Consider the following 111790-nt stretch of genomic DNA (forward strand, 5'->3'; position numbering starts at 1 on the left):
GCCTCGGCGCGCTCGCGGGCGATCGTCGGCCACGGGAACGGCAGGCCCTCGCGCGGGGTGGCGTGGACGACGGTGGTCTGGAACGTCGCCGCCAGCTCGCCCGAGGCGGGATGGATCAGCAGCTGCAGGATCCGCGCGTCGCTCTCGCCCATCTCGATCACCCCGCCCAGCATGTGGAGCGGCGCGCCGGCGTGGGCCTCGCGCAGGAAGCGGATGTGGTGCTCCTTGACCAGCAGGGTGGCGTTGGCGCCGGGCGAGAAGGCGTGCGCCAGGCCCAGTTCGGCCGCCATGCCGATCAGCCCCTCCTGGGCGCGGACGACGTAGTGGCGCACGTTCATGTGCCCCATCTCGTCGCAGTCCCAGGTGTTGACGCCGCCGCGCCAGATCTCGACGCCGGGAAGAGCTTCAGCGGTCATGCGGCGTCTCGAACGATGCGGAATGGTCGTTCGAGTCTAGCGGTGTTTTCTCAGCTTCGGCAATCGGCGCAGAGGCCGTGGGCCTCGATGGTCACGCCGGTCAGGGCGTAGCCGGCCGCGGCCCCGGCGGCGATGATCTCGGCGCTGGCCTTGGGCTCGATCTCGCGGGTCGCGCCGCAGCAGTCGCAGATCAGGAAGGCGGCGGCGTGGCCGTCGGCCTCCTTGCGGCAGGCGACATAGGCGTTGAGGCTCTCGATCCGATGGGCGAAGCCCTGCTTCTCCAGGAAGTCTAGGGCGCGATAGACGGTCGGCGGCTTGGCCGGCGGGCCGTCGCCCCCGAAGGTCGAGATCAGGTCGTAGGCCTTCACCGGCTGGCCAGCCTCCAGCAGCAGCTCCAGCACCCGGCGGCGCGGGGCGGTCAGGCGCTGCTCGGCCGCCGCGCAGCGGGCCTCGGCGGCGTTCAGTTCGGCCGCCAGCGCGGCGCCGCCGACGCCGTGGTTGTGATGATCGTGTCCGCAAGAGCTGCCGTGGGCCATGGCCAAGAGGTAGAGGCCCGGGCGCGCGGGCGCAACTCCGGAGGGTTCCGAGGTTAAAGAAGCGGCGCGCTCAGCAGGTTGGCCTCGGCCGTGCAGCGGGCGGGATCGGGCGGCGTCCCCTGGGCGCGGGCGGCGTCCAGCTCGGCCCGCACCTCGGCCAGATCGGCCTTGAACGCCTCCGAGCTCCACAACGCGGCGAATAGGTTCTCGGCGTTGGCCTTGCCGGCCTCGACCGAGCTGGCGTTGTGGACGCCGCAGACCACCCGGCTCTCGCCGAAGGCCCGGGCGCGGGCCAGGATAGCCTGGGAGCGGTCCGGCGCGGCCTCGGCCAGCAGCAGCCCCACGCTCCAGCCCCAGGTCGCGTGGCCCGACGGGTAGTCCGGCGACAGCGAGAAGCCGAGGCCCGGTTTGATGCACAGCGGCCCCTTCTCGGACCGGAAGGGCCGCGCGCGGCGGTACTTCAGCTTGGGCCCCGAGACCGCCGAGCGGACATCATGGCTCATCCGCAGCAGCATGGCGGCCAGCTTCGGGTTGCTCTGGCGGGTCGGCGTGTAGCCCAGGGCGCAGCTATAGGCCGCCAGGACGTTCTCCTCGACATTGTCGGCCTGGGCGATCGACCAGCGCGGGGTGCCTTGCAAGGCGCGCGTGGCCAGGAAGATCTGGCGGTCCTTCTCGGCCGCCGGCGAGCCCTTGGCGGGCGGCGGTCCCAGATGGTCGCGCGCGTCGAACTGCGCCTTGGTCAGATAGCGGTCGCTGGCCGCGTCGCCGCTCAGGGTGGCGCAGCCGGTCAGGGCGAGGAGGGCGACGAAGGCCAAAGCACGCATATGAAAAGGGCCCCCGGAGAAACTCCGGGGACCCTGCATTTTCACGCCCCCACAATCAAGCAGGGGGAGGCGTTCAAGCTCACTTGCCGAACAGCTTGTTCCAGCGCGGCTTTTCACGGCCTTCCCAGGCCTTGCGCCAGTAGGCGTCCGAGGCGATCAGCGGGACCACCGTGGTGGCTTCGGCGAAGACCATCTGTTCGTAGGTGGTCGAGACCTTGCCCCACGAGGCGGCTTCCTTCAGCGTCGAGCTGCTGCAGGCGCCGTCGCGGACGTCGGCGACCGTGATCTGGATGGCGTACTTGTGCATGTCGGCCTCGACGCCGAGGATCTCGGCGCAGACGACGGTGTCCTGGGCGAAGTTCTTGGGAACGCCGCCGCCGACCATGAACAGGCCCGTGGTGCCGGCCGCGATCTTGACGTCCGTCAGCTCACGGAAGTCGGCGACCGCGTCGATCATCAGGTAGGGCTTCTTCTCGGCCAGCTTTTCCTTCTGGTGCTTGACCAGGCCAAAGCCCGCCGAGCTGTCGACAAAGGCCGGGCAGAAGATCGGCACGCCTTCTTCGTAGGCGGTCTGGATCAGGCTGCCTTCCTTCTTGGCGTTGCCTTCCGACAGCCACTTGCCCATCTCCCAGATGAACTCGCGCGAGGAGTAGCCGCGTGGCTCCAGGCGATTGCAGATCTCCAGGATCGTGTGGTCGCAGGCCTGCAGTTCTTCTTCGTCGATATAGGTGTCGTAGATGCGGTCGATGTAGTTGTCGCGCAGGACGTTGTCGTCGACCGGGCCGGCGGCCTGATAGTGCTTGAAGCCCAGGGCCTCGAAGAAGTCCATGTCGACGATGCTGGCGCCGGTGGCCACCACGGCGTCGATCATGCCGTTCTTCACCATGTCGCGGTACACGTGCATGCAGCCGCCGGCCGAGGTCGAGCCGGCCAGGATCAGCCAGGTCGAGCAGCCCTTGTCGGCCAGGGCCATGTTGAAGATGTCGGCGGCGCGAGCGGTGTCGCGCGAGCTGAACGACATCTTGCGCATCGCGTCGATGATCGGGCGGGCGTCGTAGCTGGTGATGTCGACGTGCTCGACGACCTTCTGCAGCAGTTCGGCCTTCTGGTTGTTGGGAACGGGAGCGTTCATGACAGAGGATCCTCTGAAGGTGAGCGCCCGTCGTGACCCGCCAGCACGCCGGGACGGAGCGACCGGCGAGGGGATTAAGGGGGCGCTATATAGAGTCTTTGCGACGATTATCGAGTCCTGATGCGCATAAACGCACGGAACGGGGCGAGGAGCCCTTCTTCGCCGTATCTCTCCCGCAGGCGGCGGCGCAGCGAAAGGCCCAGCCAGGCCAAGATCAGCGCCAGGGCGGCCAGGGTGATCGTGTCGCAGACCTTTTCCAGCGGCGAACGGACGATGCGCGCGCGGTAGGTGTGCGAGCCCGGCTCGGCGACGAAAGACAGCAGGCCGTCGGGCTGGGAGGGCTCGGCCTTCACCAGCGGGTCGCGACCCTTCTGGACGCGGCCGATCTCCCAGGTCGGGAAGTAGTGCTTGCGCAGCACGATCCGGGTCGGCCGGACCGCCTCGACGGCGATGGCGACGCTGCCGTCCGGGAATACGCTGGCGGCGGTCACCCGGGCGCCGTCGTCCTGGGCCCCGGCCAGGGGCGTGTCGGCGAAGCCCGTCCGGCAGAACGGATCGACCGCGTAGCGTGGGCCGCCGGAGAAGGCGGCCGGCAGGTGCTCCTCGGGCGCGCGGCGACAGGCGATGTGCGGCGCGGTGTCGGGTGGGGTCAGGTCGCCGACCTGTTGCAGGTGGTAGGCGATGACGTCCTTGTGCATCGAGAAGCCCTTCAGCGTCGGGACCGCCGCGGCGACCAGAAGGACCAGCAGCAGCCACCGTCGACCATGGGCCAGGGCCAGGATGATGGCGGTGACGGCCGCGAACTCCATGCCCAGCATAAGGCGATAGGGGAACTGCGCCTTGCCGAGAAACTGGCCCGTGAAGCCGTGCCAGGGCCAGGGCATGGCGTACAGCGCGAAGGCGAACAGCACGCCGAAGCCCCAGGCCAGGGCCTCGCGACGCGGCGACGAGAGTTCGCGGCCGACGACGGCGACGACGGCGGCCAGGCCCGCGCCGGCGATGCCGCAGGCCATCCAGGCCATCGAGGTCGAGAACGGCTTCTGCGGCCAGCGGTCGGGGGTCAGCAGGGCCCAGTTGTAGGGATCGGCGTCGTGGCCCCACATGATGCGCAGCAGGGCCATCTTCTGCATGAGCATCGCCGGACCCAGATAGCTTGCGGCCGTGGCCAGGCCCAGCAAGGCCGCGGCGGCGAGGCGCAGGACCATGTCGCGGCGCTGGTCTCTTGGCGTGTCCAGCAGCAGATGGACCGCATAGGCCGGCAGCAGGGTTACGAAGACCAGCATGCCGATCACCAGGTGCGACATCACCAGGGCGGCGAACGACAGGGCGAGGCCCGGGACCCAGGCCCACGAGCGCGCCGCCCGCTCCAGGCACAGGGCGAACAGCGGCAGGGTCATGTAGGCGGCGGTCTCGCCGATGGAGCCCCGGACGTAGAAATTGACCAGGTGATAGGGCGCGGCGACATAGGCCAGCGCGCCGATCAGGGCCCAGGCGTCGCCGACGCGCGAGCGCAGCCAGGCGAACATCGACAGGCCCGACCCGAACACCATCAGGTAGGTCGCCCAGGCGGTGATCATCGGATAGTCGATGGTCCCGAACGCATAGCGGACGAAGGCGGCCACATAGAAGGCCAGGGGTGGGTAGAAATAAAACGACGAGGCGCCCATGCCGACCCAGGCGCCGTGCAGCCAGCGCGGCGGGAATTGCCCCTGCGCCAGGCTGTTGTTGAATTCCAGGATCCAGACCGAGTTGTAGATGTAGCTGTGGGTGAAGCCCGCGCCGTGACCCAGGTCGTGACGCAGCAGGCAGAAGCTCTGGAAGGCCAGCACGAACAGGACGATCGGCCAACGAAGCGTCAGTTTCGACATCACGCTCTTCAACTCTGGGGCGCTGGACGGAGGCTCTAGCGTTTGTCGCGCGCCGGCGGGTTTGTCCAGCGGCCCTTGGCCGACGATCGCGTCCAGGCGGTGGTGCTCACGGCGCAAAAAAGGAGGCGGATGTCATCCGCCTCCTTGATTGGATCCAGGACTTCGTCGGTCGATCTAGCGACGGCGCTTGCGCTTGCCGGCCGCGCCCTTGGGGCGCGAGAAGCGGACGATCTTGCGCTCTTCGTTCTCCTGGCGGACCGCCGGGATCGAGCGCTTGGCCAGGCCGTACATCGAGGCCATCGGGGCGTCCTGCACCTCGACGGTGTCGGTCTCGCCGAAGCCGTTGAAGCGGGTCGACATGGCCACGCCATAGGCGCCCAGCATGCCGATCTCGATGTAGTCGCCCTCGTCGACGCTTTCCGGCAGATAGAAGGGACCCGGCATGTGGTCGACGCTGTCGCAGGTCGGGCCGTAGAAGCGGAAGGGCTTGAGGCCTTCTTCCACCACTTCGCCGTTCTTGCGGTACAGCTTGACCGGGAAGGGCCACTTCATGTGCGCGGCGTCGAACAGCGAGCCGTACGACCCGTCGTTCAGATACAGCGCATCGCCCTTCTTCAGCTCGACCTTGACCAGCAGCGACGAGGCCTCGGCGACCAGGGCGCGGCCCGGCTCGCACCACAGCTCGGTGGTCTCGTGGACCATCATCTCGGCGAAGCCGCGGTCGATGGCCGCCAGATACTCGGAGAGATCCGGCGGGACCATGCCCGGATAGATCGACGGGAAGCCGCCGCCGACGTCGACGACATCGGCCAGCACGCCGGCGCGCACCAGGGCGCGGGAGGCCTGGGCCATCGCCGCCTGGAACGCCGTCGGGCGCATGCACTGGCTGCCGACGTGGAAGCTGACGCCCATCAGGTCCTGGGTGGCGCGACGGGCGGCCAGCAGCAGGGCGGGGGCGTTGTGGCTCTCGACGCCGAACTTGCCCGACAGGCTGTAGGCCGCGCCCTCGGCCTGCACGCCCATGCGGACGATCAGGTTGAGGTCCTTGGCCTGGCCGGTGGCGTCCAGGATCTTGGCCAGCTCTTCGTGGGTGTCGAACGAGAAGGTCTTCACGCCGTGGTCGAAGTACGCGGCCGAGATCGCCTTGCGGCTCTTGACCGGGTGCATGAAGGCCATGCGCGAGCCCGGGGCCTCGTTGGCCACGAGTTCGACTTCGTTCAGCGACGCGACGTCGAAGGACCGCACGCCGGCCTGCGCCAGCTCACGGATCACCCACGGCGAAGGATTGGCCTTCACCGCGTAGAAGACGTCGCCTTTAAATTCGGACTGGAACCAGCGCGCAGCTACGGAAACCGCGTCGGGCCGCACGAGTGCGACGGGACGTTCCGGTGACCGCTCACGGACCAGGTCCAGGGGAGAATGGTACGTGTGCAATTCACGTAACCCCCTGTTGGAAGTTAAACCCAGGCCGGCGTTAGCAGCGTTTAGAGGACTTCGGGTCCGCCGGAGCCGTGCGAAATAGGGGTGATTGGCGGGGATGTAAAGACCCTTTCGCAGCCCCGTTTTGGGACGAATTGATCCAGGGTCCGTCACAAATCCATTGCGAACCTTCCCCAAACCGGAGATCGCATTTCCCAAGCTTCGAAACCACGTTAAGGATTCGCCCCGACCATGACGTCGGACCCTGTTCTCTCGATCCGCGCCGCGTCCAAGACCTTCGGGTCGCGCAGGGCGCTGGACACCGTCTCCCTCGACGTCGTTCGGGGCGAGATGATCGCGCTCATCGGACCGTCTGGCTCCGGCAAGTCCACGCTTCTGCGCTCGATCGATGGTCTGCAGACCATCGATGAAGGCGAGGGAACGATCGGCGCTTTCGGCGGGCCGGTGCAGGCCAAGGGCAAGGTGTCCAGCGAGGTGCGCAAGGCGCGCATCCGCATCGGCTTCATCGCCCAGCAGTTCAACCTGGTCGGCCGCCTTTCGCTGTTTTCCAACGTGGCCCTGGGGTCGCTGGGGCGGATCCCCTTCGCGCGCGGCCTGTTCGGCTGGTGGCCCAAGGAGACGCGCGAGGCGGCCATGGCGGCCCTGGCCCGCGTCGGCGTGGCCGACTACGCCGCCCAGCGCGCCAACACTCTGTCGGGCGGCCAGCAGCAGCGCGGCGCCATCGCCCGGGCCCTGGTCCAGAAGGCCAAGATCATCCTGGCCGACGAGCCGGTGGCCTCGCTGGATCCCGTCTCGGCGCGCAAGGTCATGGAGATCCTGCGTGATCTGAATCAAAGCGACGGCCTGACGGTCGTCGTCACCCTGCACCAGGTGGACTACGCCCTGCGCTACTGCGACCGGGTCGTGGCCCTGAAGGCCGGCAAGAAGGTCTATGACGGGCCGGCTTCCGGCCTGAAGCGTGAAAAACTCATCGATATCTACGGCCCGGAATTCGAGGACGTGTTCTGGGAAGGAGCTCCCCAATGATCAGCCGCCGTCGTTCGGCTCTCGTCATCGCCGCCGGCCTGTCGGCCCTGGCCCTGGCCTCCTGCGGCCAGAAGCCCCAGACCGCCGCCGCCAAGGACACGGTCGTGTTCTCGATCCTGTCGACCGAGTCGGCCCAGAACATGGAGGGCTACTGGAAGCCGATCCTGGCCGATATGGAGAAGCAGACCGGCCTCAAGGTGAAGCCGTTCTTCTCGTCCAACTATTCGTCGCTGATCGTGGCCATGGGCGCCAAGCAGACCGACCTGGGCTGGTTCTCGAACCAGTCGGGCCTGGAAGCCGTGCGCCGTTCGGGCGGCGAGGTCTTCGCCCGCACCTTCGACCCGTCGGGCACCGACGGCTACAAGTCGGTGATCATCGTGCCGGCCGACAGCAAGCTGACCCTGGAAGGCCTGCTGAAGTGCGACAAGACGCTGAACTTCGGCATCGGCGACAAGAAGTCGACCTCGGGCACCCTGGCCCCGATGACCTACGTCTTCATCCCGGCCGGCAAGAAGCCCGAAACCTGCTTCAAGACCGTGCTCAGCGCCAGCCATGACGCCAACCTGGCGGCCGTGGCCAACCACAAGCTGGACGCCTCGACCAACAACTCGACCGCCCTGCGCCTGAACGCCGAGCGCTCGGACAACAAGACCGCCAAGGTCAAGGTGATCTGGGAATCGCCGACCCTGCCGGAAGACCCGATCGTCTGGCGCAAGGATCTCGACCCCGTCGTGAAGGAGAAGCTGCGCCAGTTCTTCCTGACCTACGGTCAGGGTGACACGCCCGAGGCCGCCCAGCAGCGCGCCAACCTGGCCAAGCTGTCGATGGGCGGCTTCAAGCCGGCCGACGACAGCCACCTGCTGGTCGTGCGCGAGATGGAAGCGCTGGAGAACCTCGGCCTGGCCAAGGAAAGCGGCGACCAGGCCAAGATCGCGGCGGCCCAGAAGGCCCTGGACGGCATCAAGGCCGAGCGCATCGCCGCCGAGGGCAAGGCGGGCCTGGCCGCGCCGGTCGCGCCCGTCGCCCCGCCCGCCAGCTGAGCCGCCTCATGAGCGAGACCCTTTCGGCCGCGCCCCCTCCTGCTCCGCCCAAGCGCTCGAGCACGGCGCTGGCCTTCGACGTCCTGATCTGGGGCGGCGTGGCCATGCTGCTGATCGTCAGCTTCAAGCCGGCCGAGATCGACAAGTTCCCGCAGCTGTTCTCGGAAGCCGGGCGGATGCGGGAGTTCGCGGAAGGCTTCTTCTCGCCGTTCACCGATCCCAAGGCGTTCATGGCCGCCGACTGGGGGCTCTATGTCGGCAAGATGTGGCAGACCATCCAGATGGCGCTGTGGGGCACGTTCCTGGCCATCATCGTCGCCATCCCGCTGGGCCTGCTGGGCGCGCGCAACATCACGCCGGTCTGGGTGCAGCAGCCGGTGCGCCGGGTGCTGGACCTGATCCGCTCGATCCCCGACCTGGTCGTGGCGCTGATCTTCATCACCGCCGTCGGCCTGGGCCCCTTCGCCGGGGTCATGGCCTTGACGTTCAACACCGGCGGCGTGCTGGCCAAGCTGTTCGCCGAGGCCGTCGAGTCGATCGACAAGGGGCCGGTCGAGGGCGTGCGCGCCACGGGCGCCGGCAAGCTGCAGGAAGTCGTCTGGGGCGTGATCCCGCAGGTGGCCCCGCTGTGGACCAGCTACGCCCTCTACCGCTTCGAATCGTCCAGCCGCTCGGCGACCGTCCTGGGTCTGATCGGGGCCGGCGGCGTCGGCCAGGTGCTGCTCGATTCCGTCAACGCGTTCCAATACGACCAGACCGGCTGCATCGTGCTGGTCATCGTGGTCGCCGTGTCGCTGATCGACCTGCTGTCGCAGATCATCCGTACGCGCCTGCTCTAGCTCGGAAAGGCTTTCCGAACGTCGCCGCCTCCCTCGCCCCGCGGGGGAGGCGGTTTACGTTTTTCCACCCGAGGCCGTCGGTGAACGGATATTTCGGGGCGCGCCGGAGCTTAGCCTTGTTGCCCGCGCGCAACAGCTTAACACCTTGAAAACACTTGTCGTCCGGCTGTCACAAATCGGTGGCGGAACCGTCACGCACCCCCGGTAAGCCGCGATCATCCTGATCCCGCTCACGACGGGCGAGAGAGGCAGGGGCACCTTCAAGGGGATATCTCAATGAGCAGCAAGACCTCGCTGGTCGCCGGTTCGGCGCTGGGCGTCGCGCTCGCCCTCGGCCTGGGCGTCGCGGCCCAAGCCCAGGACATGAGCTACAAGTGGAGCGGCGCTCCGCAGTTCAGCAATGACGACGTGTCGTTCAAGTTCCGTGGCCGGATCCTGGTGGACTACGTCAATCAGGACGTCAGCCGCGATGGCCCCGGCGGCGACTTCAAGACCAGCAACTGGCGCGGTCGCCAGGTGTTCCTGGGCGTCGAGGGCAAGCTGAACAACTACTTCGCCTACAAGGCCGAAGGCGGCTGGGTGAACGGCGGCGCGGCCTCATGGGACGACGTGGTCATCGAGTACAAGCCGAACGAACAAGTCTCGCTGCTGTTCGGGAACATCAAGGCCGCCGGCCTGGAAAACCTGACCTCGACCCGCTTCATCACCTTCATGGACCGTGGTCCGTACGGTGACTTCGGCGTCGACAGCTATCTGGTCAGCGCCGTGGCCAAGTACCAGGGCTTCAACTACTCGGCGACCTTCGCCGTGCAGGGCAACAGCATCAACACCGCCGACGTCGCCAACGCCGGCGCCGACTCCAAGGAGCGCTTCGGCCTGACGGCGCGCGGTCACTGGGCGCCGGTCAACACCGACGCCAACAAGCTCCACCTGGGTCTGTCGTACCGCTACCGCAACCGCGGCGACGAAAGCGCCTTCGCCTATACCGGCCGCACGACGACCGCCTACACGAACGGCACGACGTTCTACACCACGGGGGGCATCGGCAACCGCGACAAGACCCTGGCCGCCGAGGCCATGTTCATCCACGGCCCGCTGTCGGTCCAAGGCGAATATTCGAACATCGACGTGACCCGTCTGGGCGGTCCCGCCGTCGGCAAGGACCCGAAGATTAAGGTCGGCTACGCCTTCGTCAGCTTCTGGCCGACGGGCGAGACGCGCAACTACGACCCGGCCGCCGGTGAAGTGAAGCGTCCGAAGATCCTGAACCCGGTCACGGCCGGCGGCATGGGCGGCGTCGAACTGGCCCTGCGCTACGACTACGCCGACCTGGGCGACGCCTACGACACGCTGAACGTCAAGCCGGCGACCTCGCAGGCCGGCAAGTACACCGGCTGGACCCTGGGCCTGAACTACTACCCGACCTCGTATGTCCGCTTCCAGGCCAACTACACGGACGGCAAGTCCGACAACATCGGCCTGAACCAGGACTACGACGTCAAGCAGTTCCAGCTGCGCGCCCAGCTGGACTTCTAAGAGACGCCGCGCTTTCCGGGCGGGCCCAGAGCGGTCCGCCCGATCCCCCAACGCTTCATCCCTAGGATCTCACCATGAAGAAGCTCCTGTCCTGCGCGGCCGCCGCCGTCGCCCTCTCGGGCCTGGCCGCCGCCCCCGCCCATGCCGCCCGCGACTACGTCTGGGCCGCTGGCTCCTCGACCGTGTTCCCGTTCGCCACCCGCACCGCCGAGAACTTCGCCAAGAAGTCGGGCAAGAAGGCTCCGAAGGTCGAAAGCCTCGGCACCGGCGGCGGCATCAAGCTGTTCTGCTCGGGCACGGGCGAAGGCTTCCCCGACATCGCCAACGCCTCGCGTCCGATGAAGAAGGCCGAGTTCGACGCCTGCGCCGCCAAGGGCGTCAAGGACATCATCCAGATCAAGATCGGCTTCGACGGCATCGTCATCGCCACCGACAAGGACGGCGCCGACTACAACTTCAAGACCGAGAACCTCTACATGGGTCTCTCGAAGACGGTCCTGAAGGGCGGCCAGTTCATCGCCAACCCGAACAAGACCTGGGACGACGTGGCCGGCGGCCTGCCCGGCAACCGCATCCAGGTCTACGGCCCGCCGCCGACCTCGGGCACCCGCGACGCCTTCGTGGAACTGGCCATCGAGGCCGGGGCCCGCAAGTATCCGACCCTGGACGCCATCCGCTCGGACAACGAGAAGAAGTTCAAGGGCCTGGTCGACCCGCTGCGCAACGACGGCTGGATCGACGCCGGCGAGAACGACAACGCCATCGTCGGCACCCTGACCAAGACCCCGGGCTCGGTCGGCGTCTTCGGCTGGTCGTACCTCGAAGAGAACATGGACAAGATCAAGGGCGCCTCGGTCAACGGCGTGAAGCCCTCGGCCCAGACGATCTCGGACGGCAGCTATCCGCTGTCGCGCACCCTCTTCATCTACGTGAAGAAGGCCAATATCGGCGTCACGCCGGGCCTGGAAGAGTTCCTGAAGGAGTTCACCTCCGACGCCGCCACCGGTCGCGGCGGCTACCTGCAGGGCCGCGGCCTGATCCCGCTGCCCCCCGGCCAGCACGACGCCCAGAAGGGCGTGGTCAACGGCAAGACCACGATGGGCCGTCCGGCCGCCTAATAGGGCGTCGGAAAGGTCTCAAAACGTGACGAGCGCCGCGGTCCTATGGGCCGCGGCGTTTTTCTTTGTATAGTGAACCCGCCGGGCCGCTCCCCAAGCCCCGCCGCAGTCGCCGTCCGGCGACGCGTCCCCGACCCTGAAGGGCCATGATTCTCGTCGCGCTCGCCGTCGTCTTCCTCCTCGTTCTGCTGAACGGGGTCTTCTCCATGTCCGAACTGGCCGTCGTCTCGGCCCGCAAGGCTCGTCTGCAAGGCTTCGCCGAGCGGGGCGACAAGGGGGCGAAGCTGGCCCTCGACATGGCCGAGCACCCGACCCGTTTCCTGTCCGCCGTCCAGGTCGGCATCACCCTGATCGGCATCTTCGCCGGCGCCTACGGCCAGGCGACTATCGCCTCGGCCCTGGATCATTGGCTGGAGGGCTTCCCGCCGATCGCCAAATATTCCGAGATCATCGCCACCGCCGTCGTCGTCGTCGGCCTGACCTATGTCTCGGTGATCCTCGGCGAACTGGTGCCTAAGCGCCTGGCCCTGATGTTCCCGGACGTCATCGCCCGCCGCATGGCGCCGTTCCTGGCCGTGGTGGCCACGGTGCTGCGCCCGTTCGTGACCCTGCTGACCGTCTCGACCGCCGCCGTGCTGAAGCTGATGGGCGTGCGTGACGAGCGCAACAGTGGCATCACCTCCGAGGAGGTCGAGACCGTCCTGGCCGAAGGCGCCGACGCGGGCCTGATCGAGCCCGAGGAGCGGGCGATGATCAATGAGGTCCTGCGCCTGGGCGATCGCCCGGTCCGTGTGGCCATGACCCCGCGTCGCGACCTCTTCTGGGTGTCGCTGGCCGACAGCCCCGAGACCGTGCTCAAGGAAATCCGCGCCAGCGCCCACTCGCGCATCCTGGTCGCCACCGAGGATGATTTGGACGGCGACATCGGCGTGGTCCTCAAGAAGGACCTGCTGGACGCCTGCCTGAGCAGCGAGCCCCTGGACCTCAAGGCCCACGTGCAGCAGCCCGTGGCCATTCCTGAGACCATGTCGCTGCTCAAGGCCCTGGCGGTCTTCAAGCAGACCAGCCTGCACATGGCTCTGGTCGTCGACGAGTTCGGCTCGCTGCAGGGCGCGATCACGCCTCTGGACCTGCTGGAGATGATCGCCGGCGACTTCCCGGAAGACCACGACGACGACGAGAAGCGCATCATTCGTCGCGACGACGGCACCTGGCTGATCGACGCCCGCCTCGACATCCAGGAGCTGAACGATCACCTGGGTGAGAACTTCGAGGCCGACGGCGGCTACCACACGGTGGCCGGCCTGATCCTGGACCGCCTGGGCCGCATCCCCGAGGAAGGCGAACACGTCACCATCGGCGCCTTCGACCTGGAAATCGTCGACATGGACAGCTCGCGGATCGACAAGGTCATCCTCAAGCCCTGCAAGCGGAAGAAGGGCGAGGCGGAGGGGTAGGCTAGATCAACTCGCCCCGTGTAAGACTCTTGATGCCTAGGGTCGAAGTGATGAGCGAGGTCGTCATGACGAACCGGTCTCGGGCTCTCAGTTTTCGTTGAGGGTAGTCGACAAGTCGAAGGCGGGGCGGCGGATCGGCGGGGTTCATGGCCAGGACAAAGCCGCCCTTCGGGCCGTCGTGGTCCCCGATATGCGTGTCGACCAAGGTCAAGGCGTCGAGCTTGTTCTTGATCGAGGGGGCTTCGAAGCTGTTGATCGTGAGGTCGTGGGCGAAGGTGTTTCGCACGTCACGGATGAGATGCAGGTCACGATAGGCTTCGGCGGATATGAGACCCATGAGATGGGCCATGTCGATTTTCGCGCTGAATGAACCTAGCGCGCCGCCAAAAGCGAATACGCGCTTGAGCGCCTTGCCGGAGGGACGCAGCCGTTGCCTGAGGGCGACTTCGAGGCGCACATCCACGATCGACCCACCAATGATGGCGACGGCGCGATCGGTCGCTGTCGTCAGGTCCGAGAACGCTTCCTTCTCGGCGTCTTGATCATACGTCCACACACCCTCGGGCGTGACCGCGAAGTGAGTTTCGACTCCGGCCTCGGTCATATGCGCCCTCTCTCAAATGGAGAGCTTTCCTTAGAACTCGACCGTAAAGGGAATGAGGTTAAGCGTGGTTATTCGCTGAGTTAGGCCGCCGCCTTCTTTCGCAGGCGCGCCAGTCGCCGCAGCCGCCGCCAGAAGCGGGTCTTTTCCGGTTCGGGGTAGGGCTGCAGGTTGCGGAAGAACTCCTCGGCGCAGGCGCGCCACGAGAACTTCTCGGCGAACTTGCGGACCACGACGCGATCGAGGTCCAGGCAGGCCAGGCAGGCTTCCTTGAGGCCATCGGTCTGGCCGGGGGCCAGGACGCCGGCGTTGGAGCCGGGAATGATGTCGACGGGGCCGGGCGCCGAGAAGGCCGCCACCGGCACGCCGGCGGCCATGGCCTCCAGGATCACCAGGCCGAAGGTGTCGGTCAGGGACGGGAAGCAGAAGACGTCCGCCGCGCCGAAGTAGCGGCCCAGCTCGTCGCCGAACTTGGCGCCCAGGAACTTCACCTCGGGATATTTCTCGGCCAGCTCCTCGCGCTGGGGCCCGTCGCCGATGACGACCTTGGTGCCCGGCAGATCCAGGCTGGCGAAGGCCTCGATGTTCTTCTCGACGGCCACGCGGCCGACATTGAGGAAGATCGGGCGGGCCAGGCCTTCGAACGGGTCGGGCGCGCCCTCTTCGCGCGGCTTGAAGATGTCGGTGTCGACGCCCCGCGACCACGGCGAGAGGTTGCGGAAGCCGTGCTTGGCCAGCTCGTCGCGCATGGTCGGCGTGGCCACCATCAGGCGGCCCGACGGCTTGTGGAACCAGCGCATGTAGGTGTAGCCGGCCGCCAGCGGCAGCGGCAGGCGGGCCGAGACATATTCGGGGAACTTGGTGTGGTAGCTGGTCGTGAACGGCAGCTTCCATTCCAGGCAGATCCGGCGGGCGGCCAGGCCGATCGGGCCCTCGGTCGCGATGTGGATCGCCTCGGGCTCGAACAGCTTGAAGCGTTCCTGCACCGGCTCGTAGGCGCCAATGGCCAGCTTGATCTCGGGGTAGGTCGGCAGCGGGAAGGTCGGGAACTGGTCGGGGCTGACGACATCGACCTCGTGGCCCATGGCGCGCAGTTCCTCGACCACCCGGCTTAGGGTGCGGACCACCCCGTTGACCTGAGGTTCCCACGCATCGGTAGCAAGCAGAATTCGCATCAGGCGGCGGCCGGCTCCGGCAGAGGCTCGTCGGCGGAGTCGCTGGCCGGAAGGGCGACCGAACGGGCGCGGTCGATCACCGACCACGAACGCAGCTTGGCCCACTCCAGAATCTCGAGGCGACCATCGGCGTGCTCGGCCAGGGCCGTGCAGCTTTCGACCCAGTCGCCGTCGTTGATGTAGCGGATGCCGTCGATGTCGCGCATCTCGGCCTTGTGGATGTGACCACAGATCACGCCGTCCACCCCCCGACGTCGAGCTTCGTCGGCCACGGCGGCCTCGAAGTTCTCGATGAACTGCAACGCGTTCTTCACCTTGACCTTCAGATAGGCCGAGAGACTCCAATAGCCGAACCCCAGGCGACGCCGAAGGCGATTCACCAGAGTGTTCAGCATGAGGATGGTTCTATAGGACCAATCCCCGAGGAAGGCGAGCCACTTGGCGTGCTGGACGATGCCGTCGAACTCGTCGCCGTGGACGACCAGGTAGCGCTTGCCGTCGGCCGCCTCGTGGATGACGTCGCGGGCCACGATCACCCCGCCGAAGTGGACGCCGCAGAAGTCGCGGATCCGGTCGTCGTGGTTGCCGGGGACATAGATCACCTCGGTGCCCTTGCGGGCCATGCGCAGGATCTTCTGCACCACGTCGTTGTGGGCCTGGGGCCAGAACCAGCCGCTGCGCAGCTTCCAGCCGTCGATGATGTCGCCGACCAGGTAGAGCTTGTCGCACTCGACATGGCGGATGAAGTCCAGCAGCAGCTCTGCCTGGCACCCTCGCGTGCCCAGGTGCAGGTCGCTGATGAAGATGGAGCGGTAGCGGCGGACGGCGACGTCGGCGCTCATGGTCGAACCCCCGTTTTACGCCGCGAGATCGCTCCGTCCCCGGATCGGCGCGATGGCGGCCAACGGCTGGCGATTAAGCTGATTGCATGTCGCTTTAATGAAACGGCTGTGCGGTGGGGATGCCGTTGTCGCGGCGTTGTCGGGGTGGAGCTTCCGTTACGTCAGCCTGCTAAATGCGCAATTTCGGCGGTTTCGTCAAAAAACTGGACGCATAAGCAACCCCTTTTGCCGCTTGGGGTTGGGCTAGCTGTTGCGGTGCAACATCCATAGCACTAGATCACCGCGCATGGACGCCGCCCGCCTCGCCAAGGACACCCCGAAGTCGCAGAAGACCCGTGCGCGGATTCTGGACCAGGCCATGCGTCTGATCGCCGAGATCGGCTATCACGCGGCCACCAACCCGGCGATCGCCGACGCTGCCGGCCTGACGCGCGGGGCGATGCTGTACCACTTCCCCACCCGCGAAGCCCTGGTCGAGGCCGCCGTGGCCCACATCCAGGCCGAGCGCTCGACCCTGTTCCGCGCCGCCGCCGACAGCCTGCCGCCGGGCGCCGACGTCACCGAGCACGCGATCGACAGCTACTGGGACCTGCTGCAGTCGACGCCGTTCCAGGCCTTCGCCGAGCTGGAGGCCGCCGGCCGCACCGACCCGGCCATCCACGCCCTGCTGGCCCCGGCCCAGGCCGAGTTCGACCGCGCCCAGGCCGGCGACCACTTCCTGAAGATCCTGCACGCCGGCGCGGGCCCCCGCTTCCAGGCCAGCCGCGACCTCGCCCGTTTCATGCTGGAAGGCCTGGCCCGCTCGACCCTGACCTACGACAAGGACGGCCGCAAGGAGCGCCTGCTGGCCGTCATCAAGCGCGCCACCCACATGCTGAACCGCAAGGGCGACATCCAGGACCTCTGGCCGGAATAGGCTAGCTGGAGAGCTTGCGGCCCAGCACGTCGCGGATCTTCCGGGCGTCGTCCTCGGGAAGCTGGCCCAGCATGCCGTGAACCTGCTCCGGCAGGTGCGCCGTGGCCGCGTCCGGATCACCGAACACATAGTGGTCGAAGATGCTCTTCCAGGCGGCCCGCTGGTGGGCGGGCAGGGCGCGCAGGGCCATGACCGCGTGCAGGAAGGCGTCCATGGCCTGGCCGCGCCCAGCCGGCTCGCTGGCCCACCAGTAGTTGGTCAAGAGGTTCACCGGCTCCAGCGAACGCACGTGGTGCCACCACAGATACGGGATGTAGAGGGCGTCGCCGGGCGCCAGCTCGACGGCCTGGGCCACCGCCAGCGCCTGGGCGAAGCGCGGGTGCTTCTCCAGGTCGGGATCGTCGAACGAGACCAGGCTGATCGGCGGGCCGCCGGGGGTCTTCTCGAAAGGGCCGATATAGAGGTCGGCGACCGCTTGCGGCGGGAACAGGGTGAAGCGGCGGCGGCCGGCGACCACGCAGGCCAGGTTCTCGTACGGGTCCTGGTGCGCGGCGACGATCACCCGGCTGCCCAGCCACAGCAGCGGCTCGATCTCGGGCGCCAGCAGCGGCGAGGCGTTCTCGGCGCTGAAGCCGGGCAGATGCGTGTCGGCCGGGATCGACTGGGCGGCCAGGGTCGCCGGTCGGTCGGCCTCGCGATTGGCCAGCAGGAAGTCGAAGCTCTTCGAAAGCCGCGCGCGGCCGCCCTGGAAATTGAAGCCCGAGAGGTCGTCGTTGTAGAAGAACCGGCCGCCGGCCTCGGGCGGGGCGATCAGGGTCCCGACGGGCTCCTGGCGGTCGAAGCGCGAGAGATAGGCGAACAGGGCGTCGTCGCCCTGGCGCGCGGCCGCGACGGCGGGCCAGTGCGCGACCAGGCCCCGGAACACTACCGGTTGGGCGGCGGGCACGATCTCGTCGTGGAAGCGGTCGGCGTCGACCGCGGTCATCTCGACAATGGGCGTCGCGGTCATGGGGGCGCGTCACGGGTCCGATACGAGATCAGACCCATAGGGCCTTCCCGTCGGGCCGCCTAGGCCTTGAGCGCCCTGGGCAACACCTCGGCGAAGTAGTCCAGCTCAGCCGGACTGGCGGTGCCGACGCGGATCCAGGTCGGATGGGCGGGGCTGTCGAACACTCGCACCTCGACGCCCAGGCTCGCCAGGGTCTTCTGGAAGGCCAGGTTGGGCTTGCCGCAGTCGACGAAGACATAGGTGCCGTACGAGGGAATGTACTTCAGGCCGTTGGCCTCGCAGATCGCGTAGATCTTCTTGCGGCAGCCTTCCAGATAGGCCTTGGCGCCGGCCAGATAGGCCGGGTCGCCGTAGCAGGCGGCGGCCGCCGCCAGGCCCGGCCTGCCCTTGTGGGTTGGGATCATGCTCTTCAGCGTCCTCACCCGGTCGGGACGAGCGGCGATGAAGCCGACCCGAAGGCCGGCCATGCCGTAGACCTTGGAGAAGGTGCGGGCGACGATCACGTCGTGGCCGGCGCGAACCAGGTCCATCATCGAGTTGCGCGCGGGATCGGGGCTGATCTCGATATAGGCCTCGTCGACGATCACCGGCCGGGTCTTGGCGACCTCGACACAGAAGGCGCGCAAGGCGTCGGCGTCCAGCAGCAGGCCCGTCGGATTGTTGGGGTTGCAGACATAGACGGCGCCGGCGTTCGTCGCCTTGGCGCGCTCGACCAGGCCCGGCAGATCGATCTGCTGGTCGGTCGCCAGCGGGACCCATTCCAATTTGGCGCCCTGGCGTTCGGCATAGAGCAGGGGCGTGGCGTAGCTGGGCTGGGCCGAGACGACCGGACCGGTCTTGGCGAACGCCGTCGACAGCAGCGACAGCGCCTCCAGCGAGCCGTTGCACAGGCCGACCTGTTCGGGCTTGAGGCCATCGTGCTGGGCGATCAGCCTGACCAGCGGCGGCTCCAGCTCCCAGCCGTAATAGGGCGCTTCCTCCAACGCCTTGGCGGCGGCCTTGCGGGCGGCGGGGGCGGGGCCGAACGGATTCTCGGTGACGCCCAGATGGGCGCGGATCGCCGGCGGGGCGGTCGGGTCGACGGAGGTCTCGGCCGCCAGGGCTAGGCTTGGCGCGAGCGCCGCGCCGCCGATCAGAAGTCCACGCCGCGTCGCGTCCATCTCACTCTCCACTGAAGCGGGGTCTAGTTGAACGCGGTCGATGACAGCTTCAAGACGCCGCTCAGGTGGGACAGATCGGAAGCGCCGTCGTGAACTTGATCTGCTCCATCGCGAAGCTGGACGACACGTCGGTGAGCGGCGCGGTGGCGATCAGCCGCTTGTAGAAGCGGTCATAGGCGGCGATGTCGCGGACCACGACCTTCAGCAGGTAATCGACGTCGCCGCTCATCCGGTAGAACTCGATGACCTCGGGCAGCGCCTTGGCGCCGGCCGCGAAGGTGGTCAGCCAGTCCTCGTCGTGGCGGCCGGTCTTCACGGCCACGAAGACGGTCAGGCCCAGGTCCAGGGCTTCGCGGTCCAGCAGGGCGACGCGGGCGGTGATGACACCGGCGTCCTGCAGGCGCTTCACGCGCTTCCAGCACGGGGTCTGGGTCAGGCCGACGCGCTCGGCGATGTCGGCGATCGCGACAGTGGCGTCTTCTTGGAGAATTGCCAGTATGCGCCTATCGACTTGATCGAGATCAATCATCTCCGGATCCCCAGGTTCGGAAGAATGGAATTCTCTCTACGCCGCGATCGGCGTGCAATCCAGTAATGCCTTTCTTCGAATCGTCGCCATCCTAGGGAGCCTCGGCAAACAGCGAGGCTCCATGGACCTGTCGTTCACCCGTCACCCGCAGTCCGTCGGCGAGAGCTATGGCGAGCACATGGGCGTGGCCTGGAGCTTCGGCTTCACCCTGATCGGCGCAGGCCTGGCGTGCCTGGTCCACGGCCTTCTGCCCTTCGCCTTCGAGCGCACCGGCAGCAAGACGGTCCGCCGTCTCAACGATCGTCTCTCTAGCCGCTGCGCCCAAGCCGACGCCCAATTGGCGGACGCCCATTTCGGCGAGACCGTGCGCGGATGACCGCCGCCGCGCTCAGGCTGAGCGCTGGCCGTCTCGGCCCCGGCCTGATGGCCGGCGTGCTGCTGGCGGTTCTGGCCAAGCTGCTGGCGACGAGCCTGCACGCCCCCGCGCCGCTGATCGCGGTCGTGCTGGGCATGATGCTGGGCGCGCTGGGTTTGCAGGCCCAGCTGGGCGCGGGTCTCGACGTCTTCGCCAAGCCCGGGCTTCGACTGGGGGTCGCCATGATGGGCGCCCAGATCAGCTGGGCCGAGTTCGCGGCCTTGGGCGGCCCGGCCATCCTGGCCAGCGGCGTCGTGGTGCTGGGCGGCCTGGCCATCGGCGCGGCCGCCGGCGTGGCCCTGGGGTTGCCGTTCGCCGAGGCCCTGATCGCGGCGGCCGCCTGCTCGATCTGCGGCGCCTCCGCCGCCCTGGCCGCCTCGCAGGCCGCGCCGGCCAGCCCCGCCAACCAGCGCACGACGGCGCTGGTCATCGTCGGGGTGAACCTGCTCTCGACCGTGGCCATGCTGGCCTATCCGCCCCTGGCCAACGCGTTGGGGCTGACCGCTCACCAGGCCGGGGTGTTCTTCGGCCTGTCGATCCACGACGTCGCCCAGGTGGCCGGCGCCGGCGCCTCCGTCTCTCCCGAAGTGGCCGGCACGGCGGCCCTGGCCAAGCTGGCCCGCATCGTCTGGCTGGGCCCGGCGGTGGTGCTGATCGGCCTGGTTCTGACGCGCGGCAAGGATGGCGGCGTCGTCTCGGGGCTTAAGGCGCCGCCGCTGTTCGTGCTGGGCTTCTTCGCCCTGGCCGCCGCGCGCGGCCTGAACCTGATCCCGCCCGCCCTGGTCTCCACCCTGATGGCCTGTTCCAGCTTCCTGCTGCTGGCGGGCGTTGGCGCGATCTCCGCGAAGCTGGGGCCCAAGGCGCTGCTGGAGGTCAAGCCGAAGCTGGCCGTGATGCTGGGAACGGTCACGGTGGCCGTCGCGGTCCTAGCTTATGCCCTGACGAGAATATTCTTCTAACCACAAGTGCTTGGCGTGAAACGAAACGCGCTTCATGGTCCCGTCCGAGAGTCGGAGGGACCCCGAAAGTGAGCTTCTGGACGCGCCGCAAGGCCATCGACACCATCACCGCGGGACACGCGGACAGCCACCAGCTGAAGAAGACCCTGAGCTGGCCCCATCTGGTGGCCCTGGGCGTCGGGGCCATCGTCGGCACCGGCATCTACACCCTGACCGGCGTCGGCGCGGGCCTGGCCGGGCCGGGCGTCATCCTGTCGTTCCTGATCGCCGGGGCGGTCTGCGCCTGCGCGGCCCTGTGCTACGCCGAGCTGTCGACCATGATGCCGGCGGCGGGCAGCGCCTATACCTACAGCTACGCGGCCATGGGCGAGCCCGTCGCCTGGTTCGTCGGCTGGAGCCTGATCCTGGAATACACCTTGGTCTGCGCGGCCGTCGCCGTCGGCTGGTCGGCCCACGCCCACGGCCTGTTCAAGGCCGCCGGCCTTCCTGACTTCCTGCTGGCCGGCCCCCACCAGGGCGGCGTCGTCAACCTGCCGGCCGTGATCATCTCGATGGCGGTGGCGGGCCTGCTGGCCCTGGGCACCCGCGAGAGCGCCACGGTCAACATGATCCTGGTGTTCGTGAAGATCACCGCCCTGGTGATCTTCGTGGCCCTGTGCCTGCCGGCCTTCGACGCCAGCCACTTCACGCCGTTCATGCCCAACGGCTTCTCGGCCCACGTGCCCGCCGGGGCCGGCGCGGACACCGCCAAGATCGGCGTCATGGCCGCCGCCAGCCTGATCTTCTTCGCCTTCTACGGCTTCGACGCCGTCTCGACCGCCGCCGAGGAGACCAAGAACCCCAAGCGCGACCTGACCATCGGCATCGTCGGCTCGATGGCCGCCTGCACGGCCATCTACATGATCGTCGCCGCCGCCTCGATCGGGGCCTCCCGCACCGAGGTGTTCTCCAAGAGCGAGGCGCCGCTGGTGTTCATCCTGGAGAGCCTCCAGCACGGCAAGATGGCGCAGCTGGTGGCCCTGGCCGCCGTCGTCGCCCTGCCGACCGTGATCCTGGCCTTCATGTACGGCCAGAGCCGGATCTTCTTCGTCATGGCCCGCGACGGCCTGCTGCCGCGCGCCCTGTCGCGGGTGAACGCCAAGACCGGCACGCCGGTGCTGATGACTCTGCTGACCGGCGTCCTGTCGGCGGTGCTGTCGGGTTTCCTGTCGCTGAAGGACATCGCCGAGCTGGCCAACGCCGGCACCCTGGCGGCCTTCATCGCCGTCGGCGCCTCGGTGATCGTGCTGCGCCGGCGCGAGCCGAACCGGCCGCGCGTGTTCTCGACGCCGGCCTGGCAGGTCGTGGCGCCGGCCGGCATCCTGGGCTGCCTCTATCTGTTCTACAGCCTGCCGGCCAAGACCCAGATCTACTTCCTGTTCGCCCACATCATCGGGGCGGCGGTCTACTTCGCCTACGGGGTCCGCAAGAGCGTGCTGGCCCAGGCGGAAAAGGCCTAGAGCCGGCCCTTCCATTCTCGGGGGCCATCGCTACAGTCGGCGTCAAAACAACTGTTTGACGCTCGGGAGAAGCGCATGGCCCTCGATCTGGAAACCCGCGAGCAACTGCTCGAGACGGTGGCGCGCTTCGTGGCCGAGCGCCTGCGTCCGATCGAGGCCAAGGTCGCCGAGGACGACGCCGTCCCCGCCGAGGTGATCGAGGAGATGAAGGGGCTGGGCCTCTTCGGCCTCTCCATTCCCGAGGAATTCGGCGGCCTGGGCCTCGACATGGAGGAAGAGGCGCTGGTGGCCATCGAGCTTGGCCGCGCCTCGCCGGCCTTCCGCTCGGTGTTCGGCACCAATGTCGGCATCGGCAGCCAGGGCCTGGTGATGTTCGGCAGCGACGCCCAGAAGGCGCGCTGGTTGCCGGGCATAGCGTCCGGCGAGACCATCACCTCCTTCGCCCTGACCGAGCCCGAGGCCGGTTCCGACAGCGCCGCGGTGCAGACCCGCGCGACCCTCGATGGCGACCACTACGTGCTGAACGGCGGCAAGCGCTTCATCACCAACGCCGGCAAGGCGTCGCTGTTCACGGTGATGGCCCGCACCAATCCCGACGTGAAGGGCGGGGGCGGGGTCTCGGCCTTCCTGGTGCCGCGGGACCTGCCGGGCCTCTCCGTGAGCAAGCCCGAGAAGAAGATGGGGCAGCAGGGCGCCCACATCCACGACGTCACCTTCGACAATGTCCGGGTGCCGGCCGAGAACCGCCTGGGCGAGGAGGGCGAGGGCTTCAAGGTCGCCATGCAGGTGCTGGACCGGGGGCGCCTGCACATCGCCGCCGTCTGCGTCGGCGTGGCCGAGCGGTTGATCGCCGATTGCGTGGCCTATGCCAGCGAGCGCAAGCAATTCGGCCAGCCGATCGCCAGCTTCCAGCTGATCCAGGCGATGATCGCCGACAGCAAGACCGAAGCCCTGGCGGCCCGGGCCCTCGTCCTGGAGACCGCCCGCAAGCGCGACGCGGGCGTCGGGGTCACCTTGGAGGCGGCGGCCTCGAAGCTGTTCGCCTCGGAGATGGTCGGCCGCGTGGCCGACCGGGCGGTGCAGGTGTTCGGCGGGGCCGGCTATGTCGCCGACTATGGAATTGAGCGCCTGTATCGCGACGTGCGGATCTTCCGGATCTACGAGGGCACCAGCCAGATCCAGCAGCTGGTCATCGCCCGCGAGACCCTGAAACGAGGCGGCTAAGTGGAATTGCGGATGCGGTCGGATGTCGCGCTTCGTCTCGACATCGAGCCGTGCGCGAATGTCGCATGGCGGGCGTTTTCCCCCGGTCCACGCAAAGGTTTTTCACGGCTGACGGGTCCTTGAAGGCGATCTGCGACCTCCGCGCGTGTGCGACACCTTGTCGCTCGCTGCGCGCGATTATTTAAGTCGCTATTAAGTATGCCGAACGAGCCTGCTCCCCGGATTTCGAAGACGGGGGTAGGGCCTTGAGCCAGGATCATGCGATCAGCGAACGCATCGCGTTCATGGGACTGGACGACAAGGCGCGCGGCGCCCTGCGAGAGCTTCAGCCCGTCATTCGCAAGACCATCGGCCAGGCCCTGGACGCCTTCTACGCCAAGGTCCGGACCACGCCCGAAACCCGCAAGTTCTTCACCGACGAAAAGCACATGCAGGCCGCCTCGGGCCGCCAGCAGTCGCACTGGGACGTGATCTCGCGGGGCGACTTCGACGACACCTACGTCAAGGCCGTCCGCACGATCGGCCAGACCCACGCCCGCATCGGCCTGGAGCCGCGCTGGTACATCGGCGGCTACGCGGTGGTCAGCGAGCACCTGATCCGCGCGGTGATCGAGGACCAGTGGCCCAAGGGCTTCATGACCAAGGGCGACGCGGGCAAGGCCGGCGATTCGCTGAGCGCCCTGATCAAGGCGGTCATGCTGGACATGGACTTCGCCATCTCGATCTACCTGGAGACCATCGAGGCCGAGCGCCAGCGCCTGGAGAGCGTGCGCTTGGCCAACGAGGCCAGCCAGAACGCCGTGGTCAAGGCGCTGGGCGACGCCCTCGACCGCCTGGCCCAGGGCGACCTGGTCGGTCGCCTCAACGCCGAGGTCACGCCGGAATTCCAGAAGCTGAAGGACGACTTCAACAACGCCGTCGGCATCCTCGAACTGGCCATGACCCGCGTCTCGGTGGCCTCCGACGGCATCCGCGCGGGCACCGACGAGATCAGCGTCGCCGCCGACGACCTGGCGCGCCGCACCGAACAGCAGGCCGCCAGCCTGGAAGAGACCGCCGCGGCGCTGGACGAGATCACCTCGACCGTCCGCCGCTCGGCGGCCGGCGCCAAGCAGGCCCAGGACGTCGTGGTCGGGGCCAAGGCCGAGGCCGAGCGCTCGGGCGTCGTCGTCGACCAGGCCGTGGCGGCCATGGGCGAGATCGAGACCAGCTCGCGCGAGATCGGCAACATCATCGGGGTGATCGACGAGATCGCCTTCCAGACCAACCTGCTGGCCCTGAACGCCGGCGTCGAGGCGGCGCGTGCCGGCGACGCCGGTCGCGGCTTCGCGGTGGTCGCGCAGGAAGTCCGCGCGTTGGCCCAGCGCTCGGCGGATGCGGCCAAGGAAATCAAGACGCTGATCACCGCCTCGACCAAGCAGGTCGAGGCCGGGGTCGGCCTCGTGGGCCAGACCGGCGACGCCCTGCGCGGCATCGTCGGCAAGGTGGCCGAGATCGACGAGCTGATCGTGCAGATCTCGTCCTCGGCCCAGGACCAGGCCCAAGGCCTGAACGAGGTGAACACGGCCGTCAATCAGATGGACCAGGTCACCCAGCAGAACGCCGCCATGGTGGAGCAGACGACGGCCGCGACCCATTCCCTCAAGGGTCAGGCCGCCGAACTGATCAAGCAGGTGACGACGTTCCGCGTCTCGGGGGCCGGCCAGGCCGGCGCGGGGAGCAAGCCCGAGCTCTCCCGCGCCGCGCCGCCGGCCGCGCGTCCCGCCCAACGTCCGACCGTTCGTCCGGGCGCCTCGGCGCCGATCGTTCGCGGCAATACAGCCGTGGCGATCAAGGACGAGTGGCAAGAATTCTGAAGTATAGGACGCGAGCGTGTCCAGCTGTCTTCAAACAGCAGAACGCCCCCGCCGACCGAGTCGGCGAGGGCGTTGTGTTCCCCCGGATAGGATGCAGCGCTTACGCGCCGCCCGGGAAGCGGAACGGAACTTTCACGGTGCCGGTCTTGGCGCCCATCGGCAGCTTTTCGGCGATGCACATGGCGGCCTTGTCGAAGCCCTTGCCCGCGGCGCTGTTGTCCACGACCTTGCAGTCCGACAGCTTGCCGTCGGCGGCGTTGCACTCGAGCATCACCTGGGCGGCGTCGCGGGTGTTCGCGAACTGCTGCAGGCAACGACCCATCTGATCTTCGAAACCGCCAGCGGCCGTAGCGGCCTGGGCGACGAAAAAGCTGCCGGCGATTCCAGCGGCAATAGCGATCGGATATTTCATCCCGCTGCTCCTAGTAAAAAAGTCTCGTCCAGTGGACGACGCGCCAACCGGACGCAGCGACAAATTCGCAGGTGCAAGTTAAGAGATTCTGAGTCTGGAAAGAATATTCGGGATTTACTTCCAGGTAACCCTACTCGAATTGTAACGAAACTATCTCAATCGAGCCCCGTCTTTATAGAATCAGCGCCTGGCCGCCTGCGACGAAACGACTTCCCAGGTACGATTTCTGCTTATTATGTCGAATTGGCTTTAACCAAGTCAGAGTCTGTTAGGACTCTATCGGGATTATCCCTCTTCAGTTTGGCGGTCCGTGGGCACGGCGCGCCGGTTGGAGGGGACCTCGCGATGAAACGGATTCGTCTCGTCGATTTGCCATTGATCATCAAGATCGGCTTCGCGCCGGCCTTCGCATTGCTGATGCTGGCCTTGATGGCAGGTGGCGCAATCGTCGTTCAGAAGAGCCAGTCGGCTGCTCTGAAACAGGTCGTTGAAAGCGACATGCGCCAGAACATGGAGATCCAGAAGATCTCCAAGCGCATCTCGAACATCAACGGCGAACTCTACACGGTGCTGACCCACAAGGCCGGCAACATCGACTTGGCCGGGAACGACGCCCGCATGTCGGCGATCCTGAAAGAGACCGACTCGGTGAAGAAGGACCTGGCCGCGCTCAAGGCCAAGCTGCCTGCCGCCGAACAGCCGAAGATCGCCGAGCTGATCAAGTCGCTCGACGAATGCCGCAGCGCCATCGACACGGTGAGCGGCATGATCGGCGTCGACTTCGGCATGGCCGTCGGCTTCATCGCGCCGTTCGAGGAACAGTACGCGAAGATGACCGGCCTGCTGGACCAGGTCGTCGCCGCCGCCAACAAGCGGATCGAGACCGAGACCACCAAGCGTCAGGCCGAAGCCACCGCCGCGATGAGCATCACCATCGTGCTGTCGCTGATCACGCTCGGCGCCGTCGCCGGCCTGGCCTGGTTCACGGTCATGACGACCCGCAAGTCGATCAACGACATCGCCGGCGCCACCGACAAGCTGTCGAAGGGCGACAACACCATCGACCTGGAGAAGATGACGCGCGGCGACGAGCTGGGCGCCATCGTCTCGGCCCTGAAGGTGTTCCGCGACAACCAGCTGCACCTGGATACGCTGCGCGCCGAGCAAGAGAAGACGGCCGCGCTCACGGCCGATGAACGCCGCGCCAAGGAGGCCGCCGCCGCCGCCGCCGCCCAGGAAGCCTCGACCGTCGTCGGCAACCTGGCCGAAGGCCTGGAGAAGCTGGCCTCGGGCGACCTGACCTTCCGCGTGACCGCCGACTTCCCCGGCGACTATCGCAAGCTGAAGGACGACTTCAACGCCGCCATGGGCTCGCTGCAGGAGACGATGAAGGTCATCGCCGCCTCGACGGACGGCCTGCGCACCGGCGCCGACGAAATCGCCCACGCCTCGGACGATCTGTCGCGCCGCACCGAACAACAGGCCGCCAGCCTGGAAGAGACCGCCGCCGCCCTGGACGAACTGACCGCCACCGTGCGCCGCACGGCCTCGGGCGCTCGCCAGGCCTCGGACGTGGTCTCGACGACGCGTGGCGAAGCGACGCATAGCGGCCAGGTCGTTCATCAGGCAGTGTCGGCCATGGGCGAGATCGAGAACTCGTCCAAGCAGATCAGCCAGATTATCGGCGTGATCGACGAGATCGCCTTCCAGACCAACCTCCTGGCCCTGAACGCCGGCGTCGAAGCCGCGCGGGCGGGTGAAGCGGGCCGCGGCTTCGCGGTCGTCGCCCAGGAAGTCCGTGCTCTGGCCCAACGCTCGGCCGAAGCGGCCAAGGAGATCAAGGCCCTGATCTCCAGCTCGACCCAGCAGGTCAGCCAAGGCGTCAGCCTGGTCGGCCAGACGGGCGAGGCGCTGCAACGGATCGTGGCGAAGGTCGGCGAGATCGACGCCCTGGTCACCGAGATCGCGGCCTCGGCCGCGGAGCAGGCGACTGGTCTGAACGAAGTGAACACCGCCGTGAACCAGATGGATCAGGTCACGCAGCAGAACGCCGCCATGGTCGAGGAATCGACCGCCGCGACGCACTCGCTGAAGGGCGAAACCGCCGAACTGGTCCGCCTCATGGCCCGCTTCCAAGTCGGGTCGGGTTCTTCGTCCTACAGCCGGCCGGCCGTCGCCGACCCGGTTCAACACGCCCCGGCGCGCAACCCGGTGGCCGAGCAGCAGGCTCGTCTGAACACCTTCGCCCGTCCGGGCCGGAGCAGTGGTTCGGCGGCCGTCGCCCAGGCCCCCGCGACGGAAGGTTGGGAGGAGTTCTAAATGGCCGCTGCGATCGCGCTGCCCGAAACCCTGGATCTGAAGGCCGCGGCCCCTCTCAAGGCCGCCCTTCTGGAACGTCGCGGCGCGGCGATCACGGTGGAAGCCGACCAGGTCCGTCGTCTTGGGGGTCTATGCCTGCAGGTTCTGCTGGCCGCCCGCAAGGCCTGGGACCTGGACGGCCAGCCCTTCTCCATCAAGGGGCCTTCCGAGGCCTTCGTCGAAACCACCCGTCTGTTCGGCGCCGAAAGGGCGCTCCTTTCGGCGGAATTCCAAGGAGCTGAATCGTGACGCGTACGATTCTCACGGTCGATGATTCCCGGACGATGCGCGACATGCTGCGCATGGCCCTCGCCGGAGCCGGCTTCAACGTGGTTGAGGCGGTCGATGGCGAGCATGGTCTCGAAGTCCTGTCGGCCCATCGCCCGGATGTGATCATCACCGACATCAACATGCCCAAGCTGGACGGCTTCGGCTTCATCGAGGCGGTGCGTGTCGACGACGACTATCGCGCCATCCCGATCCTGGTGCTGACCACGGAAAGCGACCCGGCCAAGAAGCAGCGGGCTCGTGAAGCCGGCGCCACGGGCTGGATCGTCAAGCCGTTCAACCCGGAAAAGCTGGTCGACGCCATTCGGCGCGTGGCCGCCTAAATCCGGGGCCTGATCCAGGCCAAGGACTTAGTACCCCGTTTTTGAGTACCCGTTGCTAGACGCGAATTAGGACTTACGGGAATGGACGAGCTAGAGGCCATCAAGGTCACCTTCTTCCAGGAATGCGAGGAGCTTCTCGCCGACCTCGAGGGCGGTCTCCTGGCTATGGAGGAAGGGGCCGGCGACCTAGAGACGGTCAACGCCGTGTTCCGGGCCGTCCACTCCATCAAGGGGGGCGCCGGCGCCTTCGGCCTAGAGCCGCTGGTGCGTTTCGCCCACGTCTTCGAGACCCTGCTGGACGCCGTGCGCTCGGGCTCCGTGCCGAACACGGTCGAGCTGGCCGCCGTCCTGCTGCGCGCTTCCGACATCCTGGCCGACCACGTCAGCGCCGCGCGCGGCCTGGGCGACGTCGACATGGGGGCCTCGGCCGCCATGGCCGCCGAGCTGGAAGCCTGGACCGATCCGAACGCGGCCCCGGCACCGGCCGCCGCCGCGCCGGCCGTCGTCGAGGACGCCGCGCCCGCGCCGGTCGCCGCCGCTGACGACGACGCCATGGGCGACGACGACCTCGGCTTCGTGTTCGTGCCGCAAACCATCACCGTCGAGGCGCAGGCCGCCGACGCCGATCTGGTCCCCTCCAACGTCTGGACGGTGTCGATCCGTCCGAAGTCGGACCTGTACCGCAAGGCCAACGAGACGGCGCTGCTGCTGCGCGAGCTCAGCCGCCTGGGCCCGATCAAGGCGACCCTGGACGACAGCGCCCTGCCGGCGCTGGAAGACCTGGATCCGGAAGCCGCCTTCGTCACCTGGAGCGTGCGCCTGGAAACCGACGAGGACGAGGCCGCGATCCGCGAGGTCTTCGAATTCGTCGATGGCGACTGCGACCTGGACATCACCCGCGGCGAAGGCAAGGTCGAGGACGCCATGGCCTCGCTGCTGAGCGTCGCCGAGGCCGCGCCCGAACCGGTCGCTCCCGAGCCCGTCGCCGAAGTCGTCGAGCCCGCCCCGGCTCCGCCCCCGGCGCCCGAGCCGATCGAAGTTTCCGCCGCCCCCCAAGTGTCTTTGGCGCCTGTCGCCGAGGCCGCGCCCGTCGCCCCGACCCCCGCGCCGGTCGTCGAGGCCGCCAAGCCCGCCGCGCCGGCCGCAGCGACCCCGAAGGCCACCCCGGTCGAAGTCCCGGGTCCCGGCCAGTCGGTCATCCGCGTCGATCCCGAGCGCATCGACCGCCTGATCGACCTGGTCGGCGAGCTGGTCATCAACCAGGCCATGCTGGCGCAGCGCGTCGGCGAATACGGCATCGCCCCGTCCTCCAACCTGGCCATGGGTCTCGACGAGCTGGAACAGCTGACGCGCGAGATCCAGGACAGCGTCATGGCCATCCGCGCCCAGCCGGTGAAGTCGGTGTTCCAGCGCATGCCGCGCCTGGTCCGCGAGGTCGCCAACATGACGGGCAAGCAGGCCCGCCTGGTGATGGACGGCGAGAACACCGAGGTCGACAAGACGGTCATCGAGCGTCTGTCCGACCCGATCACCCACATGCTGCGCAACGCCATCGACCACGGGCTGGAAAGCCCCGAGGAGCGCAAGGCGGCCGGCAAGAATCCCGAAGGCGTCGTGCGCCTGGCCGCCCTGCACCGCAGCGGCCGGATCGTCATCGAGGTCTCGGACGACGGCAAGGGCATCAACCGCGAGCGGGTCTTCTCGATCGCGGTCAAGAAGGGCCTGATCGCGCCCGACCTGACCCTGACCGACGAAGAGATCGACAACCTGATCTTCCTCCCGGGCTTCTCGACCGCCGACAAGATCTCGGACGTGTCGGGCCGCGGCGTCGGCATGGACGTGGTCAAGCGCTCGGTCCAGGCCCTGGGCGGCCGCATCTCGATCGCCTCGCGTCCGGGCCAAGGCTCGACCTTCACCCTCAGCCTGCCGCTGACCCTGGCCGTCCTGGACGGCATGGTGGTCGACGTCGCCGGCGAGACCCTGGTCGTGCCGCTGGCCGCCATCGTCGAGAGCCTGCGTCCGAAGCCGGAAGAAGTTCGCCCGCTGGGCCCGGTCGGCTCTGTGCTGGCCGTCCGCGACAGCTTCGTGCCGCTGATCGACGTCGGCCTGACCCTGGGCTATCGCGACGAGAGCCCGCACCCGACCGACGGCGTCGTGCTGCTGGTCGAGGGCGAGGACGGCTCGCGCGCCGCCCTGGTGGCCGACGCCATCCACGGTCAGCGCCAGGTCGTCATCAAGTCGCTGGAGCAGAACTACCAGCAGGTCGAGGGCGTCGCCGCCGCGACCATCCTGGGCGACGGCCGCGTCGCGCTGATCCTCGACGTCGACGCCACGATCGCCATGCGGCGCCGCGAAGGCGGCGCGCCCCGTCCCACCGAACCTACTCTCATCGCCGCGGAGTAAGTCATGACCGACCATGCCACCGCCATCGGCGCTGATCGCCGCGAATTGATATCCTTCCGCGTGGGCGAGCAGGAGTACTGCGTCGACATCATGGCCGTCCGCGAGATCCGCGGCTGGAGCCCGGCGACGACGCTTCCGCAATCGCCCGGCTTCATGCGCGGCGTCATCAACCTGCGTGGCGCGGTGCTGCCGATCATGGACCTGGCCTGCCGCCTGGGCATGCCGATCATCGAGCCGACCGTCCGCAGCGTCTTCATCGTGGTCAAGGCGGGCGACCGCACGGTCGGCCTGCTGGTCGATGCGGTCTCGGACATCCTGTCGATCAACGACGACATGGTGCAGCCGACCCCGGACATGGCTTGCGACACCGTGCGCAATTTCGTGCGCGGCATCATTTCGATCGAGGGCCGGATGATCAGCGAGATCTCGCTGGACCGCATCCTGCCCGAACGGGAGGCGATGGCCGCCTAATGACGACCGCTTCCGCCTCTTCCGTGGAACGCCGCGAAGCCATCGTCGATGGCGAGTTCGCGTTCACCAACCAGGACTTCAAGCGCATCGCCGCGCTGCTGTACGACCTGGCGGGCATCAGCCTGCCCGACAGCAAGGCGACGCTGGTCTATTCGCGCCTGGCCAAGCGCCTGCGCGCCCTGGGCCTGCGCTCCTTCACCGAGTACTGCGCCTTCGTCGCCAGCGACAAGGGCGGGGACGAGAGCCAGGAGATGCTGCGGGCCCTGACGACCAATGTCACCCGCTTCTTCCGCGAGCCGCACCACTTCGACGACCTGCGCGCCAACGTGCTGGAGCCAGTCGCCGACCAGGTGCGCGCCGGTCGCCGCCTGCGCCTGTGGTCCGCCGCCAGCTCGTCGGGCCAGGAACCCTATTCGATGGCCTTCACGGTGCTGTCGGTGTGGCCGAACGCCGCTGATCTGGACATCCGGATCCTGGGCACGGACATCGACACCAACGTGCTCGCGACCGGTCGGGCCGCCTCGTACGACGAGAGCCTTCTGGAGGGCATCCCTCCCGCCGCGCGCAACCAGTACTTCGAACGCGATCCCTCGGACCGCCGCGCCTTCCGCGTCTGCGAAGCCGCGCGCAGCCTGGTCGCGTTCCGGGAACTAAATCTCAATGGTCCGTCCTGGCCTATGAAGGGTCCGTTCGACGCCATCTTCTGCCGGAATGTCGTGATCTACTTTGACGAACCTACCCAAGAACGTGTCTGGAGCCGCTTCGCGCCGCTCGTCGCGCCGGGCGGTCGCCTGTATGTCGGCCACTCCGAGCGGGTGGGCGCGTCCGTCACCGCCTTCGAGAGCTGCGGCCTGACCGCCTACAGGAAGGTGGGCCGCTAATGCCGAAGATTCGCGTTCTTGTCGTCGACGACTCCGCCACCATGCGGAGCCTCATCTCGGCGGCCCTCAATCGTGACCCGGAGATCGAGGTGGTCGGCGGCGCCGGCGACCCGTTCGAAGCGCGGGGCATGATCAAGACCCTGAACCCCGACGTCGTCACGCTCGACATCGAGATGCCGAACATGAACGGCATCGAGTTCCTCGAGAAGATCATGCGCCTGCGGCCGATGCCCGTGGTCATGGTCTCGACCCTGACCCAGGCCGGCGCCGAGATGACGCTGCGGGCCCTGGAACTGGGCGCGGTGGACTGCGTGGGCAAGCCCGCGGACGCCACCGGCACCCAGGAAGCCCTGGCCGAGATCGTCGCCAAGGTGAAGATCGCGGCGCGCGCCTCGGTCCGCACCAACGCCGGCGCCGCGCCGAGCTCCGCGCCGACGCGCCGCAAGGACTTCATGCCCTCGGGCGACATCGTGGCGATCGGCTCGTCGACCGGCGGGGTGGAAGCCCTGCTGTCGATCCTGCAGCTGTTCCCCGAGACCTGCCCGCCGACCGTCATCACCCAGCACATGCCGGCCACCTTCACCGCCAGCTTCGCCGCGCGCCTCGATCGCGCCAGCGGGGCCAAGGTGCAGGAAGCCACGGACGGCGCCCTGCTGGAGCCCGGCAAGGTCTATGTCGCCCCCGGCGGCGCCACGCACCTGGAGGTCGTTCGCTCGGCCGGCCTGCGTTGCCGCCTGGTCCAGGGCGACCCGGTCAGCGGCCACCGTCCGTCGGTGGACGTTCTGTTCAACTCGGTGGCTCAGGCCGTCGGCGACAAGGCGGTCGGGGCGATCCTGACCGGCATGGGCCGCGACGGAGCCCAGGGCCTTCTGGGCATGCGAAAGGCCGGCGCCAAGACGCTGGGCCAGGACGAGGCGAGCTGCGTCGTCTACGGCATGCCCCGGGCCGCTTTCGAACTTGGCGCGGTGGAGAAGCAGGTCTCCCTGTCCTCCATGGGCCAATCCATCCTCGATCTGGCCTCCGCGAGGCGATGAACCATGCCGCAAGCTAGCTCCATCTCCGTTCTCGTGGTCGACGACCAGCTGACCATGCGGGCCCTGATCCGCAATGCGCTGCAGCAGATCGGCTTCAAGGACATCCGTGAGGCGCCCGATGGCGAGGAGGCTCTCAAGAACCTCCTGGCCAAGCCGGCCAATCTCGTCATCTCGGACTTCAACATGCCGAAGATGGATGGCCTGGCGCTGCTGCGAGCGGTCCGCTCGCACCCGCCGATCCGCCAGACCGCCTTCGTCATGCTGACGGGCCGCGCCGACCGCGAACTGGTCCAGCGCGCCGTGCAGTTCGGTGTCAACAACTACTGCGTCAAGCCCTTCACCGTGCAGGGCTTGAGGGAGAAGATCGAACAGGTGTTCGGGCAGCTGACATGACGCAATTCTCCCACACCGACGACCCGGAACGCGCGATCAAGGTCCATGTCACGCAGGGCGAAAGCCATGTGACGACTGACCCGCAGGTGGTCATGACCACCGTGCTGGGCTCCTGCATCGCCGCGTGCATCCGCGACCCGCAAGCGGGCGTGGGGGGCATGAACCACTTCCTGTTGCCGGAAGGCGACGGCCGCAGCGGCGGCGGCGACGCCGTGCGCTACGGCGCCTACGCGATGGAACTGCTGATCAACGACCTGCTGAAGAAGGGCGCCCGCCGCGAGCGGCTGGAAGCCAAGATCTTCGGCGGCGCCAAGCTGTTCGACGGCCTCTCGGACGTCGGCGCCAGCAACTCGGCCTTCGCCGAACGCTTCCTGCGCGACGAAGGCATTCCGATCGTCTCGTCCAGCACCGGCGGGGTCTCGGCCCGTCGCGTCGAGTTCTGGCCGACCTCGGGTCGCGTGCGCCAGCGCCTGGTGGCCGTGGACAACGCGCCGCAGGACGTCCGTCGTCCCGTGCCGCCCCCGATGCCCGCCGCCTCGAGCGGCGACGTGGATCTGTTCTGACACTCATGACCGCTTCGCCGCTGCCGTCGTCGCCGATCGCCCCGCCCGAGGAACACCTCGCGGTCGGAGAGCTGTCGCGTCGCCTGGCGGCGGAGCTGGCCTCGGCCGCCGCCATCTGCCGGGATTGCGAACACCTGGCCGGCGATCTCGCCACGGGTGGCGCCACGCTGGAGAACCTCTCGCGCCTGCAGGCGCTGGACGAACTGAGCCAGCGGCTGCACGGCCTGTCCGAGGTGCTCGAGCGGATCGGCCACCACGCCTCCGGCGAGTGGAGCGTCTCGATCGCGCCCGTGCTGAGCGGCCTGGGCCTGGCCGACATGGCCAAGCGCCTGCGGGCCGAGGAACAAGCCGGCGCGAGCGCCGAAGCCGGCGAACTGGATTTCTTCTAGGGGCAGATGCCGGACGCCCTTCTCCCCTCGGCAAGGATCAATCTCGAACGAGCCACGGTGCTCGTGCTGGACGACAATGGTCCCTCGTTGGACATTTTGTCGCAGGTGGTTTCGGGGTTCGGCGTCAAGCAGCTGCTTCGCGCGGAGACGGTCGCGGACGCCCAGGTGCTCGTCCGCACCAAGACCTTCGACCTGATCATCAGCGACGTGCAGATGCCGGTGACCGACGGCATCGAGTTCATCGAGTGGCTGCGCCGCGAGGGCGGCGAAACCAACCGCTACATTCCAGTCATCCTAGTCACCGGCCATACCCGCGCCTCGCAGATCCGCAAGTTGCGCGACGCAGGCTCGAACTATGTCGTCGCCAAGCCGATCACGCCCAAGGTGCTCCTGGAGCGCATATTCTGGGTGGCCCGCGAGGAGCGGATGTTCATCGAGTGCGACACCTACATCGGGCCCGATCGACGCTTCAAGCATGAGGGGCCGCCGCCGGGAACGGACGGACGGCGCAAGGACGACCTCCCGGCGGAGGTGGGCGAAGCGCAGACGCCCAACATGTCGGATGACGAAATCGCCAACCTGATGCGCCCAGCCAAGGTGCAGATATGACCGTCCGCAAATTCCGCCCCCCCAACCGCCTCGCCGCCATGATCAAGGATCGCGGCGGCATGCTGGCCAAGGACGCCATCGCCGCCGCCGAGGCGGGGGTGGAGACTCTGCGCGAGTCCTCTATGGCCGCGCTGGACGAGGCCCTGGCCGACATCGAGGCCCGGTTCGGCAAGGACGCGCCGGATCGCGCGTCGCAATCGTTTGAGGATCTGTATCTGCTGGCCTCGCGGATCATCGACGTCAGCGCCTTCGTGATGGACGCCGGGATCGACAAGGCGGCGATGTCGCTCTGCGGTCTGGCCGACGACTGCGCCGAGGCCGGGGGCTGGCGTTGGGAGGCTGTGGACGTGCACATCAAGGCGCTCAAGCTGCTGCGCGCCATGGGCGCCCAGCTGCCGGTCGAGCAGCGCGACGCCATGCTGCAAGGTCTTTACCAGGTCAGCCATTACCGCCCGGACGAAGGCTGAAAGCTTGCCGAAACGGCCTGTGACGTAACGTCGCTATGTGTCGCAAAGGCAACGGGGGCGCGAGTCTCGTAAGGTATGGCCACTTTGTGGCCTTGTCGGCCGTCACGGGCTTTGTTAGCACTCTGATACCGGTGTCAAAAACCATAGTTCGGTTCTGACACCGGTGGCAAAAATTAAGATTTAAAAGGCCGGGGGCGGTCTCGTGGGAAGGACGCGGGATCGTAACGAAGGCCAAGGCGGCGTCGACGTCGCATCAATGGTCGATACGGGAGGAGGTTCTATGTCCAAGAAAACCACGGGACGCGTGCGCGTCCTGCACTACGGCGTCTCGGCTGGCGCCCTGGCTCTGGCGATGACGTTCGCCGGCGCGGCGGCCGCCCAAGACACCCCGGCGCCCGCGGCGGCGGCTCCCGTCGATGAGGTCGAAGCCGTCGTCGTCACCGGTTTCCGCGCCTCGCTGGCCAACGCCCTGGACGTCAAGCGTCGCGAGAACGACCTCGTCGACGTCATCAAGGCCCAGGACATCGCCGATTTCCCCGACCTGAACCTGGCCGAGTCGCTGCAGCGCGTGCCGGGCGTGTCGATCGACCGTGACGGCGGCGAAGGCCGCACCATCACTGTCCGGGGCCTGGGTCCCGACTTCACCGTCGTGCGCCTGAACGGCCTGGAAGCCCTGGCCACCACCGGCGGCAAGGACAGCTCGGGCGGCGCCAATCGCGGCCGCCAGTTCGACTTCTCGATCTTCGCCTCGGAGCTGTTCAACAGCGTCACCGTGCGCAAGTCGACCTCGGCTATGAACGAGGAAGGCTCGCTGGGCGCGATCGTCGACCTGCAGGCCGCCCGTCCGTTCGACTTCAGCAAGTTCACGATGAGCGCCAGCGGCAAGATCGGCTGGAACGACCTCTCGCGAAAGAGCGACCCGCGCTACACCTTCCTGGTCAGCAACCGCTGGGACACCGGCATCGGTGAGGTCGGCGCGCTGCTGTCGGTGGCCTACGCGACCCGCGCCCAGCGCGAGGAAGGCTCCTCGACCGGCCGCTGGGAAAACCCATCGGTCCAGTTCAACTCGTCGACCGCCTTCCCGTGCTCGGGCGCGGCCTATAACCCGGTCAGCGGCCCGGCCCTGACCTGCGCCCAGATCGGCACGGTCACCGGCGGCACCTCGCCGACCGTCACCGCCGCCGCCGGCACCGCCAACAACCTGTGGCACCCGCGGATCCCGCGCTACGGCCGCCTGGACTATGATCAGAAGCGCCTGGGCGTGACCGGGTCGATCCAGTGGCGTCCGAACGACCGCTCGACCCTGACCTTGGACGCGATGCTGGCCAAGTTCACCAACAACCGCGACGAGACCTATCTGGAGATCATCTCGTTCAGCCGCAGCGGCGCGGGTCTGCCCCAGACCGACGTCGTCAACTTCACGGCCGACGGCAAGGGCAACCTGATCAAGGGCACGTTCGACGACGTCGACGCTCGGGTCGAGTACCGCCACGACGAACTGAAGACCGAGTTCAACCAGTTCTCGCTGACCTACGACACCAAGTTCGGCGAAGCCGGCCACCTGGCCGTCGGCTACGGCCAGTCGCGGTCGATCCAGAACAACCCGGTCCAGACGACCTTCTCGTTCGATCGCTACGACAGCGACAACTACAGCTACGACTACTCGGGCAACGACAAGCTGCCGAACTTCAACTACGGCTTCGATCCGACGAACCCGACCAACTACACCTACAGCGCCAGCAACGCCCTGGGCGACGCCTCGCTGCTGCGCCTGCGTCCCAGCAAGGCGGTCAACACCTTCAAGACGTTCCACGTCGACATCGACTACCAGATCCTGGACGGCTTCAAGCTGCGCTACGGCGGCAACTACAAGGAATACGGCTTCAACTCGTGGGAAAAGCGCCTCTTCTCGCGCAACCTCGCGACGACGGGCACCACCTTCACGGCCGAGGCCGGCTTCGGCCTGCCGGCCGGCACGACGATCGCCGACGTCTCGCGCGTGATCAGCGGCTTCGGCCGGGGTCTCGACCTGCCGGCGGGCGTGCCGACCTCGTGGCTGGCTCCGGACCTGGCCAAGCTGCAAGCCAAGCTGGGCTACGACTGTAACTGCATCAACGCCAACGGCGACTTCCGCCTGAGCGTCCTGAACCAGCTGGGCGCCCTGCGCGAGATCACCGAGAAGGACACCGCCTTCTACCTGCAAGGCGACTTCGACTACGACATCGCCAACATCCCCGTGCGCGGCAATGTCGGCGTGCGCTGGGTGAAGACCGAGCAGGCGGCCCTGGGCCACTACAACACCGGCAGCGTGACCACGCCGGTGGCCACGCCCTTCGGCACGATCTCGACCACCGTCCCCACCGACGCCGTTCAGACGACCTCGCGCCAGTACACCAACACCCTGCCGTCGCTGAACGTCTCGGCCCAGCCGTGGGACAACTTCTACGTCCGCTTCGCCGCCGCCAAGGTGATGACGCGTCCGCAGCTGCAGAACCTGACCCCGGGCTACACGGCCAGCAGCCAGTCGGCCCAGACCCTGACGCGCGGCAATCCCGACCTGAACCCGATGCTGTCCAACAACCTGGACCTCAGCTTCGAGTGGTATCCGGACAAGGAAACCCTGTTCTCGGTCGGCGTGTTCCAGAAGGACATCAAGTCCTACATCCAGACCACGGCCGTCGCGATTCCGTACTCGGAGACCGGTCTGCCGACCAGCCTGCTGACGAACGGCAACACCATCGACACGCTGTTCACGGTCACGACCCAGATCAACAGCCCCGGCGGCAAGCTGAAGGGCTACGAGATCTCGCTGCAGCGTCCGTTCACCTTCCTGCCGGCGCCCTTCGACGGCTTCGGCGGCATCGTGAACTACACGCACGTGCAGAGCGACATCCAGTACGTGATCAAGAACCCGACCTACGCCGGCACGCCGCGGGTCCAGACGGCTCCGGCCGTGCTGATCACTCAGCCGCTGATCAACCTGTCGCCGGACGCCTATAACGCGACGCTCTATTACGAGAAGGCCAACTTCAAGGCCCGCGTCTCGGCCTCGTATCGCGACCCGTACCTGATCCAGGTGGCCCCGTCGGCGACCAACAACAACGATGTTCGGATCAAGGAAAAGACCCTGAACATCGACAGCCAGGTCAGCTACAACTTCGGCAACTTCACCGTCACCCTCGAAGGCATCAACCTGACCGACGAGAAGGACAGCAAGGTGGACGACTCGACCCGCCTGTCCTCGGAAGAGTACGTGCACTACGGCCGTCAGTACTATCTGGGCGTGAAGTGGAAGTTCTAGGCTTTCACGGCTTGCTGAGCTGAAACGAGAAGGGCGCTGACCGCGAGGTCAGCGCCCTTTTTGTCAGCCCTCGTCCCCGTCGATCCATGTGGCGGAGACGGAGAGGTCGTCGCCCAGCAGGCAGAGGTCGGCGGCGTGTCCGGTGGCGATGCGGCCGCGCTGGGCGTCGAGACCCAGGAAGGCGGCGGGGGCGGCCGAGGCCATCATCACCGCGTCCTCGATCGAGACGCCCAGCATCTGGACGGCGTTGCGGACGGCGGCGGCCATGTCGAGGTCGGAGCCGGCCAGGGTGCCGTCCTCGCCGACGCAGACCCCGTCGCGGACCACGATCTGGCGGCCCTGCAGGGAAAAGCGCTTGTCGGCCATGCCCACGGTCGGCATGGCGTCGGTGACCAGCATGAAGCGGTCCAGCGGCCGGGTTCGCAGGGCGATCTTCAGGGTCACCGGATCGACGTGGCGGCCGTCGACGATGATCCCGGCCCAGGCGGTCTGGTTCTCTAGCACAGCCCCCACCACCCCTGGCTCGCGGCTGGTCAGCGGCGACATGGCGTTGAAGAGGTGGGTGACGCCGGTCAGGCCCTGCGCCAGGGCCTGGCGCATGGTCGGATAGAGGGCGTTGGTGTGGCCGGCGGCGACGTGCACCCCGGCGTTCGCCAGGCGCTGGATCATCTCCGGCGTGGTCCGCTCGGGGGCCAGGGTCACCAGGGTCCTGCCGCGCTTCAGCGAGGAGAGGAGCGCGATGGCGTCCTCGTCGATGACTCGGAACTTGCCCTCGTCGTGGATGCCCTTGCGCTTGGGATTGAGGAACGGGCCTTCGATGTGGACGCCCAGCACGCCGGGCACGCCCTGTTCGATGGCCTGCTCGGTGGCCCGCATCGCCTGGTCGACGACATGGAGGTCGTCGCTGATCAGGGTCGGCAGGAAGCCGGTCGTGCCAAAGCGGCGGTGGGCCGCGCCGATGGCGGCGATGGTCTCCACGGTCGGGGCGTCGTTGAACAGCACCCCGCCGCCGCCATTGACCTGGGTGTCGATATAGCCGGGGACCAGCAGGCCGCCGGCCAGGTCGCGGCGCGCGGCCGAGGCGGGAACCTCGGACATCGGGACCACGCCGGCGATCTGACCGGCTTGGATCAGGACGGCCTTGCCGTGTTCGACACCGGCGGCCGTCAGCACGCGGCCATGGACGAGAGCAGCCAGCATCAGACGGTTTCGGTGACCTTGTTGAGGTGGGGCGGGCTGTCGGGGTCGTAGCCGCGGGCCACCGACAGGGCGTTGGCCATGCGGTAGAAGCTCTGGATCATCAGGATCGGCTCCAGCACCGGATGGGCCGACACGGCGGGCAGGGTGGGAACGCCCGCTTCATCGCCGGGAGCCGCCAGCAGCACGTCGGCCCCGCGTTCGGAGAGGCCCTTGGCCATGGCGTCGACACTGGCGCGGCTCTCGTCGTTCTGGGCGAAGACCAGGGCCGGGAAGCCGTCCTTGACCAAGGCCATGGGGCCATGCAGCACCTCGGCGGCGCTGAAGGCCTCGGCGTGCAGGCCGCAGGTCTCCTTGAACTTCAGGGCCGCCTCCAGGGCCACGGCGAAGCCGACGCCGCGTCCCAGGACATAGAGGTTGCTGGCCGAGGTCAGGCGTTCGACGGCCGGACTCCAGTCCAGGCGCCAGGCCTGGGTCAGCAGGGCGGGCAGGGTTTCCAGCGCCGCCTCCAGCGCTTCATCCTGCGTCCAGGCGGCGATCAGCTGGGTGATGGCGACCAGGGCGGCGATGTAGGACTTGGTGGCCGCCACAGAGAGCTCGGGCCCGGCGTGCAGCGGGATGACCGCGTCGGCCCGCTGGGCCAGCGGCGAATCCTCGACATTGACCAGGGCCACGGCGTAGCCGCCGGCGGCCTTGGCCGCCTTCACCGCCGCCAGCAGGTCGGGGCTCTTGCCCGACTGCGAGATGGCCAAAACCAGCGCCCCTTCCAGGTTGGGCGAAGCGTCGTAGACCGAGCTGACCGACAGGCCCGCCGACGAGGTCAGCACCCCGGCCCGGGTCTCGATCAGGTAGCGGGCGAAGGTGGCGGCGTGGTCGCTGCTGCCCCGCGCGCAGGTGACCACCACGCGCGGCGGGGTCTCCCGCAGCCGCGCGGCCAGGGCCGCGACCCGCTCGGCGTTGGCCGCAAGCAGCGCGGCGGCGACCGACGAGGCCTCCCCCGCCTCCAGGAACATCCGCGTGGACTCCGGCGACGGTCCCTTGCGGGTCTCGGATCGGGTCAAGACGGTCGCCTCCAAGCTCTGTTCCTCGGGCCTAGGACAGGGCGTTCAGCTCGGCCACGAAGTCGTAGGCGTCGCCTCGGTAGTAGGATTGGGTCACTTCCACCGCCCGGCCGTCCTTCAGGAAGCCGCGCCGCTCGATCAGCAGCCCGGCGTCCTTGACCGGAACGCCCAGGAGGTCGGCCTGTTCGGCGGCGAACAGCACCGCCCGCAGCCGCTGCAGGGCCCGCACCGGCCGGTGGCCGGTCGCTTCAAGCGCCTCGTACAGCGACGTGCCGACCACCTCGGTGGAGGGCAGGGCGAAGGCGGCGATCGTGGTGTACTCCACCGCCATCGGCGCGCCGTCGGCGTAGCGGATGCGGGCGAAGCGGAAGACCGAGGTCCCTGGCGACAGGCCCAGGGTCAGCGACTCCTCCGGAGTCACCTGGCCCTCGCTGCGGCTGATCCACTCGCTGCGCGGCGTGCGTCCGCGCGAGATCATGTCCTCGGTGAAGGACGAGAGCTTGGAGAAGCTCTTCTCGACCCGCGCGGCGACGAAGGTCCCCGCGCCCTGACGGCGCGTCAGCAGGCCCTCGCTGACCAGGCCGTCCAGCGCCTTGCGCACCGTGATGCGCGAGATGCTGAACTCGTCGGCCAGGTCCCGCTCGGCGGGCAGGGCGTCGTCCGGCGCCAGCACCTTCTTCTGGATCGCCTCGCGCAGCGCGCGCTGCAATTGCTTGTAGAGCGGGGCGTGATCATCGACGGCGTCGAGCCGCCCAATCCGTTCAGCAAACGTCATTTCACAGCCCTCCCCGTCCAAGTCCGTGGCGCCCTGCGCCTGCTTCGATAGCATATGACCATTTTCATACCAATAAGAACATGGTCTGCAATTGGTTTCTTTTTGGCCTTGTCATCCGCAAAATTTCCGTCACAGTCGCCTTCCGAGGCCTGAGAAGCGCCACTTTTCGGGATCGCTCCGAAAAGATTGGTACCAGATTGGTCTTTGGGGTTCGGCTCGCGTCCGAAGCGACCGAGCAAATGGGGAGAAGTGAACTATGAAGAAGTTCCATAAGTCCGTCTTGGCCGCATCCGCCAGCGTCATGGCCGTCATGATCGCCGCGCCGGCCCTGGCCCAGGACAGCAACAACGTCGAGGAAGTGGTCGTCACCGGCATCCGCGCCTCGCTGCTGCAATCCATCGAATCCAAGCGCCGCGCCGACGCCATCGTCGATGTCGTCACCGCCGAGGACGTTGGCAAGTTTCCGAGCACCAACGTCGCCGAAGCCCTGACGATCGTTCCCGGCGTCACCGTCGACCGCGCCTTCGGTCAAGGCGAGAAGGTCAGCATCCTCGGCACCGACCCGGCGCTGAACCGCACCCTGCTCAACGGCCAGACCGTCGCCTCGGCCGACTGGTTCATCCTCGACTCTCCGGGCCGCACCTTCAACTACGCCCTTCTGGCTCCGCAGATCGTCGGCAAGGTCGACGTCTACAAGTCGCCCGAAGCGCGCATCGACGAAGGCAGCATCGGCGGCACCGTCATCGTCAACACCCGCAAGCCTCTGGACCTCAAGTCGGGCCTGATCGCCGGCGCGGTGAGCTATCTGTACAACGACCGCTCCAAGAAGGGCGACGCCCAAGGCTCGCTGCTGGTCAGCTGGAAGAATCCCGACCAGACCTTCGGCGCCAGCTTCTCGGTCCAGCGCGCCGAGGACCAGCTGCGCCGCGACGGCGTCGAGAGCTACGGCACCATCGCCGCCAACCAGTGGGCGGGCGGCAATCCGGACAATCCGGTCGACTCGCGGACCCGTGGCTGCACGGGCTCGTGCGCCACGACCCTGACCAGCAACCTGACGGCCCGCAGCCCGAACGCGTTCGGCGCCTCGTACTTCGAGCAGGACCGCGTCCGCACCACCTACACCACGGCCCTCCAGTACAAGCCGACCGAACAGCTCTCGTTCGAGTTCAATTGGATGAAGATCAAGGCCGACTACGACAACACCAACCAGTCGATGTACGCCTTCCAGGGCAACACCTGGAACAGCCTGGGCGCCCTGACCGACCTGACGGTCAAGGACGGCGTGGTCACCAAGGCTTCGTTCAACAACGCGCTGAGCGTGCTGGACGTGCAGTACCGCGAAGCCGAGCTGAACTCCGACACCTACCATCTGAAGGGTGGCTACAAGGGCGACGGCTGGGACCTGAACGGCGAGATCGGCAAGTCCACCGCCGATGGCGGCACCAAGCGCCAGGTGTTCCTCGAGTTCCTGAACTGGGCCAACTACACCGTCGACATCAGCGGCGCGCCCAAGAGCGCGGGCAGCCTGACCTACACCACCAACGTGATGGGCAACCCGGCCGCCTTCGCAACCGATCCGGGCTGGAGCGGCAACCTGGTCTCCAAGCCGACCTCCGACGAGGAGAAGTACGCCCAGATCGACCTGGGCAAGGACTTCGACGGCGTCATCCAGCGCGTCCAGGTCGGCTACAAGCGTCGTGAGCACGAGACCGGCCAGCAATACGCCGGCATCGCCATCACCGGCGTCGCCGCCCCGGCCTCGCTGTTCAGCGCCACGCAAGTTCCCGGCAACTATCTGAAGGGCTTCGACGGCGTCGGCGACCAGATGAAGAACCGCTTCCGGATCAGCGGCCAGTCGATGGTCGACTATGTCCAGAGCGGCAAGTGGCTGGCGGCGGGCGCTTCCATGCCCAAGCCCTCGATCTTCGCCGCCGCCGAGTTCACGGCCGGCAACTGGAACATCCAGGAGAACATCGACGCCGCCTACGCCCAGGCCAGCTTCAAGGCCGACAACATCCGCGGCAATTTCGGCGTCCGCTACGTGAAGACCTCGGTCAACAGCGCTGGCTATGTCTGCAAGCCCGGCGCGGCCTGCAACGCCGCCGCCGACTGGACCTGGCAGGTGACCAAGAAGAGCTACGACAACGTCCTGCCCAGCGTGAACATCATCGTCGACGCGCGCGAGGACCTGGTGTTCCGCTTCGCGGCCGCCCAGGTGATCGCCCGCCCGAACTACGCCGACATGACCAACTACTTCTGGCTGTCGGACGGCATCCTGACCGGCGGCGGCGGCAACCCGAACCTGGAGCCCTACAAGTCGAGCAACGTCAACGCCTCGGCCGAGTGGTACTTCCAGCCCCAGGCCATCCTGTCGGCCGAGCTGTTCTACAAGGACATCTCCAACTACATCCTGCAGCGCACGCAGCCGGAATCGTACTTCAACCAGTCGCAGGGCAAGGTCACGACCTATCAGATCAGCCGTCCGTTCAACGCGGGTTCGGCCGAGGTGAAGGGTCTGGCGGTCGCCTACCAGCAGAACTTCGCTCACGGCTTCGGCCTGCTGGCCAACTACACCTACGCCGACGCCTCGGGCCAGGGCGGCGCGCCGCTGCCCTACAGCTCGAAGAACCAGGTCAATCTCAGCCCCTTCTACGAAGCCGGCCCGTTCTCGGCCCGGGCGACCTTCACTTGGCGGTCGAAGTACTTCACCGGCGTGGATCGCGGCGACGACATGTTCGTCCGCGCCTCCAAGACCCTGGACGCCACCGTCGGCTACGCGGTGAACCAGAACATCACGCTGTCGGTCTCGGGACAGAACCTGCTGGACAGCGAGTACTACGCCTACGCCAACACGACCTCGCTGCCGCGCGGCGTCTACCGCACGGGCCGCAAGCTGCAGGCCACGCTGAACGTCAGCTTCTAGCGATGTCGGCGGCGGAGGTCCCGGATGCTTCCGGGACCTCCGACCACGGCGCGATTGATCCAACCCCTCCTGACTGCAAGCATGGAGCTAGGGCGGGACGGCTCGGCTGTCCCGCCCGCTTTTTGCCGCCTATCTCTTCGCGAGGCCGCGTGACCAAGACCCGCATCATCGCCGTCTCGGCGTTCGCCCTTGCCCTCGGCCTTGGAGCCGCCGCGCTCGCGACGGGCGCCGTGGCCGACGGCCTCACCATCACCCCCGCGCCGGCCAAGGCCGTCGCCGCCGAGGGGACTTTCAAGCTTTCCGCCGCGACCCGCATCGTCGTCGCCAAGGGCGATGTCGAGGCCAAGGGCGTGGCGTTTCAGCTGGCCGAGCTGATCCAGCGCTCGCGCGGCTTCCGTCCCGCCGTGGTCGAAGGCCCTCCGACCGCCGGCGCCATCGTCCTGACCCGCGAGGGGCCGGCCGGCGAGGCCTACAGGCTCGACATCTCACCCGCCGGCGTGACCATCGCCGCGGCCCAGCGCGCGGGCCTGTTCTATGGCGCGATGTCGCTGTGGCAACTGGCGACGCCCGACGCCGCCCAGGGGCCGGTCGCCCTTCCCGCCGCCGCGATCGAGGACGCTCCGCGGTTCGCCTGGCGCGGCCTGATGGTCGACAGCGCCCGCCACTTTCAGTCGCTCGACACGCTGAAGGCGGTCATCGACACGATGGCGGCGCACAAGATGAACACCTTCCACTGGCACCTGGTCGACGACCAGGGCTGGCGGCTGGAGATCAGGAAGTATCCGAAACTGACCCAGGTCGCCGGCTGGCGGCATGATCCGGGCGCGGCCGCGAAGGATCCCAAGTACGGCGGGTTCTATACCCAGGACCAGGCCCGCGAGCTGGTCGCCTACGCCGCCGCCCGCAACATCACCGTGGTGCCCGAGATCGAGACCCCGGGCCATGCCCTGGCGCCGATCGTGGCCTATCCGGCGCTGGGCGTGGCCGCGCCGGACGCCAGCAAGATGGGCGACTGGGGGGTCTTCCCCTGGCTCTACAACACCGACGACGCGACCTTCGCCTTCCTCGACGACGTGCTGAGCGAGGTGATGGATATCTTCCCGTCGCCCTTCATCCACGTGGGCGGCGACGAGGCCATAAAGGATCAGTGGAAGGCCAGTCCGAAGATCCAGGCCAAGATCAAGGACCTGGGCCTCAAGGACGAGCACGAACTGCAGAGCTGGTTCATCCAGCGAGTCGGCAAGAGCCTCGACAAGCGCGGCCGCCGCCTGATCGGCTGGGACGAGATCCTGGAAGGGGGCCTGGCGCCCAACGCCACGGTCATGTCCTGGCGCGGGATCGACGGCGCCGTCGCCGCCGCCAAGGCCGGCCACGACACGGTGCTGTCGCCGCATCCGACCCTCTATCTGGACCATCGCCAGAGCGCCTCGTGGGAGGAGCCGACCGGGCGCGGCCTGATCATCACGCTGAAGGACGTCTACGCCTTCGACCCGGCCCCGGCCCAGTTGAGCTCCGACGAGCGCAAGCACATCCTCGGGGTCCAGGCCAATGTCTGGACCGAGCACATGCAGACCGACACCCGCATGCAGCAGATGGCCTTCCCGCGCGCCATCGCCCTGGCCGAACGGGCCTGGACGCGAGAGGAGGACATCAGCTGGGACGACTTCGCCCGCCGGCTGCCGGCCGAGATGGCGCGGCTGAAGGTGCTGGGCGTCACCGCCGACACCGTGCCGTTCGAGCCCAGCCCGACGCTGTCGGAAGGCGAGGGGGGCAAGACCAGCTTGGCCCTGGCCGCGCCGCTGGCCGTGGGTCAGGTGCGCTACACCACCGACGGCAAGGCGCCGACGGCGGCCTCGACCGCCTATGCCGGCGCCCTGGCCCTGCCGGCGGGAACGACGGTCAAGGCCCGCACCTTCGTGGACGGCCAGGCCCTGGGGCGCGAGAAGACGGTGACGGTCGATCCGGCCGCGCTGCAGACCCGGGTCAGTGGCCAGCTGAAGCGCTGCACCAGCCATGTGCCGCTGCTGATGATCGACGACGCCCCGCGCGACTTCGACAGGCGGGCGATGTTCGACGTCGACATCTTCAATCCGTGCTGGATCTGGGAGGGGGCGGACCTCTCCAAGGGCGCGGTGATCAGCGCCCGGATCGGCCAGATCCCGTTCAATTTCCAGGTCGGCAAGGACCGCGACAACATCCCGCTGCGCGCCCCCGCCACGCCGGGCGGCGAACTGGAGGTGCGCCTGGGCTGCGCGGGCGAGCGCATCGCCGCCATCCCGCTGGGCGACGCGGCGAAAAATCCGGCCCTGTCGACGGTCGGCGGCCGCTTGCCCGCCAGACCGGGTAAGGTCGATCTTTGCTTCAGCTTCACGAGCAGGACGATCGATCCGTTCTGGGTTGTCGACCGGGTGACCGTGAAGCCCGCGAACTAGGTTCCGAGGAAGAGTATCCGCCGTGTCCAATCTCGTTCTCCGCTCGCCCCTCCAGGGCTGGGTAGCGCCGTTGGATGAGACGCCGGATGCGGTGTTTTCCGAGCGGATGCTGGGGGACGGGCTGGCGATCGATCCGTTGGGCTCGACGCTGCACGCGCCGTGCGACGCAGTGGTGGTGACGGTGCACCGGGCCCGGCACGCGGTGACCCTGCGGGCGGCCAACGGGGCCGAGATTCTGATGCATGTGGGGCTGGAGACGGTGGCCCTGGGCGGCGAGGGCTTCTCGGTGTTCGTGCGCGAGGGCCAGGCGGTGAAGGCCGGTGACAAGCTCTTGGGTTTCGACCTCGACCTTCTGGCCCAGCGGGCCAAGAGCCTGATCACCCCGGTGGTCATCACCAATCTGGACGCTTTCTCGATCGTGCGCCGCGACCAGGACCGGGCCATTTCGGTGGGCGACTTCCTGATGGAGCTGTCGCCGCTGGGCGGGGCGTCGGCGGTTGCTAGCCCGACGTCCACGACTGAGATTTCCCGCCAGGTGACCGTGCCGCTGGCGCATGGGATCCATGCGCGGCCGGCGGCGAAGATCGCCGAGACGGCCAAGGGGTTCGACGCCGAGATCGGGCTGGTGGCCGGCGCGCGCCGGGCCAGCGCCAGGAGCCCGGTGGGGGTGATGTCGCTGGCCATCCGCCATGGCGACGCCATTGACGTGGTGGCCTCGGGCGTGGACGCCGAGGCGGCGCTGCAAGCCATCGTCGGCCTGATCGAGGGCGGCATGGGCGAGGGGGCGCCGGTGGCGGCCCCGATGGCGGGCAAGGCCTCAGCACCGGCGGCCGTGATCGAATCCGCGCCCGTGACCCCGACGGAACTGCCCCGTGACGGGGTGCTGAAGGGGGTGCTGGCTGCGCCGGGGCTGGCGATCGGCAAGGCCGTGCGGCTGGCGTCCAGCGACATCGCCGTGCGCGAGGCGGGCGAGGGCGTGGCCCACGAGGAGGCGGCCCTGACCGCCGCCATCGCCAAGGTCCGCGCCAAGATCGAAACCAACGCCGCGAAAGGCGACAAGGCCCGCAAGGCGATCCTGGGGGCCCACCTGGCGTTTCTGGATGATCCTGAGCTCGCCGCTGGCGCGCGCCGGCTGATCGGCGAGGGCAAGAGCGCCGGCTTTGGCTGGCGATCGGCCGTCGGCGGCTATGTCGAGGCCCTGCGGGGTCTGGGCGACCGGCGCCTGGCCGAACGGGTCGACGACCTGATCGATCTGGAGCGCCAGGTGCTGCGCGCCCTTAGTGGCGAGGAGGACGACACGACGGTGCTGCCGCCGGGCGCGATCCTGCTGGCCGACGAGCTTTTGCCCTCGCAGCTGATGGGCGTGGATCCCGGCGTGGTGGCCGGCTTCGCCACCGCCCGTGGCGGCCCGACTTCGCACGTGGCGATCCTGGCCGCGGCCATGGGCATCCCGGCCCTGGTGGCCTTAGGGGGCGGGGTCTTGAGCGTCGAGGACGGCGCGGCCCTGATCCTGGACGCCGACAGCGGGACCCTGCGCGTGGCGCCCGACGCGCCGGCCCTGGAAGCGGCCCAGACGGCCCTGGCCCAGCGCCAGTCGCGCAAGGCCGCCGCCAAGGCCGCCGCCCACGAGCCCGCCATCACCCGGGACGGAACCCGCATCGAGGTGTTCGCCAACACCGGCTCGGTCAAGGACGCCGCGGCGGCGATCGAGAACGGGGCGGAAGGCTCGGGACTGCTGCGCACCGAATTCCTGTTCCTGGACCGCGAGACCCCGCCCGACGAGGACGAGCAGGCCCGCCAGTACCAGGCCATCGCCGACGCCCTGCAGGGGCGGCCGCTGATCATCCGCACGCTCGACGTCGGCGGCGACAAGGCCGCGCCCTACCTGCCGATCCCGGCCGAGGAGAACCCGGCGCTGGGCCTGCGCGGCGTGCGCGTCAGCCTGTGGCGGCCGCATCTCTTGAAGACCCAGCTGCGGGCCATCCTGCGGGTTAAACCGCCTCAAGGTCAAAAGAGGGGCCAATGCAAGATCATGGTCCCGATGGTCGCCAGCCTCGACGAGCTGCGCGCTGTGCGCGCGGTGCTGGAGGAGGCCAAACGCGAGCTGGGCGTCACGGACGCCGTCGCGCTGGGGGTGATGATCGAGACCCCGGCGGCGGCCGTCACCGCCGACCTGATCGCCGCCGAGGCCGATTTCCTGTCGATCGGCACCAACGACCTGACGCAATACGTGCTGGCCATGGACCGGGGTAACCCCGAACTGGCCGCCCGCATCGACGCCCTGCACCCGGCGGTGCTGCGGATGATCGACCTGACCTGTCGTGGAGCCGAGAAGCACGGCCGCTGGGTGGGGGTGTGCGGGGGGCTGGCCTCGGATGTGGCCGCCACCGCCATCCTGCTGGGCCTGGGCGTCACCGAGCTTTCGACCACGGCCAGCATCGCCCCCGAGGTGAAGGCCCAGGTGCGCTCGCTCAGCCTGGACGCCTGCCGTGCGCTCGCCCAGCAGGCCCTGCAACAGACATCGCCCGAGGCCGTGCGGGCCCTGGCCCAAGCCTTCACCAAGACCGGAGCCTGATCCCGATGAAGTCTCCGCTCGAGATCCTCCAGCCGCTGGGCCGGGCCCTGATGCTGCCGATCGCGGTGCTGCCGGTGGCGGGGCTGCTTCTGCGCCTGGGCCAGCCGGACCTCTTGAACATCGGCTTCATCGCCGCGGCCGGCGACGCGATCTTCTCCAACCTGGGTCTCCTCTTCGCCATCGGCGTGGCCGTGGGCCTGGCCCGCGAGAACAACGGCGCGGCGGGCCTGGCCGGGGTGGTCTGCTTCCTGATCGCCACCGAGGGGGCCAAGGCCCTGCTGCATGTCCCGGCCGAGACGACGGCGGGGCTGATCACCGCCCATGCGGATCTGGCCGGCGCGGCCTACAAGGCCAAGGCCCTGGCCAAGCTCAGCGTGCCGATCGGCATTCTCTCGGGCGTGATCGGCGGCCTGTTCTACAACCGCTTCTCAGGCTTCAAGCTGCCCGAGTACCTGGCCTTCTTCAGCGGCCGGCGCTTCGTGCCGATCGTCTCGGGCCTGGCGGGTCTCTTGATGGCCGTGCTGATCGGCTGGGGCTATGACGCCATCAACGGCGGCGTCGACGCCGCCAGCCGGGCCATCGTCGGCTCGGGCGAGCTGGGCCTGCTGGTCTACGGGTTCTTGAACCGCATCCTGATCGTCACCGGCCTGCACCACATCCTCAACAACATCGCCTGGTTCGTGGTGGGCGACTTCCATGGGGCCACCGGGGACCTGCGGCGCTTCTTCGCCGGCGACCCCAACGCCGGCGGCTTCATGAGCGGCTTCTTCCCGGTGATGATGTTTGGCCTGCCGGCCGCCTGCCTGGCCATGTACCACACCGCCCGGCCCGAGAAGCGCAAGGCCGTGGGCGGCATGCTGGTCTCCCTGGCCCTAACCTCGTTCCTGACCGGGGTGACCGAGCCGATCGAGTTCTCGTTCATGTTCCTGGCCCCGGCGCTCTACGCCGTGCACGCCATCCTGACGGGCGTGTCGATGGCCCTGATGAACGCCCTGCATGTGAAGCTGGGCTTCACCTTCTCGGCGGGGCTGTTCGACTATGTGCTCAACTTCGGCAAGGCGACCAATCCGCTCTGGCTGCTGCCGATCGGGGCGGTCTATGCGGGGGTCTATTACGGGCTCTTCCGGTTCTTCATCCAGACGCTGAACCTCAAGACCCCCGGCCGCGAGGACGACGACCTGGCCGCGCCGGCCATCGTCGCCACCGGCGGCGGGCGCGGGGCCGACTTCGTCCAGGCCCTGGGCGGGGCCGGCAACCTGACTTCCGTCGACGCCTGCACCACCCGCCTGCGCCTGATCGTCGCCGACCAGGCCGCCGTCAGCGAACCGGCGCTCAAGGCCCTCGGCGCGCGGGGGATCGTCAAGCCCTCCGACAAGGCGCTGCAAGTCGTCCTCGGCCCCATCGCCGACGCCGTCGCCGGCGAGATCCGCGCGGCCCTCAGCCAGGGAAATGCGGGCGGCCAGGCGGCCCGGCCCGCCGTCCAGCCAGCCAAGCCCGCGCCGTCCCAGCTCCCCACCGTCGAGGACGACCGCAAGGCCCAGGCCCTCCTCGCCGCCCTCGGCGGGGCGGGGAACCTCAAGGCCGTCGGAACCTGCTACAGCCGCCTGCGCGTCGTCGTCGCCGACCCCGCCGCCGTCGACGAGCAAGCCCTCCACGCCGCCGGCCTCCGAGGCCTCGTCCGCGTCGGCGACCACGCCCTCCACATCGTCCTCGGTCCCACAGCCGAACGCGTCGCAGAGGCGATCAACTGCATGATCTAGCGGAGCTTCCGTCCACGTTGAGAGGGCGATCAGTCGCAGGCCGAGCGGGGCGGCGAATAACCCACCCTTCATGTTTTCGCGCGACCCCTAGGGCCTGACGCCCCGGTTCCGAGGCGAAGACAGAAAGTCTGGAATGGCCGCAGAAATCGCCGAGACCGAGATCGCGACCCTGCGCGCGCGGCTCGACCGCATGACCCGCCTGGCCACGGCCCAGACGGCGCTGTCGGAAGCGGGCCTGGACCTCGACGCCTTCATGCAGGCCATCGTCGAGCACCTGGCCGAGCTGACCGGCGCCAAGGGGGCGATCGTCGAGCTGGTCGACGGCGGCGACCTCGTCTATCGCGCCGCGACGGACCGGGTCCTGATCGGCACGCGCCTGAAGCGCGACAACAGTTTCTCGGGCCTGTGCGTGGCCACCGCCGAGGTGCTGGTCTGCGCCGACGCCTTCGCCGACGACCGGGTCGACCGCGAGGCCTGCGTCCAGGTCGGGGTGGGCTCGATGATCTGCGCGCCGCTGATGCACGCGGCCGAGGCCCTGGGCGTGCTGAAGGTGTTCTCCGAGCACAAGGCCGCCTTCGCCGACGAGGACATCGAGATCCTGCGGGTCCTGGCCTCGATGCTGGGCGCGCAGATGTCGCGCCAGCTGGAGTTCCAGCACCGCGAGCGCCTGCTGGCCGAGAAGACCCAGGCCCTGGAATGCGCCGCCTGGGAGGCCCAGCAGCGCGCGGCCCAGGAGGAGCTGTTCGAGACGGCCTTCCACGATGCGCCGATCGGCATGGCCCTGGGCGATCTCGACGGGCGGATCGTCAAGGTCAACGGCGTCTTCTGCGACATCATCGGCTATTCGCCGGAAGAGGCGCGGACGCTGGACTTTCGCGCGGTTACGCATCCGGACGATCTTGAGTCCAGCCAGAGCTATATGAGCCAGCTGCTGGGCGGCGAGATCAAGCGCCACCAGGCCGAGAAGCGCTACATTCGCAAGGACGGCTCGGTGATCCGGGTGCAGCTGTCGGTGTCGCTGGCCCGGGGCGAGGACGGCCGCCCCAAGCACTTCATCGGCCAGATCCAGGACCTGACCGACCAGCGGGCCATCGAGAACCGCTATCGGCTGATGGCCGAGAACGCGACCGACATCATCGTCACCACCGACATGCAGGGGCTGGCGACCTTCGTCTCGCCGGCCTGCGAGGCGGTGACCGGCTATGCGCCCGAGGACATCCTGGGCCGCTCGTCTCTGCCGATCACCCACCCGGACGACGTCGAGCCGGTGCGCGACGCCTTCGGTCGCCTGATCGCCGGCCAGCCGATCGACCGGGTGCGCTGGCGCGTGCGCCACAAGCGCACCGGCGAATGGACCTGGCTGGAATCCAACCCGGTCCTGATCCGCGACGAGATCTCGGGCGCGCCGACCGGCTATCTGGACGTGCTGCGCGACGTCACCGCCCAGAAGGCCCAGGAGGACGCCCTGGCCCAGGCCCGCCTGGACGCCGAGGCCGCGACCCGCTCCAAGGCCGAGTTCCTGGCCAACATGTCCCACGAGCTGCGCACGCCGCTGAACAGCATTATCGGCTTCACCCGCCTGCTGACCGAGAGCCGGGGTCTCACCGCCGAGGACCAGCGGCGCGTCGAGCTGGTGCACGGCGCCGGCCAGGCGCTGCACGCCGTCATCGACAACGTGCTGGACTTCTCGAAACTGGAGGCCGCGGCGCTGGAGCTGCACGCCGCGCCCTTCGACCTGGCCGAGATGCTGCGCCAGGCGGTGGCCATGCTGGAGCCGCAGGCCGCGGCCAAGGATCTGCGCCTGCGCGCCATGATCGACGCCGATGCGCCGGCCAGCGTCGTCGGCGACGCCGGCCGCCTCCGCCAGGTGCTGCTGAACCTGCTGTCCAACGCCGTGAAGTTCACCGCCAGGGGCGGCGTCACCGCCAGCCTGACGCGGGTGGGCGGCGACGCGGCCGCGCCGCGCCTGCGGGTCGAGATCATCGACACGGGCGTGGGAATCGCCGAGGCCAAGCAGGCCGGCATCTTCAACCGTTTCGTCCAGGCCGGGTCGTCGGTCTCGGCCCACTACGGCGGCACGGGCCTGGGCCTAGCCATCTCGCATCAGCTGATCAGCCTGATGGGCGGCGAGATCGGGGTCGAGAGCCGTCCGGGCGCGGGCTCGACCTTCTGGTTCGAGCTGGCCCTGCCCGCCGCCGGATCGCGCTCCGGCGCCCAGGCCGCGCCGGCCGCCCAGCCGCCGCGCCTGTCGGGCCGTCGCATCCTGGTGGTCGACGACGTCGAACTGAATCGCGAACTGATGCTCGCCCTGCTCAGCAAGTATGGCTGCGAGGTCGGGCTGGCCGAGGACGGCGCCCAGGCCATCGAGGCCCTGCGCGCGGGCGCCTTCGAGCTGGTGCTGATGGACTGCCAGATGCCGGTCATGGACGGCTTCGCGGCCACCCAGACGATCCGCGCCTCGGGCGAGGCGTTCGCCGATATCCCGATCGTGGCCTTGACCGCCAGCGCCCAGCCCGAACACCTGGCCCGCTGCCAGGCGGCGGGCATGAACGCCCATCTGACCAAGCCCCTCAATCCCGGGGCGCTGGAGGCGGTGCTGGAGACGGTGTTCAGGGCCGCGCCAGCGCCGGCCAGCGCCGAACCGGAGCGCGACGCCGGCGAGGAGGCGCGCCGCTACCTGGTCGAGTCGATGGGCGCGGCCGCCGTTCGCTCGCTGCTGGCCATCCTGGTGGCCCAGATGGAGAACCGCTTCGCCCAGACCGACGCCCGCACCGTGCGCGAGGACGCCCACGCCCTGGCCGGTTCGTCGGGCATGATGGGCTTCCTGGAGCTGTCCAGGACCTGCCAAGCCCTGGAGGCCGCCATCGACGCCGGCGACGATCATCAGGCGGCCCTGGATTTGACGCGCGGCCTCGTCTCGCGAACCATCGGGGTCGCCCGGCGTTGGGAGGTGGAGCTCGCCGCCGTCGCCGTAGCGCCGCCGCGGCGACAAATGCTGCACTGAGGAGTTTGGTCCGTGCCCGCGTCCCATGCCGTGCTGGTGATCGATGACGACGCCATCGTGCGCCAGTTCGTCGAGCTGGTCCTGACCCAGGCCGGCTACAACGTCTCCTCGGTCGCGACCGGCGAGCTGGGCATCAAGGCCTTGCAGACGGCCCGCTGGGACCTGGTGCTGCTGGACATCAACATCCCCGACATGACCGGGCTGGATGTGCTGCGCCTGTTGCGCAAGTACCAGAAGGTCAAGGCGGCGGTGATGATGATGACCGCGCGGGGCGACCTCTCGACCGTGCGCGAAGCCATGGAGAGCGGGGCCGACGGCTACCTGGTCAAGCCGTTCGGGCCGAAGGACCTGCTCAAGCGGGTCGAGGCCATGCTGAACCCCGAGAAGTTCCGCGCCGTCCCCAAGGACCCCATGAAGGACGACGGTTACCCGCCTATTCAGCTGGACTGATCACCAGCTGAGATACAGCGCCTCGGACACCGTCTCCACCGGGCCGTTCAGGACCTTGGCGACGGCGGAATAGCCGCTGACCAGGGACAGCCTGCGCCTATAGAGCGCCGGCGGAACCTCCGCGCGATACACCGTCTGGCCCCGCCGGCCGTCGAACGACAGGGCCCAGCGCACGTCGCGCCGGTTCAGCTGGTCCAGCGCTGCGAACAGGGCCGCCTCGTCGATGCCGCCGATATAGCGCTGGTAGGTCCCGGCATAGGGTGGGTCCAGATAGACGAAGTCGCCGGCCCGGGTCTCGGCCAGGGCCTCGCGATAGTCGCGGGCGGCGAACGCCACGCCCTGGATCCGCGCCGACCAAGCCTGGACGGCCTTGGCGAAGCGCGCGGGCAGCATGCCGCGTCGCGACAGGTGGAACGAGTTGTTGAAGTCGCCGTCCTGGCTGAAGCGGACGATGCCGTTGACGCAGGTGCGCATCAGGAAGTTCAGGTCGGCGGGGCGCTTGTCGGCGTTGAAGCGCTCGCGCACCGCGTAGAAATAGCCCGGCCCGTCGTCCCGCAGCCGCCGCCACTGCTCGGCGTAGTCGGCGACCAGATGGTCCGGCTCGGCCTGGACCATGCGCCAGAAGCCGATCAGCGGGGCGTAGAGGTCGCTGGCCGCCGCGCCTCCGCCGGCCAGGTGATAGAGCACCGCGCCGCCGCCCAGGAATGGCTCGACATAGCGCGCGTGCGGCGGCGCCAGGCGCGCGATCTCTGCCGCCTGGCTGCGCTTGCTGCCGGTCCACTTCAGGATCGAGGGGACCGCGCCGGCGGCCGGGCGCCTTTCCTTCATGGCGCGGCCTCGATCGGCGCTTCCTTGCAATTAGAGGTAGATATTTCGTTCAGCAATTTGAGGGCTAATCCAATAGGTGTGGGTGCTCGGGTTCGTGTCCCGAGTTTGCCCGAGCGACGGTTGGGGCGTCGTCGGAGTGATGATTTGATTAGCTACGATCTCGATGAGGCGCGAAAGGTCCTTCGCCTCGACCTGAGAAAGGTCCGGAAGGCCGACATCGCCATGACCTGGACCATCGATCTGGTCCGGCGCCGGCCAAGTCTTTGCCAGTGGGATTGGATCGTCGATTTCCGGGGAGCGTTCGACGACGACGCCGAGGCGTACCATCTGTCCCGCGTGGCGGCCGCCTTCACCATGCCGCGCGAACCGGCCTGGAGCCTGCTGATCAGCCTCGATCCGTATCTCTATCTGTGGGCCCAGGCCATGGATGCGCAGTTTCCGAACCGCAAGCACCTGGTCGTCACGACTCGGGAAGAAGCCGACCTGAAACTGAGGCAGGTCCGCCGCGCGGTGATCGCCTAGTCGATCGCGGCGTCCGGCGCGCCGGAAAGGCCGGTCACGGGGCGCGGCAACGCGACGCCCAAGCGGCCTTGGGCGCGGGCTCGGATTTCACATGTCGTGAGGGATGGTGGCGGAGAGGGTGGGATTCGAACCCACGGTGCCCTTCCAGGCACGCCGCATTTCGAGTGCGGTACATTCGACCACTCTGCCACCTCTCCAGGCCGCCGTTCCGAGAGGCTTTTGAGCCTCCCGAGGTCGAGGGCGCGATACCTAGCGGCGTCGCCGCCGGGACGCAAGCCCCTCCACCAAGCTTTTTCGCCTTCAGACTTTTGGTCGCAGAATCATCTGGGTGCAGCGGAAAAGCGCGATGGTCTTTCCGGTCGCCTCGTCGGTCACGACCGCGTCCCAGACCTGGGTGTTGCGGCCGCCGTGGGCCAGTTTGGCCTCGACCGCCACGCCGCCCTCGCGGACCGTGCCCAGGAAGTTCGACTTCAGTTCGATGGTGGTGAAGCCCGTCCCGCCCTCGGGCAGGGAGACGACGCAGCCGTAGCCGGCGGCCGAGTCGGCCAGGGCGATGACGCTGGCCGCGTGCAGGTAGCCGTTGGGCGCCATGTGCCGCTTGTCGACGTCGAAGCGGCCCTTCACCAGGCCCGGCTTGGCCTCCAGCCACTGCAGGCCCAGGAGGTCGGGCAAGGAGCCGGCTTGGCCGGCGGTCAGGGCGGCGCTGAAGTCTTCGGCCACGGATCGTCTCTCCACAAGGTTCGCGTGCGAAACTTATGCGGCGAGCGCGGCGGCGCCAAGTCCGTTTTCAAAAAGAACGGATTTCCGAGCATTTTTCAGACGAAGTGGAAGCTGGTTCGTCGTCAGAAGATGCGTCGAGCAAAGACTAGAGTTTGCTCAGGTCGACCGGCGGGAAGCGGGGACCGCTTTTGGGCTCCGACGGCAGCTTGCCGGCGCGGATGGCCACCCGCAGGGCGGCGCCGGCCAGCACCGGATCGGGCAGGAAGGCGTCGGCGGCGGTGCGCAGGGCGATGAAGTCCAGCCGGTCGATCTTGTCGTTCAGCTGGATGTTGGCGGCCTTCTCCTCGGCGATCGTCGACTCGAAGGTCTCGGCCGCGCTGACGCCCGGCAGGACGCGGGTCTGCGGCGACAGCTTGAGGACCTTGCGGGCGTCGTCCCAGGCCTTGCCGGCGTCGGCGCCGGGGACGTCGCAGCGGCCCGCGCCCTCGGCGGGGGCCAGCAGCAGGTCGCCGGTGAAGAGGGCGTCGCCCAGCTTGTAGGCGACCGCGCCGGGCAGGCGGCCGGTCAGGGCGATGGCGGTGATCTCGAGGCCGCCCATCGGCAGGGCCTCCCCGTCCTGGGCCAGCTTGTCGAAATCCCAGCCGTCCAGGTCGACCATGCTCTCGCCCAGCTTGGGGGCCAGGCGCTTGAGGCTGTCGACGACGCGGGCGCCGATGCAGACCGAGGCGCCGGTCTCGTATTTTACATGGCCGGCGGCCGAGATGTGACCGGTGTGCAGGCCGGTTTCCAGGATCCAGGTCGGACCCAGGTCGCGGGCGCGGATCTCGGCGATGATCCGGTTGATGAAACTGGCGTCCACGGTCTCGGTGGCGGGATCGAAATCCAGAACAGGATCGACGATGGCGCAGAGATAGGTGGCGGGATCGACGATCAGATAGGTCACCGTCCCCGTCGTGGGATGGCGGTATGCGATGATTTCCGGCTGCATCAATCTGCCTCAGACGCCCGAGGCAGGCACCATGACGGCCAAGCCGTTAAACATCCGCGAACGGCGGCGAGACTTTTCGACGAATTCGCGACGATCAGCGCCCGGCGGCGGCCGAACAGGGATGAGCGCCGTCGCGAAGGCCCTCGACCCACAGCGGCTCGACATAGCGGCCGCCGTCGCGGAAGCCGGGCGCGCAGCCGTCCGGGGCGTCGGCCGAGCGGCTGGCGCCGCCCGCCATCACTGACAGGGCGACCGACTGCTGCGAGCCGCCGCGCGTGCGGCCGTAGCCCGAGCCATACCCATATCCGGCGCCGTAGCCGCCGCCATAGTAGCCACCGCCACCGTAATACGGATCGGCGTAGTAGCCGCCGTGCTTGCCGAAGTCGGTCTTGGAGACGGCGATGCCGACGGTGGCGTTCTCGCCGACCGGGAACAGGCCGCTGGCGTAGACGCTGCGATAGCCGCCGGTGCCGACCGACACGCCCATCGAACCGTGGACCTTGCGCTTACCGTCCTCGTCGCGGTCGGCGGGCAGCAGGCCGCGATGGTCCTGGTCCATGGGGGGCGAGGAGTAGATGAAGTTGTCGATCTGCTGCTGGGTGGTCAGCGGCGGGGTGGTGGTCGTCGTCACCGGGGCCGGCGGCGCCTGGGCGGCCAGGGCCTCGGCGCTGGGCTTGGCCTGGGCGGTGGCGATGACCTCATCGTCGGCGGGACCGGCCAGGGCCGGACCAGCGAGGATGGCGGCGCCGAAAGCGATGATCGCGAGATGGGGCCGCATGGGTACGCTCCACGATGACAGGTCTGGCACCCTAGAGGCCCAAGCCAGCGCAATTAGGGCGCTTTTGTTGCCGGCTGGCAAGCTTGGCCCGTTATGAGGATATGGGCTGTGGTCAGAGGGTTTCCAAGGCCGCCTGCAGCGCGGCCATGTCCGGGGGCAGGGGAGTCTCGAAGCGCAGGGTCTCACCCGTCACCGGATGGACGAAGCCCAGCACGGCGGCGTGCAGGGCCTGGCGCTTGAGACCCGCCGCGGCGATCATCTCGCGCACGACGTTGGCGGGCTGGCTGGCGCCGTAGACGGGATCGCCCAGGCAGGGCGAGCCCTTGCTGGCCATGTGGACGCGGATCTGGTGCGTGCGCCCGGTCTCCAGCCGGCAGGCCACCCGCGCGGCCAGCGGCTTGTCCGGGGGCCCGAAGGCGGCCTCGACCCGGTAGTGGGTGATCGCCGTCCGGCCGCCCGAGCGCAGCACCGCCATCTTCTTGCGGTCTCCGGGCGAGCGGCCGATCAGCGTCTCGATCGCACCCGTGGGCGGCGAGGGCGCGCCGCGCGTCAGGGCGACGTACAGCCGGTCGATGTCGTGGGTCGAGAACAGCTTCGACAGGCCCTTGTGCGCCGCGTCGCTCTTGGCCGCGACCATGACGCCCGAGGTGTCCTTGTCCAGGCGGTGGACGATGCCCGGCCGCGCCACGCCGCCGACACCAGAGAGGCTGTCGCCGCAGTGGTGCAGCAGGGCGTTGACCAGGGTGCCGTTCGGCGTGCCCGGCGCAGGGTGCACGGCCATGCCGGCCGGCTTGTCGACCACGATGAGGTGCTCGTCCTCATAGAGCACCGTCAGCGGGATGGCCTCTGGCTCGGGGTCGGCCGGAGCCGGCGGGGGAACAAGCAGGCTGTAGATCCCGGCCTGGGCCTTGCGCGAGGCGTCGGTGACCGACTGACCGTCCAGCGACAGGCGGCCCTCGCCGATCAGGGCCTGCAGGCGGGCGCGCGACAGGTCGGGAAACAGCGGGGCCAGCACCTTGTCCAGCCGCTGACCGGCCAGGCTCGCGGGCAGATCGGCGGTCAGGAGGTCGCCTTCGCCCGCTTCGTCGCCCAGTTCGGCGGCGCCGGCGTCGAGGATGTCGTCATCCAGTGTGTCGTCCACGCCATCCACCGGGGTTTCATAACTCCGTCATACGCTCGTCGCGTCGCCGACACCGGCCTTGCCTAGGGCCGGGGTCGAGTTTCGTATTCGGGGGATAGTCGATGCGCGCCTTTCGCACCACCACGCTGTTGACCGCCAGCCTGCTGGCCCTGGTCGCCGCCGCGCCAGCCTTCGCGGCTGATGAGACGCCGGCGGACAATGCCGAGCAGAACACCAGCCTGGGCGAGGTGGTCATCACCGCCCAGAAGCGCGCCCAGGATCCGGTCGAGGTGCCGATCGCCGTCACCGCCTATTCGGGCAAGTTCCTGGAGGCCATCGGCGTCAAGGCGTTCGACGAGCTGTCGGCCTTCACCCCCGGCTTCCTGGTGCAGAACCAGTCGAACAACAATTCCGGCTTCGTGATGCGCGGCATCACCTCGGACAGCGGCTCGGCCACCGACGAGACGCGGGTGTCGATCTATCAGGACGGCGTGCCGATCTCGCGCTCGCGCGGCTCTTACGTCGAGCTGTTCGACATGGAGCGCGTCGAGATCGCCAAGGGGCCGCAGTCGACGCTGTTCGGCCGCGGCGCCCTGATCGGGGCGGTGAACCTGGTGCAGAACAAGGCCAACCCGGCCCACTTCGACTGGGCGGCCAAGGCCGAGGGCGGCACGGGCGGCTACGCGGTCGGCGAGGCCATGGTCAACTTCGCTTTCGAGAACGGCAGCGCCCTGCGCATCGCCGCCCGCACGCGCCAGAACGACGGCTACGTCAAGGACGCGGCCGGCGGCGACGCCTACAACTCGACCGACACCCAGGCCGTGCGCATGGCCTATCACCTGGAGCCGGGCAAGCTGAAGCTGGACCTGATCGGCAACTACCAGGTCGACGACACCAGCGGCACCTCGTTCAAGAGCCACACCTTCAACCCAACCAATCCGCTGACGGGCGCGGCTCTGGGCAATACCGACGTCGGCTCGGCCGCGACCCTGTCGCCCGGCGCCGGCTTCGAAGGCGGCGCGCCCCTGGGCCTGGACCGCAAGGTCTACGGTCTGACGGCCCTGGCCGAGTACGAGATCAGCGACAGCCTGACCCTGTCGTCGATCACCGCCACCCGCGCCTTCCACTCGGTGGAAGTGTTCGATCCGGACGGCACGAGCCTGCCGATCCTGACCTTCGCCGAGGACGCGCAAGGTCGCCAGCAGAGCCAGGAGCTGCGCCTGCGCTACGACGCCGGCGGTCGCTTCTCGGGCTTCGTCGGCGCCAACTATTTCCACGAGACCGGCTCGTGGCGGATCCCGGGCCAGTTCGACGAGCGCCTGGTCCTGGCCCTGCTGGCCGGCAATACGCCCCTGGGCATCAGCCGTCCGAACCCGCAGCCGCTGGCCGTGCTGACCAACCCGACCTACCTGGCCACCGTGCTGCAGCTGGGCTTCGGCATCCCCGCCAGCCTGGCGCCCGGGATCGTCTCGAACCTGAAGTCGGTCCACAAGGAAGAGTTCGCCAACTACGGCGAGAACACCGCCTACGACGTCTATGCCGACGGCACGTTCAAGCTGACCGACACGTTCGAGATCACCGGCGGCATCCGCTACACCAGCGAGGATCGCGAGGCGGCCTATCGCTCGACCGTGCAGAACGGCCGCTCGATCCTGGGCATCCTGCTGGCCGCCCCGACCGCGACCAACCTGTTCCTGGCCGCCCAGCCGAACGCGGTAAACAATCCGCTGCTGCCGACCGTGGGCCTGATCGCCCAGCCGACCGCCAACAACGGCGACACCTTCACCAAGAAGATCGACGACAGCGGCCTGACCTGGCGCCTGGTCGGGCGCTACGCGCCGTCCGACAATCTGAGCCTCTACGCCTCCTACGCGCGCGGCCGGCGTCCGGACGTCATCTCGGCCAGCGCCCCGGCCACGCCCCTGGGCGCGGCGCGCTTCAACGTCGTGGCCTCCGAGACGGTCGACAGCTACGAGGCCGGCGCCAAGGGCAAGCTGCTGGACGGGCGCCTCTATCTGTCGGGCTCGGTGTTCCGCTACGACTACGACAACTTCGCCACCAGCTTCCGCCAGGGCGCGCAGGTGGTGACCCTGAACGCCGGCAAGGCCAAGGCCTACGGCTTCGAGGGCGAGGCCCGCGTCCAGGCCGGCGACTTCTGGACCCTGTTCGCGACCTACGCCTACAACCACGCCCGGCTGGAGAGCGGCCTGCGCGAGGGCAACCACTTCCGCCTGTCGCCGGACCAGACCTTCTCGGTCGGCGCCGCGTTCAGCCGTGAGGCCCTGGGCGGCAAGCTGACCTTCACCCCGACCTATACCTGGCGCTCGAAGATGTTCTTCGATGACGACAACGACCGCTCGGACCTGCAGTCGTCGGGCCTGTTCCCCGACACCAAGGTCGACGAGTTCCAGAACGCCTACGGCCTGCTGAACGTCCGCCTGGGCTTCGGCGCCGTCGATGACCGCTGGAAGGTCGAGGCCTTCGTCGAGAACCTGGCCGACGAGCGCTACCTGAAGGACGCCGGCAATACCGGCGACAGCTTCGGCATCCCGACCTTCATCGCCGGCAAGCCGCGCTTCATGGGGATCGGGGTTACGTTCCGCCGCTAGACCGTGCTCGCGCCGTCATGCCCCAACGGACGGGGTGACGGCGCGGTCGTCCTGTTGTTTCGTGCGGTGTCACCGCGTTCGGGAGGGGCCCGTGAAGATCGATCGTCGTAAGGTTCTGGGCCTGCTGGGCCTGTCGGGCGCGGCCGCCGGCGAGGCGGTCGCCGCGCCGATCAACTATTACAAGGGCCCGGTGGCCTTCGAGCATGGGGTGGCCAGCGGCGATCCGGGGGCGACCTACGCGATTTTCTGGACCCGCGTGACGCCCAAGGAACCCACGACTGGCGACATCGACCTGGATCTCGAGGTCGCGGCCGATCCCGACTTCAAGACCCTGGTCACGGCCAGCAGCGGCTTGCGCGCCCGCGCCAGCCGCGACTGGACGGTCAAGCACGACCTGGATGGCGTCGGCCTGAAGCCGGGAACCGACTATTGGTACCGCTTCAAGGCCAATGGGGTGACCTCGCCCGTGGGCCGCACCCGCACCCTGCCGACGGGCGCCATCAAGGACGTCGTGCTGGCGGTGGCCTCGTGCAGCCTCTATCCGAACGGCTACTTCAACGCCTACGACGCCATCGCCAAGCTCGACCGCGTCGACGCCGTGGTGCACCTGGGCGACTACATCTACGAGTACGGCGGCGGGCCCAAGGACTACGGCATGAACTCGCCGGTCTCGGCGTCGCGCATGCCCGAGCCGGTCCACGAGATCGTCACCCTGGCCGACTATCGCGCCCGCCACGCGCAGTACAAGCGCGACCCGGCGCTGCAGGCCGCCCACGCCCGCGCGCCATGGATCGTGGTCTGGGACGACCACGAGACCGCCAATGACAGCTGGATCGGCGGGGCCGAGAACCACGATCCCAAGACCGAAGGCGACTGGGCCGCGCGCAAGGCCGCTGCGCTGAAGGCCTATTACGAGTGGATGCCCATCCGCGATCCGGGCGCCAAGGCCCTGCCCGAGGCGGCCTGGCGCGGCTTCCAGTTCGGCGATGTCGCCAGCCTGCTGATGGTCGAGACCCGGCTGTCGGCCCGCACCCACCAGCTGGACTACGACGTCGACATGCCGGTGGTCGACGGCAAGCCCGACGTCGCCGCCTTCACCGCCAAGTGGAAGGACGCGGCCGGCCGGATGATGGGCGCGGACCAGGAGCGCTGGCTGGCCGACCAGGTCGGCGCCTCGGCCAAGGCCGGGACGGCCTGGCAGGTGCTGGGCAACCAGGTGGTCATGGCCCGCGTCGCGCCGCCGGACCTGAAGAAGACCATGGGCGCCGAGGCCTACGACGCGATGCTGGCCAAGCTGCCGGAATACGCCCGCAAGCGGGTGGCCCAGTCGGTGTCGATGGCGGCCTACGACATCCCCTCGAACCTGGACGCCTGGGATGGTTATCCGGCCGATCGCCAGCGGGTCTATGACATCCTCACCGCCGCCAAGGCCCGGCCGATCGTACTGGCCGGCGACAGCCACATGTTCTGGGCCAACGAGCTGTGGGACGACGCGGGCAAGATCCGGGTGGCGGCCGAGTTCGGCGCGACCTCGGTGACCTCGCCGGGCTATGGCGACGTGCTGCCGGGCGTGCCGCTGGGCGAGGCCTTCGCACAGCGGAACCGGGAAGTGAAATACGCCCACCCCAGCGCCAAGGGCTACCTGCTGCTGACCCTGGAGCACGGCAAGGCGACCGGCGAGCTGATCGCCGTCTCGACGATCTTCGAGCCCGCGTATCAGACCAGCGTGCTGAAGCGGTTCGTGGTCACGCCGGCCAGCGGCGGTGGGGTCGAGGCGCTGAAGGAAGCGTAGGTCTCATCTCTCCTCCCCCTCTGGGGGAGGGGGACCGCCGAACGGCGGTGGAGGGGGCTTTGGGGCGAAGCATGCTCAGCACCGCTTGCGCGGACCCCCTCCGTCTCGATGCTTATTCGCATCGATCCACCTCCCCCTAATGGGGAGGAGAGTCACCTGCGTTCCAGCGCCAGGCGCAGGCCGAACGCCACGAAGACGCCGCCGGTCACCCGGTCCAGCCACTGGACCACCACCGGCACGCGCAGCAGGCCGGCGATCGGCACGGTCGCGGCGATCAGGGCGGCGAACCACAGCAGGCCCTCGACCACGTGGATGCTGGTCAGCAGCAGGCCGAACCGGGCTGGATCGACGCCGGCGGGAATGAACTGGGGCAGGAACGAGACGTAGAAGATTCCGACCTTGGGATTGAGCAGGTTGGTCAGCAGGCCCCGGCGCAGGGCCGCGATCGGGCCGGCGTCGACGGCCTTCATCTCGCCGGGCTCGAAGGCGTCGCGGGGCTTCAGGATCATCCTGATCCCGGTCCAGGCCAGATAGGCCGCGCCCGTCCACCTCAGCGCCGTGTAGGCCATCTCGGACGCCGTCAGCAGCGCCCCGACCCCGAACGAGGCGGCCGCGCCCCAGATCAGGCAGCCCAGGCCGACGCCGATCGCCGCCCCGGTCGCCCGCCTTGGGCCCTCGGCGGCGGCGGTGCGGATCACCAGCGCGGTGTCCAGCCCCGGCGTCAGGGTCAGCAGGCCGGCGGCCAGGGTGAAGGCGATCAGGGCTTCAGATACGGTCATTCGACGTGGTCATGATGGATCGGCGCTTCCCGCTCGACGAGCTTGCCGTCTTCCCAAACGCGATAGAAGCATGAACGGAACCCGACGTGGCAGGCGCCGCCGTCGCCGCGCGGGCGCACCTTCAGGAGCACCGCGTCCTGGTCGCAGTCCACCCGCAGCTCGACCACGTCCTGCAGCTGGCCGCTGGTCTCGCCCTTCTTCCAGAGCGCGTTGCGCGAGCGGCTGAAATAGTGGGCGATGCTGGTCTCGACCGTCAGCTTCAGGGCCTCGTCGTTCATCCAGGCCAGCATCAGGATCTCGCCCGTGTCGGCGTGCTGGGCCACCGCCACGACCAGGCCGTCGGCGTTGAAACGCGGCGCCAGGGCGGTCCCGCGCTCCAGATCGTGCTTGCTGTGGGCTTCGGGGAACAGGGACGTGCTCATGGGGCCACATATGGCGCAGGGCGAAGGCCTGCGCTAGCTTCCGCCCGCTTGCGGGGGACGCAATGGATTTGAAAGACCGCATCAAGGCCGCCGTCGCGGCGCTGGACGACCGGGCTCGGCCCTGGGCGCGGCGCTCGCGCTGGAACGGCTATGCCTACGAGTTCCTGCTGTTCGGGCTTAAGCAGGCCTGGGCCTGCCTGTTCGGCGGCCTGATGCTGGCCCTGCTTGTCGGCACGCACCTGTTCTGGCCGGCCGGCGCGCCGCTGGCGCGCTACGACTTCCTGGTCATCGCCTCGGTCGCCATCCAGGCCATGCTGCTGGCCCTGAAGCTGGAGCGCTGGGACGAGGCGCTGGTCATCTTCATGTTCCATGTCGTCGGCACGATCATGGAGCTGTTCAAGACCGCCCACGGCTCGTGGATCTATCCCGAGCCCAGCCTGCTGCGGATCGGCGGCGTGCCGCTGTTCACCGGCTTCATGTACGCCTGCGTCGGCAGCTACATCGCCCGGATCTGGCGGCTGTTCGGCATCACCTTCGAGCGCTATCCGCCGTTCTGGAGCACCCACATCCTGGCGGTGCTGATCTACGCCAACTTCTTCACCCACCACTACATGATCGATATCCGGGTGGGGCTGTTCGCCCTGTCGGCGTTGCTGTTCGGGCGGACCTGGTTCGTGTTCACGCCCGACCAGACCGCGCGCCGCATGCCGATGCTGATGGGCGCTGTGCTGGTGTCGCTGTTCATCTGGTTCGCCGAGAACCTCGGCACCTTCGCCGGGGCCTGGATCTATCCCAGCCAGAGCGACGGCTGGCACATGGTGCCGATCGAGAAGATGGGCGCCTGGTATCTTCTGATGCTGATCAGCTTCGTGCTGGTGACGCTGGTCCACCGGCCGGTGGACGCCTGCGTCGCGCGGATCCGCGAAGGGATCCGCGCGGCCGCTTAAGGTCTACTTCCGCACCAGGTCCATGAACCGCTGCTGCAGGACCTTGTCGGTCTTGAACACGCCGCGGAACTGGGTGGTGATCGTCGAGACGTCGTGGTGGCGTACGCCGCGGGTCGACATGCACTGGTGCTCGGCGTCGATCAGCACGGCGACGCCGGCGGCGCTGAGGTGGTCCTCGATGGCGTCGGCGATCTGCATGGTCATGGTCTCCTGGGTCTGGAGACGCTTGGCGAAGATCTCGACCAGGCGGGCCAGCTTGGAAAGACCCACGACCTTGCCGGTCGGCATGTACGCGACCCAGGCCTTGCCCAGGAACGGCGCCATGTGGTGCTCGCAGTGGCTCTGAACGTCGATGCCGCGCAGCATGACCATGTCGTCATAGCCCTGCACGTCCTCGAAGGTGCGCGACAGCTCCTTGGCCGGGTCGCCGTGATAGCCGGCGAACCATTCGCCATAGGCCTCGACGACGCGCTCGGGCGTGTCCAGCAGGCCCTCGCGGTCCGGATTGTCGCCGGCCCAGGCCAGCAGCGTCCGGACGGCGGCCATGGCCTCGTCCTTGGTGGGGCGCTGGGCGGGTTCAAGATCAAGACCGGCGTCTTGGCTGCCGATCAGGGTTCGCTCGCGGGTCAGTGCGTCCATGTTTTCGGGGAGTCTTTCCACGGGCTGAGTTGCGCCAGGACGCCGGTCGTCCTGGAATGACGCGTGCCACCCGTTTCACCGAATACGGTCGAAGCGTCGCGATGGACGTATCGTTGGGCGTGGCCCTCACCGTATCTGGAGGATATATGGGGCCGGCTCCGTCCTGGAGCAACACTCCTTTACGTCAGGCTGCCGCGACTCAATGACCCTGAAGATCCACGACACCATGGCGCGCGAGAAGCGCGACTTCGTTCCCGCCGATCCCAAGCGGGTGACGATGTATGTCTGTGGTCCGACGGTCTACAACTACGCCCACATCGGCAATTTTCGGCCCGTCGTCGCCTTCGACGTCCTCTATCGCGTGCTGCGCCACCTCTATGGCGAGGAGGCGGTGGTCTATGCGCGCAACGTCACGGACGTGGACGACAAGATCAACAAGAAGGCCGCCGACGAGGGCGTGGCGATCAAGGTCATCACCGACCGCTATCTCGCCGCCTATCACGAGGACGCCGACGCCCTGGGCGCGCTGCGCCCGAACCTCGAGCCCAAGGCCACCGACCACATCGGCGCGATCGTCGAGATGATCGGCAAGCTGGTCGAGAACGGCAGCGCCTACGCCGCCGAAGGCCACGTGCTGTTCGACACCCAGAGCTTCGCCGACTACGGCCAGCTGTCGGGTCGGCCGCTGGACGAGATGATCGCCGGCGCCCGCGTCGAGGTCGCGCCCTACAAGCGCCATCCGGCCGACTTCGTGCTGTGGAAGCCGTCCAAGGAGAACGAGCCCGAGTGGGACAGCCCCTGGGGCGCGGGCCGTCCGGGCTGGCACATCGAGTGCTCGGCCATGATCGACAAGACGCTGGGTAAGACCATCGACATCCACGCCGGCGGCATCGACCTGACCTTCCCGCACCACGAGAACGAAGTGGCCCAGAGCCGCTGCGCCCACGACCTGCCGGTGCTGGCCAATTACTGGATGCACAACGGCTTCCTCGACATGGGCGGGGAGAAGATGTCCAAGAGCCTGGGCAATGTGATCATCCCCCACGAACTGCTGAAGGCGGTGCCGGGCGAGGTGATCCGCTGGGCGCTGCTGTCGGCCCACTACCGCCAGCCGCTGGACTGGACGCCCGAGCTGATCGAGCAGTCGAAGAAGTCGCTGGACCGCCTGTACGGCGCCCTGCGCCGCGCCAAGGACGTCGCGCCCGACCAGGCCATGGAGGCCCCGGCCGACACGGTCGCGGCCCTGCTGGACGACCTCAACACGCCACTGGCCGCCTCGACCTTGTTCGAGGTGTCGAGCCTGATCGAGAAGGCCGTGACGGCCGGCGACACGGTCGCCATCGCCGCCAACAAGGCCCGGCTGCTGGAGGCCGGCGCCCTGCTGGGCTTCCTGCAGGCCGATCCGGACAGCTGGTTCGAGGGCGACGCCTCCGACGAATTGAAGGCCAAGGTCGAGGACCTGCTGGCCCAGCGCGTCGCCGCCCGCGCCGCCAAGGACTGGACCGCCGCCGACGGCATCCGGGCCGAACTCGACGCCCTGGGCGTGGTGGTCATGGACGGCCCGGCCGGCGCGACCTGGCGCATGAAGGACTAGGACCGTGACGTTCGAGAAGCAGGTCGTCCTGGTCTCCGGCGCCGGCCGGGGCCTGGGCGCGGCGATCGCGCGGGCCTTCGTCGAGAACGGCGCCCAGGTCGTGGTCAACTATCGTCGCAGCGAGGCGCGAGCGAAGGCCCTGGTCGAGGAACTGGGCCAGCGCGCGGTCGCCATCCAGGCCGACGTCTCCGATCCGCTGGAGGCTCGCCGGCTGGTCAACGACGCGGCCGAGGCGTTCGGCCACCACGTCACCACGGTGGTCAACAACGCCCTGGGCGACTTCAGCTTCAACGGCGACGCCCGCGAGAAAATCCAGACGATCGGCTGGGACGACTTCCTGGGCCAGATGGACGTCGCCCTGCGCGGCTCGCTGAACCTGATCCAGGCCGCCGCCCCGGCCATGGAGGCGGCGGGTTTCGGCCGGATCATCAATGTCGGCACCAACCTCTTCCAGAACCCGGTGGTGCCCTATCACGACTACACCGCCGCCAAGGCCGCGCTGCTGTCGCTGACCCGCACCGCCGCCGGCGACCTGGGGCCTAGCGGGATCACCGTCAACATGGTCTCGGGCGGCCTGCTGCGCGTCACCGACGCCAGCGCCGCGACGCCCGACGCCATCTTCGACCTGATCGCCCAGAGCACCCCGCTGCGCCGCGTCACCACCCCGGCCGAGTTCGCCGACGCGGTCCTGTTCTTCGCCTCGCCCTGGAGCCGCGCCGTCACCGGTCAGAACCTGGTGGTCGACGGCGGCCTCGTGCGGGACTAGGATTTACACTCATGAAACGCGCTGTCGAACATCGCATCGGGGTCCAGGCGCCCGCCGAGGTGGTCTGGGAAGTCGTCTCCGAGTTCGAGACCTGGCATCACTGGAACCCGCTCTACCGCCGAGCCGAGGGTCAGATGAAGATCGGCACGGCTCTGACGCTGGAGCAGCATCTGCCCGGCCGGCCGGCCACGGTCATCGCCCCGATCGTCCAGGACTGGGTGCCGTACGAGCAGCTGCACTGGCGCTCCACGCGTCTGGGCGGGTTCGTCACGGCCATCCGCTATCTCGAGATCGAGAACATGGGGCCCCGCAACTCGACCTTCTCGAACGGCGAGCTGTTCATGGGCCTGCTGCTGCGCTTCGTCAGTCGCGAAGAGCGCCGCGCGCTGAAGGCCGCCTTCACGCAGATGGGCGAGGCCGTCCGCGATCGCGCCGAGGCCATCTGGTCCGAGCGGTCCGGAAGCACCATCTAAGACGCGCGATGATCGACGACCTCTACAGCGCCAAGATCCTGACGCTCGTGGCCAACATGCCGCGCGCAGGGCGCCTGGCCGTGCCGCACGCCAGCGCCGAGAAGACCGCCAAGCTCTGCGGCAGCCGGATCGTCGTCGACGTGGCGGTCCAGGACGGCAAGGTGGTCGACTTCGCCCAGGAGGTTTCGGCCTGCGCCCTGGGCCAGGCGGCCGCCGCGATCCTGGGCGCCAACGTGGTCGGCGCGGAACTTTCCGACATCGAGTTGGCGCGGGACTCTCTGCGCGCTATGCTGAAAGCGAACGGTTCGCCTCCCGCGGGCCGGTTTGCGGAGCTCGCCGTGCTGGAGCCGGTCAAGGACTATCCCGCCCGTCACGCTTCGACGCTGCTGGCGTTCGAGGCGACGGTCGAGGCTGTCCGGAAGGCCACAGGCGTGGGTGAAACGCGAACTAGCACCGCCGGCGCGGCTTGATCGCCCCGAATTGGGGGTTAGTACTTTACTGGACTAACAGTCGCGCGCCGGCATGACCCTCTACGAACGTACCGTCGACCTGGGCCTTCGAGCCTACAAGTTGACGCTATCGCCTCTCATCGGGCGGCAGTGCCGTTTCGCGCCGAGCTGTTCGGAGTACGCGGCGGCCGCCCTCAAGGATCATGGCCCGCTCAAGGGTTCCTGGTTGGCGTTGCGACGGATCTGCCGCTGCAATCCGTTGGGTGGTTCGGGGTATGATCCCCCGCCGCCGGGACGCCAGCCACGCAAGTGGATATGTGAAGAATGATCGATCTGGTTTTCCCCGACGGCTCCTCCCGTCAGTACCCCGATGGTTCGACGGGGCGTGACGTCGCCGCGGCCATCTCCAAATCGCTGGAAAAGAAGGCGCTGCTGATCAAGCTGGACGGCCAGGTGCTGGACCTGGATCGCCCGCTGACGTCTGACCTGCTGGGCGGCGAGCGCAAGTTCGAGATCCTGACGCGCGAGGCCCCCGAGGCGCTCGACACGATCCGCCACGACACGGCCCACGTGCTGGCCGAGGCGGTGCAGGAGCTGTTCCCCGGCACGCAGGTGACGATCGGCCCGAACGTCGAGGACGGCTTCTACTACGACTTCGCCCGCGACGAGCCGTTCAGCCTGGACGATCTGGAAAAGATCGAAAAGCGCATGAAGGAGATCGTCGACCGCGACGAGAAGATCACGCGCGAGGTCTGGGACCGCGAAGAGGCCATCAAGCACTTCGACGGGATCGGTGAACAGTACAAGGCCCAGATCATTCGTGACCTGCCGCCGACGGACACGATCACGGTCTATCGCCAGGGAAACTGGAAGGACCTGTGCCGCGGTCCCCACCTGCCGTCGACCAAGCATGTCGGCAAGGCCTTCAAGCTGACGAAGCTGGCTGGAGCCTACTGGCGCGGCGACCAGAACAACGCCCAGCTGCAGCGCATCTACGGTACGGCCTGGGCGTCGGAAGCCGACCTGGAAGCGCATCTGAAGCGCATCGAGGAAGCCGAGAAGCGCGATCACCGCAAGCTGGGCAAGACGATGGACCTCTTCCACATCCAGGAAGAGGGCAAGGGCATGGTGTTCTGGCACGCCAAGGGCTGGGCCCTGTACCGCGTGCTCGAGGACTACATGCGCCGTCGTCTCGATGCGGCCGGCTACAAGGAAGTGAAGACGCCGCAGATCCTCGACAAGAGCCTGTGGGAGAAGTCGGGCCACGCCGAGAAGTTCGGGCACGCCATGTTCATGTGCGAGAGCGCCGAGGGCGAGGTCCTGGCCGTCAAGCCGATGAACTGCCCCGGCCACATCCAGATCTTCAACGTCGGCCAGAAGAGCTATCGCGAGCTGCCGCTGCGCATGGCCGAGTTCGGCGCCTGCCACCGCTATGAGCCGTCGGGCGCCATGCACGGCATCATGCGGGTGCGCGCCTTCACGCAGGACGACGCCCACATCTTCTGCCGCGAGGAGCAGGTCACCGAGGAGAGCGCCCGGTTCATCGAACTGTTGCGCTCGGTCTATAGCGACCTGGGCATGACGCTGGCGGACACCAAGTTCTCGACGCGTCCTGACCTGCGCGCCGGCACGGACGAGGTCTGGGACAAGGCCGAGGCCGCTTTGTCAGAGGCGGCGGAGGCGGCGGGTGAGACCTTGGTGCTTCAGCCAGGTGAAGGCGCCTTCTACGGCCCGAAGCTAGAGTTCTCGCTTAAAGACGCCATTGGTCGAGTTTGGCAGTGCGGCACGCTGCAACTTGATTTCGTTTTGCCGGAACGATTGGACGCGGAGTACGTTTCGGAGGATGGTTCGAAGAAGCGTCCGGTGATGCTTCACCGGGCGATCTTGGGGTCTTTCGAGCGTTTCATCGGCATCCTCCTGGAAAACTTCGCTGGCGCCTTGCCCGTGTGGCTGGCGCCGACGCAGGTGGTCGTGGCCACGATCACGTCCGACGCCGACGCATACGCCCTTGAGGTCGTCGAAAAATTGACGAAGCTTGGGATGCGCGCGGAAGTGGATCTGCGTAATGAGAAGATCAACTACAAGATTCGCGAGCACAGCCTCGCCAAGGTGCCCGTGATCGCCGTGGTCGGACGCAAGGAAGCCGAGACGGGGCAACTGGCCCTGCGTCGCCTCGGCGGCGAAGGCCAGAGCGTCCTGTCGCTGGAAGAAGCGCTCCGCGTCCTGAAGTCCGACGCCACGCCGCCGGACATCAAGCGCGCCCAGGGCGTCGCCCAACCCGTCGTTGGAGAGGCCGCGACCGCCTGATGAACAGTATCCTTCCGTCCGCTTCGACCCTGGCCGTGGGCGCCCGTCCGGCTCGTCCGAACGTGTCCGTGGTCATGGTCGTCTATCGGACGGGAGAAGCGCTGGCCGAGAGCATCCGACACGTGCTGGCCGAGCCGCTGGTCGACGAGTTCGTCATCGTCGACAACGGCTCGTCCTCGCGCGACGAGGACATGCTGCGCTCTCTGGCCCTGACCGAGCCGCGCGTCGTGCTCAAGCAGGGGCATGGCAATATCGGCTTCGCGCGCGGGGCCAACCTGGGCGCCAGCACGGCGGGCGGCGAGTACATCGTCTTCCTCAATCCCGACGCCAACATGCGGCCCGGCTGCGTGGCGGCGCTGGTCACGGCCTTCAAGGGCCAGCCGACGCCGACCGTGGTGGGCGCGCGGGTGCTGAACATCGACGGCACAGAGCAGCGCGGCGGCCGCCGGGGCGAGGTCACGCCGATGAGCACGGTGCTGAGCTTCGGCCAGTTCACCCGCCGCCATCCCCAGCTGGCCGGCTTCGAGATCCATCGCGAGAACGAGCCGCTGCCGCGCGGCCCGGCGCCGATGCCGACCATCTCCGGCGCCTGCTTCGCCATGCGCCGCCGCGACTTCGAGGCCCTCAGCGGCTTCGACGAGGGCTATTTCCTGCACGTCGAGGACATCGACCTGTGCTGGCGGGCCCGCCGCGCCGGCGGCCAGGTGCTGTTCCAGCCCGACGCCGAGGTCGTCCACCTGGGCCACACCAGCCAGGAGCATCCGCTGAAGGTGGAGTTCCACAAGGGCGTGGGCCTGACCCGCTACTTCATCAAGCGCGCCGACAGCCTGCAGCTGTTCGCGGCCGCCGTGGTGCTGGCTCCGGCCATCATGCTGATGTCGATCTTCCGTCCGCTGCTTTGGAAGATGACCGGTCGGCCGATCTAGGGGCGTCGCGCGATCGCGGAACGTTGTTTCGCGACGTCGCCTTCGGTATAGGGACCCATGGTTCGCCTACCGCCGTTCTTCGCGCTCCGCGCCCTGGAGGCGGCCGCTCGACATCGCAGCTATACCCGCGCGGGCGAAGAGCTTTCCGTCACGCATGGCGCGATCAGCCAACAGATCCGCCGGCTTGAAAGCGAGCTGGGCGCGCGCCTGTTCGAGCGTCGCGGCGGGCAGATGGCGCCCACGCCCGAGGCCTTGCGCCTGGCCCGCGAGATCGGCCGCCATATCGATGGGCTGACGGCGGCGGTCACAGCGTTCGCCGCCGCCGCCGAACGCGACCCGCTCGTCGTCAGTATCGACAGCCAATTCGCCAATCGCTGGCTGCCTGCGCGTCTGTCGGCGCTGCTGGCGGACCCGGCGGGCGCCAATCTGACCCTGCGCGTCGACGACCACGTGGCCGATTTCGTGACCGACGGCGTGGACGTCGGCATTCGCTACGGCAAGGGCGACTGGCCGGGCGTCGAGCAACGCCTGCTGTTCATGGAGACCTTGGCTCCGGTCTGCAGTCCGGCCTTCCTGTCGCGCCATCGCATCGACGTCGTCGCCGATCTGCTGGCCGCGCCTCTGATCCATCACGGCCATCGGCCGTGGTCGCTGTGGTTTCCTCGCTTTGACCTGCCGACCCCGTCGCCGTCCGGCATGGTGTTCGAGGATTCGCTGATGCTGCTGGACGCGGCGGCGCAGGGTCTCGGCGTGGCGCTGGCCCGCGACACGGTGGTGGCTCCGGACCTGGCGTCGGGACGACTGGTGCGTCCGCTGGACGACACGGCGCCCTCCGAGTGCGGCTTCTGGATCGTCTGGCGTCGCGAAACGCGCAAGTCGCGTCGGATCGAGGCCTTGGCCGACTGGCTCGCGCTTCAGGCCGCTCAGGGCGCGCGCGCTTTCGACGGCCCCCGGATGACCCGCCGGGACATCGCGCCGTCCATCGTGTCGGCGGCCGCCGGACACGGCTGACCGGGATCTCCCGCCGGGCTCGGCTCGCCCTCCATTGTTAGGGCGGCTCACAGTCGGTGAGACAATCTATCGTTCGAACTCAACCGCAAGATCGCCTATCCAGATCGCTGTCGTTCACAGGAATTGTACAGCGTTTACAGATGCTTGAATACGATCTTGCGCCCTGCTTGCTGGGGCTTCGGGGCGACTCCACACGATCCAATCCCGGCTCGGCTGACTAGCCGGGCTCCCGGAGGGATGAACGCCGCGGTCTCGCAAGGCTGCGCGCCGTTCGCCTTCCCTCCCGCTTCTTCCCATCAATCCAGCCGTCGCTTCGACGGCGATGCAGCCAATCTGGAGGTCTTTAGGTGCGTCGACATTTGGTCAAATCCGAGAAACCGAACCTGTCCGTGTCGTGGAGGGATGTCGGCACGATCATCGCCATCGCGACGATCGCCGGTTTTTTACTCTTGGCGCTCTTGGGCGGCATAAGCCCCCAAGCGATGGCGGCGACATCGATGAAGCCATCAGGCAACTCCCTCGCTGTGGCGGTTCGCGAAACCAACGCGCGATTTAAGGACGTCTCGGTGGCCGTCGCGGAGGGCTATTCGCCCATTCCCTGCACCAGCGGCGTCGATGGCGGCGCGATGGGCGTCCACTACGTCAACGCCAAGTACCTCGAGGACGAAGCGCCCGATATCGGCCGTCCTCAAGCGGTGATGTACGAGCCGACCGCGAATGGGAAGATGGAGCTCGTGGCGGTCGAATACATCAGCTTCAAGGGGCCCGCGTCGCTGAAGGGGCAACTGTTCAGCTTCACCGGGGCGCCGAACCGCTACGGCCTGAAGCCGTTCTACGAACTGCATGTCTGGGCCTGGCGGCCCAACCCGAAAGGGGTCTTCGCCGACATGAACCCCAATGTGACGTGCGAACACGCGCACATGCACTAGCGGGTCTCGGCCCGGGGTGTTCGTTGCGTGACGAGCGCCCTGGGCCACCCGTCGTTGTCCGTCACATCGGCCCGATGGTCTCGAACCGCATCCCGTCGGGGCCCTCGATCGAGGTCGGGGCTTTCAGGGTCCTGGGCGGCAGCATCGCCCGATAGCGTTCGTAGATCGCCTTGGCGTCGCGGCCGGGCTTGGCGGTCAGGCAGAGATCGTACTCGCCTTCCTTGCCCCACGGCTTGCGTTCCGCGCGGGCGACATCGCGGTCGGTCTTTACGGTCGCGGCCACCTTGTCCGACAGGTCCCGGTCGATCCCCGCGCCATAGCTGGCGAACTTGATGGTCACGTCGCAGCGCGCCGCGCCACCGCCGGCCTCGGTCTCCGGCGCGGTCGTCGCGCAGGCGGCTAAGGCCAGGGCGAGCAGGGCGGCCAGGCGGGTCATGCGGGGAAGCCTCCGGCGCGGGCCAGGGACGAGGCGGGAGCCTTGCCCAGGCGGTCGCTGATCTCGCGGCCGATCTCGATCAGGGCCGCCAGGTCGTAACCCGTCTCGAAGCCCGCCCGTTCCAGCATGTAGACCAGGTCCTCGGTGCCGATATTGCCCGTGGCGGCCGGCGCGAACGGGCAACCGCCCAGGCCGCCGACCGAGGCGTCCAGCACATCGACGCCCGCCTGGACGCTGGCATAGGCGTTGGCCAGGCCGGTGTTGCGGGTGTCGTGGAAATGCATGCGCAGGCGAGCGTCCGGCGCGGCGGCGCGGACCGCCTCTATGCGCTTGGTCACGACCCACGGATCGGCGACGCCGATGGTGTCGGCGATGGCGATCTCGGGGACGCCGAGCGCGGCGGCCTCGCGGGCGATGGCCACGACCTGGTCCTCCGACACCTCGCCGTCGAACGGGCAGCCGAAGGCCACCGAGATCGTCGCGGTGATCGGCGGACCGCCGTCGATGCTCTGGCGCTCGGCGATGGCGGCCAGCGTGTCGAGCTGCTGGCTGACCGTCGCCCCCTGGTTGGCGACGCCGAAGCCGTCCGAGGCGCAGACCACGACATTGGCCTCGTCGCAGCCGGTCGAGACGCACCGCTCCCAGCCGCGCATGTTCAAGACGAGGCCGATGCGCGAGTGGACGCGGTCCGCCGGCCCATTGTCAGAACCGAGGGCGTCCATGATCTCTTCCGCGCCCGCCATCTGCGGCACGCGGTTCGGATTGACGAACGACACCACCTCGGTGCGCCTGGCCCCGGCCGTCTCCAACTTGCGGATCAGGTCGAGCTTCTCGTCGACCGACAGGATGGCCTTCTCGTTCTGCAGGCCGTCGCGCGGGCCGACCTCGACGATCTGGATGAAGCGGCTCATCGCGCGGGCTCCTCGGATACGGCGTCCTCGGGCGCCTCGATCTGCGGCTCGCCGCGATAGATCGTCAACCGCTCCTTGTCGCCGTCGGAATAGTTCAGGCCCTGGATCGTGGCGACTGGGCGGGGCGTCAGGCCCAGCGCGGTCATGGCGTCGCGGAAAGGCTTTTCCTCGCGCCCCTCGACCACGGCCGGGCGGCCTTCCGACACGGCGTCGGCCGCGCCGGCGCCGGTGGTCAGCTGGGTGGCGGTGCCCAGCTGGAAGATCAGGCTGGGCTCGGAATAGCCGGTCAGGGCGACGGGGCCGGCCGCGCCCGAGCGCGGCGACAGGCGGGCCTGGTCCAGGGCGTCGGCGACGTCCTTGGACAGGAACAGCGGCTCCAGGCGCGGGATCAGGCCGGCCGTCAGGGCGATGTGGGCGGCGACGCCCAGCGCGCCGGCCGTGACCAGGGCCCGCACCGAATGACGACGCAGCAGCAGGATCGCGCCGACGATCCCGGCGGCCAGGGCCAGCAGCGCGGCCAGCGCGGCCCAGGCCAGGTCGCCGCGGTCGCCGAATTCCTTCTGGCCATAGACCGCGACGGCGGCTAGCAGCGCGCCCATCAGCACCGCCAGGCCCGCGCCGATCCAGCGGGGCCACCGGCCTAGCGGCTCACGCACGGCGGCCGCCATCAGCATGGCCAAAGCGCCGTAGGCGGGCAGCTCGTAGTGCACCAGCTTGGTCGGCAGGATCTCGAACATCAGCCAGGTCGGGATCAGCCAGCACAGGGCGAACCGCACGCCCGGTTCCTTGCGTCGCGTCCAGCCCAGAACCAGGCCGGCCGGCAGCAGCAAGGTGGCCGGGAACGACAGCAGCGGGGCCAGCAGGGTGTGATAGCCGAACGGTCCCGAGTGGCCCTCCTGGCCGCCGGCCATCTTGGGCGCCAGGTCGCCGCCGATCGCCGTGCCCCAGAAGGCGCCGTCGGTGGCCACGGTGATCATCATCGCCCAGGGCAGGGTGATGGCGGCGAACAGAATCAGGCCCCAGGTCCAGCCCAGGTCCTTCATCCAGCCGGCCTTGCGGTCCCAGATCGCCAGGGCGGCCAGGGCCAGGAACGCGACCAGCAGGCCGACCGGTCCCTTGATCAGGGCGGCGACCGAGAGGCCGATCCAGAAGGCCAGCTTGGCCCACTTGCCGACCTTCTCGCCGTTCAGATGGGCGGCGTAGATCCGGGCCAGGGCGGCCATGGCCAGGGTGGTCGAGCCGCACAGGGCCGCGTCGGTCTTGGCGATGAAGGCTTCCGACGACAGCAGGAAGGTCGCGCCCAGGATCGCGCCGGCCAGCAGGCCCGTGCGCGGATCGAACAGCGCCGCCGCGCCCCAGGCGAGCGCCGCCGCCGCCAGCATCGCGCCCAGCAGCGACGGAAGGCGATAGGCCCAGATCCGTCGGTCCTCGGCGTCGGAGAACGCCTTGACGCTGATGGCCTGAAGCCAGTGGATGCCGACGGGCTTCTTGAAGCGCGGCTGGTCCTGGAACTTGATGACGACGTAGTCGCCGGTCTCCAGCATCTGCGAGGTGGCCTGGGCGAAGCGGGATTCGTCCCGGTCCAGGGGCGGCATGGCGAACAGGCCGGGCAGGCCGGCGATCAGGGCGACCAGCGCCGCGAACAGGGGGCCGCGCCACCCGCGGCTCCAGGCATCCAGGCGAGATTCAAGCGTCATGGGCTCTGCTTTAGCACGATCCTTTCGTGTCGCGACTTTTGCTGTATGAGGAGGCGATGAGCCCGCAAGCCGCCCAAACGCCTGACTTTTCCGTCGTCGTTCCCGTGTTCGACGAGGGCGAGGCCGCGCCGAAGCTGGCGCGCGAGATCGCGACCGCTTTCGCCGGCGAAAACTACGAGATGATCTTCGTCGACGACGCCAGCCGCGACGACACCAAGGCGCGCCTGACCGCCCTGAAGGCCGAGATCCCTCAGCTGCGCGTGCTGGGCCATCGCAAGAACTCGGGCCAGAGCCGCGCCGTGCGCAGCGGCATCCTGGCCGCGCGCGGGCCGATCATTGTCACCCTGGACGGCGACGGCCAGAACGACCCGGCCGACGCGCCGCGCCTGGCCAAGGCCCTGCGGGCCGGTCCCGCGACCCTGGCCCTGGTCGGCGGCGAGCGGGTCAAGCGCCAGGACAGCAGCGCCAAGCGCTTCGCGTCCAAGTTCGGCAACGGCGTGCGCAAGCGACTGCTGAACGACACCGCCAACGACACCGGCTGCGGCCTCAAGGCCTTCCGCCGCGAGGCGTTCCTGCGCCTGCCGTACTTCGATCACATCCACCGCTACATCCCGGCCCTGATGCTACGCGAGGGCTACGAGGTGACCTTCCAGCCGGTGAACCATCGTCACCGCGAGAGCGGGGTGTCGAAATATACCAACCTCGGCCGTCTGAAGGCCTCGATCTCGGACCTGCTGGGCGTGATGTGGCTGCAGTCGCGAGCCCGCAATCCGCAGGGCGTGGATGAGGCCTGAGCGCCTCGGACCTAAAGTTTCGAGCTTGTTGACCCTGATCGGGTGCTATCTGAAATGGACGGGTTAAAAGGGGGAAGCTCGATGTTCGCCGCGGTTCCGCTGCTGGCCTTGCCGGTGCTCATCTACAACCTGATCGCCCTGACCCTGGTGGGAGGCTTCAAGGCCGCCGACGCCAGCGTCCGGATGACCGACACGCTGTTCACGATCCAGATGGCCTCGCGCGCCGGGTGGGCGGTCAGCCTGGGCGACCTGCTGCTGGCGGCCTCGCTGGTGGTGCTGTTTGTCGAGCTCCTGAAATCGACCACCAGCCGCCGGATCGCCATCATCAACCACTCGCTGTCGATGGTGCTGTTCATCCTGTGCCTGGTCGAGTTCCTGCTCTTCCCGGCCTTCGCGACCTCGACCTTCTTCCTCGTCTCCCTGATGGTGCTGCTGGACGTGCTGGCCGGCTTCATCGTCACCATCGTCGCCGCGCGCCGCGACGTGGACTTCGGCGACTAGGGCTCGATCCTAGGCGATCCGCAGCCCCATCACCGACAGCTTGCGCTCGACCGGTGAGCCCAGGACGTTGGGCGAGCCATGGTCGCCGTGCCACCAGGTGTCGTAGTCCAGCGACTTCAGCAGGTTCAGGGAAGACCGGCCGCGCTCGTCGTTCTGGCATTCCATGTAGATCAGCGGGCGGTGCGCCTTGATCGTCTCGATCGCGCCGCGCAGGACGTCGATCTCCATGCCCTCGACGTCGATCTTGATCAGGTGGCAGGCGGGCAGCTTCAGGCTGTCGAGGGTGATCATCTCGACCTCCTCGCCGGCTTCCTCGTCCAGATAGGTCAGGGTCTGGGCGCGCTCGCGGTCGGGCGCCAGGGTCATCATGCCGAAGTTGCTGGGCGTCTCGTAGCTGACGCCCGGCAGCCGCATGCCGCCCTTCTCGGCTCCGACCAGCTTCATGTGGCAGTGGGCGTTGGTCCAGCTGTTCATCGCCACGGTGGCGACCATGGCCTGGAACATGATCCGCTGCGGCTCGAAGGCGTGGACCCGGCCGGTCGGGCCGACGAAGTTGCAGAAGGCCAGGGTGTGCGAGCCCATGTTGGCGCCGACGTCCAGCACCGTCTGGCCCGGCGCGATCAGCTGCCCCAGCAGGTCGGTCTCCTCGGGCGACCAGGCGCCGTTCTCGCGGATCCCGGCCGAGACATAGAGGTCATTGCTGTTCAGCAGCATGGGGCCGAAGCGAGAGGAAAGGGTCTCGTTGAACATCACCCGGGGCGGCGGCGCCTCCGGCGGCGGGGGTTCGGCCTCGAAGGGCGCGACGGCCAGGTCGGCCGCGTCCAGCGCCCGCACCCCCGAATGCGCGGCCCGGGCGCGCCACAGGCTGACGCCGGCGGCCATCGGCGCCTGGCGCCAGAGCGAGGGCAGGGCCGCCAGGCGGATGTCGCCGAGGAAGGCGCTGGCCGCCTCGCCCTGTCGCACGCCGATCAGGTCCTGGCCGATCTGGTTCCACAGCAGGCCGTCGCCGACCACGAGGGACACGCCCTGCTCGGCCTCGGGCAGCAGCGTCGAGGGATCGCCCGCGAACACCGCGCGCGGGTGGGCCAGCACTACGTCCCCGCCCACCGCGCCGGCGAACGCCGCCAGGGTCCGCAGCCGGATCACGCCGAAGCGCTCGGCCAGGCTGGCGATCGGATCGGTCAGCAGCGTCTCGGTCGAAACGCCAGCGCGCTGGGGGCGGGCGTCCGCCCAGGTCCGGGCGGCCTCGGCCACGGCCGACGAGACGTTGCACAGGTGCAGGTGGACATTCCAGTCGGGCGCCACGGCTTCCAGCGACGCGGCCAGCCGCAGCGCCGCCTCGGCCTCGCGGTCGCCCAGGGCGATGCTGAGCACCGTCCGCTCGGCCTTCCGCGCCACGATGTCGAACGCCTCCGGCGTGGCGAGGCGCGCGTCCGGGGCGAGGTCGGGCCATTCGACGGGACGGCCCAGCCGTTCGAGCGCGGCGGCCAGGCACAGCTCGGCCTCGCCGCCCGGCGAGGCGTCCCGCGCGATCGCCTCGCGGGCGGCCTCCACGCAGCCGGCGTAGTCGCCGCGCTCCAGCCGGACGATGGCGACGGCCAGCCACGAGGCGCCGTGCCGGGCGTCACGGATCAGCCCGCCCAGGAAGCAGTTCTCGGCGGCCTCCAGGTCGCGGCTGAACCGCAGAACCATGACGCCGCAGTTGTAGTGGTGCTCGGCGATGTCGGGCCAGCGGTCGCGGGCTTCCTTCAGCGCCGCGAAGGCCGCCGGCACGTCGCCCAGCAGGGCCGCGGACAGGCCGAGGTTCGACAGGGTCAGCCCCTGGTCCTTGTCGGTTCCGAAGACCCGGCGGGTGGCGGCGGCGATGTCGCCCATCCGCTGATAGCGCTGGAAGCGGAAGTCGCGCGAAGCCTGCATCAGGCACTCGACATGGACCGGATCGAGGACTGCCTCGATCTGGAACGGCGCCAGCTGGACCCAATCCAGCCTCGACCGAAGGTAGGCCGCATCCACGCCGGCGCGCTCAGAATCGATCATGAGTTGATTTTAAGGGAGATGGGCCGTCGCGCCAGCATCCCTCCATTTGCTGGGGCGAACTCAAAACCGGTCCGGAAATCCGCCTGTCTGCCGCAGGGCCTCGCCCAGGGCCATGGCGGCGGTGGTGGCCAGGTTCATCGAGCGCGTTTCCGGCATGATTGGGATCACGATCCGGCCCTGGGCGGCCGCGTGGACCTCCTCGGGCGCGCCGCGGCTTTCGTTGCCGAACAGCAGCGTATCTCCGGGGGCGAACGAAAAACGGTGGAAAGGCGTCGCGCCCTTGGTCGTGAACAGCAGCAACCGCCCCTCGGCGCGTTCCGGCGCCTTAAGGAAAGCCTCCCAGCCGTCGTGGCGCTTCAGCCGGGCCAGGGGGCCATAGTCCAGGGCCGCGCGCTTCAAGCTTTTGTCGTCCAAGGGAAAACTGCACGGCTCGATGACGTCCAGCCCGACGTCGAAACACGCCGAAAGGCGGATCGCGGCCCCGACGTTCTGGGGAATACCCGGTTGAAAAAGTGCGATGCGCATAATAAGCGAACCAACCACAAGGCTAGCAGGGGCTTTGCCGCGAATCGAAAGGACTTGCGGACTCGGTCCGCGCGTCCGATAGGACGATCCGACCGCTGCCTTGTGGCGGAGATCCGCTTGCGGGTCGAGCAAGATATGGCGTCGAAAGGCGCTTCTCCAAGCCCGCCGCTTCCGCGGCTGGCGGAATAAAGGGGTGACTAGGTGGCCGACACCGCCGTGGGCGCAACGACCGAGCCGGAACACGGGAGCGATCCCTCCCGGCGCGACTTCATTCACATCGCCGCGATCGCGGCCGCCGCCGGCGGCGCCGCGACGCTGGTGTGGCCGTTCATCGACCAGATGAACCCGTCCGCCGACACGCGGGCCCTGGCCTCGACCGAGTTCGACCTGACCAAGGTCGCCGAAGGCCAGCAGGTCACGATCAAGTGGCGCGGCAAGCCGCTGTTCGTGCGCAACCGGACCAAGGCGGAAATCGCCAAGGCCGTGGCCGACGACAGCGCGCAGATGAAGGATCCGGCGACGGACGCCTCGCGCGTGAAGCCCGGCAAGGCCAACTGGCTGATCGTCGGCGGCAACTGCACCCACCTGGGCTGCGTGCCGACCTTCGGCGGCGGCGAGTACGGCGGCTGGTTCTGCCCGTGCCACGGCTCGGTCTACGACACCTCGGGACGTATCCGTAAGGGCCCCGCGCCCCTGAACCTGGTGGTTCCGGAATACGCCTTCCTCACCGACACCAAGGTCAAGATCGGCTAAGCGAGATGAGCGGACATTCGACCTATCAACCCAAGACCGGTATCGAGCGCTGGCTCGACGCCCGTCTGCCGATCGTGCGCCTGGGCTATGACTCGTTCGTCGACTACCCCACGCCGCGTAACCTGAACTACTGGTGGACCTTCGGCGGCATCCTGTCGCTGTGCCTGGCCTCGCAGTTGATCACCGGCATCATCCTGGTGATGCACTACAATCCGAGCGCGCAGGGCGCCTTCGCCAGCGTCGAGCACATCATGCGCGACGTGAACTACGGCTGGCTGATCCGCTACATGCACGCCAACGGCGCGTCGATGTTCTTCATCGCCGTCTACATCCACATGCTGCGCGGCCTGTACTACGGCTCGTACAAGGCGCCCCGCGAGGTGCTTTGGCTGCTGGGCTGCGTGATCTACCTGCTGATGATGGCGACCGCCTTCATGGGCTACGTCCTGCCCTGGGGCCAGATGTCGTTCCACGGCGCCGTCGTGATCACCAACCTGTTCGGCGCCCTGCCGCTGGTCGGCGAGAGCATCACCACCTGGCTGTGGGGCGGCTTCGCGGTCGACAACCCGACTCTGAACCGCTTCTTCTCGCTGCACTACCTGCTGCCCTTCATGATCGCGGGCGTCGTGATCCTGCACATCTGGGCCCTGCACGTGGTCGGCCAGAACAACCCGACCGGCGTCGACCCCAAGTCGAAGGTCGACACCGTCCCCTTCACGCCGTACGCGACGGTGAAGGACGGCTTCGCGATGAGCGTCTTCCTGATCCTCTTCGCGTTCTTCGTCTTCTACATGCCGAACGCCCTGGGCCACGCCGACAACTACATCGAGGCCAACCCGCTGGTGACGCCGTCGCACATCGTTCCGGAATGGTACTTCCTGCCGTTCTACGCGATCCTGCGCGCCGTGCCGGACAAGCTGATGGGCGTGCTGGCCATGTTCGGCGCCATCGCCTGCCTGTTCGCCCTGCCGTGGCTGGACACCTCGAAGGTGCGCTCGATGCGCTACCGCCCGACCGCGAAGATCTACTTCGTGTTCTTCCTGGTGGCCTCCTGCATCCTGGGCGTCTGCGGCGCCAAGCTGCCCGACGATCCGGTGATCCCGCACCTGACCACGTTCCAGCTGGCGGGTTCGGACCTGAACAGCTTCGTGTGGCTGTCGCGCGTCGCCGCCCTCTACTACTTCGCTTTCTTCCTGGTCGTGCTGCCGGTCCTGGGTCTGGTCGAGAAGACCCTGCCCGTGCCGGACTCGATCGCCTCGCCGGCCCTGTCGGCCGACGCCAAGAAGGGTTGATCCCGATGCTCCGCAAACTCTCGGTTATCGCGGCGGCGGCGGGTCTCCTGGTCGTCGGCGCCGCTGGCCCGGCCCTCGCCAATGGCGGGGCCCTGCCGGCCAAGGAAGTGCAGTGGTCGTTCGACGGCCCGTTCGGCAAGTTCGACCAGGCCCAGCTGCAACGCGGCTTCAAGGTCTATCGCGAGGTCTGCTCGGCGTGCCACTCGCTGAAGCTGGTGTCGTTCCGGAACCTCGGCGACAAGGGCGGCCCGTTCTACAACGAGAAGTACCCGAACTCGAACGACAACCCGTGGGTCAAGGCGATCGCCAAGGACTACGAGGTCGCCGACATCGACAGTGAGACCGGCGACGCCATCAAGCGCCCGGCCACCAGCGCCGACCACTTCCCGTCGCCCTTCGCCAACGAAGCCGCGGCCCGCGCCTCGAACGGCGGCGCCCTGCCGCCGGACATGTCGCTGCTGGCCAAGGCCCGCGAAGAAGGTCCAAACCACATCTACTCGGTGGTGACCGGCTACGTGGACCCGCCCAAGGGCCTGACGGTCCCGACCGGCGGTCACTACAACCCGTATTTCCCGGGCGACCTGACCTCGGCCTGGCATGGCTCCAAGGAGCATGTCCCGCCGGGCGGCTTCATCGCCATGGCCCCGCCGCTTAAGGCTGACCTGGTGACGTTCGACGACGGCACCAAGGCGACCCTCGAGCAGGAAGCCAAGGACGTCTCGGCCTTCCTGATGTGGGCCGCCGAACCCAAGCTGGAAGAGCGCAAGCAGACCGGCTTCGCCGTCCTGATCTACCTGCTGCTGCTCTCGGGTCTGCTGTACGCCAGCTACAAGACCGTGTGGCGCAACGAGTCGCACTGAGCGACGCGGTAGTGCTGAAGTTCGAAGGGCCCGGTGGAAACACCGGGCCCTTCTTCTTTTGCGGCTACAGCTCCAGCCGCCACAGGATCAGCGGGCCGTCCTCGCTGTCGACGCGCTCGCCGACGGCCGAAAAGCCGTTGCGGGCCAGCACCGTCTGGGAGGCCGGGTTGTCGACCGAGGTCTCGGCGGTCAGGGCGCGCACGCGCGCGTCCATCCGCGCCCAGGCGGCCAGATCGGCGACCGCGCGGGTGGCGACTCCTCGACCCTGCCGGGTGGGCGCGACGCCATAGCCGATACGCAGGGATCGATCGGCGGCGTCCAGGGGCTGGGTGGGCGAGATCAGGCCGACGATCTCGCCGTCCTCGACGATCATCCAGGCGGCGGGGCTGAAGAGCGGCCGGATGCGGTCGGCCAGCTCGGTCAGCATGGCGAGCACCTCCGACGGGGCCAGGGGGCTGTCGCACAGGCGATAGGGGGCGGGGGCCTCGCCGCGCAGCAGGGCGGCGAAGTCTTGGGTCTTGGCTTCGATAAGCATGTCTTGGTCTCGGTGTCTTGATGCGCCCTCCAGGGCGCGAATGACCGAGCGGCGGACGTCAGCCAGGCAGGCGCGCGTCGCCGCGACGGCGGCTGTACGATGGGGCGACGACGATCAAAGGCGCTCTCCTGCGTCCGAGCGTCCAGCCATAAGGTCTGGCGCGAACCGCCGCAAGCTCACGGTGCGACCGCCAGGGTGCGGGCGTCGGCGGCCAGACGCAGGCGATGGCGGGCCCAGAGGGCGGTGCCCAGCGTCCCGGTCACGCCCTCGGGCAGGTCGTCGGCCAGGCTGGCGGGCACGTTCTCGGCCAGGACGCCGCCGATCGACAGGGCCCGCAGCCGGGCAGGGGCCCTGTTGCGCGCCGCCGTGTCGACCTTGCCGGCGTCCGGTCGCCCCACCGTCGTCGCGCCGCGCGTCGACAGGCGCGTCATGGCCAGGGAGGCGGTGTCGATGGCGAAGGCCCCGCGCACGGCCGTGGGGCCGTCGCTGACGCCCGCGACGATGGTCGGCAGGCCCTCGACCACCTCGACCGGGAAAACGACCTGCCGGCGCGGGCGCCAGGGCTGGTCGATGCGCACGCGGCAGGCGGCGAAGTCGATCTCGACGCTGTGGCCGGCCAGCACGTCCATGCCGATGACCCCGGCGATCGGGGTGACGAAGCCCGCGCCCCGGGCGTCCAGATCGGCGATCCCGACCAGGACCGCCGCCGCCTTCAGGCCCGCGACCTCGACCCGCAGGACCCTTTCGGGCTCGAGGAAGCCGGCCATCTGGGCCTTGGTCTCGTGCAGCAGGGTGCGCGGGGCCGACAGGTCGATGACATAGTCGCCGGCCATGTCGCCGATCACTGCCGGGGCGACGACGGCGCCGTTCTCGAACCAGCACGCGGTCTCGCCCGCACGCGCCGCGCCGGCGAGGAGCGTGCAGAACGACAAGGCCAGGACGGGAACGCGGCGACGCATGGGCGAGAGCCTAGCTCAGCCGCGCCCGCCACGCGATGGTCTCGACAACCTCGGCGAACGTCGTTCATCCTGCGCTCCGCGGGGAGGCGGCGAGCATGGCCGAGGGCGGCGATCCGGATCGGGAAGCGGGTAGGCGGCTGGATGCCTTCGTCGACGCGGCCTTCGCCTTCGCGGTGACCCTGCTGATCATCGCCAGCGCCGAGCCGACGGCCAGTATCGACGCTCTGTGGAACGCTCTGGGGCGCATCCCGGCCTCGCTGGGGGCCTTCGCCCTGATCGCCATGTTCTGGCTGGCCTATCGGGAGTTCGGCCGGCTGGTCCCCCGCCGCGACACCCTCTCGACCCTCAACGCCCTGGCCATCGTCTTCACGGTGCTGGTCTATGTCTTCCCGTTGCGGATGCTGGTCGAGTCCGGCTTCGTCTGGATCTCGCGCGGCTGGCTGTCGGGAACCGAGATGATCCGCACCCTGGGCGACCTGAACGACCTCTTCCGGATCTACGGGATCGGCTTCGCGGTGCTGGCGGGCCTGTTCGCGGTGCTCTATCTGCGCGCCGCGCGCTATTCCGAGCGGCTGGGCGTGGACCCCGCCGACCGGGTGAATGTCCGCGCCAACTGTCAGATTTGGACGATCTCGGCCGTCGCGGGCCTGGTCTCGGCCGCCCTGACCTTCGGGCCGATGGCGCGGACCCCCTGGCTGCCCGGCTTCGCCTACTGGCTGATCCCCCTGGCCATCGCCCTGCGCGGCCCGGTCGGCCGCCTGTTCGCTCGCAAGGCCGTCCGCAAAGGAGCCCCGTCATGAACCGCGCGCTGTCCCTCGCCGCCGTCGTCCTGGCCCTGTCGGCCGGCGTCGCCCACGCCCAGACGCCGCCCGATCCCGGCCCGCGCATCGCGGCCCAGGCCGAGGCGATGAAGAAGCTGGCGATGATGGACGGCGTCTGGCGTGGTCCCGCCTGGACGATCACCCCGACCGGCCGCCACGAGGTCACCCAGACCGAGCGCATCGGCCCGCTGCTGGCCGGCTCGGTGAAGGTGGTCGAGGGGCGCGGCTACAATCCCGACGGCTCGACCGGTTTCAACGCCCTGGGGATCATCTCTTACGAGCCCGACACCGGCGTCTATTCGATGCGCTCCTACGCCATGGGCCGGGCCGGCGACTTCAAGCTGAACCCCACGGGCGACGGCTATGTGTGGGAGATCCCGGCGGGGCCGATGACCATCCGCTACACGGCCGTGATCAAGGACGGCGCCCTGCGCGAGATCGGCGAGCGGATCATGGAGGGGCGCCCGCCGGCGCAGTTCTTCGAGATGAACCTCAAACGCGTCGGTGACAGCGCCTGGCCGACGGCGGGGGCGGTCCCGCCGAAGTGAGGGCTCAGGCCTCGCCCTTGCTCCCGCCCGAGCGCTGGAACAGCTGCAGGGTGCGCAGCAGGGCCAGGCGGGCGCTGTCGGGGTGATGGCCGCTGGGCGCGACGAACGCGTGGCCGGCGTCATAGAGATAGATCGGCAGGTCCGGATGCTTGTCGCGGATCGCCTCGACGTCGGCCAGCGGGATCAGGCTGTCGGTCTTGCCGAAATGCAGGATGGTCGGGACCTTGGGCGTCTCGTCGCGATAGGCCGCGATGTCGCCGCCATAGAAGGCCGACACGGCCTGAAGCCCTTCGCAGCGGCACGCCGCCAGCCAGGCCGTGGTGCCGCCGTAGCAGAAGCCCATGGCGAACACCGGCCCGTCCAGGGCGTCGATCGCGGCCTGGACGCGGGGCAGGGTGGAGACGCCCCAGCCGGTCGCCTCGCCCATGGCCATGCGCGCCTCGAGGATCGAGGGCGTGGTGTCCTCGACCGGGAAATCGGCGTCGGCCGCGTCCATCAGGCTGGGGGCGATCACCTCGTAGCCCTGCTCGGCTAGGCTGTCGGACAGCGCCCGGATGTGCGGGGTCATGCCCCAGATGGCGTGCAGCATGACGACGCCGCCGCGCCGGGCTTCCTGGGGCGGGGCGTGGTAGGCGGCGAACGGCGCGCCGTCCTCGCGGCAGGCTAGGGCGATCCGCTGGCCCATCAGGCGGCGCCGTGCTCGGCGAAGAAGTCGACCGTGCGCTGGCGGGCCAGCTCGGCGTCGGCGAGGTCGGAATCGGGGCGGCCGTCATTGTTGAAGCCGTGACCGCTGGCTTCGTAGACGTGGATCGGCACCTCGGGGTGCGCGGCCCAGATCGCGGCCTTGACCTCCTCGGCGGGGATGTGGGGGTCCTTGGCGCCCAGGTGGACGATCACGGGGGCCTTGAGGGCGAACTTGGCCATGCCGGCGACTTGGCCGCCGTAATAGCTGGACGCCGCCGACAGGCCTTCCAGCCGCGAGGCGGCCAGCCACGCCATGGTGCCGCCGTAGCAGTAGCCGACGATGAACACCGGCCCCCGGTCCTTCAGGACATCGATGCAGGCCTGGATGTCGCCCATGGCGTTGTCGGGACCGTTGGCCAGCGCCAGTTCCTTGCCGCGCGCGAAGCCGGCCTCGTCGTGCAGGGCGGTGAAGCCCTTCTCGCCGCGATCGAACATCGACGGGGCCAGAACCTCGAAGCCGCGCGCCGCCCAGCGGGCGACGTCCTCGTGGACGTACTTGTCCAGGCCGAAGATCTCCTGGATCACGATCACCCCGCCCTTGCGGGCGCCTTCCGGCTGGGCGTGCAGGGCGGTGAAGGCGAAGCCGTCATGGGCGGCGGTCAGGGTGATGGTCTCGGCCACGGGCGTACTCCCCAATGAGAAACGGCCGGGGCGTTTCCGCTCCGGCCGCTGATCTTTTGAACGTTTAGACGTTGAAGCGGAAGTGCATCACGTCGCCGTCCTTGACGACGTACTCCTTGCCTTCGGCCCGCATCTTGCCGGCTTCCTTGGCCCCGGCCTCGCCGCCCAGCTTGACGAAGTCGTCGAAGGCGATGGTCTCGGCGCGGATGTAGCCCTTCTCGAAGTCGGTGTGGATGACGCCGGCCGCCTGCGGGCCGGTGTCGCCGACATGGATCGTCCAGGCGCGGGCTTCCTTGGGGCCGACCGTGAAATAGGTCTGCAGGTCCAGGAGCTTGTAGGCTTCGCGGATCAGGCGGTTCAGGCCGGGCTCTTCCAGGCCCAGGGTTTCCAGGAACTCGGCGCGCTCCTCGGCGTCCAGCAGGGCGATCTCGCTCTCGATCTGGGCCGAGATGACGACGCTCTTGGCATTGTCCTTGGCGGCCCGTTCCGCCACCAGGTCGCTGTACTTGTTGCCCTTGTCGGCGCTGCCCTCATCGACGTTGCAGACATACAGCGCCGGCAGCGAGGTCAGCAGTTGCAGCATGTGCCACGCCTTCTCGTCGTCGGCGTCGATCTTGGCGGCGCGGGCCGGGCGGCCCTCGCGCAGCAGGGCCAGGGCGATGTTGGCCAGGCGCAGGGTGTTGGCGCTTTCCTTGTCGGCGCCGACCTTAGCGCGCTTTTCCAGGGCGGGAACGCGCTTTTCCAGGCTTTCCAGGTCGGCCAGCATCAGCTCCATCTCGATGATCTCGAGATCGCTGATCGGGTCGATGCGGCCTTCGACGTGGACGATGTCGCCGTCCTCGAAGCAGCGCGCCACGAAGGCCACGGCGTCGCAGTCGCGGATATTGGCCAGGAACTGGTTGCCCAGGCCCTCGCCCTTCGACGCGCCGCGCACCAGGCCGGCGATGTCGACGAAGGTGATCCGGGCCGGGATGATCTCCTTGGAGCCGGCGATCTTGGCCAGGGCGTCCAGGCGCGGCTCGGGCACCGCGACCTCGCCGGTGTTCGGCTCGATCGTGCAGAACGGATAGTTGGCGGCCTGGGCCGACGCCGTCTGGGTCAGGGCGTTGAACAGGGTGGACTTGCCGACGTTGGGCAGGCCGACGATGGCGACTTTAAGGGCCATGGAACTCTCGTGAATTTCGTTGGCGCGCGCTTAGCACGGATGGCCGCGAAAGGCGACCGCGCCCCGTTTCACGAGAGGGCGGATCAGCCCAGCGAGCCGCGTACCTGCCGAGACACCGCCTCGCCATGGAAGGCGCAGCTGAGCTTGGCGTCGATGCAGCGCGCCATCGCCGCGAACGCCTCGCCGCCCGAGGTGCGGACCGGCAAGGTCAGGGTCGCTTCGGTCGTGCCCTTGGCGGCGCCGGGCTTGAGGTTCAGCTGGCCATGCATGGCGTTGGTCGCGTCGACGGCCTGGGCCACGACCCGCTCGGTCGGCCCGCTCATGACGATACGAGCTGGGGTGCGGGTCTCGCTGGCCGTGCAGGCGGCGAGCAGGCCGGCGGTCGCGAGCGCGATCAGGGCGGGGCGGCGGAGCATGGCGATCTTCCCGATGTCGTTGCGGGGAAGACTGTTACCGCTATCGATATATGTAAAGCGCCTTCGCAACTTCCGGGCGTTACCGATTTTTCACGCGCCCTTGCGCGAACTGCAACAGCATCCGATATCGATCGCCGAAAGGAGCTCCCCATGAGCGTTCGACCCGTCCTGAAGATCGTGAAGGGCCTGCCCGCCTCGGACGGCGACGGCGTGCGCCTGACCCGGATGCTGGGCACGCCGGAAGCCCAGATGTTCGATCCGTTCCTGATGCTGGACTGCTTCGACAACGACCAGGCGTCCGACTACATGGGCGGCTTTCCCGACCACCCGCATCGCGGCTTCGAGACCGTGACCTACATGCTGGAAGGCCGGATGCGTCACCGTGACAACACCGGCCGCGAAGGCGTGATCGGGCCGGGCGGGATCCAGTGGATGCGGGCCGGCAAGGGCATCGTCCACTCCGAGATGCCCGAGCAGTCGGAGGGGCGCATGCGCGGCTTCCAGCTCTGGGTGAACCTGCCCGCCAAGCTGAAGATGAGCGCGCCGGGCTACCAGGAGTTTGAGGCCGACAGCATCCCGGTCGAGGCCCGCGACGGCGGCCTTTCGGTGAAGGTGATCTCCGGCGCGACGGACGCGGGGACCGCGGGCCCGATCGGCGGCGGAGCCGTGGACGCCCTCTATTTCGACGTCGTGCTGCCGGCCGGGACCGTGTTCGAGGAGCCGGTCGGCGACGACCGCAACGCCATGCTGGCGGTCTATGAAGGCCAGGTCCGCGTCGCCCACGACACGGTCGAGGCGTTGTCGGGCGTGTTCTTGGGATCTGGCGACACCGTCCGCGTCGAGGCCGTCACCGACGCCCGCGTCCTGCTGCTGGCCGGCCGCCCGATCGGCGAGCCGGTCTTCTGGCACGGCCCGTTCGTGATGACCTCGCGCGAGGAGATCGTGCAGGCGTTCGAGGACTTCCGGTCGGGACGGTTCTAGGGCTCGGCCTCCACGAACGCCGTCACCCGCTCGGCGAAGACGTCCGGTTTCTCAAGATACATGAAGTGGCCGGTCGCCGGGACGGTCTCGAGCTTTGCGCCCGGCACGGCCGCCGTGACCGCCTTGGCCTGGTCGAAGACGTCCTTGATGTCGACCTCGCCGACCAGCACCAGGGTCGGTGCGCGGATTACCGACAGGTGGTCCTTGGCGTCGGGCCCGGCGCGTTCCAGCTTGCGGCCGGCGCCGCTCAGGTTCTGCGGATTGGCCTTCAGCAGCGCCACCACTCGGGCGCGCTGGACGTCGGCCGACTTGGTCAGGATGTAAGGGTCCTTCGCGGCGCCCTCCAGATCGCCCAGCTTGATCAGGGCGACCAGCTTCAGGGAGCGGGCGATGAAGCCGGCAGAGGGCTTGAAGCCGCTGACCCAGGGCCCCGCCAGGACCAGGCCGTCGACGGCCTCGGGATGGGCCAGGGCGAAGTCGACGGCGATGCCGCCGCCGGCCGAGGAGCCGACAAGGGTGGCGCGCGCGACCCCGGCCGCCTTCATCACCGCCGCCAGGTCGTCGACCGAGGCGAACGGCGTGGTCGCGGCGGGCGTGGCGCCGTAGCCGCGCCGGTCATATCTCACGACCCGGAAGCGCTGGCATAGCAGCGGCCAGACGTCGTCATAGGCCGCGCCGTGCAGGATGCCGTCGTGCAGCAGCACGATGGCCCGGTCCCCGGACCCGCAGGCCTCGTAGGCGATCCTGCCGCCCTCGGCCTCGGCGAAGGTTGTCGAGGGCTCCTGGGCCTGGGCGAGGCCGGCCCAGAACAGCAGGCAGCCGGCCGCGATCGCCCGGACGGGCGTCGAAAGTCTCATGGCGTGTCTCCGGAAAAGGGCGCCGTCAGCCGGCGCGTTTGACGGTCTCGGTCTCGATGTCGGGCGGCTGCTCGGGCTGGTACTCCAGGATGTCGCCCGGCTGGCAGTCCAGGAAGTCGCAGATGGCTTCCAGGGTCTCGAACTTCATGCCCTTCACCTTGCCCGACTTGAGCAGGGACAGGTTGGCGTCGGTGATGCCGATGGCGCGGGCCAAGGTGTTGGAGCGGACCTTGCGGCGGGCCAGCATCACGTCGAGGCGCAGGACGATCATCAGACGAAGGCCTCCCGGTCCTCTTCGATCTCGCGGCCCACCTGCATGACCTGGCCGATCACCAGGACCAGCAGTCCCAGGATGAAGGCCTGCAGACTGGCCATGTGGGCCCAGTTCTTGTCGATCTCGTAGCCGGTGGCGGCCAGGAACAGGTGACACAGGAACGGCGAGACGGCATAGGCGCACAGCCACCCGCCAACCCGGCCGAAGCGCCGCGCCGCGTCGCGCGAGAACACCTCGCCGCGGGCATAGCCGCCGAACAGGTCGCGCAGGCTCCAGAACATCATCAGGATGGGCGTGGCCCGCGCGATCCCGACCCCGACATAGACCAGACGGTGGACCAGGGGCAGAGAACCGAACGCCACCGTATTGGCCGGCGCTTCGCCGATGTAGCAGTTGTCGGGCCCGATCCTGACCAGTTCGCCCTTGTAGAACAGCATGGTCGCTATGGCCGTCAGCAGGATCAGCGCCGCCAGCGCGAAGAGGCCGGTGAACAGCCAGACGGCGGCGCGACTGCCCAGGCGCACGCGGCGCTGGGCGGGGCTTTCCGGCGGCGGCGTGGCGGGCGCGCGGTAGAGCGGCTTCAGATGCAGGACAGCAGCCATGACGTCCCTCCTGACGTCACGGTCTTACAGAAAAAAGTTTCTGTCAAACGATATGATCAGCTCGCCGTCGCCGCGGCGAAGTCGCGCCAGGCCTTGGCCTCCTTGCGGAAGTGGGCGTGGGTCTTGGCGAGGCGTCTGTCGATCTCGGCCAGCTTCTCGCGGGCCTCGTCCTTGCGGCCGGTGCGGGCCAGGAAGACGGCGTAGCGGGCGATGCCCTCGAAGCCCGGATAGTTGTCGGCGGCCCAGCTGAGGGCGGTGTCGGCCTGGGTCTCGCGGCCCAGGGCGTGGTAGACGCGGCCCAGGGCCAGCATGGTGTGGGGCGTGCGGCCGGCGTTGGGCTGCTCGCCCAGCTTCTCCAGCAGCGGCAGGGCCTCGGCCGGGCGGTTCAGCTCGATCAGGGCGTTGGCGCGCCCCAGCAGCAGCTGGGCGTCGTCGGCGTACATGCCCGTCAGGCTGTCGGCGTAGAGCTTCTCGGCCTCGGCGTGCCTGCCCAGCTCGGTGGCGGCCACGGCCAGGCGGACGCGGTTGGCCACGGTGGGGGCGTCGTCGACGGCCTGGGCGGCCTCGCGGTACTCGCGCTGCGGATCCAGGGCCTTGCGGGCCGCCTGGCCCATCTTCTGGGCCGTGCGGCCGCCGAACCAGGTCGGCGCGATGATGGCCACGAAATAGACGATGCCGCCAATGGGCTGCAGGGCCAGGATGATCCACAGCCAGTACATCTGCTGACCCGTGCGCACCACGTGCACGCACAGGGCGATGGCGATCAGGAACGACAGGCCGAGCAGCGGCAACGGAAGCGAGAACATCAGGATCCCCGGGACTCTACGCTCGGTCTTTCTCGCGAGCGCGCGCGGCCGTCAATCGTCGGATTTGGCGGGCTTGCGCGGATCGGCCTTCGGCGCGGGGGCCAGGCGCATGACCTCGGCCTGATAGCGCTCGTCGTCGCCGACGGCGGCGAAGGGCAGGGCGTCGGCCAGGGCGTCCAGCATCGGGTCCAGCCACTGGTGCTCGACCTTGTGGAAGTCGCCCAGCACGTAATGCATGACCGCGTCCTTGTGGCCCGGATGACCCACGCCGATGCGGCCCCGGCGGAAGGCGTCGCCGACCTGGCTGGTCACCGAGCGGATGCCGTTGTTGCCCGCCGCCCCGCCGCCCGACTTTATGCGGAAACGGCCCGGCGCCATGTCGATCTCGTCGTGGAAGACGATGACGTCGGCGGGCTTGAGTTTGAAGAACTTCATGGCCTCGCCCACGGCGCGGCCGCTCTCGTTGTAATAGGTCTTGGGCTTGAGCAGCAGCAGCTTGACCGGCCCGTCGGCCGTTCCGACCTGCCCCTCGCAGGCCAGGCCCTGGAAGCGGGCGCGCCACGGGGCCGTGCCCCACTTCCGCGCGATGGCGTCGACGGCCATGAAGCCGACGTTGTGGCGGTTCTTCTCGTACTTGGGCTCGGGATTGCCCAGGCCGGCGAGGATCAGCATGGCGGCGTCTCGTGGCGTTCAAACGAAAACGGGCGGACCCGAAGGTCCGCCCGTCTCTTAGATCGGTTCGGTCAAAGGACCGACAGACGATTAGGCTTCGGTCGTGGTGTCGCCGGCGTCCGACTGGGCGGCCGACGAGGCCTTGACGTTGGCGATCACGAAGTCGCGGTCCTGGGCGGGCTTCACGCCGGCCGGCAGCTTCACTTCCGAGATGCGGATGACGTCGCCCAGGTCGTGGGCGGCCAGGTCGATGACCAGCTCTTCCGGGATCTTGTCGGCCGGGCAGGCCAGCTCGACGGTGTGACGGATGACTTCCAGCGTGCCGCCCTTCTTCAGGCCGACCGAGATGTCGTGGTTCTTGAAGTGCACCGGCACTTCGATCTTGATCAGCTGGTGCTCGTCGACGCGGTACAGGTCGAAGTGGACCGGCTCGTCGGTGACGGGGTGGAACTGGACGGCCTTGGCGATGACCGATTGCTTCTCGTCGCCGTGCTGCAGGGTGACCAGGTGGCCCAGCAGCTTGCCGGTGTACAGCGACTTGCGGAATTCGTTGGCCTTCACGGCGATGTTCACCGGAGCCTTGCCGCCGCCGTACAGGACGCCCGGGACCTTGCCTTCGCGGCGGACAGCGCGCGCGTTGCCGGTGCCGGCGCCGTCGCGGACTTCAACGTTCAGAATGATCTCGGCCATGGTCTTGTCTTTCTAGAGAGCCGGATGCTCTCCGCTGTGACCCAGCGCCTATGGCTGTATCGCCACGCTCGCCAGCGTCGTTTTGGGGTCGCGCTACATACACAAAAGGGCCGGGCGACGCAACGCCCGGCCCCTTCGCAGCGATTTCGCGGGAAATCAGCTCTTCTTGACGGCCTTGCGCGCGGCGGCGGCCTTGGCCTTCGCCTTGGCCGAGTTCGCGCCGGCGCCCTTCACGGCGATCGATTCCTTGACCGGCATTGCGCGCGGCGGCTCGGGCGGCAGGCTGGCGCCGGCGCCCTTGGCCACGCAGGCCCCGGTGTCGATCAGGATGTGCTGGCCGAGGCAGAAGATGTCCTCGTAGTGCGGCTTGGACACGGCCAGACACTGGTAGAGGTTCAGCTTGGCCATGTTCAGGCAGTTGGCCGTGGCCCAGTCGCCGCTGAGGGCGTCGATCGAGGGCAGGTTGTTGTCGCCGGCCGCGCCCAGGGCCGCCAGAGCGGCCACGGCCAGGCCGCGGATGACGATCGGCTGGTAGGGAGCGGTGGCCGCGCGCGGGGTCAGGCCCAGCGGTTGGAGGCCGGTCGAGGCCTGCTGCAGCACGGCCACGTCGGCGCTCTCGGCCAGGGCCGGGGTGGCCGACAGGGTCTTGGCCGAGGCCAGGCGGCCGTCGCGGTCGAGCACGGAGGCCTTGGACCACGACGACTTCTGGACGTCGTAGGCGGCCTGCTTCACGGCCTTGCCGGCCATGTAGACCTTCAGGCCGTCGCCGCCGATCTGGTCGATGATCAGGCCCGCGGCGCTGTCGCTGCCCTTGAACACGGCGGCGTAGGACGGGTTGGAGAAGATGTTGGCGATCATCTCCTGGCGCTGGGCCGGATTGGCCGCGACCTCGCGCACCGAGGCGACGAAGGTGGGATCCTGCAGGGCCAGGACGGCGGCGTAGGCGACCGCGCCGTTCATGAACGACTTGGCCTCGTAGGCCGCGCCGACCTTCAGCGAGGCCTGGATCTGCTCGCCGTTCTGGAACGATGGCGACACCTGGCCGGCGCGCGTCATCCAGCCGCGGAAGGCGCTGGCGCGCTCGACCAGGCTGGCCGACAGGGTGATCGGCGGGGTCGGCGGCGGGGCCTGGACGACGGGCGGCGGCGCGGCGGGCGGCGGGGAGCTACAGGCCGCGACCAGCGCGGCCAGCGCAACGGCGGTCGTCGCCAGGACGACCCGCGTACGCGAAAAGGAACGCATTTTCGAAAACTTCCCCATCAGTCTCGGCTCAGTCATGGGCCCGGAAGGCCCTGGGCGGCGCACGTAGCAGCCCGGGTCGGCGACATTGTGACTGTCGTCCCGTTAACCAGACTTTTACAAGCGGCGCCGTGGCGTTAGGTGTTTTTCGGGGACGGCCGATTAACCAGGAACGGCGCGGCCGATGACGGCCCTGAAGGTCAGTCGAACAGCTTCGAGACCGACTCTTCGTTGGCGATCCGGCGGATGGCCTCGCCGATCAGCGGGGCGCACGAGACGTAGCGGATCTTGGGGCAGGCCATGGCCTGGTCCGAGGCCTCGATCGAGTCGGTGACCACCAGTTCGGTCAGGACCGAATTGGCGACGCGGTCGACCGCCGCGCCCGACAGCACGCCGTGGGTGATGTAGGCGCTGACCGACTTGGCGCCGTGGCTCATCAGGGCCTGGGCGGCGTTGCACAGGGTGCCGGCCGAGTCGGCGATGTCGTCGAACAGGATGCAGCGGCGATCCTTGACGTCGCCGATGATGTTCATGACTTCCGACTGGCCCGGGCCCGAGCGGCGCTTGTCGACGATGGCCAGGTCCGCGTCGTTCAGGCGCTTGGCCAGGGCGCGCGCGCGCACCACGCCGCCGACGTCCGGCGACACGACCATCAGGTCGTCGCCCATCGGATAGTGCTTGCGCACGTCCTCGGCCATCAGGCGCGAGGGCAGCAGGTTGTCGGTCGGAATGTCGAAGAAGCCTTGGATCTGGCCGGCGTGCAGGTCCATCGTCAGGACCCGGTCGGCGCCCGAGCGGGTGATCAGGTTGGCGACCAGCTTGGCCGAGATCGGGGTGCGGCCGCCGGTCTTGCGGTCCTGGCGGGCGTAGCCGAAGTAGGGGAGCACGGCGGTGATCCGCTTGCCCGACGCGCGCTTCAGGGCGTCGATGCAGATCAGCAGCTCCATCAGGTTGTCGTTGGCCGGGTAGCTGGTCGACTGGATGACGAAGACGTCCTCGCCCCGCACGTTCTCGTCGATGGTGACGAACACCTCGAGGTCGGCGAACCGGCGCACCTGGGCGCGGGTCAGCGGCATGTCGAGATATTCCGCGATCGCCTGGGACAGCGGGCGGTTGGAGTTGCCGGACAGCAGCTTCATGGGGATATCTCGGAGTGGGGGTCGGCCGTTGCCGGGCCTTCTAGCAGCGATCGCCCCGGGCACAAGTGTTAACAGCGCGACTTTGCCGCTTCCGTACCCGGAGGATCTGTCGCGTGTCCCCCAAGCCTCACAGTTCGACTCAGGCCTCCAGGCTGATCGCCGACAGCAGCCGGCCGTAGTCGCCCTCGCCGTTCAGGAAGGCGCGGCGGTTGGAGAAGAACCATTCCTCCTCGGCCCGGGTGTCGCGGCCGACCCATTCGCGGCGCTCGACGCCGGCGGTCTCCAGGCGGTCCAGCACGAACGACGGCAGGTCGAAGAAGCGCTTGTCCTCGGCTGCGCCCGGCTTGAAGAACCGGCCCGAGCCGGGGCAGTCGGCCTCGAACCGATGCAGGAACTCCAGGCCCACCTCGTAGGATTTCGGACCGATGCAGGGGCCGACGACGCCGGTGATGCGGTCGGGCCTGGCGCCCAGCTCGACCATGCAGTCGACGGCGGCCTGGACGACGCCGTCCAGCGCTCCGCGCCAGCCGGCGTGGGCGGCGGCCACGACGCGGGCCTCGGGATCGACCAGCAGCACCGGGGCGCAGTCGGCGGCCAGGGCCCCGCAGATCACGCCGGGCGTCCTGGTCACCACCGCGTCGCCTTGCGGCCGCACGTCGCCCCACGAGCCGTCGGCCTTGATGGCGATGGTCGAATGGATCTGGAAGCAGGTGTTCAGGTCTTCGGGATCGCCGCCGAACCAGCGCGCGGCGCGGGCGCGGTTCTCGACCACGTCCGCCGGGTCGTCCTTGCTGCCGCGCCCGACGTTCAGGCTGTCGTAGATCCCGGTCGAGACCCCGCCCTGGCGCGTGAAGAAGGCGTGCTTCACCCCCGGCAGGCTGGACAGCAGGGGCGACTGGATGGTCGGCAGGTCGGGGGTCTTCTTGGTCATGTCGCGTCCTCGAAGAGGGGGGGCGAAAGGTCGGGCGCGCAGAGGCACGCGACCTTGAACAGAGCGCCCATCTGCGCCTTGCCGATCAGACGATCAAGCTGTCTTCCAAGCTGGTCGGCGCGATCGGGGCGGGCCTTGGCCAACGCCTGGGCGCGGGCCTCGATCCCCAGCGCCAGCAGGAACTCGGCCTGGCTGAGGATCGGACCGGCCTTGGCTCCGGTCTCGCGCGCGGCGGCGACCACGGCGGGGAAGTCGGCCCAGACGGTCAGGTCGGCCAGGCCGGCGGTCTTCAGCGGGTCGACCTTCACGTGGTTCTGGATCGCCTGCAGCGTGTCGCCGGCCTCGGGCTCGGCCCGGCCATAGTCGATCAGCAGCGCCGCGCCGCCGTCGGCGACCAGCCGATGGGCGATGTCCGAGGCCAGGGCGGCCTGGGCGGGGGAGGATTCCCAGATGCTTCCCTTGCCGGCTTCGGGAAGGTGAAGCGGCGCGGCGTCAGGCGATTTCCCCAGGCCGCGCAGCCCGAACGCCAACTGACCATCCTCGCCCAGGCCGATCACACGCTCGGCCCAGCCGTCCTTCGTGCGGACGAACTGGCGGGCGGGCAGGCAGTCGAGCAACTCGTTGGCGACCAGGATCATCGGCGCGCCGCCGGGGACCTCGTCCAGCCGGCCGACCCAGCGCGGCGCGTCGCTCAGCTTCGCCGCCTGCTTGGCCTTCAGCGGCGCCGACACCTCGACCAGCCACACCTCGGCGGCGGCCAGGAACGCTGGATCCAGCCGTCCCGCCCTCAGCAGGTCGCTCATCAGCGTGCCGTCGCCCGGCCCCATCTCGACCAGGCGGAACGGGGCGGGGCGGCCCAGGCGGGTCCAGGTCTCGAGGACCCACAGGCCGATCAGCTCGCCGAACATCTGGCTGACCAGCGGGGCGGTGATGAAGTCGCCGCCGGCGCCCAGATCGGGGCGCGTGGCGTAGTAGCCGTCGCGCGGATCGTGCAGGCAGCGGGTGAAGAATTCGGGGACGCCGATCGGCCCGTCCTGGGCGATCTGCGCCTTCAGGCGATCAAGCAGGCTCATGCGTCTCGGCGGGCTGGACCGGTTCCTTCAGCGCCTTCCACAGCAGCCAGCCGCCGACCAGGATCATCGGCGTCGACAGCAGCATGCCCATGGTCAGGCCCAGCGGGAAGTCGGGCATGCCGAGGTCCGGATTGCGCACGTTCTCCAGCGACAGGCGGAACACCCCGTACGAGATCAGGAACATCGCCACGATGGCCCCGCGCCGTTGCAGCCACTTCAGGCGATAGACGCAGAAGGCCAGGATCAGGAACAGCAGCAGGCCTTCCAGCCCCGCCTCGTACAGCTGGCTGGGATGGCGCGGCAGCGGGCCGGCGGGGCACAGGTGCTGGGGGTGATAGGCCTTGATCGTCTCGTTGCAGAAGACGATTCCCCACGGCCCGTCGGTCGGGCGGCCCCACAGCTCGCCGTTGATGAAGTTGGCGATGCGCCCGAAGAACAGGCCGATTGGCGCGACCGGCGCGATCAGGTCGCCCAGCTTCAGGATGTCGATCCTGTTGCGGCGGGCGAACAGGGCGATGGCGGCGCAGACGCCCAGGAAGCCGCCGTGGAACGACATGCCGCCTTCCCAGATCTTCAGGGCGTCCAGCGGATGGGCCATCAGCCAGGTTCGCTGGTCGGTGTTCAGGAGCATGTAGAAGAGGATGTAGCCCACGCGCCCGCCGACGATGATGCCCAGGGTGATCCACAGCACCAGGTCATCGATCTGCAACGGCGTGGCGGTGGGGGCGCGGCCGCCCCACAGGCTGTTTGTCCGGGTCAGGCGGATAGCGTAGCGCCAGCCCAGCAGGATGCCCGCCACATAGGCCAGGGCGTACCAGCGCAGGGCCAGCGGCCCCCATTGCAAGGCCCAGGGGCCGATGTGAACGACAGGATCGATGTCGGGAAAGATCACGCCGGACAGCTCCGTTCGGGACAGATCGTCGCACCTGTATAGGCTTCGGGCTTCGCTTTCATCCCCCGTTTCCCATATAAGAACGTCCAGCCCGCCTCTTGGGCCTCCCGGAACCGCGATGCACAGCCAGAACCCCTTCTTCGACGAATTCGCCAAGCTGACCCAGGCGGCCATGGGCATCGCCCAGACGGCCGGCGAGGAGGCGAAGACCGCGATGCGGGCCCAGGCGGACCGCCTGGCGGCCGAATTCGACCTGATCCGCCGCGACGATTTCGAGGCCCTGAAGGCCGAGGTCGCCGCCCTGCGCGAAGAGGTCGCCGCGCTGAAAGCGGCCCCCAAGGAAGCCAAGAAGGCGCCGGCCAAGAAGGCCGCGACTTCAGGCGAATAGACGAATCGTCGCTCGCTTCCGACGTGAAGCGGGTTGAGACGAAAGCAACGAAGCAGATTAGTGTCCCCTGGTACGTGAGCGATTCATGGCGGGGGTAACCCTCGCCGTCGCGGGCGGGGACGTAGGTTTTTCATGGATACCCAACCGGAAGACGACGACGTCCTGATGGCTCTCGACCCCCTCGAGGTGGTCGAGCATGTGCTGTCGGCCGAAAACCTGACCTTCGATCGCACGGAAGACGGCGACCTGGCCTTCGCGCTGAAAGGCGACTGGAAGGACTACGAGCTGTGGTTCGCCTGGCGACCCGAGGCCGACTGCCTGCAGTTGTGCCTGTCGCTGGACCTGCGCGCGCCGAAGTCGAAACGCGCCAACGCCTACGAGCTGCTGGCCCTGATCAACCAGCGCGTCTGGCTGGGCCACTTCGAGGTCTGGACCGAGGACGGCGAGGTCGTGTTCCGTCACGCCCTGGCCCTGCCGGCCGGCGAGCGCCCGACCATGGCCCAGGCCGCCTCGATGATCGACGCGGCGGTGGAGGCGGCCGACCGCTTCTTCCCGGCCTTCGAATTCCTGCTCCAGGGCGCCAAGACCCCGGACCAGGCGATGGCCGCCTGCATGTTCGAGACCGTGGGCCAGGCCTGATCCCCGCCTTGGCCCTTGGCCAAGGTCGTTTCCGGGCTTAAGGGCGACGGCGATCAATCCGTCGGAGCCCCCTCATGACCCCCATCCTCCTCCTCGGCGCCGGACGCATGGGCGGCGCTCTCGCTGAAGGTTGGCGCGACGCGGGGGCGTTCTCGGCCGCCGACCTGATCATCCGGGATCCGAACGTCGATCCCGCCGCCTTCGCCGGCGCGCGGGTCAATCCGCCGCTGGAGGCGCTGTCCGCCGCCAAGACCGTGCTGCTGGCCGTCAAGCCACAGATCTGGCGCGAGGCGGTCAAGGACGTGGTCCCGCACCTGGCTCCCGACGCCGTCATCGTCTCGATCGCCGCCGGCGTCCGCGCGGCCGACATTTCCGAAGCCTTCGCCGGCCGGCGCGTGGCGCGGGTCATGCCGACCACCGCCGTCGCCATCGGCCGGGGCGCGGCCTCGATCTACGCCGAGGACGCCGAGGCCCGCGCCATCGCCCGCGCCCTGTTCGCGCCGGTCGCCACCGTGGTCGAGCTGGCCAGCGAGGACCTGCTGCACGCGGCCACCGCCGTCTCGGGTTCGGCCCCAGCCTATCTCTACGCCTTCGTCGAGGCGCTCGAGGCCGCCGGCGCCGCCCAGGGCCTGGACGAGGCCGACAGCGCCAAGCTGGCCCGCGCCACGATCATCGGCGCGGCGGCCCTGATGGAAAAGGGCGGCGAGGAGCCGGCCGAGCTGCGCAAGCAGGTCACCTCGCCGGGTGGCACCACGGCGGCGGCGCTGACCGTGCTGATGGGCGAGGGTGGCTTCGGCGACCTGCTGCCCAAGGCGCTGGACGCCTGCGTGAACCGGTCGAAGGAACTGGGGGGCTAGGATCCGAAGATTGTCTTGTCGCGGCCGGCATTCGGAGCCATCTGAATCGTCATGACCGACGACATCCTCGACCGCGCCGCCGACGCCGCCCTGGCCCTCGCCGCCGATCGCGCCTGGCCGAACGTCTCCCTGCGCGACATCGCGGTGAAGGCCGAGGTTCCCTTCGCCGACCTCTACGCCAGGGCCGCCAGCAAGGCCGCTGTGCTGGCCCATCTGTCGGCCCGCTTCGACCGCGCGGCCCTGGGCGTGGATTATCCGGAGAGCTCCGAACCCCACGACCGCCTGTTCGACGCCGCCATGGCGCGCCTCGAGGCCATGGAGCCGCATCGCGCCGCCCTGCTGGCCATCGCGAAATCCGAAGGTCCGCTGGCCTCGGCGTCCCGCTTCCCGCGCATCGCCCGCGCGGTCCTGGAGGCCGCCGGCGTCCCCGCGACCCCGCCGCGCCTGCTGGCCATGACCGCCGTCTGGGCCCGCGTCGTCCAGGTCTGGCGCGACGACGAAGGCGCGCTGAACCGCACCATGGCCGAGCTGGACAAGCGCCTGAAACAGATGGCCGAGCGGCTGAAGAAGATCGGGGCGGGGTTCTAGCCCGGCAGCCGCATCAAGGCTCTCAAGCCCCCCATCGTCGAGCGCGACAACACCAGATCTCCGCCCAGGCCGCGCGCCATGTCGCGGGCGATGGCCAGGCCCAGGCCCACGCCCTTCTCGTTCTGATTCCGGGACTCGTCCAGGCGCGAGAACGGCTTGAAGGCCTCCTCGTACTTGTCTTCCGGGATGCCTGGTCCGTCGTCGTCGACGGCGATCTCGACGCCGCCGGTCTGGCGGGCGGCGGCGGTGACCTTGACCCGGTCAGCGTGGGCGACACCGTTGTCGACCAGGTTGGCCAGGGCCCGGCGGAAGGCCAGGGGCCGCAGCCGCGCCTCCAGCCCCTGGGTGATCTCGGTCTCGATCGCCGCCCCGCCGCGCTCGGCGTCGGCGACCACGCCCTGGACCAGGTCCGTCAGATCGACCACCCGCGCGTCCTCGCCGCCCTCGCCGCGGGCGAAGGCCAGGTACTCGTCGATCATGTGCTCCATCTCGGAGAGATCGCCCTTCATGGCCTCCAGCTGCTCGCTGGGCTCGGACATGGCCATTTCCAGCTTCAGCCGGGTCAGGGGCGTGCGCAGGTCGTGGCTGACGCTGGCCAGCAGGGCGGTGCGCTGCTCGATGTGGCGGACGATGCGGGCCTTCATGGCGATGAAGGCGTAGGCCGCCTTGCGCACCTCGCGCGCGCCGTGCGGCTTGAAGTCGGGATCCTCGCCCCGGCCGAAGGCGTCGGCGGCGTCGGCCAGGCGCTCGATGGCCCGCACCTGGTTGCGGATGAACAGGATGGCGATCGCCGTCAGCAGCATGGTCGCCACCACCATCCAGAGGATGAAGATGTGGCCCTGGGTGGCGTAGGCCCGGTCGCGCAGGGCGTAGATCTGCAGCACCCCGCCCGGCACCTGTACGCGGATGTCGATGTAGGCGGTGTAGCGGGTGGTGTCGAACCAGAACGGGTTGTCCAGCCGGTCCTCCAGCGCCTTCTGCAGCGAGCGGTCCAGGGCCGCGAACAGCGAGGGGCGGTGGCCGGTCGGCAGCTTTCGGCCCTTCTGGAAGGCGATCGACAGGGACATCGAGTCCTCGGCCCGCTGGGCCAGCTTGGCGACGGCGGCGGGGCTGGGATCGTCCTCGTAGGACTGCACCGCCCAGGCGATGTCGCCGGCCAGGCCTTCCGACAGCTTGCTGGTCACCGACTGCCAGTGGGCGTCGAAGAAGGCCCAGGTCACCGCGATCTGCATCACCGCCACCGGCAGGATGATGATCAGCAGGCTGCGCCCGAACAGGGTGGTCGGCAGCAGGCGCTTGAGCGGGCGAGGGATGTGCAGGCGCGTGGTGAGAGGCATCAATCCGGCGCCAGCCGATACCCCACGCCCCGCACCGTTTGGAGATAGCGCGGGTTCTTCGGGTCCGGCTCGATCTTGCGGCGCAGGCGGGTGACCTGGACGTCGACGGCGCGGCCGGTGGCGTCGGCGGTGTCGCGGGCCAGCTCCAGGCGGTCGACCGGCTCGTGGGCCGAGCGGGCCAGGCGGCGCATGAGCGTGACCTCGGCCTCGGTCAGGCGGATCACTTCGCCGTCGCAGGTCAGTTCGCCGCGCTCGGGTTCGAAGGTGCAGCGGCCCAGGGCGAGCGCGGTGGTCCTGGTTCCGACCGGCCGGGCGGTCGAGCGGCGCAGGATGGCCTCGATGCGCAGCAGCAGTTCCTGCGGCTCGAACGGCTTGCCCAGATAGTCGTCGACGCCGTTGGACAGGCCCTCGATGCGGTCGGCGGTCTGGTCGCGGGCGGTCAGCATCAGGATCGGCGTGCGGCCGGTCTCGCCGCCCTTGCCGCGCAGGCGCTTGGTGAAGGCGTAGCCGTCCTCGCCCGGCATCATCACGTCCAACACCATCAGGTCAAAGTCCAGGGCCCCGAACAGGTTGTCGGCCTTGGCCGCGTCGGCGGCGGCGGTGACGCGGAAGCCGGCCCGGGTCAGGAATTCCTTGATCAGCTTGCGCAGGCGGTCGTCGTCGTCGACGACCAGGATATGGCGCTCGCGACGCTCGTCCGGGGTCATGTCATCCGCCGTCCCGGGCCCACGCCCTGCCGCGAGCCCGCCAGCGCCGCCAGGATCCGCCGGGTGCCCGCCACCCCGTCCAGCCCGCCCGTGCGATAGGCGCGCGCCAGCAAAGCCCGCAGGCGCTCGGCCGTGCGCTGCTCGAAGGCCACGCCCTCGGGGGTCAGGGTCGCCGGGCGGCGGCGACCGTCCAGGTCGCCCGAGCCGCGCTCGACCAGGCCGGCCTTCTGCAGGTCGGCCAGGGTGCGGCTGGCGGCCTGCTTGGACAGGCTGGTCAGCTTCGACAGGTCCTGCACGCCGATGCCCGGCCGACGGCGCAGCAGGAAGGCCGCGCGCCAGTGCGAGCGGCCCAGTCCCAGGGTCTCGCTCTCCAGCGCGGCGTCGACGGCGGCCCACAGCGCGGCCTCGGCCAGCAGGATCAGTTCCAGCCCACCGTCCAGCTCCTCCTCGCGGAGGATCAGACGGGGATCGTCCGAACCAGGCTGCAGCGGGGCTATCATCAAGCGGAGTCCATTTTATTTGACGCGTTGGCGCTCGGGGCGTCTAAGGGCCGGGTTTCCAATAAGGAGGTCTCGGGCCGATGTCTCTGGTTCCCTTCGACGATCGTGATGGTTGGATCTGGCTGGATGGCCAGTTCGTTCCCTGGCGCGAAGCGAAGGTGCACGTACTGACCCATGGCCTCCACTACGCGTCGTCGGTCTTCGAGGGCGAACGGATGTACGGCGGCGAGATTTTCAAGCTGACCGAGCATACCGAGCGCCTGTTCAAGTCTGCGGAGATCCTCGATTTCAAGATCCCCTACACGGTGGCTGAGATCGACGAGGCCTGCAAGGCGACCGCGGCCAAGAATAACCTCAAGGATTGCTATGTCCGCCCCATCGCCTGGCGCGGCAGCGAGATGATCGGCGTTTCGGCGCAGCAGACCAAGATCCACGTGGCCATCGCCGTCTGGGAATGGCCCAGCTATTTCGACCCGGCGACCAAGGCCAAGGGCATCCGCCTGACCTGGGCCAAGTACAACCGTCCGGACCCGAAGACGGCCCCGACCGCGGCCAAGGCCGCCGGCCTCTATATGATCTGCACCATCTCCAAGCACGCCGCCGAGAAGGACGGCTACGCCGACGCGATGATGCTGGACTATCGCGGCTACGTGGCCGAGGCGACCGGCGCGAACGTCTTCTTCGTCAAGGATGGCGCGCTGCACACGCCCAAGCCCGACTGCTTCCTGGACGGCATCACCCGCCGCACGGTGATCGACCTGGCTAAGGCTAAGGGGATCGAGGTGATCGAACGCCACATCCAGAAGGAAGAGCTGGCGGGTTTCACCGAGTGCTTCATCGTCGGCACCGCCGCCGAGGTCACGCCGGTCTCGGAGATCGGCGAGTTCAAGTTCACGCCGGCCAAGCTGTCGCTGGACCTGATGGACACCTACGCGGCCCTGGTCCGCAACGAAGCGCTGACCCCGGCTTAAGCTCGGCTGTCGCTAGAAAACATGACGCCGCCCGGACCGCTCCGGGCGGCGTTTTTCGTGGTTTTTCGCCCGGAGGGTGACAGACGGCGAAGGCGACGCTACATTGAGGTCGATGACCCTCGCCGCCAGCCACACGCTGTTTTGGTACTTTAGCTATCCGACGCCTCTGGCGCCGGGAGGGGATCGTTTGGCCTGAGACCAGGCCGTCAGAAACGCCTTTCACCAGCCGCCAGGGGATCCCCGGGCGGCTTTTTTGATGGCCGCCGGACCTCTCAAGACATTCCGGAGTACGCCATGCCTTCCTCGACCGCCGCCCATCTCGTCTCGCTGCCCGTCCCCACCGACGACCTGCGCATCCAGAAGCTCCAGACCCTCAGCCCGCCCGCCCAGGTGATCGGCGAGGCGCCAGCCAGCTCGTCGATCGCCGAGGTCGTCGGCGACGCCCGCCAGGCGGTCCACGAGATCCTGCACGGGCGCGACGACCGCTTGGTGGTGGTGATCGGGCCCTGCTCGATCCACGATCCCAAGGCCGCCCTCGACTACGCCCACCGCCTGGCCGCCGACCGCGCGCGCCACGCCGGCGAGCTGGAGGTGATCATGCGGGTCTATTTCGAGAAGCCGCGCACCACGGTCGGCTGGAAGGGCCTGATCAACGACCCGGACCTGGACGGCGGCTTCCGGATCAATGACGGCCTGCGCCTGGCGCGCCGGGTGCTGCTGGACGTCAGCGCCCAGGGCCTGCCGACCGCCTGCGAGTTCCTGGACGTCACCACCCCGCAGTACATCGCCGACCTGGTGGCCTGGGGCGCGATCGGCGCGCGCACGACCGAAAGCCAGATCCACCGCGAGATGGCTTCGGGCCTGTCGTGCCCGGTCGGCTTCAAGAATGGCACCAACGGCGACGTGAAGGTCGCGGTCGACGCGGTGATGGCCGCCAGCCAGCCGCACCACTTCCTGGCCGTGACCAAGGAAGGCCGCGCCGCCATCGCCACGACCACCGGCAACGGCGACTGCCATGTCGTGCTGCGCGGCGGCAAGACGCCCAACTACGACGCCGCCAGCGTCGCGGCCGCGGCCCAGGTCCTGGCCAAGGCCGGACTGCCCGAGCGGATCATGGTCGACGTCAGCCACGCCAACAGCGGCAAGAACCACGAGAACCAGCCGGCCGTGGTCGCTGACGTCTGCGCCCAGGTGGCGACGGGCGCCTCGCCGATCATGGGCGTGATGATCGAGAGCAACCTGGTCGCCGGCCGCCAGGACATCGTCCCCGGCCAGCCGCTGACCTACGGCCAGTCGGTCACCGACGCCTGCGTCGACTGGGACACGTCGGTGCGCCTGCTCGACGACCTGGCGGCGGCGGTCCGGGCGGGCCGCGCGGCGCGGAACGGCTAGGGGGCCTTCGGGGCGGCGGCGGCGATCACCGCCGCCACCTCGGCGCGGGCCATGTCGAGGTCGCGGCGGAAGGCTTCCGAGGCGTGCTCGGCGGCGTAGATCACCGCGCCCGACTGCAGGCCAGCCTCGGTGGCGCTGACCGTATGGCTGCCGCAGATCCAGCGGCTCTCGGCGTATTCGCGGCCGCGCGCGTACAGCGCCTCGGCCCGCGAGGGCGTGACCTCGGCCAGGATCATGGCCACGTGCTCGCCGAAGGCCGAGTGGCCCGACGGGTAGTCGGGATTGGCCGTCAGGTCGGGCCGCTTGGGTTCGCACACGGGCGCCGCGTCCTTGCCGACATAGGGGCGCTGGGTTCCCCAATGGGTCTTGGCCAGGCCGACCACCGAGCGGTCGTCGCCGGCCCGCTCCAGGAGGGCGGTCAGGATCGGCGCGTTCTGGGGCGTCAGGCGCACGCCCAGGGCGGTCTCGAAGTGGTGGAAGGCCGTGCCCTTGACGTCGTCGGTGGCCAGCGCCCAGCGCGGCGTGTCCTTCAGGGCGCGGCTCTGGTCGAAGATCGCCGCGTCGGCCAGGGCGCGGGGCGAGCCGGGCGCGGGCGGCGGGGCTAGGATCTTGGTCAGGTCCGGACGGGCGGCGGGCGCCAGGTAGCCGCGCGCCGGGACGCCGGGCAGGGCCTCGATCGCCAGGCCGTCGCAGGCCTTCTCGGCGCGGACCGGATTGCAGACGGCGACGTCGCCGCCGGTCAGCCGCACCGTATAGCCGCCCGGCAGACGCGGATCGGCCCACATGTAGTCGGTCGAGACATACTGCGCCCCGCTGGTCAGGGCGGCGGTGCGCTGGGTCACGTCGTTCTTGCGCGCGGCCCAGGTGTCGGCGTCGGCGCGGGTGCGGACGATGAAGCCGGCCTTCACGGCGGCCGCGATGCGGTCCTTCTGGCCGATCGGATCGTTCAGGGTCAGATAGGCGGCGGCGGGCGAGTTCTCGTCGGTGTTGATGAAGATCGCCCGGCCCTCCAGCGAGGCGCGCTTGCCGCGATAGATCGCGACCTTCTCGGGGCTTTCGTCCAAGGCAAAGAATAGTTTGCCGCGCGCCGCGCCCAGCTTGGGCCACCCCCCTGCAAGCACGCCCTCGCGCAGGGTCTTGGCCTTGCCCTGCACCTGGTCGGGCGTGATCAGGCGATCCTCGCCGAACACCGAGCGGATCTCGGCGTCCAGGGCGTCATAGAGCTTTTCGGTGAAGACCAGCGGAACCACGCCGCCGGGGACGGTGGCGCCGCCTTCCTTGGCGTTCATCATGATCAGGATCGGCGCGTGGTCGCGGTGGGCGTCCGACCAGGTCCGGATCTGCCTCAGGCAGGCCACGAAGGTCACGCAGGTCGAGCGGAAGTCGACGTCGGGCATGTGGATGGTCTTGAACCCCGGCTTGGCCAGGGCCGCGGCCACGTCCGGCGGCAGCGTCGTCCCGCGACCAAAGGCCGTCAGCGGCTTGGCGTAGCGGCCGCCCTCGGGATCGGCGACGATGTCGATCTCCAGCTGGCGGGCGCCGGCGTCCAGCTGCTCGGCCAGCGGACGATGGCCGTAGTCGATGCCCAGGGCCGCCTGGCCGCGCGCCGCGACCATGGCGGCCATCTCGTCGGCCGGCGGCAGCTGCTTGTAGGAATTGTGCGTGCCCACGACCATCATGTCGGTCATCCGCAGCGCGTCCATCCGTTCACGGACGCATGCCGGGCTTTCATCCGAGGCGGGGCAGGGGGCGGCGGCGACCGCGGCGGCGGCGAGCAGGGCGAGCATGGGACGCGTCTCCGAAAACAGAGCGTGGCCATAGCGGTAGCACATGACGGTTTGACGTCGCTCGGGCCGTTCGAAGCGCCACTGTCATCAAGCTTTAACGGAACCGAGACGCGGAGGTCATCGAGCGCCCCTAACGCCCCGACAAACGCCGGCGCCCCGAGGGGCCTCCCAATCACCGGCGCAGTACCAGGGGGTATTATGTCTCGGACCAAGATCGCGCTCCTCGCGGGCGCGGCGAACCTCGTCATGGCCGTGCTCGCGCCGGCCGCACACGCGCGCGTCGAAGAGCCGACCGCGGCGCCCGCCGCCGAGCCGGCGGACGCGGTCGACGCCGTCGTCGTCACCGGTTTCCGCAAGTCGCTGGGCGTGGCCCGCGAGACCAAGAAGAGCAGCGCCATCGTCTCGGACGTGATCGTCGCCGAGGACATGGCCAAGTTCCCCGACCTCAACCTGGCCGAGTCGCTGCAGCGCCTGCCGGGCGTGGCCATCAACCGCGAGGGCGGTGAAGGCCGCCGCGTCAGCCTGCGGGGCCTGGGTCCCGACTTCACCCGCGTCCAGCTGAACGGCATGGAAGTGCTGGGCAATGTCGACTCGCCGATGGACAGCCGCGGCCAGACCTCGCGCGACCGCGCCTTCGACTTCAACATCTTCGCCTCGGAGCTGTTCTCGAAGATCGACGTGCGCAAGTCGTTCTCGGCCGAGCAGGACGAAGGCGGCATGGCCGGCACCGTCGGCCTCTACACCGCCAAGCCGTTCGACTATTCGGGG

111 protein-coding genes, 1 tRNA gene and 1 pseudogene (2 of these 113 cut by a window edge) are annotated in these 111790 nt (G+C 68.5%); 60 read left to right on the top strand and 53 right to left on the bottom strand.

Features of this window, described 5'->3' with window-relative positions; all coding sequences use genetic code 11:
• The 6 genes from K8940_RS02085 to K8940_RS02110 all read right to left on the bottom strand — a co-directional run.
• Positions 1–416: the beginning of a thioesterase family protein gene (locus tag K8940_RS02085; protein ID WP_223392898.1), read on the bottom strand. Its footprint begins 529 nt before the window's first position; the window shows 416 of its 945 coding nt (coding positions 1–416); its start codon is at positions 414–416; the stop codon falls past the left edge of the window.
• 50 nt (positions 417–466) lie between these two features.
• Positions 467–952: a Fur family transcriptional regulator gene (locus K8940_RS02090; RefSeq protein WP_223395737.1), complete on the bottom strand. Its 486-nt coding sequence runs from the start codon at positions 950–952 to the stop codon at positions 467–469.
• A 53-nt stretch (positions 953–1005) separates the two neighbouring features.
• Positions 1006–1776 (bottom strand): acid phosphatase, encoded by a 771-nt coding sequence (locus tag K8940_RS02095; protein ID WP_223392899.1) that lies wholly within the window; start codon positions 1774–1776, stop codon positions 1006–1008.
• Between the two features lie 79 nt (positions 1777–1855).
• Positions 1856–2908: a 1,9-bis(guanidino)-5-aza-nonane synthase gene (locus tag K8940_RS02100; protein ID WP_223392900.1), complete on the bottom strand. Its 1053-nt coding sequence runs from the start codon at positions 2906–2908 to the stop codon at positions 1856–1858.
• 107 nt (positions 2909–3015) lie between these two features.
• Positions 3016–4776: a hypothetical protein gene (locus K8940_RS02105; RefSeq protein WP_223392901.1), complete on the bottom strand. Its 1761-nt coding sequence runs from the start codon at positions 4774–4776 to the stop codon at positions 3016–3018.
• A gap of 174 nt (positions 4777–4950) precedes the next feature.
• The gene (locus tag K8940_RS02110) at positions 4951–6210 is read right to left on the bottom strand and encodes a type III PLP-dependent enzyme (RefSeq protein WP_223392902.1); all 1260 of its coding nucleotides are present in this window, start codon (positions 6208–6210) and stop codon (positions 4951–4953) included.
• Between the two features lie 237 nt (positions 6211–6447).
• On the opposite strand from K8940_RS02110, the gene phnC reads away from it, so the two are divergent.
• The 6 genes from phnC (at position 6448) to K8940_RS02140 (ending at position 13232) form a co-directional block, all read left to right on the top strand.
• Positions 6448–7242: a phosphonate ABC transporter ATP-binding protein gene (gene phnC / locus K8940_RS02115; RefSeq protein WP_223392903.1), complete on the top strand. Its 795-nt coding sequence runs from the start codon at positions 6448–6450 to the stop codon at positions 7240–7242.
• Positions 7239–8282, top strand: a complete 1044-nt coding sequence (phnD, locus tag K8940_RS02120; RefSeq protein ID WP_223392904.1) for a phosphate/phosphite/phosphonate ABC transporter substrate-binding protein — start codon at positions 7239–7241, stop codon at positions 8280–8282. Before phnC ends, phnD begins: the two co-directional genes overlap by 4 nt.
• 8 nt (positions 8283–8290) lie before the next feature.
• Entirely contained in the window at positions 8291–9121 is an 831-nt protein-coding gene (gene phnE / locus K8940_RS02125; RefSeq protein ID WP_223392905.1) for a phosphonate ABC transporter, permease protein PhnE, read from the top strand.
• A 276-nt stretch (positions 9122–9397) separates the two neighbouring features.
• Positions 9398–10657, top strand: coding sequence for an OprO/OprP family phosphate-selective porin (locus K8940_RS02130; RefSeq protein WP_223392906.1), 1260 nt, complete (start codon positions 9398–9400; stop codon positions 10655–10657).
• Positions 10658–10731: 74 nt separating this feature from the next.
• The gene (locus K8940_RS02135) at positions 10732–11775 is read left to right on the top strand and encodes a substrate-binding domain-containing protein (protein WP_223392907.1); all 1044 of its coding nucleotides are present in this window, start codon (positions 10732–10734) and stop codon (positions 11773–11775) included.
• 146 nt (positions 11776–11921) lie between these two features.
• The gene (locus K8940_RS02140) at positions 11922–13232 is read left to right on the top strand and encodes a hemolysin family protein (RefSeq protein WP_223392908.1); all 1311 of its coding nucleotides are present in this window, start codon (positions 11922–11924) and stop codon (positions 13230–13232) included.
• A 1-nt stretch (position 13233) separates the two neighbouring features.
• On the opposite strand, the gene K8940_RS02145 is transcribed toward K8940_RS02140, so the two are convergent.
• The 3 genes from K8940_RS02145 to K8940_RS02155 all read right to left on the bottom strand — a co-directional run bounded on the left by K8940_RS02145 (position 13234) and on the right by K8940_RS02155 (position 15850).
• Entirely contained in the window at positions 13234–13836 is a 603-nt protein-coding gene (locus K8940_RS02145) for a hypothetical protein (protein WP_223392909.1), read from the bottom strand.
• A gap of 80 nt (positions 13837–13916) precedes the next feature.
• Complete coding sequence (locus K8940_RS02150; RefSeq protein WP_223392910.1) at positions 13917–15008, bottom strand: glycosyltransferase family 4 protein; 1092 nt, start codon at positions 15006–15008, stop codon at positions 13917–13919.
• Positions 15008–15850, bottom strand: coding sequence for a UDP-2,3-diacylglucosamine diphosphatase (locus tag K8940_RS02155; RefSeq protein ID WP_223392911.1), 843 nt, complete (start codon positions 15848–15850; stop codon positions 15008–15010). Before K8940_RS02155 ends, K8940_RS02150 begins: the two co-directional genes overlap by 1 nt.
• A gap of 286 nt (positions 15851–16136) precedes the next feature.
• Between K8940_RS02155 and K8940_RS02160 the strand changes: the two genes are divergently transcribed.
• On the top strand, positions 16137–16766 hold the full coding sequence (locus tag K8940_RS02160; protein ID WP_223392912.1) for a TetR/AcrR family transcriptional regulator: 630 nt from the start codon (positions 16137–16139) through the stop codon (positions 16764–16766).
• A gap of 1 nt (position 16767) precedes the next feature.
• Here K8940_RS02160 and K8940_RS02165 read toward each other — a convergent pair whose 3' ends face one another.
• The 3 genes from K8940_RS02165 to K8940_RS02175 form a co-directional block, all read right to left on the bottom strand.
• Positions 16768–17775 carry a cupin-like domain-containing protein gene (locus K8940_RS02165; protein WP_223392913.1) on the bottom strand — a complete coding sequence of 336 codons (1008 nt, stop codon included), beginning with the start codon at positions 17773–17775 and terminating at the stop codon, positions 16768–16770.
• Positions 17776–17834: 59 nt separating this feature from the next.
• Positions 17835–18935, bottom strand: coding sequence for a pyridoxal phosphate-dependent aminotransferase (locus K8940_RS02170; RefSeq protein ID WP_223392914.1), 1101 nt, complete (start codon positions 18933–18935; stop codon positions 17835–17837).
• 61 nt (positions 18936–18996) lie between these two features.
• On the bottom strand, positions 18997–19464 hold the full coding sequence (locus K8940_RS02175; protein WP_223392915.1) for an Lrp/AsnC family transcriptional regulator: 468 nt from the start codon (positions 19462–19464) through the stop codon (positions 18997–18999).
• Between the two features lie 121 nt (positions 19465–19585).
• On the opposite strand from K8940_RS02175, the gene K8940_RS02180 reads away from it, so the two are divergent.
• The 5 genes from K8940_RS02180 to K8940_RS02200 all read left to right on the top strand — a co-directional run bounded on the left by K8940_RS02180 (position 19586) and on the right by K8940_RS02200 (position 25417).
• Positions 19586–19840: a DUF6356 family protein gene (locus K8940_RS02180; protein WP_223392916.1), complete on the top strand. Its 255-nt coding sequence runs from the start codon at positions 19586–19588 to the stop codon at positions 19838–19840.
• Entirely contained in the window at positions 19837–20838 is a 1002-nt protein-coding gene (locus K8940_RS02185) for a putative sulfate exporter family transporter (protein WP_223392917.1), read from the top strand. Before K8940_RS02180 ends, K8940_RS02185 begins: the two co-directional genes overlap by 4 nt.
• Complete coding sequence (locus K8940_RS02190; RefSeq protein WP_223395739.1) at positions 20829–22337, top strand: amino acid permease; 1509 nt, start codon at positions 20829–20831, stop codon at positions 22335–22337. Before K8940_RS02185 ends, K8940_RS02190 begins: the two co-directional genes overlap by 10 nt.
• 75 nt (positions 22338–22412) lie before the next feature.
• Positions 22413–23561, top strand: a complete 1149-nt coding sequence (locus K8940_RS02195; RefSeq protein WP_223392918.1) for an acyl-CoA dehydrogenase family protein — start codon at positions 22413–22415, stop codon at positions 23559–23561.
• A 245-nt stretch (positions 23562–23806) separates the two neighbouring features.
• On the top strand, positions 23807–25417 hold the full coding sequence (locus K8940_RS02200) for a globin-coupled sensor protein (RefSeq protein ID WP_223392919.1): 1611 nt from the start codon (positions 23807–23809) through the stop codon (positions 25415–25417).
• Positions 25418–25517: 100 nt separating this feature from the next.
• Here K8940_RS02200 and K8940_RS02205 read toward each other — a convergent pair whose 3' ends face one another.
• Positions 25518–25829, bottom strand: coding sequence for a hypothetical protein (locus K8940_RS02205; RefSeq protein WP_013080820.1), 312 nt, complete (start codon positions 25827–25829; stop codon positions 25518–25520).
• A 345-nt stretch (positions 25830–26174) separates the two neighbouring features.
• Between K8940_RS02205 and K8940_RS02210 the strand changes: the two genes are divergently transcribed.
• From K8940_RS02210 to K8940_RS02270, 13 genes are all read left to right on the top strand, one after another.
• Entirely contained in the window at positions 26175–28148 is a 1974-nt protein-coding gene (locus K8940_RS02210) for a methyl-accepting chemotaxis protein (RefSeq protein ID WP_223392920.1), read from the top strand.
• On the top strand, positions 28149–28436 hold the full coding sequence (locus K8940_RS02215) for an STAS domain-containing protein (RefSeq protein WP_223392921.1): 288 nt from the start codon (positions 28149–28151) through the stop codon (positions 28434–28436).
• The gene (locus K8940_RS02220; RefSeq protein WP_062095129.1) at positions 28433–28798 is read left to right on the top strand and encodes a response regulator; all 366 of its coding nucleotides are present in this window, start codon (positions 28433–28435) and stop codon (positions 28796–28798) included. Before K8940_RS02215 ends, K8940_RS02220 begins: the two co-directional genes overlap by 4 nt.
• An 81-nt stretch (positions 28799–28879) precedes the next feature.
• Positions 28880–31201 (top strand): chemotaxis protein CheA, encoded by a 2322-nt coding sequence (locus tag K8940_RS02225; protein ID WP_223392922.1) that lies wholly within the window; start codon positions 28880–28882, stop codon positions 31199–31201.
• A 3-nt stretch (positions 31202–31204) separates the two neighbouring features.
• Positions 31205–31672, top strand: coding sequence for a chemotaxis protein CheW (locus K8940_RS02230; protein ID WP_223392923.1), 468 nt, complete (start codon positions 31205–31207; stop codon positions 31670–31672).
• The gene (locus K8940_RS02235; RefSeq protein ID WP_223392924.1) at positions 31672–32553 is read left to right on the top strand and encodes a CheR family methyltransferase; all 882 of its coding nucleotides are present in this window, start codon (positions 31672–31674) and stop codon (positions 32551–32553) included. The genes K8940_RS02230 and K8940_RS02235 overlap by 1 nt, the downstream gene beginning before the upstream one ends.
• Positions 32553–33587: a chemotaxis response regulator protein-glutamate methylesterase gene (locus tag K8940_RS02240; RefSeq protein ID WP_223392925.1), complete on the top strand. Its 1035-nt coding sequence runs from the start codon at positions 32553–32555 to the stop codon at positions 33585–33587. Before K8940_RS02235 ends, K8940_RS02240 begins: the two co-directional genes overlap by 1 nt.
• A 3-nt stretch (positions 33588–33590) precedes the next feature.
• Entirely contained in the window at positions 33591–33980 is a 390-nt protein-coding gene (locus K8940_RS02245) for a response regulator (protein ID WP_004621657.1), read from the top strand.
• Entirely contained in the window at positions 33977–34543 is a 567-nt protein-coding gene (locus K8940_RS02250; RefSeq protein ID WP_223392926.1) for a chemotaxis protein CheD, read from the top strand. Before K8940_RS02245 ends, K8940_RS02250 begins: the two co-directional genes overlap by 4 nt.
• Before the next feature lie 5 nt (positions 34544–34548).
• Positions 34549–34932: a chemotaxis protein CheU gene (locus K8940_RS02255; protein ID WP_223392927.1), complete on the top strand. Its 384-nt coding sequence runs from the start codon at positions 34549–34551 to the stop codon at positions 34930–34932.
• Positions 34933–34938: 6 nt separating this feature from the next.
• Positions 34939–35541 carry a response regulator gene (locus K8940_RS02260; RefSeq protein ID WP_223392928.1) on the top strand — a complete coding sequence of 201 codons (603 nt, stop codon included), beginning with the start codon at positions 34939–34941 and terminating at the stop codon, positions 35539–35541.
• Positions 35538–36008, top strand: coding sequence for a chemotaxis protein CheE (locus K8940_RS02265; RefSeq protein ID WP_223392929.1), 471 nt, complete (start codon positions 35538–35540; stop codon positions 36006–36008). The genes K8940_RS02260 and K8940_RS02265 overlap by 4 nt, the downstream gene beginning before the upstream one ends.
• A gap of 280 nt (positions 36009–36288) precedes the next feature.
• Positions 36289–39309: a TonB-dependent receptor gene (locus tag K8940_RS02270; RefSeq protein WP_223392930.1), complete on the top strand. Its 3021-nt coding sequence runs from the start codon at positions 36289–36291 to the stop codon at positions 39307–39309.
• Between the two features lie 63 nt (positions 39310–39372).
• Here K8940_RS02270 and nagA read toward each other — a convergent pair whose 3' ends face one another.
• From nagA to K8940_RS02290, 4 genes are all read right to left on the bottom strand, one after another.
• Positions 39373–40509 carry an N-acetylglucosamine-6-phosphate deacetylase gene (gene nagA / locus K8940_RS02275; RefSeq protein ID WP_223392931.1) on the bottom strand — a complete coding sequence of 379 codons (1137 nt, stop codon included), beginning with the start codon at positions 40507–40509 and terminating at the stop codon, positions 39373–39375.
• Positions 40509–41582 (bottom strand): SIS domain-containing protein, encoded by a 1074-nt coding sequence (locus K8940_RS02280; RefSeq protein WP_223392932.1) that lies wholly within the window; start codon positions 41580–41582, stop codon positions 40509–40511. The genes nagA and K8940_RS02280 overlap by 1 nt, the downstream gene beginning before the upstream one ends.
• A 16-nt stretch (positions 41583–41598) precedes the next feature.
• Entirely contained in the window at positions 41599–42342 is a 744-nt protein-coding gene (locus tag K8940_RS02285) for a GntR family transcriptional regulator (protein WP_223392933.1), read from the bottom strand.
• A 64-nt stretch (positions 42343–42406) separates the two neighbouring features.
• On the bottom strand, positions 42407–42475 hold the full coding sequence (locus K8940_RS02290; RefSeq protein WP_223395741.1) for a hypothetical protein: 69 nt from the start codon (positions 42473–42475) through the stop codon (positions 42407–42409).
• A 123-nt stretch (positions 42476–42598) separates the two neighbouring features.
• Here K8940_RS02290 and K8940_RS02295 point away from each other — a divergent pair, with 123 nt between their 5' ends.
• The 6 genes from K8940_RS02295 (at position 42599) to K8940_RS02320 (ending at position 55486) form a co-directional block, all read left to right on the top strand.
• Positions 42599–45265 (top strand): TonB-dependent receptor, encoded by a 2667-nt coding sequence (locus tag K8940_RS02295; RefSeq protein WP_223392934.1) that lies wholly within the window; start codon positions 42599–42601, stop codon positions 45263–45265.
• A 149-nt stretch (positions 45266–45414) separates the two neighbouring features.
• Positions 45415–47697 (top strand): beta-N-acetylhexosaminidase, encoded by a 2283-nt coding sequence (locus K8940_RS02300; protein ID WP_223392935.1) that lies wholly within the window; start codon positions 45415–45417, stop codon positions 47695–47697.
• A 22-nt stretch (positions 47698–47719) separates the two neighbouring features.
• Entirely contained in the window at positions 47720–50272 is a 2553-nt protein-coding gene (ptsP, locus tag K8940_RS02305) for a phosphoenolpyruvate--protein phosphotransferase (protein WP_223392936.1), read from the top strand.
• A gap of 5 nt (positions 50273–50277) precedes the next feature.
• Positions 50278–52032, top strand: a complete 1755-nt coding sequence (nagE, locus tag K8940_RS02310) for an N-acetylglucosamine-specific PTS transporter subunit IIBC (protein WP_223392937.1) — start codon at positions 50278–50280, stop codon at positions 52030–52032.
• Between the two features lie 133 nt (positions 52033–52165).
• Positions 52166–55036: a PAS domain S-box protein gene (locus tag K8940_RS02315; RefSeq protein WP_223392938.1), complete on the top strand. Its 2871-nt coding sequence runs from the start codon at positions 52166–52168 to the stop codon at positions 55034–55036.
• A 12-nt stretch (positions 55037–55048) separates the two neighbouring features.
• Positions 55049–55486, top strand: a complete 438-nt coding sequence (locus K8940_RS02320) for a response regulator transcription factor (protein ID WP_223392939.1) — start codon at positions 55049–55051, stop codon at positions 55484–55486.
• On the opposite strand, the gene K8940_RS02325 is transcribed toward K8940_RS02320, so the two are convergent.
• Positions 55487–56314: a DNA adenine methylase gene (locus tag K8940_RS02325; RefSeq protein ID WP_223392940.1), complete on the bottom strand. Its 828-nt coding sequence runs from the start codon at positions 56312–56314 to the stop codon at positions 55487–55489.
• A 222-nt stretch (positions 56315–56536) separates the two neighbouring features.
• Between K8940_RS02325 and K8940_RS02330 the strand changes: the two genes are divergently transcribed.
• A complete protein-coding gene (locus K8940_RS02330) occupies positions 56537–56836 on the top strand; it encodes a hypothetical protein (protein WP_223392941.1) in 300 nt (99 codons plus the stop codon).
• A 107-nt stretch (positions 56837–56943) separates the two neighbouring features.
• Here the strand turns inward: K8940_RS02330 and K8940_RS02335 are convergent.
• The 5 genes from K8940_RS02335 to K8940_RS02355 all read right to left on the bottom strand — a co-directional run bounded on the left by K8940_RS02335 (position 56944) and on the right by K8940_RS02355 (position 60472).
• Positions 56944–57033: transfer RNA gene (locus K8940_RS02335), tRNA-Ser, on the bottom strand.
• A 103-nt stretch (positions 57034–57136) separates the two neighbouring features.
• Positions 57137–57556, bottom strand: coding sequence for a PaaI family thioesterase (locus K8940_RS02340; protein ID WP_223392942.1), 420 nt, complete (start codon positions 57554–57556; stop codon positions 57137–57139).
• 145 nt (positions 57557–57701) lie between these two features.
• Positions 57702–58547 carry an MBL fold metallo-hydrolase gene (locus K8940_RS02345; protein WP_223392943.1) on the bottom strand — a complete coding sequence of 282 codons (846 nt, stop codon included), beginning with the start codon at positions 58545–58547 and terminating at the stop codon, positions 57702–57704.
• A 91-nt stretch (positions 58548–58638) separates the two neighbouring features.
• Entirely contained in the window at positions 58639–59322 is a 684-nt protein-coding gene (locus K8940_RS02350; protein ID WP_223392944.1) for a hypothetical protein, read from the bottom strand.
• Between the two features lie 112 nt (positions 59323–59434).
• Entirely contained in the window at positions 59435–60472 is a 1038-nt protein-coding gene (locus K8940_RS02355) for an RluA family pseudouridine synthase (protein WP_223392945.1), read from the bottom strand.
• Positions 60473–60564: 92 nt separating this feature from the next.
• On the opposite strand from K8940_RS02355, the gene K8940_RS02360 reads away from it, so the two are divergent.
• Positions 60565–63051, top strand: a complete 2487-nt coding sequence (locus tag K8940_RS02360; RefSeq protein ID WP_223392946.1) for a TonB-dependent receptor — start codon at positions 60565–60567, stop codon at positions 63049–63051.
• 91 nt (positions 63052–63142) lie between these two features.
• Entirely contained in the window at positions 63143–64843 is a 1701-nt protein-coding gene (locus K8940_RS02365) for an alkaline phosphatase D family protein (protein ID WP_223392947.1), read from the top strand.
• A gap of 152 nt (positions 64844–64995) precedes the next feature.
• On the opposite strand, the gene K8940_RS02370 is transcribed toward K8940_RS02365, so the two are convergent.
• Positions 64996–65622 (bottom strand): LysE family translocator, encoded by a 627-nt coding sequence (locus tag K8940_RS02370; protein WP_223392948.1) that lies wholly within the window; start codon positions 65620–65622, stop codon positions 64996–64998.
• Positions 65619–66044, bottom strand: a complete 426-nt coding sequence (gene hisI, locus K8940_RS02375) for a phosphoribosyl-AMP cyclohydrolase (RefSeq protein ID WP_223392949.1) — start codon at positions 66042–66044, stop codon at positions 65619–65621. Before hisI ends, K8940_RS02370 begins: the two co-directional genes overlap by 4 nt.
• A gap of 62 nt (positions 66045–66106) precedes the next feature.
• Between hisI and K8940_RS02380 the strand changes: the two genes are divergently transcribed.
• Positions 66107–66991 (top strand): DUF817 domain-containing protein, encoded by an 885-nt coding sequence (locus tag K8940_RS02380; protein ID WP_223392950.1) that lies wholly within the window; start codon positions 66107–66109, stop codon positions 66989–66991.
• 3 nt (positions 66992–66994) lie between these two features.
• Here the strand turns inward: K8940_RS02380 and folE are convergent, their stop codons facing one another.
• Entirely contained in the window at positions 66995–67630 is a 636-nt protein-coding gene (gene folE / locus K8940_RS02385) for a GTP cyclohydrolase I FolE (RefSeq protein WP_223392951.1), read from the bottom strand.
• Between the two features lie 202 nt (positions 67631–67832).
• On the opposite strand from folE, the gene cysS reads away from it, so the two are divergent.
• The 9 genes from cysS to K8940_RS02430 all read left to right on the top strand — a co-directional run bounded on the left by cysS (position 67833) and on the right by K8940_RS02430 (position 76085).
• Entirely contained in the window at positions 67833–69224 is a 1392-nt protein-coding gene (gene cysS, locus K8940_RS02390) for a cysteine--tRNA ligase (protein ID WP_223392952.1), read from the top strand.
• Between the two features lie 4 nt (positions 69225–69228).
• Entirely contained in the window at positions 69229–69990 is a 762-nt protein-coding gene (locus tag K8940_RS02395) for a 3-oxoacyl-ACP reductase (protein ID WP_223392953.1), read from the top strand.
• An 11-nt stretch (positions 69991–70001) separates the two neighbouring features.
• Positions 70002–70463 (top strand): SRPBCC domain-containing protein, encoded by a 462-nt coding sequence (locus K8940_RS02400; protein WP_223392954.1) that lies wholly within the window; start codon positions 70002–70004, stop codon positions 70461–70463.
• Between the two features lie 8 nt (positions 70464–70471).
• Entirely contained in the window at positions 70472–70933 is a 462-nt protein-coding gene (locus K8940_RS02405) for an iron-sulfur cluster assembly scaffold protein (RefSeq protein WP_223392955.1), read from the top strand.
• 52 nt (positions 70934–70985) lie between these two features.
• Complete coding sequence (gene yidD / locus K8940_RS02410; protein ID WP_223392956.1) at positions 70986–71240, top strand: membrane protein insertion efficiency factor YidD; 255 nt, start codon at positions 70986–70988, stop codon at positions 71238–71240.
• Positions 71237–73219 carry a threonine--tRNA ligase gene (gene thrS / locus K8940_RS02415; protein WP_223392957.1) on the top strand — a complete coding sequence of 661 codons (1983 nt, stop codon included), beginning with the start codon at positions 71237–71239 and terminating at the stop codon, positions 73217–73219. The genes yidD and thrS overlap by 4 nt, the downstream gene beginning before the upstream one ends.
• Complete coding sequence (locus K8940_RS02420) at positions 73219–74145, top strand: glycosyltransferase family 2 protein (protein ID WP_223392958.1); 927 nt, start codon at positions 73219–73221, stop codon at positions 74143–74145. The genes thrS and K8940_RS02420 overlap by 1 nt, the downstream gene beginning before the upstream one ends.
• A gap of 57 nt (positions 74146–74202) precedes the next feature.
• Positions 74203–75156: a LysR substrate-binding domain-containing protein gene (locus K8940_RS02425; RefSeq protein ID WP_223392959.1), complete on the top strand. Its 954-nt coding sequence runs from the start codon at positions 74203–74205 to the stop codon at positions 75154–75156.
• 347 nt (positions 75157–75503) lie between these two features.
• Entirely contained in the window at positions 75504–76085 is a 582-nt protein-coding gene (locus K8940_RS02430; protein WP_223392960.1) for a hypothetical protein, read from the top strand.
• Between the two features lie 61 nt (positions 76086–76146).
• Here the strand turns inward: K8940_RS02430 and K8940_RS02435 are convergent, their stop codons facing one another.
• The 3 genes from K8940_RS02435 to K8940_RS02445 are packed head-to-tail and all read right to left on the bottom strand — an operon-like array spanning position 76147 to position 79129.
• The gene (locus tag K8940_RS02435; RefSeq protein ID WP_223392961.1) at positions 76147–76521 is read right to left on the bottom strand and encodes a hypothetical protein; all 375 of its coding nucleotides are present in this window, start codon (positions 76519–76521) and stop codon (positions 76147–76149) included.
• Entirely contained in the window at positions 76518–77432 is a 915-nt protein-coding gene (locus K8940_RS02440; protein ID WP_223392962.1) for a hydroxymethylglutaryl-CoA lyase, read from the bottom strand. Before K8940_RS02440 ends, K8940_RS02435 begins: the two co-directional genes overlap by 4 nt.
• Positions 77429–79129: an ArnT family glycosyltransferase gene (locus K8940_RS02445; protein ID WP_223392963.1), complete on the bottom strand. Its 1701-nt coding sequence runs from the start codon at positions 79127–79129 to the stop codon at positions 77429–77431. Before K8940_RS02445 ends, K8940_RS02440 begins: the two co-directional genes overlap by 4 nt.
• A 56-nt stretch (positions 79130–79185) precedes the next feature.
• On the opposite strand from K8940_RS02445, the gene K8940_RS02450 reads away from it, so the two are divergent.
• On the top strand, positions 79186–79923 hold the full coding sequence (locus tag K8940_RS02450; protein ID WP_223392964.1) for a glycosyltransferase family 2 protein: 738 nt from the start codon (positions 79186–79188) through the stop codon (positions 79921–79923).
• Positions 79924–80004: 81 nt separating this feature from the next.
• Positions 80005–80424, top strand: a complete 420-nt coding sequence (locus K8940_RS02455) for a hypothetical protein (protein ID WP_223392965.1) — start codon at positions 80005–80007, stop codon at positions 80422–80424.
• Between the two features lie 9 nt (positions 80425–80433).
• On the opposite strand, the gene K8940_RS02460 is transcribed toward K8940_RS02455, so the two are convergent.
• Positions 80434–82461, bottom strand: a complete 2028-nt coding sequence (locus K8940_RS02460; RefSeq protein ID WP_223392966.1) for a protein arginine N-methyltransferase — start codon at positions 82459–82461, stop codon at positions 80434–80436.
• Between the two features lie 60 nt (positions 82462–82521).
• Positions 82522–82986 carry a tRNA (cytidine(34)-2'-O)-methyltransferase gene (locus K8940_RS02465; protein WP_223392967.1) on the bottom strand — a complete coding sequence of 155 codons (465 nt, stop codon included), beginning with the start codon at positions 82984–82986 and terminating at the stop codon, positions 82522–82524.
• Between the two features lie 201 nt (positions 82987–83187).
• Between K8940_RS02465 and petA the strand changes: the two genes are divergently transcribed.
• The 3 genes from petA to K8940_RS02480 are packed head-to-tail and all read left to right on the top strand — an operon-like array spanning position 83188 to position 85891.
• Positions 83188–83739 (top strand): ubiquinol-cytochrome c reductase iron-sulfur subunit, encoded by a 552-nt coding sequence (petA, locus tag K8940_RS02470; protein WP_223392968.1) that lies wholly within the window; start codon positions 83188–83190, stop codon positions 83737–83739.
• Between the two features lie 5 nt (positions 83740–83744).
• A complete protein-coding gene (locus K8940_RS02475; RefSeq protein ID WP_223392969.1) occupies positions 83745–85031 on the top strand; it encodes a cytochrome b in 1287 nt (428 codons plus the stop codon).
• 5 nt (positions 85032–85036) lie between these two features.
• Complete coding sequence (locus K8940_RS02480) at positions 85037–85891, top strand: cytochrome c1 (RefSeq protein ID WP_223392970.1); 855 nt, start codon at positions 85037–85039, stop codon at positions 85889–85891.
• A gap of 64 nt (positions 85892–85955) precedes the next feature.
• Here K8940_RS02480 and K8940_RS02485 read toward each other — a convergent pair whose 3' ends face one another.
• Both K8940_RS02485 and K8940_RS02490 read right to left on the bottom strand, forming a co-directional pair.
• Complete coding sequence (locus K8940_RS02485) at positions 85956–86426, bottom strand: GNAT family N-acetyltransferase (protein WP_223392971.1); 471 nt, start codon at positions 86424–86426, stop codon at positions 85956–85958.
• 176 nt (positions 86427–86602) lie between these two features.
• Positions 86603–87385 carry a hypothetical protein gene (locus tag K8940_RS02490; RefSeq protein ID WP_223392972.1) on the bottom strand — a complete coding sequence of 261 codons (783 nt, stop codon included), beginning with the start codon at positions 87383–87385 and terminating at the stop codon, positions 86603–86605.
• Between the two features lie 95 nt (positions 87386–87480).
• Between K8940_RS02490 and K8940_RS02495 the strand changes: the two genes are divergently transcribed.
• Positions 87481–88185, top strand: coding sequence for a TMEM175 family protein (locus K8940_RS02495; protein ID WP_223392973.1), 705 nt, complete (start codon positions 87481–87483; stop codon positions 88183–88185).
• Positions 88182–88754, top strand: coding sequence for a DUF1579 domain-containing protein (locus tag K8940_RS02500; RefSeq protein ID WP_223392974.1), 573 nt, complete (start codon positions 88182–88184; stop codon positions 88752–88754). The genes K8940_RS02495 and K8940_RS02500 overlap by 4 nt, the downstream gene beginning before the upstream one ends.
• A 4-nt stretch (positions 88755–88758) precedes the next feature.
• On the opposite strand, the gene K8940_RS02505 is transcribed toward K8940_RS02500, so the two are convergent.
• From K8940_RS02505 to K8940_RS02520, 4 genes are all read right to left on the bottom strand, one after another.
• Positions 88759–89439, bottom strand: a complete 681-nt coding sequence (locus K8940_RS02505; RefSeq protein WP_223392975.1) for a dienelactone hydrolase family protein — start codon at positions 89437–89439, stop codon at positions 88759–88761.
• On the bottom strand, positions 89439–90119 hold the full coding sequence (locus K8940_RS02510; protein WP_223392976.1) for a dienelactone hydrolase family protein: 681 nt from the start codon (positions 90117–90119) through the stop codon (positions 89439–89441). Before K8940_RS02510 ends, K8940_RS02505 begins: the two co-directional genes overlap by 1 nt.
• Positions 90120–90183: 64 nt before the next feature.
• A complete protein-coding gene (gene ychF, locus K8940_RS02515; protein WP_223392977.1) occupies positions 90184–91284 on the bottom strand; it encodes a redox-regulated ATPase YchF in 1101 nt (366 codons plus the stop codon).
• A gap of 83 nt (positions 91285–91367) precedes the next feature.
• Positions 91368–91700, bottom strand: a complete 333-nt coding sequence (locus tag K8940_RS02520) for a hypothetical protein (RefSeq protein ID WP_223392978.1) — start codon at positions 91698–91700, stop codon at positions 91368–91370.
• 150 nt (positions 91701–91850) lie between these two features.
• On the opposite strand from K8940_RS02520, the gene K8940_RS02525 reads away from it, so the two are divergent.
• On the top strand, positions 91851–92681 hold the full coding sequence (locus K8940_RS02525) for a pirin family protein (RefSeq protein ID WP_223392979.1): 831 nt from the start codon (positions 91851–91853) through the stop codon (positions 92679–92681).
• On the opposite strand, the gene K8940_RS02530 is transcribed toward K8940_RS02525, so the two are convergent.
• From K8940_RS02530 to lgt, 11 genes are all read right to left on the bottom strand, one after another.
• On the bottom strand, positions 92678–93538 hold the full coding sequence (locus K8940_RS02530; RefSeq protein WP_223392980.1) for an alpha/beta fold hydrolase: 861 nt from the start codon (positions 93536–93538) through the stop codon (positions 92678–92680). The two genes, K8940_RS02525 and K8940_RS02530, sit on opposite strands and share 4 nt — an antisense overlap.
• Before the next feature lie 25 nt (positions 93539–93563).
• Positions 93564–93809 carry a helix-turn-helix domain-containing protein gene (locus K8940_RS02535; RefSeq protein ID WP_411675574.1) on the bottom strand — a complete coding sequence of 82 codons (246 nt, stop codon included), beginning with the start codon at positions 93807–93809 and terminating at the stop codon, positions 93564–93566.
• The gene (locus tag K8940_RS02540; protein WP_223392981.1) at positions 93809–94414 is read right to left on the bottom strand and encodes a DUF2975 domain-containing protein; all 606 of its coding nucleotides are present in this window, start codon (positions 94412–94414) and stop codon (positions 93809–93811) included. Before K8940_RS02540 ends, K8940_RS02535 begins: the two co-directional genes overlap by 1 nt.
• 56 nt (positions 94415–94470) lie before the next feature.
• Positions 94471–95220: a hypothetical protein gene (locus K8940_RS02545; protein WP_223392982.1), complete on the bottom strand. Its 750-nt coding sequence runs from the start codon at positions 95218–95220 to the stop codon at positions 94471–94473.
• A 51-nt stretch (positions 95221–95271) separates the two neighbouring features.
• Positions 95272–95892 carry an aminoacyl-tRNA hydrolase gene (gene pth / locus K8940_RS02550; protein ID WP_223392983.1) on the bottom strand — a complete coding sequence of 207 codons (621 nt, stop codon included), beginning with the start codon at positions 95890–95892 and terminating at the stop codon, positions 95272–95274.
• Positions 95893–95982: 90 nt separating this feature from the next.
• Positions 95983–96582: a 50S ribosomal protein L25/general stress protein Ctc gene (locus K8940_RS02555; protein ID WP_223392984.1), complete on the bottom strand. Its 600-nt coding sequence runs from the start codon at positions 96580–96582 to the stop codon at positions 95983–95985.
• A 156-nt stretch (positions 96583–96738) separates the two neighbouring features.
• Positions 96739–97824, bottom strand: a complete 1086-nt coding sequence (locus K8940_RS02560; protein ID WP_223392985.1) for a hypothetical protein — start codon at positions 97822–97824, stop codon at positions 96739–96741.
• Positions 97825–98021: 197 nt separating this feature from the next.
• The gene (locus K8940_RS02565) at positions 98022–98960 is read right to left on the bottom strand and encodes a ribose-phosphate pyrophosphokinase (RefSeq protein ID WP_223392986.1); all 939 of its coding nucleotides are present in this window, start codon (positions 98958–98960) and stop codon (positions 98022–98024) included.
• A 139-nt stretch (positions 98961–99099) separates the two neighbouring features.
• Entirely contained in the window at positions 99100–99891 is a 792-nt protein-coding gene (gene pgeF, locus K8940_RS02570) for a peptidoglycan editing factor PgeF (RefSeq protein ID WP_223392987.1), read from the bottom strand.
• The gene (locus tag K8940_RS02575; protein ID WP_223392988.1) at positions 99888–100964 is read right to left on the bottom strand and encodes a class I SAM-dependent methyltransferase; all 1077 of its coding nucleotides are present in this window, start codon (positions 100962–100964) and stop codon (positions 99888–99890) included. The genes pgeF and K8940_RS02575 overlap by 4 nt, the downstream gene beginning before the upstream one ends.
• A complete protein-coding gene (lgt, locus tag K8940_RS02580) occupies positions 100951–101856 on the bottom strand; it encodes a prolipoprotein diacylglyceryl transferase (RefSeq protein ID WP_223392989.1) in 906 nt (301 codons plus the stop codon). The genes K8940_RS02575 and lgt overlap by 14 nt, the downstream gene beginning before the upstream one ends.
• A 118-nt stretch (positions 101857–101974) precedes the next feature.
• Here lgt and K8940_RS02585 point away from each other — a divergent pair, with 118 nt between their 5' ends.
• The 4 genes from K8940_RS02585 (at position 101975) to K8940_RS02600 (ending at position 104328) form a co-directional block, all read left to right on the top strand.
• Positions 101975–102244: an accessory factor UbiK family protein gene (locus K8940_RS02585; RefSeq protein WP_223392990.1), complete on the top strand. Its 270-nt coding sequence runs from the start codon at positions 101975–101977 to the stop codon at positions 102242–102244.
• A gap of 132 nt (positions 102245–102376) precedes the next feature.
• The gene (locus K8940_RS02590; RefSeq protein ID WP_223392991.1) at positions 102377–102883 is read left to right on the top strand and encodes a YbjN domain-containing protein; all 507 of its coding nucleotides are present in this window, start codon (positions 102377–102379) and stop codon (positions 102881–102883) included.
• Positions 102884–102957: 74 nt separating this feature from the next.
• Complete coding sequence (proC, locus tag K8940_RS02595; RefSeq protein ID WP_223392992.1) at positions 102958–103740, top strand: pyrroline-5-carboxylate reductase; 783 nt, start codon at positions 102958–102960, stop codon at positions 103738–103740.
• 51 nt (positions 103741–103791) lie between these two features.
• A complete protein-coding gene (locus tag K8940_RS02600) occupies positions 103792–104328 on the top strand; it encodes a TetR family transcriptional regulator (protein WP_223392993.1) in 537 nt (178 codons plus the stop codon).
• Here the strand turns inward: K8940_RS02600 and K8940_RS02605 are convergent.
• The 3 genes from K8940_RS02605 to K8940_RS02615 are packed head-to-tail and all read right to left on the bottom strand — an operon-like array spanning position 104325 to position 106872.
• Positions 104325–105665: an ATP-binding protein gene (locus K8940_RS02605; protein ID WP_223392994.1), complete on the bottom strand. Its 1341-nt coding sequence runs from the start codon at positions 105663–105665 to the stop codon at positions 104325–104327. The two genes, K8940_RS02600 and K8940_RS02605, sit on opposite strands and share 4 nt — an antisense overlap.
• The gene (locus K8940_RS02610; RefSeq protein WP_223392995.1) at positions 105665–106372 is read right to left on the bottom strand and encodes a response regulator; all 708 of its coding nucleotides are present in this window, start codon (positions 106370–106372) and stop codon (positions 105665–105667) included. Before K8940_RS02610 ends, K8940_RS02605 begins: the two co-directional genes overlap by 1 nt.
• Entirely contained in the window at positions 106369–106872 is a 504-nt protein-coding gene (locus K8940_RS02615; protein ID WP_223392996.1) for a MarR family winged helix-turn-helix transcriptional regulator, read from the bottom strand. The genes K8940_RS02610 and K8940_RS02615 overlap by 4 nt, the downstream gene beginning before the upstream one ends.
• An 80-nt stretch (positions 106873–106952) precedes the next feature.
• Between K8940_RS02615 and K8940_RS02620 the strand changes: the two genes are divergently transcribed.
• The 3 genes from K8940_RS02620 (at position 106953) to K8940_RS02630 (ending at position 109235) form a co-directional block, all read left to right on the top strand.
• Complete coding sequence (locus K8940_RS02620) at positions 106953–107843, top strand: branched-chain amino acid aminotransferase (RefSeq protein ID WP_223392997.1); 891 nt, start codon at positions 106953–106955, stop codon at positions 107841–107843.
• Between the two features lie 112 nt (positions 107844–107955).
• Complete coding sequence (locus K8940_RS02625) at positions 107956–108039, top strand: hypothetical protein (protein ID WP_223395743.1); 84 nt, start codon at positions 107956–107958, stop codon at positions 108037–108039.
• Positions 108040–108137: 98 nt separating this feature from the next.
• A complete protein-coding gene (locus K8940_RS02630) occupies positions 108138–109235 on the top strand; it encodes a 3-deoxy-7-phosphoheptulonate synthase (protein ID WP_223392998.1) in 1098 nt (365 codons plus the stop codon).
• On the opposite strand, the gene K8940_RS02635 is transcribed toward K8940_RS02630, so the two are convergent.
• Both K8940_RS02635 and K8940_RS02640 read right to left on the bottom strand, forming a co-directional pair.
• Complete coding sequence (locus tag K8940_RS02635) at positions 109232–109687, bottom strand: phosphatase PAP2 family protein (RefSeq protein ID WP_223395744.1); 456 nt, start codon at positions 109685–109687, stop codon at positions 109232–109234. The two genes, K8940_RS02630 and K8940_RS02635, sit on opposite strands and share 4 nt — an antisense overlap.
• A gap of 219 nt (positions 109688–109906) precedes the next feature.
• Positions 109907–111022: pseudogene (locus K8940_RS02640) on the bottom strand (phosphatidylinositol-specific phospholipase C1-like protein); the annotation flags it as partial.
• Between the two features lie 198 nt (positions 111023–111220).
• Between K8940_RS02640 and K8940_RS02645 the strand changes: the two are divergent.
• Positions 111221–111790, top strand: partial view of a TonB-dependent receptor gene (locus tag K8940_RS02645; RefSeq protein ID WP_411675575.1) — the 5' portion only. 2157 nt of this gene lie beyond the right edge of the window; 570 of the gene's 2727 nt are visible here — the first part of the coding sequence; its start codon is at positions 111221–111223; its stop codon lies beyond the right edge, outside the window.

It is taken from the genome of Caulobacter segnis (assembly GCF_019931575.1).
Taxonomy (GTDB): Bacteria; Pseudomonadota; Alphaproteobacteria; order Caulobacterales; family Caulobacteraceae; genus Caulobacter; species Caulobacter segnis_C.

Bases quoted from the DNA above. Each gene is read 5' to 3' on its own strand.
- K8940_RS02170 (WP_223392914.1), bottom strand. From the start codon at position 18,935: ATGGACGCGACGCGGCGTGGACTTCTGATCGGCGGCGCGGCGCTCGCG.
- K8940_RS02545 (WP_223392982.1), bottom strand. From the start codon at position 95,220: ATGTTCTCGCTTCCGTTGCCGCTGCTCGGCCTGTCGTTCCTGATCGCC.
- K8940_RS02565 (WP_223392986.1), bottom strand. From the start codon at position 98,960: ATGAAGCTGCTGTCCGGCAACTCCAACCGCCCGCTGTCCCAGGCGATC.
- nagA (WP_223392931.1), bottom strand. From the start codon at position 40,509: ATGCTGGCTGCTCTCGTCCATGGCCGCGTGCTGACGGCCGCCGGTGTC.
- pgeF (WP_223392987.1), bottom strand. From the start codon at position 99,891: ATGACCAAGAAGACCCCCGACCTGCCGACCATCCAGTCGCCCCTGCTG.
- K8940_RS02630 (WP_223392998.1), top strand. From the start codon at position 108,138: ATGCCTTCCTCGACCGCCGCCCATCTCGTCTCGCTGCCCGTCCCCACC.
- K8940_RS02605 (WP_223392994.1), bottom strand. From the start codon at position 105,665: ATGCCTCTCACCACGCGCCTGCACATCCCTCGCCCGCTCAAGCGCCTG.
- K8940_RS02215 (WP_223392921.1), top strand. From the start codon at position 28,149: ATGGCCGCTGCGATCGCGCTGCCCGAAACCCTGGATCTGAAGGCCGCG.
- K8940_RS02495 (WP_223392973.1), top strand. From the start codon at position 87,481: ATGGCCGAGGGCGGCGATCCGGATCGGGAAGCGGGTAGGCGGCTGGAT.
- K8940_RS02485 (WP_223392971.1), bottom strand. From the start codon at position 86,426: ATGCTTATCGAAGCCAAGACCCAAGACTTCGCCGCCCTGCTGCGCGGC.
- hisI (WP_223392949.1), bottom strand. From the start codon at position 66,044: ATGAGCACGTCCCTGTTCCCCGAAGCCCACAGCAAGCACGATCTGGAG.
- K8940_RS02500 (WP_223392974.1), top strand. From the start codon at position 88,182: ATGAACCGCGCGCTGTCCCTCGCCGCCGTCGTCCTGGCCCTGTCGGCC.
- K8940_RS02610 (WP_223392995.1), bottom strand. From the start codon at position 106,372: ATGACCCCGGACGAGCGTCGCGAGCGCCATATCCTGGTCGTCGACGAC.
- K8940_RS02620 (WP_223392997.1), top strand. From the start codon at position 106,953: ATGTCTCTGGTTCCCTTCGACGATCGTGATGGTTGGATCTGGCTGGAT.
- K8940_RS02265 (WP_223392929.1), top strand. From the start codon at position 35,538: ATGACCGTCCGCAAATTCCGCCCCCCCAACCGCCTCGCCGCCATGATC.
- K8940_RS02440 (WP_223392962.1), bottom strand. From the start codon at position 77,432: ATGAGCCGCTTCATCCAGATCGTCGAGGTCGGCCCGCGCGACGGCCTG.
- K8940_RS02285 (WP_223392933.1), bottom strand. From the start codon at position 42,342: ATGACGTTTGCTGAACGGATTGGGCGGCTCGACGCCGTCGATGATCAC.
- K8940_RS02255 (WP_223392927.1), top strand. From the start codon at position 34,549: ATGACCGCTTCGCCGCTGCCGTCGTCGCCGATCGCCCCGCCCGAGGAA.
- K8940_RS02105 (WP_223392901.1), bottom strand. From the start codon at position 4,776: ATGTCGAAACTGACGCTTCGTTGGCCGATCGTCCTGTTCGTGCTGGCC.
- K8940_RS02360 (WP_223392946.1), top strand. From the start codon at position 60,565: ATGCGCGCCTTTCGCACCACCACGCTGTTGACCGCCAGCCTGCTGGCC.
- K8940_RS02155 (WP_223392911.1), bottom strand. From the start codon at position 15,850: ATGAGCGCCGACGTCGCCGTCCGCCGCTACCGCTCCATCTTCATCAGC.
- K8940_RS02560 (WP_223392985.1), bottom strand. From the start codon at position 97,824: ATGCGTTCCTTTTCGCGTACGCGGGTCGTCCTGGCGACGACCGCCGTT.
- K8940_RS02270 (WP_223392930.1), top strand. From the start codon at position 36,289: ATGTCCAAGAAAACCACGGGACGCGTGCGCGTCCTGCACTACGGCGTC.
- K8940_RS02530 (WP_223392980.1), bottom strand. From the start codon at position 93,538: ATGAGACTTTCGACGCCCGTCCGGGCGATCGCGGCCGGCTGCCTGCTG.
- K8940_RS02325 (WP_223392940.1), bottom strand. From the start codon at position 56,314: ATGAAGGAAAGGCGCCCGGCCGCCGGCGCGGTCCCCTCGATCCTGAAG.
- K8940_RS02475 (WP_223392969.1), top strand. From the start codon at position 83,745: ATGAGCGGACATTCGACCTATCAACCCAAGACCGGTATCGAGCGCTGG.
- K8940_RS02350 (WP_223392944.1), bottom strand. From the start codon at position 59,322: ATGCGGCCCCATCTCGCGATCATCGCTTTCGGCGCCGCCATCCTCGCT.
- K8940_RS02240 (WP_223392925.1), top strand. From the start codon at position 32,553: ATGCCGAAGATTCGCGTTCTTGTCGTCGACGACTCCGCCACCATGCGG.
- thrS (WP_223392957.1), top strand. From the start codon at position 71,237: ATGATCGATCTGGTTTTCCCCGACGGCTCCTCCCGTCAGTACCCCGAT.
- K8940_RS02180 (WP_223392916.1), top strand. From the start codon at position 19,586: ATGGACCTGTCGTTCACCCGTCACCCGCAGTCCGTCGGCGAGAGCTAT.
- K8940_RS02540 (WP_223392981.1), bottom strand. From the start codon at position 94,414: ATGGCTGCTGTCCTGCATCTGAAGCCGCTCTACCGCGCGCCCGCCACG.
- K8940_RS02520 (WP_223392978.1), bottom strand. From the start codon at position 91,700: ATGCTCCGCCGCCCCGCCCTGATCGCGCTCGCGACCGCCGGCCTGCTC.
- K8940_RS02525 (WP_223392979.1), top strand. From the start codon at position 91,851: ATGAGCGTTCGACCCGTCCTGAAGATCGTGAAGGGCCTGCCCGCCTCG.
- K8940_RS02585 (WP_223392990.1), top strand. From the start codon at position 101,975: ATGCACAGCCAGAACCCCTTCTTCGACGAATTCGCCAAGCTGACCCAG.
- phnE (WP_223392905.1), top strand. From the start codon at position 8,291: ATGAGCGAGACCCTTTCGGCCGCGCCCCCTCCTGCTCCGCCCAAGCGC.
- K8940_RS02455 (WP_223392965.1), top strand. From the start codon at position 80,005: ATGTTCGCCGCGGTTCCGCTGCTGGCCTTGCCGGTGCTCATCTACAAC.
- K8940_RS02505 (WP_223392975.1), bottom strand. From the start codon at position 89,439: ATGGGCCAGCGGATCGCCCTAGCCTGCCGCGAGGACGGCGCGCCGTTC.
- K8940_RS02380 (WP_223392950.1), top strand. From the start codon at position 66,107: ATGGATTTGAAAGACCGCATCAAGGCCGCCGTCGCGGCGCTGGACGAC.
- ychF (WP_223392977.1), bottom strand. From the start codon at position 91,284: ATGGCCCTTAAAGTCGCCATCGTCGGCCTGCCCAACGTCGGCAAGTCC.
- K8940_RS02140 (WP_223392908.1), top strand. From the start codon at position 11,922: ATGATTCTCGTCGCGCTCGCCGTCGTCTTCCTCCTCGTTCTGCTGAAC.
- K8940_RS02165 (WP_223392913.1), bottom strand. From the start codon at position 17,775: ATGACCGCGACGCCCATTGTCGAGATGACCGCGGTCGACGCCGACCGC.
- pth (WP_223392983.1), bottom strand. From the start codon at position 95,892: ATGCTGATCCTCGCCGGCCTGGGCAATCCCGAGCCCAAGTACGAGAAG.
- K8940_RS02185 (WP_223392917.1), top strand. From the start codon at position 19,837: ATGACCGCCGCCGCGCTCAGGCTGAGCGCTGGCCGTCTCGGCCCCGGC.
- yidD (WP_223392956.1), top strand. From the start codon at position 70,986: ATGACCCTCTACGAACGTACCGTCGACCTGGGCCTTCGAGCCTACAAG.
- cysS (WP_223392952.1), top strand. From the start codon at position 67,833: ATGACCCTGAAGATCCACGACACCATGGCGCGCGAGAAGCGCGACTTC.
- K8940_RS02250 (WP_223392926.1), top strand. From the start codon at position 33,977: ATGACGCAATTCTCCCACACCGACGACCCGGAACGCGCGATCAAGGTC.
- K8940_RS02400 (WP_223392954.1), top strand. From the start codon at position 70,002: ATGAAACGCGCTGTCGAACATCGCATCGGGGTCCAGGCGCCCGCCGAG.
- K8940_RS02450 (WP_223392964.1), top strand. From the start codon at position 79,186: ATGAGCCCGCAAGCCGCCCAAACGCCTGACTTTTCCGTCGTCGTTCCC.
- K8940_RS02090 (WP_223395737.1), bottom strand. From the start codon at position 952: ATGGCCCACGGCAGCTCTTGCGGACACGATCATCACAACCACGGCGTC.
- K8940_RS02235 (WP_223392924.1), top strand. From the start codon at position 31,672: ATGACGACCGCTTCCGCCTCTTCCGTGGAACGCCGCGAAGCCATCGTC.
- K8940_RS02370 (WP_223392948.1), bottom strand. From the start codon at position 65,622: ATGACCGTATCTGAAGCCCTGATCGCCTTCACCCTGGCCGCCGGCCTG.
- K8940_RS02465 (WP_223392967.1), bottom strand. From the start codon at position 82,986: ATGCGCATCGCACTTTTTCAACCGGGTATTCCCCAGAACGTCGGGGCC.
- K8940_RS02555 (WP_223392984.1), bottom strand. From the start codon at position 96,582: ATGGCCGAGATCATTCTGAACGTTGAAGTCCGCGACGGCGCCGGCACC.
- K8940_RS02490 (WP_223392972.1), bottom strand. From the start codon at position 87,385: ATGCGTCGCCGCGTTCCCGTCCTGGCCTTGTCGTTCTGCACGCTCCTC.
- K8940_RS02575 (WP_223392988.1), bottom strand. From the start codon at position 100,964: ATGAGCCTGCTTGATCGCCTGAAGGCGCAGATCGCCCAGGACGGGCCG.
- K8940_RS02315 (WP_223392938.1), top strand. From the start codon at position 52,166: ATGGCCGCAGAAATCGCCGAGACCGAGATCGCGACCCTGCGCGCGCGG.
- K8940_RS02460 (WP_223392966.1), bottom strand. From the start codon at position 82,461: ATGATCGATTCTGAGCGCGCCGGCGTGGATGCGGCCTACCTTCGGTCG.
- K8940_RS02245 (WP_004621657.1), top strand. From the start codon at position 33,591: ATGCCGCAAGCTAGCTCCATCTCCGTTCTCGTGGTCGACGACCAGCTG.
- K8940_RS02420 (WP_223392958.1), top strand. From the start codon at position 73,219: ATGAACAGTATCCTTCCGTCCGCTTCGACCCTGGCCGTGGGCGCCCGT.
- K8940_RS02480 (WP_223392970.1), top strand. From the start codon at position 85,037: ATGCTCCGCAAACTCTCGGTTATCGCGGCGGCGGCGGGTCTCCTGGTC.
- K8940_RS02625 (WP_223395743.1), top strand. From the start codon at position 107,956: ATGACCCTCGCCGCCAGCCACACGCTGTTTTGGTACTTTAGCTATCCG.
- K8940_RS02590 (WP_223392991.1), top strand. From the start codon at position 102,377: ATGGATACCCAACCGGAAGACGACGACGTCCTGATGGCTCTCGACCCC.
- K8940_RS02100 (WP_223392900.1), bottom strand. From the start codon at position 2,908: ATGAACGCTCCCGTTCCCAACAACCAGAAGGCCGAACTGCTGCAGAAG.
- K8940_RS02150 (WP_223392910.1), bottom strand. From the start codon at position 15,008: ATGCGAATTCTGCTTGCTACCGATGCGTGGGAACCTCAGGTCAACGGG.
- phnC (WP_223392903.1), top strand. From the start codon at position 6,448: ATGACGTCGGACCCTGTTCTCTCGATCCGCGCCGCGTCCAAGACCTTC.
- K8940_RS02330 (WP_223392941.1), top strand. From the start codon at position 56,537: ATGACCTGGACCATCGATCTGGTCCGGCGCCGGCCAAGTCTTTGCCAG.
- K8940_RS02095 (WP_223392899.1), bottom strand. From the start codon at position 1,776: ATGCGTGCTTTGGCCTTCGTCGCCCTCCTCGCCCTGACCGGCTGCGCC.
- K8940_RS02205 (WP_013080820.1), bottom strand. From the start codon at position 25,829: ATGAAATATCCGATCGCTATTGCCGCTGGAATCGCCGGCAGCTTTTTC.
- K8940_RS02230 (WP_223392923.1), top strand. From the start codon at position 31,205: ATGACCGACCATGCCACCGCCATCGGCGCTGATCGCCGCGAATTGATA.
- K8940_RS02445 (WP_223392963.1), bottom strand. From the start codon at position 79,129: ATGACGCTTGAATCTCGCCTGGATGCCTGGAGCCGCGGGTGGCGCGGC.
- folE (WP_223392951.1), bottom strand. From the start codon at position 67,630: ATGGACGCACTGACCCGCGAGCGAACCCTGATCGGCAGCCAAGACGCC.
- K8940_RS02225 (WP_223392922.1), top strand. From the start codon at position 28,880: ATGGACGAGCTAGAGGCCATCAAGGTCACCTTCTTCCAGGAATGCGAG.
- K8940_RS02600 (WP_223392993.1), top strand. From the start codon at position 103,792: ATGACCGACGACATCCTCGACCGCGCCGCCGACGCCGCCCTGGCCCTC.
- K8940_RS02435 (WP_223392961.1), bottom strand. From the start codon at position 76,521: ATGACCCGCCTGGCCGCCCTGCTCGCCCTGGCCTTAGCCGCCTGCGCG.
- nagE (WP_223392937.1), top strand. From the start codon at position 50,278: ATGAAGTCTCCGCTCGAGATCCTCCAGCCGCTGGGCCGGGCCCTGATG.
- phnD (WP_223392904.1), top strand. From the start codon at position 7,239: ATGATCAGCCGCCGTCGTTCGGCTCTCGTCATCGCCGCCGGCCTGTCG.
- K8940_RS02175 (WP_223392915.1), bottom strand. From the start codon at position 19,464: ATGATTGATCTCGATCAAGTCGATAGGCGCATACTGGCAATTCTCCAA.
- K8940_RS02260 (WP_223392928.1), top strand. From the start codon at position 34,939: ATGCCGGACGCCCTTCTCCCCTCGGCAAGGATCAATCTCGAACGAGCC.
- proC (WP_223392992.1), top strand. From the start codon at position 102,958: ATGACCCCCATCCTCCTCCTCGGCGCCGGACGCATGGGCGGCGCTCTC.
- K8940_RS02195 (WP_223392918.1), top strand. From the start codon at position 22,413: ATGGCCCTCGATCTGGAAACCCGCGAGCAACTGCTCGAGACGGTGGCG.
- K8940_RS02535 (WP_411675574.1), bottom strand. From the start codon at position 93,809: ATGATCGTCCTGCGCCTCGACGTGATGCTGGCCCGCCGCAAGGTCCGC.
- K8940_RS02295 (WP_223392934.1), top strand. From the start codon at position 42,599: ATGAAGAAGTTCCATAAGTCCGTCTTGGCCGCATCCGCCAGCGTCATG.
- K8940_RS02405 (WP_223392955.1), top strand. From the start codon at position 70,472: ATGATCGACGACCTCTACAGCGCCAAGATCCTGACGCTCGTGGCCAAC.
- K8940_RS02425 (WP_223392959.1), top strand. From the start codon at position 74,203: ATGGTTCGCCTACCGCCGTTCTTCGCGCTCCGCGCCCTGGAGGCGGCC.
- K8940_RS02130 (WP_223392906.1), top strand. From the start codon at position 9,398: ATGAGCAGCAAGACCTCGCTGGTCGCCGGTTCGGCGCTGGGCGTCGCG.
- K8940_RS02135 (WP_223392907.1), top strand. From the start codon at position 10,732: ATGAAGAAGCTCCTGTCCTGCGCGGCCGCCGCCGTCGCCCTCTCGGGC.
- K8940_RS02615 (WP_223392996.1), bottom strand. From the start codon at position 106,872: ATGATAGCCCCGCTGCAGCCTGGTTCGGACGATCCCCGTCTGATCCTC.
- K8940_RS02210 (WP_223392920.1), top strand. From the start codon at position 26,175: ATGAAACGGATTCGTCTCGTCGATTTGCCATTGATCATCAAGATCGGC.
- K8940_RS02160 (WP_223392912.1), top strand. From the start codon at position 16,137: ATGGACGCCGCCCGCCTCGCCAAGGACACCCCGAAGTCGCAGAAGACC.
- K8940_RS02145 (WP_223392909.1), bottom strand. From the start codon at position 13,836: ATGACCGAGGCCGGAGTCGAAACTCACTTCGCGGTCACGCCCGAGGGT.